Origin of the sequence: Pandoraea sp. E26 (assembly GCF_000681415.1) — a bacterium.
Classification (GTDB): Bacteria; Pseudomonadota; Gammaproteobacteria; order Burkholderiales; family Burkholderiaceae; genus Pandoraea; species Pandoraea pnomenusa.
Genome location: NZ_AYXJ01000009.1, coordinates 112,836 through 228,178 on the forward strand (window position 1 = coordinate 112,836; position 115,343 = coordinate 228,178).

Below are 115,343 nucleotides of genomic sequence, written 5' to 3' on the forward strand. Positions count from 1 at the left end.
CGTTGTCCTTCTTGAATTGGGTGAGCGTGAAGCGCGTGGTGCGCGTGGTGCGCGTGGCGCGCGCGCCGGGTTGCGCGCTGAGCGTGAAGCCGCCACCCTCATGCATCCATGGGGCGTCGCATGCGCCTGCCCAGGCGGCCGATGCGAGCGTGCCGAGACAGAGGCCCAGTAGTGCCTTGCGTCGAAGACGGGTTGTCGAACTCATGTCGAACGTTCTCCAAAATGGTGGGCATGCACGGCAAATTTCGTTACGCCGCCGGCGCGTTGCGTCAGCGGCGGTAATCGATCAATTGCGCGTGCGCTCGTTCACCCCGGAAAGCCGATCCGTCATCTGGTTGGAATTTACGGAGCGCACTTGTCGGCGCTCTCATTGCGTTCTGCGCACGGGGCATCTCCGTGCTACCTTCCGCGTTCAAACGGGTGTAATGCTGGTAGCGCGCCAGCACCTTCGGGACGTACGCCCGAGTTTCGGCGTAAGGCGGAATGCCGCCGTGGCGGATCACCGCCCCCTGCCCGGCGTTGTACGCCGCCAACGCATAAGGTACGTTGCCACCGAACCGGTCGAGCAACTGGGCAAGATACCGCGTGCCGCCCACCACGTTCTGCATCGGGTCCGTGACATCCGCCACCCCGAGGCTCGTTGCGGTGCCCGGCATGAGTTGCATCAACCCGCCGGCACCGGCATGCGAGCGCGCGGAACGATCGAAACCCGATTCCACGTCGATCACCGCCGCGACCAGCGCGGGATCGATGCGCGTTGCGTTGGCGGCCGCGCCGATCAATGCGGAAAACGCACGGTAATCGCAACCCTCGCAGGCATTGCGCGCGGAAGACGGCGCAACGAAGATGCCGTTCGACGCCGAAGATCCGGTTTGCAATGCCGCACCGCTCAAGAGTACCCCGCGTGCCCTTCCCGCAGGCGTGCCAGTTCCGGCCATGCCGCTCGGCGTTACGGCTTTCGTCACGTTCCGGGCCGGCGCCCCCGCGCCTGCGCCCGAACCGCCGACAATATAAACGACCCCTCCCGCGGTTGCCAATGCCGGGAGCGAGAGCAGCCAGGCCACGCCCGCCATCCGCAGAGCATCGTGCCAACGTCGAGGGGTATCTCGCCTCATTGCCGAACCAGTTCCACGCGACGGTTCTGGGACCGGCCGAGCTCACTGCTGTTCGGTGCCATCGGGCGCGTGTCGCCGTACCCCTTCGCACTCAATCCATCGGCCTTCACGCCCGCCGCCGTCAGGTATTGCTGCACGGCCTCGGCGCGTTGCGTCGAGAGCGTCTGATTGTGTCCCGATGAACCGGTCGAGTCGGTATGGCCGCCGATCTCGATCTTCCAGTCCGGGTGTGCCTTGAGAATGCCGGCCACATTGTCGAGCACCGGCTTCGCATCGGCACGCAAGGTCGCCTTGTCGAGATCGAAGTTCACGCCGTAGAGCGCCAGCTTGCCCGTCTTCTCGAGCTGCGCTTCGGCGGGCGACGCATTGCCGACCTTGCACTCCAGCGCGCTGTCGCCGATGCGATTGCCACCGACTTCCTTGACGTGATCGAAGTCCCGCGTGTCGCCCAGCATGAGCGCCGTATAGACGTGCTTGCCATTGGGCTCGAACGTCATGATGCCCGGCGTGACCGTGTTGCTGTCGGCTTCGGTCCGGGTAAAGCGCAGCACGCCGCCGTGCTCGATGCCGCCGGAGATCGTACCCAGCAGCTTGCCGATGCGCACGCCGTTGCCGCCGCCGCGCACGGCTTCGAAATAGCAGCCGTCGATACCGGCGCCTTGTTGCTTGAGCAGCACGTAACCGTCAGAGCCGAAATTCAGCGGAAAGTGATACAGCCCGGCGACATTGCGCACCGAGGCTTCGGCATTGTCGAACTTTCCGAGTGCGGCGAACTGCGTGAGGCCGATGCCATAGGGCGCGGCCCCCGGCGGCGACGACAGCGTCAAACGCAGCCAGCGGGCCGTGACGGGCGCCGCCATCTCCGCCTCGATGACCTTGCCCGGCGCGATATCGGCAGCGCCCGGCACATCCTGATCATATGCTACGGTCCAAGGGCCGTCGGCCGAGGCCCCCGACGTCTCGACCTTCAGGTGGTTCGGCGTGACCTTGACCTGATTGCTCGCCACGAAGCGAAAGGCGTGAATGGTGGCGTTGCCGGGCAGCGCGATCGAGATCGTGTACGGATTCCGGCTGTCCTGAATGCCGGTCGAATCGGGGACGTCATTGAGCAGACGGAACCAGGCGTCGTCGTCGCTTTTCTGGTTCAGCGCGAAGGCGCCCTGAGGCAGCGATGCGACATTGACATCGCCGGCATCACGCGTGGCCGGCGCCGCCGCGGCAGGCGTGGCACCCAGCGCACTCGATGCGCTGGACTGCGGCGAGGCCGGCGCGGAGGCGGCGTTCGAATCGAGTGACGGCTCCGAGGTTTTTTCGGGCGCTTTCTTGTGGCAACCGGCGAGCGCCAGCGCGCATCCCAGCGCGAGGATCGTGCATGCGAGCGCTTTGCGCGCCGGGCGGGAATTCGAATGCATCACTGCAGACTGGCTCCTAGTTTTGTTCCGCGCGGGACAACGTGGACACGAGATCCAGATCCGCGCGAATACGTTCCTGTAACTTGTTCAACTTCTCACGGCTGGCGCCGTTGCGCTTGCCTTCGTCATATGCCATGAGCGTCGCCTTGAGGTCGGCCTCGACCTTCGCGCGATGCTCCCGCACCAGCCGGTGCGCTTCGTTGTCCGCCTCCTCGTTGGGCGTGCCGTTGCGCGTGAGCAGATTGGCACGCAACCGGTGGTCGCCACGAATCGCGGTCTCGTCGATGCGGGTCTTCGGCCCTGAGGGCTTCGTTGCCTTCAGGCCCTTCATCGCCTCGCGCCCCTCGGGTATCGCCGCGTCGGGCTCGACCGTCACCACCGTGCCCGGCGAACCGGCCGGCGTCGCGGAAGGCGCCATCTGCGCAGGTGCGGGCTGCCCCACGTTCGGTGATGCGGACGCCGCGGCGGACGACGCGGGCACGCCGGGCGCGACCGGCATCGGCGCAATCGTCGGCACGCTCCGGGAGGAAATGATCTCGACGCCGCCTTCCTTGCGCGTCGACACGACCGACGCCGCGTCGGCGCTCGTCGCCGCCCCGGTGCCGTATGCGGCGACCAGCATGACGACGACATGTGTCACGAATCCTTCACGCAGCCGCATCCCTCACCCTCCACGAAACGGCGACTGCATGCGCACCACCGCTTCGGCCTGAATTGGTATGCGATATCCGCCCGAGATCGCCGAATACGCGCGACAGCTATTGCCGTCGGTACCGAAATCGAGCGAACCATCGACCGAGCCGGTCGAAAAAATATCGCTTGTGCCGTTGACCAGCGAATAGATCACCCGGTTGATGAACGGCACGTACAACTCATAGCAGTACTGCACACTGATCTTCAGCAGATTGGCATCCTGGATCGAGATACGCGATCCGTTGCCGGGCGTGTTGTCCCGATACATCAACGTGTCGTTCGGAATCTCGCGAACCGTCTTGCCGGCGTAATAGTTCGTGCGGGCAAAGTCGGAGAAAGCGGCCGCCGTCGGGCTGACCACGGTCAGTTTCGTAATGCCCGGGTTGCGCGCCTCGGTCTGCGCGCTCAGGATCGCGATCTGTTGAGCGCTGAGCCCCGTCTGATGGGTAAACAACGGCGCCAGTCCGCGCGCGAGCCCGGAGAGCATCGCGCTCTTGGTGCCGTGGTTGACGGCGCCGGCGCGTGCTGCCATGAGTGCCGCGTAGTTTAGCGTACTCTTTGCCTGATATAGCAGACCAAATTGTATCAATCCAAGACAAAGCAACAGGACGATGGGCGCCACGATAATGAACTCCGTGGCGGCCTGTCCCCGCTGGGCGCGGGTTGCGCCTGACATGGGCGCATTGCCGTTGCGCGCGTTGGGCCGACGCCTGGCTCGCATTCCGTTCTCCTTAAGATCCGATGGGGCGCACGCTGAGCGCCTTGCCGCGCTCGATGCCGAGCGCACGACTGCGCCCTGGCGCGAGCTCCAGCGCCATGCGCGCGCGCCAGTGCATGCGATAGCGCCAGGCGCCCACGTTGGCGTGCACGGCCAGCACCCGCCCTTGCCTGTCGATGAACACCACGTCGATGGGCGTTCGCATGAAGCATGTGTGCACGGCGTTGCATGGCGAGATCAACAGCGCATCGCCCGGGCCCACGTGACGCTTGCCCAGCCAGCCGCGCATGCGCTCGTGCGCCCGTGTCGTCAGTTGCGCCGCCAGCGCCAGCGGTTGCGCGCCGAGATACAGGCTGACAGCTTTCACAACAGGCCCTCCTGCATGAACTTCATGACGATCGGGAAGCCCAGCACGATGAACGTCACGGGAAAGATGAAGATCACCAGCGGGAAGATCAATTTCACCGGCGCCTCCATCGCCTGCTTCTCGGCGCGCTGGAAGCGCTCGGTACGACGCTGCTCCGACTGGAATCGCAGCGTGGTTGCGAGCCCGCCTCCCATGCGCTCGGCCTGTACCACGGCACCCACGAAGTTTGTCACTTCCTTGACCTGCAACCGGTTATCCATTCGCCGCAGGGCGTCGGCGCGCGTCAAACCGGATTTCAGGTCGCGCAGCACGTGCTCGAACTCGCGCTTGAGCGCGCCGGCCGGCCCCTTGCTCACCGCCTGCGTCATGGCACCGTTGATGTTCAGGCCCGCCTCGATCGAGAGCGTCAGGAAGTCGAGGTAGACCGGCAACTGACGCGTCACTTGCTTGACGGTCCGGGCGCGAATGTCGCGCAACCACATCCGAGGCAGCAAGAAACCCAGCACGGCCGCGGCCAGCGGCAACAGGATCGTGTTGAGCTCCAGCCAGTGGTTGACGAGCGAGCCCAGCACAAGCGCGATCAGCATCACGACGATCGACAGCGACAGAAACTGCGTGGCCGACATCAGGAAGCTTCGCCCCGTCAATTGCAACTGATTCTGCGTGCGCTCGACGAGCTTCGCGGGGTAGTACTTGCCGAAGTGGTGCTCGGCGAATCGCACCAGCGGCCAGAGCATGCGAAGTGGGCGCGACAGTGGATCGAGAAATTCACGGTCCTCGCTCGGAACGCTGCCGCTGAGGGTGGTGAGCGAGCGCACGATCACGCCCACGACGATGATCAGCCCGAGCGAGAGAATGAAGGCGATGGCGATGAACATGGCTTAGACGTCGATATTGGTGATCTTGCTGATGGAGCGGTAGCCGAGCAATTCCATGATGAAGATCACGGTGAGCGTGGCCCAGCCGATGGGTTTGTCGAACAACGGCGCCATGGCGACCGGCTCCATCTGCGCGAGCACCACGATCAGGAATACCGGCAGCAGCGTCATCACCAGGCCTTGCGCCTTGCCCTGGGCCGTGAGCGAGCGAATCTTGCCTTCCATCTGCTGCTTGTCGCGCAGGGTGCGCGCCACCGTCTCGAGCGTCTCGGCGAGATTGCCGCCGACTTCGCGCGCGATCGAGATCGCGGCCGTCGCCATCAGGAAGTCCTGCATTGGCAGGCGTTTCTCCATGTGCTGGAGGGCATCGGCCATGTCCACCCCGAGCCGCACCTCGCGAATGAGGAGCGCGAGCTCCTGCGAGATCGGCGGCGGCACCTCCTGAGCGGCACTCTCGAGCGCGACCGGGAAGCTCGCGCCGGCGCGCAGCGCGCCGGACACCATCAGCAATGCGTCAGGCAACTGCTTCTCGATGGCGAGCAGGCGCTTTCGCTGCATCCGGCGCACCAGAAAGCGCGGGGCCAGCAGGCTCAACGGAATGGTTACGACAGTGAGCACGACGTTGCCCGAAATCGCGAACACCACCAGCGGGATGGCCACCACCGCCACCGCGCTGAGCATGGCTACCTGGCTGGTGTTGATGAAAATGAAGAGGTCGGCGAGCCCCGTGCCGACTTCGTCCGCCACGCGCGCGGAGCGACGCACGAACCACGTCTTGCCCTGAAAGATGAGCGCCCACCCCACTAGCGTGAGCACGATGAATGACGAAGCCAGTACCACTGCGGTCATCATGACGATATTCCTTGATGCAAGTCCCGGGGCGGGTGCCGGCGCACCCCGCCCGCCTCAATCGGCGAAGATCGACGTATCGACCGGAATGCCGCGCCGAATCAGATCCTGATAGAAGTCCGGCACGTAGCCGGTCGAATGGAACGTCCCCTGGACCCGGCCGTCCTCGCCGTAGCCGGATTGCTTGAACACGAACACATCCTGCAACTGCACGGTGCCAGACTCGATGCCGCTCACTTCCGTGACGTGCGTCACGCGCCGCGTGCCGCACGAGAAACGCGTTTGCTGAACGATCAGGTCCACAGCCGACACAATCTGCTCGCGAATCGCGTTCACCGGAAGATCCAGCCCCGCCATGAGCGTCATCACTTCGAGTCGCGACAGGCAGTCGCGCGGCGAGTTGGCGTGTGCCGTGGTGAGCGAGCCGTCGTGCCCGGTATTCATGGCCTGCAACATGTCGAGTGCCTCGCCGCCGCGGCATTCGCCCACGACGATCCGGTCCGGTCGCATACGCAGCGTGTTCTTGACGAGATCGCGAATGTGGATCGCACCCTTGCCTTCCATGTTCGCCGGGCGCGCCTCGAGCGACACCAGATTGCTCTGCACCAGCTTGAGTTCGGCCGCGTCCTCGACCGTCACGATGCGCTCATTGTCGGGAATGAAGTTCGACAGCACGTTGAGCAGGGTTGTCTTGCCCGAGCCCGTCCCCCCGGAAATCACGATGTTCGCGCGCTGCTCCACGGCCACGCGCAGGAATGCGATCATCGCAGGCGAGATGGAGCCGAAACGTACCAGATCGTCGCCCTGCAGCTTCTGCTTGGCGAACTTTCGGATCGTGATGTTCGGCCCTTTGAGCGCGAGCGGCGGAATCACCGCATTCACACGCGAACCGTCTTTCAGGCGCGCATCGACCATCGGTGAACTCTCGTCGATACGGCGCCCGAGCGGCGCGACGATACGCTCGATAGCGCCGAGCACGGCCTGATCGTCGGTAAACGTCGTCTCGGTGCGACTCAGGCGACCGCCGCGCTCGATGAAGATTTCGTTGTAGCGATTGACCATGATTTCCGTGATCGAATCGTCGGCCAGCAACGACTCGAGCGGCCCAAGGCCGATCACTTCGTCGAAGATGCTCTTGAAGAGCGCATCGTGCGAAATCCTGGTCGTCTTGAAGATCGGGTCGGCGGCGAGCACCGAGCGCAGCAGCGAGCCGACCGTCTCGGAGAGCTCGGCTTCGCTCATGCGGGCCACGTTGACACGACGCAGATCCATCGCCGCGATCAGGCGGTCGTGCGCGGTCTTGCGCAGTTCGATGCCCTCCGGCGAGTTCAGTCCGGCCGCGTCGGGATGTGCGGCCGGCGGCTGGGCCTGAACGACCGCGGGTGCGGCTGGCGGCGGCGACGCGGGGCGCGACGGCGTGAGCGCGATTGGCGCGGCGCGCACGGGCTCCGGGCGGACTGTCGCGTCATGGTGTCGCGACGCGGCGTCGGATGGCGCGGCCGGTGCGCTCACCTGTCCCGCGCGAACCGGGACCGCAGCGCCACCGCCACTCGACGCTTGCCGCCCCTGCGACGATTTCGGTGCGCCGTCGGTGGCGTCGGCACGCACGGGGTTCAGCCCGTTGACGACCTTCGGCGCCTCTTCGCGCAACGCAACCGCGGGGGCCACCTGGACCCTGCCCTGCCCGGCCTGGAGAGCATCGTTGCTGGCATCGGCGCGCACCGTTGGCTGCACCGTGGCCGGTTGCCGGTGGACGGTATCGCTGTGCACGCTGATCCGGAACGCGCCGATCTCGATGCGGTCGCCACTCGTGAGCGGGCCATACGACGTGATCTGCTCGCCGTTGACGAGCGTCGAGGCCAGTCCGCCCTGATCCTCGATGTACCAATGACCGTTGCGCGGTTCGAGCGTGGCCTGCGTCTTGCCGATGAGCAGTCCCTTGAGGACGACATCGCAGCCGGGGTCCTTGCCGAGCGACGCGCGCCCGGCGAAGGTGTACTCGGCCTCCTTGCCCGCGCGGTCATGCACACGGATTTTCAAAGGAAGCACTTCGTTCTCGGTGCTCATGGCCATCTCCAGACGTTGGCGGGTCGCCGTGATTTCGACAAGCTTCAAGGACGGTCCTGAGGATCGGCCTTCGGCAGTTGCGGCGTCGGAGCGTTCTGCTCGCGGACCTCTTCCTCGCGCCGCGCGTTTGCTTCGGGCAGCGGGCTCGGATCGCCGAACGAGTGGCGGTAGTTCGCGTCCACGTCCGCGCCGCGATTGATCAGGCTCGTGTTCGTCGGGCTGCTCGCATCGACCACGTACGGCGTGACGAGGAAGACGAGATCGCTCTTGTTGTTGCGGAAGTCGGTCGACTTGAACAGGTGGCCGAGAATCGGAATGTCGCCGAGCGCCGGCACCTTGTCGACTGCCTTCGACGCGTCGGCATTGACCAGACCCGCGATAGCGAACGTCTCGCCCGGGCGCACCGAGACCTGTGTCGTCGATCGGCGTGTCAGGAATGCCGGGTAGCCGTTGACGTTCATCGACGGATCGATCTGGCTGATTTCGGTCATGAGATCGGCGCTGATCGTGTTCGTCGCATCGACCGTCGGCGCGATCTCCAGGCGGATGCCGTATTCCTTGTAGATGACGTCCTGCGCGCCGAAGCCCGCCGACACCGGAATCGGCACTTCGCCGCCGGACAGGAACGTCGCCTTGCCGCCGCTGCGCGAGTTCAGTTCGGGCTGGGCGAGCACGAACGCGTCGCCGTTCGCCGCAAGAATGTTGATCTTCGACGTGATGCTCGTGGCAATGCCGAGGAAGGCGCCGCCCACGGAGCCGCCGGCGGAGCTCGGTGCATTGTCGAAGACTGCGGTGCCGGTATCGGGGAACGGACGATAGCGGCCGGTGCGCACGGCGTTGCCGGCGAGCGATCCCTGCGGGCCGTTGATCTGCGAGTCCCATTTGATGCCGAGATTACGCTCGGCGGTCTTCGATATCTCGAGGATGTCGACCTTGAAGTGCACCGTCTTCTTGAGCGACGAGCCCTCGTCGGTCTCGATCAGGTTGATCACGTCCGGCAGGCCGTCGAGCGCATTCGAGAGCATCTTGGCCTGCTCCGCGTGAACCTTGCCGTGGACAATGAAATGACCGCCATTTGCGTCGATGCTAAGTCCTTCGACGAAGCCGAGCGAGCGTTGCAGCCGCGCGAGCGTGGCGTTGCGATCGAGCGTGGAGACGGAGACCTTCGTATTGATCGCCATGCCCTGGTCGGTCCATACGACCAGCGACGTCTCTCCCGGGGCCTGCGCCAGCAGCAGCAACTGATGGTCGACGACGGAAGCATTGATGAGGTCGCCGTTCCCGACGGCCACACGCTTGACCTTGCCCTCGATCGGGATCACGCGCACTTCGCCCTTGTACATGAACATGGGCGCGCTCGCGGCCGAGCGGGCGTTACGGTTTTCGTAGATCACGGCCGCAGCGTCGTTGACCGACGCGCTGCGAGCGGCGAGTTGCTGTGCGGGAGCTTTCGGCGCCGTGGCCGGCGTCTGCTGGCCCGGTGCCTTTTGTGCGGCGGCGGGCGCCTGCTGCGCGAGGACCGGGGTCGTCATGTTCAGCCATGCGAAGCTCACCGCGGTGAACAAGCAAACCCCTCGCTTCGCTCGCGAAGGCACTCCCTGAAGTTCGGTTTTCATTGTCGTGCGTGTCGTATTCTTACGTTTGAGTGGGCGCGCGGTCGTGTCGTCTCATGCGCGCCGCGCCTTGGGCGAATGCGTGTGCCCCCGTGTGCCTGACTGGCGCGTTACTGCCCCCGTCGCCCTGCCAGTGCGGACTGAACCTGCTCCATGACCCGACGCTGCGCATCGCTCGGCGTGAGCGCCGGGCGGGACGCCGCCGCCGCGTCGGCGATCGGTGTGCGCATCCCGGGCATCGCCAGTTCGGGACGCACCGACACGGAACTGTCGTGCGATCCGCCGATGATGTACTGGATGCCGTCGGCGCCCGCGTCGCCGAACAGCGCCGACTGATGCACCACCACATCGGGCGTGGCGGCCTTGTCGGAGCGGTTGCGCAGCACCGCGCGCAGGCTGCCGATCTTCTGCGCCAGCGCGATCTTGCCGGCCTGCTCCGGCGTGACCTGCAAGGTCAGGCTGCCGTATTCGTCGCTGGGCGCGTCTTCGCTGCGATCACGCGACATCTGCTCGCCGTAGTCGCGCGGGCGCACGTCGCGACCGGTAGCCAGCACCGTGAGATCGGAGAGCAGCAGCTGGGCGGATTGCGCATTGCCGCCCGATCCGCCGTTGCTCGTGCCCGGCGCGCTCGACGGCGGATTGGCGATCAGGAACAGGTCGATGTGGTTGCCCGGCTTGAGCATGTTGTCTGCCGAGTTCGTCGCGTCGATGTCGATGGTCAGGGCGCGCGTGCCTGCCTTGAGCATGTCGGAGAAGTCCCGCGCCTGCATGGCGGAAATGTCCGCCCGGCGAATCGGCGAGCCTCGATGCACCGCGCGCACGAGCGTCTGGTTCTCGACGGCGTCGAATTCGTCGGCACGCACGGTGTCGTCGTAGACAAAGTCGACAGGCACCTGACGCGCGGCGAAATTGCCCGTGGTCACGGTCGCGCCGGCTTTCAGGTCCGACGTCGGCACGAGCACCGAAACGCGGGTGTTCGCGTTCATCGATTCCATGAGCGACTGACGCATCGCGGCTTCGCGGCCGGACATGTACTTGTATATCCACAAGGTCAGCAGCGCCGCCGCGAATACCGCCACCCCGAGCATGACCCACGGATTGTGAATCAACGCCTGTGTCTTGATTCTCTTGAACATCATTTCTGTTTATCCATCAGTCGGTTGATCGCCCTGCCCGTGTGTCAGGGCAGCGAAAGGGCGTACGAGAACGCCGAATAGAACGACTTGAACGCCGCGAGCAGTTGCGTCATGACGGAGCCATTGCCCGCGAGCAAGACGACCACCACCAGCAACACGACCACGACGTACTCCACATAGGCCTGTCCGCGTTGCGACTTGAGGCCCGCGCGCCGTGCCCGGCGCGACTTATCCGTTGGTAAAGGCAACATTGACGATCACCATGGTTTTGCCCGTGGCGTCGGTAAACGACGCGTCGAGGCGGTAGCCATCCTTCTGCATGGCAAGCGCGTATCCCTGCGGGTTCGCTCGCCGATAGCTCGATGCGCCCGCGGCCAGGGTTCGCCAACCACGCTGACGCAGCGTCTGCGCGTAACGTCCCATCGCCTGGCGCGCCGAGACCGCCGTCAACGCCAGCTGGACGGTGCGCGCAACGTTGCCGCCGTCCTGCGACTGCATGTCGAATACGACCCGCCCTTCGGGCAACGGGTAATTCGATGGCTGGAGTACGCGGGGCGTCCTGGCCGCTTCCGGATCCAGATGCGCCACGCTGAAGATGCCCGCGTAGTCCGCCTGGGCGTTCGAGAGCACCTGCAGCGTGTAGCTGCACTGTCCGTCGATGGCCGAGAGCGTGAGGGTCTTGCCGTCGTCCGCGGCGCGCATCGACGCATTGCGTGCGCGCCAGTACGCGAGAAAGGCCTCGCGCACGGCACTCACGGGCTCGGAAAAAGTCATGACCGCGGCCCGCATCTTCAGGCCATTCACGACCATGTCCTCGCCGGCCCACGACACCTGTTTCGCCTTGACCGGCACGTCGTCGCAAGCACTGTCCGCCCACGCCGGTGTGCCGATGCAGGCCAGACCGAGCGCAATCACTGCAAAGACACGTTTCATTTGTTCCCCAGGCGGTCGGCAGGTACGACGTCGGGCTGGATGCGTCCGAGGTCGAGGGTGGTGATATCGATCGCCGCCGGGGCGAGCACGTCCAGGGCGTAATCGAGCACGGCCCCCTTGGCGGTCGGCACTGCGCCCGCGATGACCGATTTGGCGTTGTTGCTGCCGTCGGGGGTCCAGGTGTTAGTCAGGAGGACGTGCTTGTCGCTGAACGTCACGCCGGCCCAGTTTGGCCAGAGCGCCACCAGGCTTGGGCTGTCTCCGGCCACGCGCAGCGAGACGCTGGCGCTTTGCTGGTTCTTCGTCGGCAGGTCGAACCCGGCGCCAATGCCACTGAGCGAGCCGAGCGCATTGAGGGCCTTGTCGGCAACCGTGCCGGTGCCGCCCACGGTGTGCGAGACCTGCAGGTCGCCATACTTCTGCAGGATCGTGTTGCCCGCGATGTCTCGCCACATGGGCTCTTCCGACGACGGCAGCTGATTGCGAGTGCCGTCGGCCCGGTCGATCTTCGTGCCACGGCCCAGCACGCGTTGCGCAATCTCGCTTCGAATCGCGGCGTCGGACTTGGTGGCGGCGTTGCCGTACTTCGGCGCCCAGCCGTTGTCGTCGTAGTAGACGGTTCGCTCCCACGCGGCATAGCGCGCCGCCGCTTCGGTGCGGTCGCGCACATCCGACAGATGGCCGATCATGTTGATCGCCCAGAATGCGAAGAGCAGCGCGCTGCCGACGATGACGACCGTCTCGGCCATCGCCTGGCCACGTTGCGCGCGGGGCATGGCGCGCCGCACGCGCCTGGGACTGAGCTGGCGGTGCGTCATGGCGCCCCCGAAGCCTGGGCCGCATCGCCAGCCGTGAGCGCGAGCGTGCTCGTCTCCACGAGCGACGACTGCCAATAGGGATTGAACACGCTGGGGTACTCCCATTTGTTGTCGCCACGCCGCCAGTTCGCGGCATTGCGCAGCGCGCCGGCCACGCCACCACTGTCGCCCGGGCGAATGAAGTAGGCGCTGGCGCTGGACATGGCTCGCATCTGTTGGGACGCGGTGCCGTCGGACACGGCCAGCGAGCCTTGCGCGATCTGGAGCCGGTCCGTTGTATTGATCGACGGCGACGCGCGCTGCGCCTCGATGACGAGCGTCGGGGCTCGATTGAAGTCGGCGCCGTTCGCCGGCGTCGATTGCGTCTTGAGTTCCAGATACGGCTGGAGGCCGCCGCTGCGCGAGAGCGACTTGCCCGGCCCCGACTTGTACTGGGAATTGGCGGCGAGCGTCGTCAGCATATTGGTCAGCGAGCCGCCGTAATCCTTGTAGCCGCCATAACCGGTGCGCCCGGAATAGCGTCCTCCCGGACCGTTGGCCGCGCCGCCCGAACCGGCCGTCCACTTGAGCGGAATGATGATCGGAAAGACCTCGACCACACAGATCCACACCCCATTCACGTCGGTGGCGTCAAGCCCTTCCCATCCCTTCTTGTCCTGACGGAGTTGCGTTCCCCCGGCGTGCCAGTTGGTGGCGGTCACGAAGCTCTCGGGACAACCCTGCACCATGCCGACAGGCACCATGGGCGTGCGGATGTTGACGCCGCGCTGCTTGACGAACTCGTCGAGCGTGGCCTTGTCCGTCAGCACGTCGGCGAAGCGGTCCTTGCCGGTCTTGCCTTGCGGTGTGTTCTTGGACAGGAAACCTAGCGCCGACGAGAGCGACAACGCGCCACGTGTTGCGAAATAGGTCTTGCTGACGTGCGTGTTCGGCTCGTTGGCCTGCGCGATCTCTTCGGCCACGAGCGGAATCTGTAGCGCAATGGCGCCGTGATATGCGGACTGCTCGAGACTCAGCACGGACTCGAGCTGGTCCAGTCCCAGCGTGGCGATCGTGGTCGCCCGGTCAAGCACGCGCTTGGCGAGGCTGACTTCTCTGCCGAGCGTCTTCTTGGGAATGGTCCAAAGCTGGTTCGGCGTGACCGTGCTCTGGATCAGCGTGTCGAACCAGTGATCGTTCTTATAGGTGCCGTCGACCTCATCGATCCACGACTTGATACTGATCATCTGGGCAGTGGCCACCTGATTGGCGATCATTGCCCGATTGGTATAGGCGGCGAAATTGAGATCGCGCGCCTGGAGCACGCCGACGCTGTACGCTGCAGCGTCGGCCGTGTCCTGGAGTTTCGTCTTTGCATGCACCAGCTGCGATGCATTGAACGCCAGATACATGGCGGCAGCCCCGGCCGCCATCAGTACCGCTGCGAGTGGCAGTGCCTGACCGCGCTCGCGAGCGCGGCGACCCTGCCGTCGGAATCGAACGTCCATGATGCATCCTCCGCCGTGCCGGCCCAGTGGTCGTTACTGGTTACCGTCGGCGTAGTTGCTCAGGTTCTTCTGCTGATTCGCCTTGCTGCTGGAATCCTGGGCAGCGTCACCCGCATTCTTGATGGCTTTCTTGGAGTTCGAGTCGCCCGCCATTTCCAGCGCCAGACCGGCTGTCTGGTTGCGGATGGTCTTGCCGAAAGCGGCGTAGACGCCAATGGCGGCCACGGCAATCAGCGCGACGATAATGATGTATTCGGTCATCCCTTGACCACGCTGGTGACGGGGACGAAATTTGCGAACAGTCTTGGGTTGCAGCATGATACGCTCCTCGTTGGTAAGAAGTACGGCAGGGTGCTACGGGCAAAAGAAGGCCCCACGCGACCGGGCGCAGAGCCTCGCGTTACGACATATTTCGGTTTCTGGAAAAAGACGGCCGGGATTGCCCCGGTCAACGGATTCGCGTATCACGGCACCGGCGTCCACCGGCAGCGACACGCTACACCTTGGCATCAAATGAGAGAGAGAAGTCCTAAATTTTCTCGTTTAATGCAAACTGAATTGCGTTTTGCGAGATTATACGAAGCGAATTTTGTCTTTCAATCGCTTTTCGCTTTCATTTTTGTAACACATTGAAACAACCCCATCATTTCTGATAGCTCGAACTTGCGCTAGCGTTAGGCGCCGGTTCCACGAAGTACACAAGACCCGGAGACGACCGTTGTGAGGTGCGTGGCCGCACGCGGAACGCCTCCCCTTCATTCAGGACGACATAACGCACATGCAAAGTTCGGACGACAACCTGTTGATGGCCCAGCGGGTGGGCCAATTGATGGAACGTCACGCCATCCCTAAATCGAAGCAGACGGGCGCGCTCGCGAAGACGCTCGGCCTGAGTCCCGCGCAGGCGCATCGGAAAATGCGCGGACAGAGCAACTGGACTTACGGCGAGCTGCGCGACGTGGCGGCCGCATTCAACGCTTCCATTACCGCGCTGCTCGATCCCGAGACATCGGAACACGCACAGGGCGTGCCTGCGCTGCTCGACTTCGGCAACCACCTGGTGCCGTGCCAGGCGTGGATAGGGCCGGAGATCCTGACCGGTCAGGGGTCCGAGTATGTCGCGATGTCGACGGCGGGGAGCTGGCGCCTCTATCCGTCGGACATGGCGCCGCGTGGCAAGAAGTTCGTGGTGGAGCTGATCGAGATCCGACCGAAGTCGCTCGTGCCGACGCGCCTCACCGTGGCGGTGGTGGACGACGATGGCGGCAGCGACGCGCAAGGCGGATTACGCACGGCCGACACGGTGTGCATGTATCTCAACAGCAAAGGATATGACGCCCGCGCGTTTTACAGCGCCGCGGCATTTCGCGAAGCACTGAAGCAGACGGTGTTCGACGCCTACGTCGTCGACTGGATGCTCGATCACGAGACGGCGGAGACCGCGCTCTCGGAGATTCGCACCTCCGACAACCCCGACGCCCCGGTTTTCATCCTGACCGGACAGATGCAGGCGGGCAACGTCAACGAGTCCGATATCGCCCGTGCGATTACCGCGTTCGACGTCGACGTGCTGGAGAAGCCCGCGCGATTGCCACTGCTTGTCGCCGAGCTCAACAAGCGCCTGGCGCAGCGCTGAGCGCGCCCTACCTCTCGCCCTTCTACGCGCCCTTGTGCGGCGCCACGGGCGCTACAGCCCGACGCCGCGGGTCGCCCAGATGCTCTCGAGCACCACGCGCAGAATATCGCCGCGCACGGGCTTCATGAGGTAATGCTCGAACAGACTGAGGTGATGCGCGGGAATGACCTCCGGTGCCTGGGCGCTGAAGGCAATGAGCGGCACATCCGCGTTGATGCCGCCCATGCGACGAATTTCCATGGCGGCCGACACGCCGTCGATCTCGGGCATGTTCAGGTCGAGCATGATGGCATCGTACGGGGTACGTTCGACGAGGCGATACGCCTCGCGAGCGTTGGATACGCTCTCGCACTCGATGCCGTTCACGCGAAGCAGCATCTCGATGGTATGTCGCACGTCGGCCTGATCGTCGATCACCAGCACGCGGCGTGGTGTCTGGCCCGCAGGCACCACCACCGCACTGACGTCCGGCTCGGCCTCCACCGCGGCCGGCGCCCCCGAAGCGCGCGCCGTTGCCATGGCCGGCGAGCCGGCCATGGCGGCCACCTCCAAAGGCGCGGCGACGGCCGTCGCGCCCGGCTCTGTGCCAGGCGTCTCCATCTCGCTGGTGACATGCTCCAGATCGAACACAACGGTAAACTTCGACCCCTTGCCGACTTCGCTCTCCAGCGAGAGCTTCGCGCCAAGCAGTTCGACGAGGCCGCGAACGATCGTGAGTCCCATGCCGATGCCGTCGACGCGCTTGCTCTCCGGTGTGTCGATCTGCGTGAAGGGTTGGAAGATCTGCTCCTGGCTCACGCGGTCGATGCCGCGCCCGGTATCGATCACGTCGACGCTGAGACGGTCGATCCCGGGGAGCCGCTCGAGATTCGCCCGTAGGGTAACGCTGCCGCGGTCGGCATACTTGATGGCATTGTCGAGCAGGTTTGTGACGATCTGCTGAATCCGGAACGGGTCCGAAAGCACCTTGACCTGCCAGTCGTCGAACTCCAGACGAAGCGCCAGCGATTTGCGACGCGCCCGCTCGGAAACCGACTCCACCGCGGCATTCAGAACCCCATAGGGATTGAAGATGCGTTTGCGCAGCGCGAGTTGTCCCGCCTCCATCCGCGAGAAATCCGTCAGATCCTTCATCTGCGCCTCAAGCACGTTGGCCGCGCGTGCCAACTGGTCGATAAGCAGCTTGTCCGTGCCGGTGAAGTTGCGTTCAACGAGTACATCCGTGGCCGCCATGATGCTCTGCAATGGTGTGCGCAGCTCGTGCCCGATCATGCCCAGGAAGGCGTTGCGCGCATTCACGGCGTTCGCGGCGGACAATGCGGCGGCCGTCTCCCGTTGCAGCGCTTCTTTCTGCTTCGCGCTGACATCGCGCAACTTGCGCGCGTTCGACGCAAACAGGTAGGCGAGCGTGAGCAGCACAATCGTCGCGCCGATGCTCGACCCCATGAGCATGCTGCGGCGATGCTCGTAGTCTTCGCGGACCTCGTCGCGCCGACGGGCGTTGATTTCACCGACGACCATCTCGAGTTCCGAGAGTGGCGTGCGCATCTCGTCGAATTTCGTAATCCCCGGCGTGATCCAGGTATCGGCGTTGCCCGCCTGGTTGCGCATGGCCTCGATTTCGGCATATATGGTCTTGACCTTGTCGACACTCGCGACATACTGCGGATATTCCATGAAGCGCGACATGGCGCCGCGCCCCGAAATCTGCGCGATTCGAGACTCGAGTATCTGTAGCGAGGCGTCGATGTCGTCGGCGCTCGCGAGCCCGTTGGCGACCTTGAGCATGTCGATCTGCGTGCGGTCGACGGCCTGCTCCGTACCGATGACCGAGGCGAAACTGGCCTCCGCGCCTACGGGCCCGGCAGACTCAGACTGGGTGCGGGACGCAATGAAAAGGTAGCCGGAGAACGCCCACAAGCCGACGAGCTGCACGAAGAGCAGCGTGTATATGAAGATCCGAATGCGTCGTGACACGCCGTCCGAAGCCATCATCGAACCTCGATATGCTTGATCTGATAGACGAAACGGCGCGAGCCGACTTCGGAGGCGAGTACATCGGGATGCTGGTCGCGCGGGAAGATCAGAAACAGCGGACCGAAGTTGCGAAGGGACAGCTCTACGCCATTCTCACGGTACGCGAGAATCGGCTCATAGCGATGAACAAAGGCAATGGGGATGTCCTGCACCGAACCATCGTAGCTGTAGACGCGAAGCGTTCGGCCCTTGAAACCGGCCCGGGCGAGGACATCCGCCAGACGAGGCCCCTCCCAGCGGGCCGAAGTGGTCCAGAGCGTTGACGTGTCGATCGTATGCATGGGCAGCGAGAGCAACGCCGTGCGCGAGAAGTGGACGATGCGGCGCACGTCGGCGTTGGCGCCCTTGCGGCCCACCTGCTTGCAGCCGTCGCACGACACGTCGAGCTCGAGACGGTCACGCACGGCCTGCACAGCCGTGACGGGGCCGCAGAGCACCAGCCCCAGGCAAATGGCCCAAACCCTTATCTTCAACATTTCGCCCGCACACTTTTCACGAACATCCCCGGGGAGTCAGAATTATTGGTTGTTTTTCGGGACGGCCGGGCACCCCCACGCAATGCGACCATTGTGCGCTGGCATCGGGCGAGTTCGCCGGTAGCCAATGGCTCGCGCCCCTCTTTCGACGGGAACGTACGTCGGTAACAGTCCTAACGAATCGACTGCCCACATCGATCGCGATGATACCCGTCGAAAATGAAGACTCCGCGCGAGCGCCATCCGGCAGTGCGCTGAACCATTTATGTAGGGAAAACAGGTAGCACCAGCAAGCGGAATCGATGCTATCGCCGTTGACACGCATTGGTCAAGGACGAGCCGACTGGACTTTTTACCGCATTCGGTGGTAAGCGGAGCGCGTCCTGGCCCGCCGCTTGACCGACGCTTCGGAGCCCGGCGCCAATCGCCAGTCCCGTTGACACGATTGTCGCCGTGGCGGCGCGAATGTGCCGCCGGCCGTGGAAATTCTCTCGATGATGTAGGGATTCCGAACGCACGCGTGTGAGCGTGTCAGCGTGCGATATTGTCGAGATAGTACTGTGCGGCGCGGGTGACGTGGCGCTCGGCGAGCAACGCGGCAAACGCCGCATCGCCGGATTGAACGGCTCTCAAGATCGCGGCGTGCTCTTCCCACGTAATGCGCACTTCCTCGTCGCTGGCATTGACGAACAACATGCGGGAGCGGTCCCGCATCGAGCGCATGAGCTCGGCGAGCATCGCATTGGCGCCGGCCGAATAAAGCAAGTCGTGAAAGCGGGCGTTCAGCTCGAGCAGGCCGGAGGTCTCGCCCGCGGCGACCTTGGCGTTGCCTTCCTGCAGCACTTTTTCGATGCGCCGGACCAACTCCGGCGTGCAATGTTCGGCAGCCAGACGCGCATTGAGCCCTTCGAGCGTGGCGCGAATCTGCACCAGTTCGCGCGCCGTTGCCGGATCGAACGACGCGACGACGGCACCGTGGCGGGGCCGCACTTCCACCAGCCCCTCGACGGCAAGCGCGCGCAGCGCCTCGCGCACCGGCACGCGCGATACATCGAGCTCCTGGGCAATTCGCCCCTCCACGAGACGGTCGCCGGGCTTGTATACGCCCGACGTGATCGACTCGCGCAGTCGGGCAATCACCAGATCCGACAGCTGTTGGTGCATGATCGGCTCGCGACCGTTTGCGCCTGTGGCTCCCCGCACCATAATTCCAATCTCCAAAAACCGACAGTTCCGCGCCGACGGACGGTCATTCGAAGGCCCGTGGCGCCACGACAAACGCCGCATTTTATAGCAGCGACGGCTTTTTGTAGACTGTACACGATTTGGCGGCCACTTTCGCCGCCCGGAATCAACGCGGCACCGATGCCATGAAGGCGAGCATCTCCTGTCCGAGCCAATCCTCTCCGGAGTTGAAATGCGCGACGATCGACGTGTGATTGTGCCCGCGCATCTGCACGAAGCGTGGCGCCACGCCACGCGCGCGCGACAACGTCAGGAAGAGCGCCGCACCATACTCGTCTAGGAAGCGGTTTTCATACTCGGCAATGGCGATCATCGTCGGCACCGGGTCGCGCGCCGCGTGGGTCAGCGGTGAGCGCTCGACATACCGGGTCTCATCGGCGCCGAAATACGCACGCACGGGCGCCGCATTCGGATTGCGTGGGTCGACATCGGCAAACAGGCGAGCGCTCACGAGAATCAGTCCTGCAACACCATGCCCGTTGCCACCGCACGCCCCGCTCAGCGCAGGATCGAACAGACAACTGGCCGCGTGGGTACCGCCTGCCGAATGGCCGATGAGAAAAATCCGCGACGTGTCGATTTGCAGGTCGTCGGCGTGTTCGCGCACCCACGCAATCGCCTGCGCCACGTCCCGCGCCCCGCCCGGCCACGGTGCTTCGTCGGCCAGACGGTATTCGACGTTGATGGCAAGCTTTCCCTGCCGTGCGAACCAGTGGCACACGTTATCGTAAATCTCGCCATTGACGCTCTTGTTGCCTCGCACGAACGCGCCGCCGTGCACGAACACGACCGCTTCGCGCAAGGCCGGCGCAGGCGTGCCCGGGGACGCGGCGACCGGCGCGAAAATGTCGAGCACCTGACGGGCATGCCCGCCGTATGCCACGTTGCGCTCCACGTGCGGACTCTTGGGCGCGACCGCCAATATCGGCGTGTAACAATCGATGACCGCCTTGCGGTGGGCGATGATGTCGTCGTTCCAGCGTGGGCCGAGCGCCAGCATCCGACGTTGCCAGTCCGGCGACAATGCGCCGAACGGCGCGCCCATGACGCAGGATTCGCTCACCATGACACGCTCACATCGCCATTGACGAACGTCTGACAGGCCATTCGGTAACCGTTCGCGAGGTCCTCCGGACTGAGATGACGGCGCTCTTTGGGCTTCACGTCGTCGGTATGCTCGCGTCCGGCTTCCACGCGACAACGGCAAGTGCCGCACAGCCCGCCGCCGCACTTGAAGGGAATGCCGCCCTTCTCCCGAAGCGAAACGCGAAGCAGATTACTGTTGGGTGCCGCCTCCACCGTCTTGCCGCCGTTAGTGATGAACGTGATCTGAACCATGGTGCTATGGGAGGTCTCCTTGTCTCGGCGGCTGAGCCGCGCTTGTGCGTGATCGCGCCCGACCAGCGCTTCGAGCGATGCGACGGCCTCGGACACGCTGTCGAAGGATTCGAAAAACTTCGTTGGCACGAGATTCGCGCGGTCCGGGTCGGCCTCATCGACAATGCGCACGCGCGACGTACCGTCGAGTTTGGCCACGACAAACGCCGCCACGTGGCGCGCGCCGTAGAAGTAGTCATGTGTCTCGACCGGGGTGATGCCCGGAGTCGGTTCGCTGCGGTACTGCCCCGGGCGGCTGGTAAGTACGATATACATGCGTTTTCCTCGCTGCCCGGATGTCAGAGCGTCGCCGGCGCTTCGTCCTGCGCAAGCTCGATGTCGTGTTCGATCCACAGCTGGCACGCCAGCCGATACCCGGCGTCAAGCCGCTCTCCCAGTTGCTTCTTCTCTTTCCAGTTCGGGGCCGGCAGATGCTCGCCGCCGGCGAGCACCCGACAAGCGCACCGTGCGCACTTGCCCATGCCGCACTCGTAGCGCAAATGCGGAAACGGAAACTGCTTGATACCTGCGCGGACGACGAGATTGGTATTGACCTTCACCTCTTCCCGATACGTCTGCCCGTTACTGCGAAATACGACAACTGGCATGCATCCTCCTTTCACCAGGACGACCGCTGCACGCTGCGAAGCGCGGTCTTTGCAAGAGTGTAGCGCGTTCGTGAATACTGTATACCAAAATAAATAAATTCAGAAAATTTTGTCGTGGGCCACGCGAAAACCCCCGAATTCACGTGCCTCGTCCGACACGGGATTTGAGAAAATCGAATCAATCGTATACCGTATACTCGTTATTCACTCTTGACTCTCCCGACTCCGATGATCCATCTGACCGACGCACAGATCGACAACCTGATTGACTTCCCGCAAGCCATTGCCGCGCTGGAGAGCGCGTTTCGCGAACTCGCACGCGGCGCGGCGGCGGTCCAGCGCCGCGTTCGCACCGAAGCCCAGGGCACGAAGCTCTCTACGCTCGGTGCCGTACTGCCCGGCGCGGACGTTGCCGGTGCCAAGGTCTACACCACCCTTCGCGGCCAGTTCAATTTCGTGATCGTGCTGTTCCGCGCGTCGGACGGCGCCTGCCTTGCCACGCTGGACGCGAATGCGATCACGCGCTTGCGCACGGCCGCGACGACCATACTCGCGGTGCGCGCGCTGGCGCGGCCCGGTGCGCGCACGGCCGCGATTTTCGGCACGGGTGTCCAAGGCGCGGCGCACGCGCATGCACTGGCCCGGTTCGCCGGCGTGCAAGCGTTGCGCATCGTCGGCATCGAAGGCGACGTCGCACTGGCTGCCTCAGTCGACGAGGCATACCGCGCGATGGGCGTCACGGCAAGCGCCGTATCGACCGACGAGGCACTCGATGGCGCCGACATCATTGTCACCGCGACACGGGCGAGCACTCCGCTGTTCGACGGTCGCGCGCTGTCGCCGGGCGCATTTGTCGCCGCCATCGGCTCGAGCCTGCCGCACACACGCGAGACAGACGATGCAACGTTGGCCCGCGCCGCACGAATCGTGGTGGAGTTGCGCGATCAGGCGCGCGAGGAGGCAGGCGACTTACTGATGGCCGCGCCGGGGCTGGTGAACTGGCACGACGTTGCCGAGTTGGGCGACGTGATGGAGGGCCTGACGACGGGCCGCCGGCATCGCGACGACATCATCGTCTACAAGGCCGTGGGCTTCGGTTTGCAGGACGTGGCGCTGGCCGCCCTCGCCTACCGCACTCACATCGAGCGCGCGCGCTGAGCGGCCATACACGGCAGAAGGAAGCGGGGGCGAACCCCGCCCCCTCAACCGATCCGGCCCGTTAAATCGCCCCACGTCCCACGTCCCGTCGCGAGGCGATCCCGCGTCAGGCCGCCGCGACCACCGGCATGTGATGCTGGAACGTAAAACTGTCGGCATAAAGGTAACGCACGCTGGCGCCATTCGCGAGAAACGCACGACGCGCATCCGCAATCATGACCGGCGAGCCGCAGAGGTAAAGCGCATGTTCGGACAGGTCGGGATGGTCGGCGAGCACGGCATCCTGTACATAGCCGCGCACGCCGTTCCACACGCCTTCGGGCCGGGAGAGGACCGGAACATAGCGAAAATCGTCATGCCGGCTCGCGAGCGCCGTCAGTTCGTCATGCAAGTAGAGCGACGCGTGGGTGCGCCCGCCCCAGTACAACTCGACGGGCGGCGCGTCTGCGCTCGCCAGCATCTGCCCGAGCATGCTACGCAGCGGGGCGATGCCCGTGCCGGTCGCCACCATCACAACCGGGCGGTAATCCTCCTCGTGATAGCCGAAGCCGCCCATTGGCGCCTCCACTTCGAGCCGGTCGCCGGGATGCAGGCGGCTCAAACGCATGTGAGTGAAATGCCCACCGTCGATCCGCCGGATGTGCAGTTCGACCTCGCCAGCGCGTTGATCCGGCAGACAGGCCATCGAGAAACTGCGCGGGCCGGCATCGCCGGTCAACACGTTGAGGTATTGCCCGGGGCGAAATACCCAGGGCTCGCCGTCATCGAACGCGAGCACCAGGCGCGTGACGTCCGGGCTCAACGCTTGCTTACGCACCACGCGCACTTGGCGACGGCGCACCGGCGCCGGGGCGTCAAGCACGCGTTCCGTGCTGAGCAGCAGGTCCGAGCATGCCCGTGCCTGGCACAGCAACGCGTAGCCTGCGTCCGCCTCCTCCTGTGACAACGCGTCCGGCATGGCCTCGTAGCGCACCCGCCCCTGCGAGAGCTTCACGCGGCACGTCCCGCAGCCGCCGAACTCACACGCCGAGGGCAACACGACGCCTGCGCGTCGTGCGGCATCGAGCACGGATTCGTCGGGCGTTGCCTCGAAGCTGCACTGGGCCTCGATCCATGTGATTCGATAGCTCACGGGCCGCCCTCCGTCAGAGCTTGATGTCGGGCTGCACCAGGACTTCGCGTCCGCTCTCGCGCAGCAGCGTCTGCAACGCCGCGAGCCCGGCAAGACCGGCCTTGGTGTCCTGCTCGCCATTGCCCCCCGACAGACCGATGCCGCCGACGACCTGGCCATCGACCACGATCGGGAACCCCCCGACAAACGCGGCAAAGCGTCCCTCGAAGCTCCATTGAATGCCGAAGGCTTCGTTGCCCGGCAGCGCAGGACCATTGGGCGGCGTGGTGAACAGGTGCGTGGAGCGCTTGTGCCCCGCGGCGGTGAACGCCTTGTTCCAGGCAATCTGCGGTCCGGTGATACGCCCGCCATCCATGCGTTCGAGGGCGAGCGGAAATCCGCCTTCATCGACCACGCAGATCGATTCGAGGACACCGATTTCCTGAGAGCGGGCGACGGCCGCGGCGATCATGTGACGGGCCTCGGCGAGTTCGAGCTTGAAAAAGGGTTTCATGGCGTATGAGATGAGTTGTTGGCGGACCGGGCGTCAAACGCCGCGATACACCGTCTTGATCTGGAGGTAAAACTCGAGGCCGTCACGACCGGACTCCCGGAACGTGGCCGTACTCGATTGCTTGAGACCGCCGAACGGTGCGTTCACGAGATTGCCCGTCGTCGTGCGATTGATCTTGACCGTACCGGCCTCGATGTCGCTGGCGAACCGGTGCATCAGGCTTGCGTCCTGCGTGACAAGCGAAGCCGCGAGGCCGTAGTCGCTGTCGTTCGCCACGGAAATCGCGTCCGCGTAGTCGTCGACGTCGATCACGGCGATCACGGGGCCGAAGATTTCTTCCCTTGCGATGCGGGCATTGCGCGGCACATCGCAGAAAATCGCCGGCGTGACGAAAAAGCCGTTGGCGAAGGGTCCGTGCGAGAGCCGCTCGCCGCCGCACACGAGCGTGGCCTCCCGCTTTCCGATCTCGATGTATTCGAGCACCGTTTGCAGTTGTCCCGCGGTGGCCAGCGGGCCGATGTCGGTGCCCGTGTCCATGCCATTGCCGACCTTGAGCGTCGCGGTCTTCGCCGCCAGTCGCTCGACGAAGACGGCGCGGATGTCGCGGGCGACCAACACGCGGCTGGTCCCCGTGCATGCCTGGCCCGTCAGCGAGAATCCGCCCTTGACGGTCAGGTCGACCGCGCGATCGATATCTCGCGCATCGAGCACGATCAACGGATTCTTGCCGCCGAGTTCCATCTGCGTGCGCGTCGACATCGACGCCGCCCGGTGAATCTGCTCGCCGGCGGTCGTCGAACCGGTAAAGGAAATGGCCCGAACTTCGCGCGCGCCGACGAGCGTCGGGCCCACTGCGGAGGCGCTGCCGGTGACGAAATTCAGCACGCCTTTCGGAATGCCGACTTCGACAAACGCTTCAGTCAGGCGCAAGCCGCTCAGCGGCGCATCCGAGGCAGGCTTGAATACCACCGTGTTGCCACACACCAGGGCCGGCGCGATCTTGCGCGCCGGTATCGAGACAGGGAAGTTCCAGGGCGAGATCACCGTGACGACACCCAGCGGCTCGCGCTGCGTATATACGGTCATTCCGGCATCGTCGTTCGGAAATGTCTCGCCGCCATACGACTGCGCTTCGACGGCGTAGTACCGCAGCGTCTGCGCCGCGCGCAGGAATTCGTCCTGCGCAAGTGCCTTTTGCTTGCCCTCCTCGCGCGTGAGCTCCTCGCCGAATGGCTGGGCGTGACGCTCGAGATAAGCGGCGGCATCGATCAGGATTTTCGCGCGTGCGCTCATGGAGAGGCGTTTCCAGGCGTCAAACGCCTTGGCGGCCGCGAGCACCGCGGCTTTCGCATCGGCGGCGTCCGACGCCTGGAAGTGGCCAACGACGTCGCGCGTGTCGGCGGGATTCAGATTCGCGAAGGTCGCGCCCGATCGGCTCGCGCACCACTCGCCGTCGATGTAGTTCAGGAATGTGGGAACAGTCGTCATGAAGGCAGTGTCCTGCAGGAAGTCATGCGGTCTTCGGCACCCGCGCCGCCGGCGAGCGACGGCGCGGCAGGACACCGCTCAGGCGGCGAGCCCAAGCTCGGGCAACGACACTTCGTTCGCCACGTAGTCGTAGTAGAGCGCGGTCGTGTACAGCAACCGCATTTGCGCGCCGATCTCGCAGATCTTGAGGCAGCGCTGTTGCAACTCCGGCGTGTTCGCGTTCTCCAGCACGATCTGATAGCCACGCTCGCCGTGGATCTCATCCGAGACGATGTGCAGATCGAAGAACTCGACTTCCTCGTCGGTGAACTGATACTTGTCGCGAAGCGTCGGCGTCTGCTTGCGATAGATCGACGGCACTTGCGACTCCAGGCCGACCACGAGTCCGGCGACTGCCACGACCGGATCTTCACGCATGGCCACCGCGTAGCACCAGCTTTGCAGCCCGCGCGTGGTCGGCGACATGTTGTCCGGGTCGACGACGCGCTCGCGGGTCGTGCCGCACGCCTCGGCAAAGCGGATCAACAGGTCGGTATGGCGATCGCCGCCGATCTCCTCTTCGTACATGTTCGCCAGCAGGAAGTCCTTGGCCTCGGTCATGTGGTCCGGCGTGCGGGCATACAGGTAGCCGAGGTAGTCGGCGAAAGGCCCCACGTAGTGATAGTGGTTTTCCGCCCAGCGTGCGAGATGCGCGCGCGTGAGCTTGCCGCTCGCCCACGCGACGCTGAACGGCGCCTTGTTCGCGCTCTTGCCCTTGATTGCGTCCTCGAGTGCCGCGCGGAAGGTTTCGCGGTCCATCAGTTCAGCCATGACTTGCTCCTTGATTTTGAGTGGATGACCCGCTGCGAGCCCCAAGCGGCGCCCGAAGCGGATAGATAGGTTATTTCGGTACACTGTATACAGTTTTTCCGAAAATGCCAATACAACAAAATTGCCCGTGCGGGACGGCCCGCGCCTCGGATCTCAGATAACGGAAGAAACGCTGCGAAGCATACGATGCGACAGACGGTGATTTCAGTCCGCCGCCCGGCCGATCGCGCCAGGGACCGACGCGTGGGCACCCTGCGAAGCACCTTCGCCGACGTTCACGGGATCAATGGCGTCGAGCGGGATGCCGTTCGTCTCGGGCAACATCAGGGCGGCGACAATGACCAGTCCATAGCCCACGGCCGCAACGATCGGGATGGCGAGCGTGAGCGTGGTATGACCGCTCGCCAGCCAGCCGGCCATGAAAGGAAACACCGAGCCGATGACCCGGCCTGTGTTGTAGGCCACCCCATAGCCCGTGGCGCGCACTTCGTGTGGATACGTCTCTGAGATCGTGGCGGCCACGCCGGCGAACGTGCCCTGCATCAGTACGCCCATCAGGAAGCCGAGCACCATCATCACCGGCATGGGCGCCGGCACCAGCATATATGCGATGCTCATCGCGAATGCGCCGATGGCAAACAGAATGTAAGTGGGCCGCCGGCCGAGCCTGTCGGTCGCCCAGGAGCCCACGGCGTAGCCGACGAGCGAGCCGCCGATGGTAATCGCCAGCCACAGGCCCGTGCCCGTCACCGACAATCCGCGTTCCGTCTTGAGCCAGGTCGGCATCCAGGTGGCGATCGCGTAGTAGGAGCCGAGCATGCCGCCCGAGAGCAGGCTGCACCACAGCGTGCGGGCCGCGAGGTGTCCGCTGAATACGCCGCGCATCGTCTTGAGCGGGCTCGTCTGACGCCGTTCCGACATCGTGCGCGTGAACGCTTCGGGCTCTTCCAGATTGCGACGCAGCCAGACGACCATCAGCGCCGGCGCCACGCCGACGAACAGGCAGACGCGCCATGCCGTTTCGGGGGGCAGCCAACTGAAGATCGCGCTGTATGCGAGCGCGGCCAGCGCCCATCCGAACGAATAACTGCTTGCGGTGAAGCCCGAGAACTTGCCGCGGTGGGCTGGATTGCGGATCGTCTCCATGACCAGCACCATGCACAGCGATGATTCACCGCCGAACCCCAGGCCCTGGATGATGCGCATCACGGCCAGTTGCGTGGGCGAATTGGTCAGGCCGCAACCGAAGCAGGCCAGTGCGAAGATGGCGATGGTCCATCTCAGGATACGCACGCGCCCGTAGCGGTCGGCCAGCAGGCCCGCGCCGATGGCGCCCACCAGCGAGGCGATCAGCGTGTAAGTCACGATGCTGCCCGCGGTGGCCTTGCTCATGTTCCAGCTCGTGAGCAGCACCGGTATGAGGAAGGAATAGATCATGAAGTCGTACACATCGACCGTATGGCCGATGAACGTGCCGGCGAAGGCGCGCTTCTCGTTTCTCGATAGCGAATTGAGCCAGGACATGAAGGTGTCCTCCTTGGTGGGTCGTGGGTGTTGTGAAAAAAGGTCAGGCGGGTGGAACGAAGGCGTAGCCGGCGGCTTCGAGCAATCTGGCTACGTGGATCGAGCGCAGATCGTGATACAGCGGCGCCACGATCTGAACGCCCACGGGGAGCCCTTGCGCCGTGCGCCCTGCGGGGGCGACGCTGGAGGGCAAGCCGCACAAGCCGGAGTGGCCGGCCCAGAAAAGCTGCGTCGTCAGCGGCTGCGCCCGCCCGTTGACGTCCAGCGTGCGCTGCCACGGCGCTCCCGCCTCGTTGAGCACGAACGCGGGCGTTGCCGCCACGGGACACAGCAGCACATCGACGCGCTCGAACAACTCGCGCCAGGCCGCCGCGAAGCGCTCGCGCAACGGTTGCAGACGCAGCCAATCGCGGTGTCGCATGACCGCGCCCACGTATTGGAGCGACGCGTAACGCGTGTCGTCGGCCGGCGTCTGCTGCGCTGCTGCGATCGCCGACGCGAAGGCGTCGTCACCAAGGTAGCCGCAGGTCGACGCCCGCAACATCAGCGTGTAGACGCGCATCAACTCCGCGGCGTCGAGCGATGGCCGTGCGTTCCACAGCACCCGCGCACCCCGCCGTTCCAGGTCCTGCCCGAGGCTCACCAGGCATTGCTCCACCTCGGCGTCGACCTCGGCAATCGGATGATTCGGCAGGATGCCGAAACGGATCTCGCGCAGATCGGTGGCGTGACAGCGCGGCAATTCGAAACGTACCGCGCAGGCTGCCTCGGCCGACGGTCCGGCAATGGCCGACAGCACCGCCTCGAGATCCGCCGCGCTCCGCGCGAGCGGACCCGCCACATTGATGTCGGGGAACGTCACACCGCCCGGCAGCCCGTGGCCGTCGAGCGGCACGAGCCCGTGCGTGCTCTTGTGAGAGAAGATGCCGCAGTAATGCGCGGGATTACGGATCGAGGATCCGATGTCGGATCCCACATCGAAGAACGCCATCCCGCTCGAGACCGCCGCGGCGCTGCCTCCCGACGATCCGCCAGGCGTACGCAGCAGGTCGTGCGGATTGCGCGTGGTGCCATAGACCTCGTTGTAGCTCTGCCAGTCGCGCAGCCACAACGGCACATTGGTCTTGCCCAACAGCACCGCGCCGGCGTCGGTCAGTCGCTGTACCACGCTGGCGTGCCGGCCCGCGATATTGTTCGCGAACGCCGGATCGCCTACCGTGGTCGGCCAGTCCTTCACGTCGAACGACTCCTTGATCGTGAACGGCACACCATGCAGCGGGCCGCGAACGAGTCCCGCGCGCAATTCGGCATCGCGTCGACTCGCCGTCTCGCGAGCTCGCGCGAAGTCGCTCACCACAATGGCGTTGAGCGCCGGATTGGACCTGCGCCAGGCCGCTTCACACGCCGCCACCAGCGACTCCGATGTGACTTCCCGGCGGCGCAGCGCCGCCTGTGCGGCGCTCACCGTAGCGTATTGCCACGGTGTCGTATCTGACGACTTCGGCGACCCGATGCTGTCGCCGAGCATCTCGACTGTGGGGTTTGTCATGATGGAACACTCTTTTTCAGTATTCTGTATACCATCGATGGACAAATTATCGCTGTCAAGTCGATTGCGACTCAGGGTTTCTGCTTAGGCGGGCCACAACTGCGATTGCGCAAGCGCTAGGCCCCTCATTTCCCATCGGAAGCAGAAAGACTTGCGGCGCCGACGCCCCGCAAGCGCGCGTCGACCTAGGACGCTGGCCTGAGGACCGTGCGTCGCGGGATGTCAGAATCGCGCGGCGCTGAACGGCCCGGGATCGACGCACGGCGGCGCGCCGGTGATCATCTCCGCGATCAGGCGCCCCGTGATCGGGCCCAGCGTCAGTCCATGATGCGCGTGGCCGAAAGCGAACCACAAATCGCGATGGTGGGGCGCCGGGCCGATCACCGGCATCATGTCGGGCGTGCACGGGCGAGCCCCCATCCACGGGGTGTCGTCGACACGCTGTGCGAGGGGATAAAGCGCGCGCGCCATCGGCTCGACGGCGTCGAGTTGCACGGGCGTGCGAGGGCTGTCGCGCAGGGCCAGCTCGACGCCCGTGGTCAACCGAATGCCGCGCGTCATCGGGGTGATGAGAAAGCCGTTTTCGGCGTCGAGCACCGGCTGGTTCAGCTTCGCGCCGGGCTGCGAGGCGTAATGCATGTGGTAGCCCCGTTTCACGGCCAGCGGCAACCGATAGCCGAGCGGCCGCGTCACCGTATCCGACCAGGGCCCCATCGCGACCACGGCATGACGCCCTTCAATTTCGCCTTCGCCGGTTTTCACCGTCCACTGTGGCGCGAGCGTGGTCGCATCGCCAATCAGCACGTGCCCACCGAGCGACTGAAAATATGCCGCGTACGCCTGAACCAGCGCCCCCGGGTCGCTCACCGAATCCGACGCCGTGTAGCGCAAGGCGCCCACGAGCGACGCACTGAGCGACGGCTCGTCGCGCTGCAGTTGCCGGGCATCGAGCGACACGAACGGCACGCCATACTCCCGCTGCCAGCGCTCGGCTTCTCGTTGCGCCGCTTCCCACGCCCCCTGGCGATGAAAAATCTTCAGCCAACCGCCCTCCCGGAGCCCCCCCCCCGCCCCTGCGCGTTCGATCAATGCACGATGCTCGGAAACACAATGCTCGATCAGGGTGCTGTAATGCCGGGCAATGGCGGCGTGCCGGACCGGCGCGGAATGAAACCAGTATCGGGCGAGGAATGGCGCAATCGTGGGCAGCGCCGAAGGGTGATACCGAACATCCGGTGAACGATTGCGGGCGTATCGCAGCAAGGTCGGAACGTCGCGGGGAAAAGCATACGGATAGACGCCTTCGCGCTGAATCAGCCCTGCATTGCCATACGACGTTTCGCGCCCCGGCGCCTGACGGTCGACGAGCGCCACGCTCAGCCCACGTTGTCGCAGATGGACGGCCGTCGACACCCCCACGATGCCGCCGCCCAGCACCAGAACATCGAATTTCATGGAAACCCCTTCACGAATGGGTGACGCGTCAGGTATGCTCGCGCAACGCAATTATCATATATGAGAACCAAGTTTCTCGTATACGAGAATTTTTGACATCTTTCCTGGCACGACACCCCATGGCCGATTCGTCTCCCCGAAAGCGCTCGCTCGCGAAATCGCCGCGAAAAGCCGGCGGCCCACCAGTCGGCCACGGCGAGGTGGGACGGCGTTTGCGCGATGCTCGCAAGGCGCGGGGATGGACGTTGCGAGACCTGAGCGAGCAGTCGGGCATCGCGGTGTCGACCATCTCCAAGGCGGAGCGGGGCGACATCGCCCTCACCTACGACAAGTTCGGTGCGCTGGGACGTGCATTGGAACTCGACTATGCGTCGATCTTCGGCGCAGGCCACGAGAAGCCGAACTGGGCAACGACGCCGTCGTTCACCGCCGCCGGCACGCAACCCAACTACGAGACACCGAATTATCGCTACGGCATGATCGCCAGCGATCTGCCGCACAAGCGCATGGTGCCCATGCGGGCGCATATCATGGCGCGCCGCCTCGAGGACTTTCCCGATTACATTCGCCACGGCGGCGAGGAGTTCGTGTTCGTGCTGTCGGGCCGGTTGCGTCTGCAATTCGAGACCGGCGAGCGGTTCGATCTCTCGCCCGGTGACAGCCTGTATTTCGACAGCGGCGTGGGACACGTCTATCTGAGTCGCGATGACGATGGCGTCGATGCCATCGTGTGCTGCGTCGATGCGGCGTCGCCCCGTGGGTCCGGTCCAGGCGATCTGTGACTCGCTGACGTCGAGTGTGTCGCGGGCAGCGCTCGCCGACCGCTCAGGCCAGTTGCCGAGAATGCCAGTCGGGGTCGTCGGCGTCCTGATGATCCGTCAGGATGTGCGCCGGCGCGACCACCACACAATTCCTGCCGTTGGCCTTCGCGGCGTACAGTGCCGCATCGGCACGCCCCATGACGGTCGCAAGCGTGTCGCCCTCGACAAATGCGTCGACGCCGGCGCTGAGGGTCGCCACCGCCTCGCGGCCGGGCACACAGGTGCCTGAGGCGGCGACTATCGCACGTAGCCGGTCGACCACCCGACCGGCCTCCTCCTTCGTTTCCGACGGCAGCAGCAGCGCAAACTCCTCGCCGCCGATGCGGCCAACGATGTCGGTATCGCGCACGGCCCTGGCGATCACCGACGCCACGTGAGCCAGCGCGCAATCGCCCGAGGCATGTCCGTATCGGTCATTGATGCTCTTGAAATTGTCGATATCCAGAATGGCAAGGGAAAACGTCGGGCCGCCGGCCGCTGCCGCCGCCGCGACCGCCTCGGCGCGCGCAATGAACGCGCGGCGTGCCAGCACACCGGTCAGGTCGTCGAACGTTGCCAGACGCTCCATGCGGTCGGCCAGCCTGTCGTGCGCGAGCAACACCATGCCCACGGACAGACAGGGCAAGGTCAACGTGGCCATGCCGAGAAATACGATGTTCAGGGGGGTCGGCTGAAGAAACTCGGTTTCGTTTGCCAGACCGAACGCATAGGCGAGCGCCCGAATTGCGTGGATCACCGCGCCCGAGATGGCCGCGATCGAGACGAAATAGTAGGCATATTTGGGGCGTCCCGCCGGTCGGAACTTCAGGACCTCCCAACCGATCTGGAAGCGGACGTACGCAATGAAGGCCGACACCATCGCGCTGCGGGCGTTGACGTGCGGTGAGACGAACGTCCAGTAAACCAGCATGCCGAGGATGACGCCGAACGCGACATATTCGGCGGGCACGGCCACACGCGCCCTCAGGAACTGACGAAAGCCGCGCAAGCCCAGCATCGAGGCGACCATCAGCAGACCGGTCGCCACCACCACCACGGCATTGCTCTTGCTGGTCAGCAGCAGCGCCGCAACCAGCGCAAGCAGCCCGCTCGCGACACACCACAGGCGGATGCCCGGCACCTCCGCCTTGAACAATGAACCCAGCACCGCCACGCCCATGACACAGGACAAAATGGCGATGCTGAGAAAAACGGCCGGAATCGACATGAACGCCCAACGAGTAATTGATTTGGTAAACGGCCGTTCAAAGCAAACCTTTAAACCGCTCCCGGCCGTAGCCCCCGCCAACCGGCCTCCAGCGCCACGATAGCCTGCGCCGAGGGCTTGCGCAAAGATTTTCTTTGCCCCCCGGGTAACCGGCCCGCCCCGCGCGACGCTTCACATCACCCGGGCACGCCGCACTTCCGACAGATAGATCACGATCAGCGAGACCCAGACAATGCCGTACATCAGCATGAAGCAGCTCGACCGGATCTTGAGAATGTCGAGCAGCGCACCGAACAGAATCGGCAACAGGAACCCGCCCAGCCCGCCCGCCAGGCCGACGATGCCGGTTACCACGCCAAGGTTCTCGGGAAACTCGTCGGCGACGTACTTGAACGTGGAGGCCATGCCGAATGCGAACACGGCGCCGAGAACGAACGCGAGCAGCACGAATGCCACGACCGTCACACTGATGTGGAAAGTCTGCGGTCCATCGATCGTATAAATAACGAAGTCGGTCTTCGGGTAGGACAGCAGGAACAGGCAGATCCACGCGACCCACAAACACCACCAGGTCACGGCGTGCGCCCCGAACTTGTCCGCAAGCACGCCGCCCACCGCGCGCAACACCGATCCGGGCAGCGAGAAGCCCGCCGCCACGGCGGCGGCCATCACCACGGTCATGCCGTATTCGGCCTTCAGGTACTGCGGAATCCACAGCGAAAGCGCGGTGAAGCCGCCGAAGGTGATCGAGTAGTACTGACACAGCCGCCAGACACGCACGTTCCCCAACACCTTGAACGATGCCAGAATCGAGCCCCCCTTCTTCCCTGCGCCAGGGTCGGGGGCGGACGCCAGCCAGAAGATCACCGCGGTCACGATCAGCGCGAGTGCGTAGATGCGCGGCACCATGCGCCAGCCGTAAGCCGCCTGCAGACTCGGCGTGATGAACAGATTGACGGCGGCGCCCACGGTACCGGCACCGAAGAAGCCCATCGCGAAGCCGCGCCGGGCCGGCGGGAAGAACCGGGCGACATAGGGCGTGCCCACCGCGAACGACGCCCCGACACACCCCAGGAACAGCCCGATGACGAGGAACTGCCACAATTGCGTGGCGTAGCTCACGATGAATACCGGAATCGCACATGCGACGAGCAATACGGTCATCACGATGCGGCCGCCGAAGCGATCGGTCCAGATGCCGAGCGGCAGACGCATCACGGCGCCCGTGAGCACGGGGGTCGCCGTGAGCAGGCCAAACTCCGTGCTGTTGAGCCCGAGGTCCTCGCGCAGTTGGATGCCCAACACCCCGAACATCATCCAGACCACGAAGCACACGAGAAACGCCAGCGTGCTGGCGAACAGTACCGAATAGGCGCGCGCCCCCGGCGCAGGCGAGCCCTCGGTGAGCGTGGGTGCAGCGGCAACGCGTGCGGTGTCCATGCCGTCTCCTTTATTGGACCAGCGGCCCATCGGCCGGCGCGAACGTCACACCTTCGAGCGCCGCCTGCGAGGCCAGCAGCAGCACGTACTGTCGCGTCGCGCGCAGGCGCACCTGCTCCGTGAGCATCGTGGCGATGTCGTCCTGCACCGCCTCGAACGGAATCCGTGTGCCGGGCACCCGGTGATCGATGCGCACCAGATGAAATCCGAAGCGCGTTTTGATGAGGCGCGGCAGTACGCCCGTCTCGTCCGTGCCGAAGATGCCTTGCGCGAACTCGGGCACGACGCTGTCGCGTTCGAGCTGTCCGAGGCTGCCGCCAACCTGTCCCGATGGACAGTTCGACCGTTCGCGCGCCATGGCCTCGAACCGATCGGGTGCCTTCAGTATGTCGTTCAGGGTCTCTTCCGCCTTGGCACGTATCAGCGCGAGCGGCGCACGTCCCGTCACGCCGAACAGGATGTGGCTGGCGTGGACGAGTTCGCCGCTCGTGAAGCGCTCTGGGTGTTGTTCGTAATAGCGGCGCGATTCCTCGACGCTCGCCACTGGCGTCACGACGTCCCTGGCGAACACCGCATCGGCCATGGCCTCGGGCCGCCCGGGGTCGAACGTCAGGTCCAGCTCGAGTGCGCGTTGGCGAAGCAGTTCGCGAATGGCCAGCGCGTAGCGAGCGGTCTGCTCGACACCGGATGGCGAATCTTCGCCCACGGCCGGAGACGCATCGGCCAGCTCGGCGATGGCCTCGTCGATGGCCTGCGGAAGTATCTCGACGCCGTTCACGCGCAGCGGCGCGCGGGCATCTGTCGTCACAGTTTGCATGGTCAGCGTTCCTGGTGTGATGACCTGTCGCGCACGGCGCGCTCAGCGCTTGCGCACCAATTGATACGGGCGAATGAGATACATGACCGACGCCAGGCCGCTCCAGATATGGACCATGCGCGTGAACGGCGACACGAGGAAGATCGTGAAGCCCAGCGCGATGTGCACCCGATACGTCAGCGGCACGCCTTCGAGCAGCGCGGCAACGCCTGGCTGGAACGTGACGATGCCCTTCACGTAGTCGGTCAGTTGCTCGAACATGGCGCCGTCCATGTGCCGCATCGAGAGCAGTACCGTGCCCAGCCCGAGGGCGAGCTGGAACCAGAGCATGAATACGATCACGATGTCCCAGGCGCGGCTGGTGGCGCGCACGCGCGGGGTGCCGATGCGCCGGACGATGAGAATCGTCAGACCGATGATCGCCACAACGCCCGCCGCCCCGCCGCCGACCATTGCCAGCAACTGGTGCTGCGAAGCGGAAAGGAACGGCGAAACCAGCCAGTGCGGCGCGAGGAAACCGACGAAGTGTCCGGCCACGACCACCAGAATGCCCCAGTGGAACATGTTGCTGCCCAGACGCAGCATGCCGTGCTTGAGCAACTGCGACGAGTCGCTCTTCCACGAGTACTGCTCGCGGTCGAAGCGAATCAGGCTGCCCACGAGCAACACCGTCAGACAGATGTACGGATAGATGCCGAACACGAATTGATGAAAGAAAGCTTGCATGGTCACACTCCTTGCTTTCCGGACTCAGCGCCCGGGACGGCGCGCGTGGAACTGGATCGGTTCGCCCACCGTGCTGCCCTGGGCGCCGGGATGCCCCGCGCCCATGAAGCGCACCGGGGCGTCCTGATAGGTGGCGTCGATGGCCTCGTAGTCCTTCGCCTCGGGAATCAGTGCGGCATCGTCCACGTGGGCGGAAGTCGCCTGCGTCCGGCGCTGTGCCGCCGCCCCCGCAAGGCACAGCAGCGCCCGCGTGAGCCCCGCGTATGGCGAGCCCCGCTTCGCAAGCCCGGCGTCGATCGCCTGCAACAAATGCTCGATGTCCTTCAGGCGCGCCACGCCTTCGGATGCCGGCAACACCGAGACGTACTCGAGAAACGCCGGCAGATAGTCGGGCAGCTCACCGGGCGCAAGATAGATGCCGCTGCGCTCGTACGTCTGCATGAGGTCCACCATCGCCTGCCCACGGTCGCGCGACTCGCCGTAGACGTGCTCGAACAGGTAGAGCGATGTCACACGGCCCCGGTCGAACTGCGCAACGTAGTTCTCCTGGAGCGTGAGCAGGTCGCGCTCGCGCCAATAGGCGAAAAAGACCGCCAGCTCCCGGCGTGCGGGGCCATCGATGCGCGCTGTGTCGAACAGCGTGCTTTCGATCTCCGCAAGCGCCTCGCTCACCTCTTCGCCCGGGTAATGCAGCAGCGCGCCCAGCAACCGGCACGGCACGCCGGGTGTGATGTCGGATGCGGCCATGTCAAATCTCCTGGATCGGGATGGTCCGCTGGTGCTTCTTGACCGGGTTGAAAAGATTGCCCGTGTCGTGTCCCGGCGAGCACCCGTTGCCGAACGAGAAACCGCACTCCGAGTGCAGCTCGAATGCGTTTTCCGCGTACTCGCGATGTGCCGTCGGAATGACGAACCGATCCTCGTAGTTGGCAATCGCAAGATACCGATACATCGACTCCACCTGCGCCACGCTCAGTCCCGTCTGGCGCAGCACGTCGTCGGCCTGAACGCCATCGACGTGGCGTGCGCGCATGAACGCCCGCATGGCCAGCAGGCGCTCGAGCGCAAGCTTGACCGGCGCTTCATCGCCGGCCGTCAGCAGGTTGGCGAGGTATCGCAGCGGAATGCGCAGCGACCCGACGTCGGGCAGCGAGCCGTTCATGCCCAGATCGCCGCTGTTGGCGGCCGCGTTGATCGGCGAGAGCGGCGGGACGTACCAGACCATGGGCAGCGTGCGATATTCCGGATGCAGCGGGAATGCGATGCGCCAGTCGACCGCCATCTTGTACACCGGCGAGGCCTTCGCGCCTTCGATCCACGCTTCCGGCACGCCGTCGAGGCGCGCCTGTGCAATGACGGCCGGATCGTTCGGGTCGAGGAACACCGACAACTGCGCCTCGTAGAGATCCTTCTCGTCGGCCACGCCCGCGGCCTCGCTGATCCGGTCCGCGTCGTAAAGCAGCACGCCGAGATAGCGAATCCGGCCGACGCAGGTCTCCGAACACACGGTCGGTTGCCCGGCCTCGATGCGCGGATAGCAGAAGATGCACTTCTCCGCCTTGCCGCTGTGCCAGTTGTAATAAATCTTCTTGTACGGACAGCCCGAGACGCACATGCGCCAACCACGGCACTTGTCCTGGTCGACGAGCACGATGCCGTCTTCCTCTCGCTTGTAGATCGAGCCCGATGGGCACGACGCGACGCACGCCGGGTTCAGGCAGTGCTCGCACAGGCGTGGCAAGTACATCATGAAGGTGTTCTCGAACTGCCCGTAGATGTCCTTCTGCACGGCCTCGAAGTTGTAGTCCTGAGAGCGCTTGGCGAACTCGCCGCCGAGAATTTCTTCCCAGTTCGGCCCCCACTCGATCTTCTCCATGCGCTCGCCGGTCACCAGCGAACGCGGGCGGGCAACCGGCATGGCCTTCGCGTCGGAGGCGGTCTGCAGGTGCGCGTAGTCATACGTGAACGGCTCGTAGTAATCGTCGATTTCCGGCAGGTGCGGGTTGGCGAAAATGCTGGCCAGCAACTTGAGCTTGCCCCCCTGCAGCGGTTCGAGCTTGCCGTTGGCCTTGCGCGTCCAGCCACCGCGCCAGCGCTTCTGGTTCTCCCAGTCCTTGGGATAGCCGATGCCCGGTTTGGTCTCCACGTTGTTGAACCACGCGTACTCCATGCCTTCGCGGCTCGTCCACACGTTCTTGCATGTGATCGAACAGGTATGACAACCGATGCACTTGTCCAGATTCAGCACCATCGCAATCTGTGCGCGCACTTTCATTGGCGTTCTCCGGTCGGGGGCACAAGCACCTGGTCGGCGGTATCGTCGAGCCAGTCGATACGACTCATCTTGCGCACTACCAGGAACTCGTCGCGGTTCGAGCCGACGGTGCCGTAGTAGTTGAATCCATACGAAAGCTGGGCGTAGCCGCCGATCATGTGCGTCGGCTTCACGCTGATGCGGGTCACCGAGTTGTGAATCCCGCCACGCGTGCCGGTGATTTCCGAGCCGGGGGTGTTCACGATCTTCTCCTGAGCGTGGTACATCATCACCGCCCCGCTCGGGATACGCTGGCTGACCACCGCGCGGGCACACAGCGCGCCGTTCGCGTTGAAACATTCGATCCAGTCGTTGTCGACGATGTCGAGCTCGCGCGCGTCGTCCTCGGACATCCACACGATCGGACCTCCGCGCGACATGGTCAGCATCAACAGATTGTCGGTGTAGGTGCTGTGGATGCCCCACTTCTGGTGCGGCGTGAGGAAGTTGAGCACCTTCTCCCGATTGCCGTTGCTGCGCTGGTTGAGCATGTGCGCGTAGCTGCCGGTATCGATGGGCGGCTTGTAGACACACAGCGACTCGCCGAACGCCCGCATCCACGGATGATCCTGATACAGCTGCTGGCGTCCGCTGAGCGTGCGCCAGGGCACCAGCTCGTGCACGTTGACGTAGCCTGCGTTGTACGAGACGTGTTCCGACTCGATCCCGCTCCACGTCGGCGACGAGATGATCTTGCGCGGCTGTGCCTGAATGTCGCGGAACCGGATCTTCTCGTCGGCGCGTGCCTGTGCCAGATGATCGTGCGGCAGGCCGGTCGCCTTGGACAGCGCCTGCCACGCACGTACGGCGACCTCGCCGTTGGTTTCGGGCGCGAGCGTAAGGATGACCTCAGCCGCATCGAGCGCCGAATCGATACGCGGACGCCCCTGCGACACCCCCGGCGCTTCCACCTTGTAGTTGAGTTGTCCCAGCAGGTCGACCTCTTCGTGGGTCTGCCAGTTGATCCCCTTGCCGCCGTTGCCGATCTTGTCCATCAGCGGCCCGAGCGAGGTGAACTTCTTGTACGTGTTCGGATAGTCGCGCTTGACGACCACCACGCCCTGGGCGGTCTTGCCCGGCACCGGTTCGCATTGCCCCGCGCCCCAGTCCTTCACGTCATACGGTTGGGCCAACTCGCCCGGCGCGTCGTGGGCGATCGGCGCGAGCACGACGTCGGTCTCCTCGCCCAGGTGACCTTCGCAAAGTTCCGAGAAGCGCCTGGCGATGCCCTTGAAGATGTCCCAGTCGCTACGCGCCTGCCACGCAGGATCGACGGCGGCCGACAACGGGTGAATGAACGGATGCATATCGGACGTATTCAGATCGTCCTTCTCGTACCACGTGGCGGTCGGCAGCACGATGTCGGAGTACATGCAGGTCGTCGACATCCGGAAGTCCAGTGTCACGAGCAGGTCGAGCTTGCCCTTGGGCGCCTCGTCGCGCCATTTCACTTCCTCGGGGCGCGCACCGTGCTGCTTGCCGATGTCCTCGCCCTGCACGCCGTGTGTGGTGCCCAGCAAATGCTTCAGGAAGTACTCATGCCCCTTGCCCGATGAGCCCAGCAGGTTCGAGCGCCATACGAACAGGTTGCGAGGAAAGTTGTCGGGATGATCGGGATCGGTACACGACATGCGAAGCGAACCGTCCTTCAGCGCGTTGGCCACATGCTGAGCGGCGTTCGCCGGATCGGGGAGCGAGCGGCCCACGTCGAGCGGATTGGTCTGCAACTGCGGCGCCGTGGGCAGCCACCCCATGCGCTCGGCGCGCACGTTGTAGTCGATGGGCCGGCCGTGGAACGGCGTCTTGTCGGCCAGCGGCGAGAGCAGCCCGGACGGGTCGCTGTTGTCATAGCGCCACTGATCCGTATGGGCGTAAAAGTACGACGTCGCGTTCATCTGGCGCGGCGGGCGGTGCCAGTCCAGACCGAATGCGAGCGGCGTCCAGCCGGTTTGCGGACGCAGCTTCTCCTGCCCCACGTAATGCGACCAGCCCCCGCCCGACTTGCCGATGCATCCGCACATCACCAGCATGTTGATGATGGCGCGGTACGACATGTCCATGTGGAACCAATGGTTGATCCCGGCGCCGATGATGACCATCGACTTGCCCTGCGTCTTGTGCGCGTTCTCGGCGAACTGGCGGGCGACCGAAATCACGTCCTCGCGCTTCACACCGGTAATCGCTTCCTGCCACGCCGGCGTATACGGCACATCGTCGTCGTAGGTGTGCGCAATGTGCTCGCCGCCCAGCCCCTGGTCGAGCCCATAGTTGGCGATGAACAAATCGTAGACGGTGGCGACGAGCACCTCCCCGTCATTCGTCTTCACGCGACGCACGCCCACATTGCGACGCTGTGTCGATGCATGCGACGTGCAGGTAAAGTGCGCGTGCGGTTGATTGCCGAAGTACGGAAACAGCACGGGCACGACCTCATCGTGGCCCTCGACCAGTGACAGCCGGGGCTTGATGGCCTGGCCGTCCGGGCCCTCCTCGCGCAGGTTCCACTTGCCCTGATTCGGCGCGTCGCCCTGCGACCAGCGATAGCCGATCGACCCGACCGGCGCCACGAAATCGCCGCTCAGGTCGTCGATCACGACTGTCTTCCAGTCGGCGTTGTGTGGCTGGCCCAGCGCGCCGTCGAAGTCAGCCGCGCGCAACTGGCGCTCGGGCACGTAGCCGTCGCCATGCGGCACCATGCGCACCAGGCACGGCATGTCGGTGAAGCGGCGGCAGTAGTCGATGAAGTAATCGCTCTTGCCGGCCAGGTGGAACTCGTTGAGGATCACGTGTCCCATCGCAAGCGCCAGCGCGGCGTCGGTGCCCTGCTTCGGATGCAGCCACAGGTCGCCGAACTTCGCCCCTTCCGCATAGTCCGGGAATATCGACACGATCTTCGTGCCCTTGTAGCGCACCTCCGTCATGAAGTGCGCGTCAGGCGTGCGCGTTTGCGGCACGTTCGAGCCCCACATCACGATGAATGTCGAGTTGTACCAGTCGGCCGACTCGGGCACGTCCGTCTGCTCGCCCCAGGTTTGCGGCGAGGCCGGCGGCAAATCGCAATACCAGTCGTAAAAGCTCAGGCACACGCCACCGATGAGCGAGAGATAGCGTGCCCCGGCGGCGTAGGACACCATCGACATGGCGGGAATCGGCGAAAAGCCGGTGACGCGGTCGGGGCCGTAACGCTTGACCGTGTAGACGTTCGCCGCCGCCACGATCTCGTTGACCTCGTCCCAGGAAGCGCGCACGAATCCGCCCAGGCCGCGACGCGCCTGATACGCGCGGCGTGCGGTGTCGTCCTGGACGATCGATGCCCACGCGTCGACCGGCGCGAGCGACTTGCGCGCTTCGCGCCAGCGCGACACGAGCGCACTGCGCACGAGCGGGTATTTGAGCCGGTTGGCACTGTAGAGGTACCACGAGTACGACGCGCCGCGCGAGCAGCCACGCGGCTCGTGGTTCGGCATGTCGGGACGGGTGCGGGGATAGTCGGTCTGCTGAGTTTCCCAGGTGACGATGCCCCCTTTGACATACACCTTCCAGGAGCAGGACCCGGTGCAATTCACGCCGTGCGTGGAGCGCACGATCTTGTCGAATTGCCAACGTTGACGATAAGCGTCTTCCCAGCGTCGGTCTTCGTCTGTCGTGGCACCGTGCCCCTCGGAGAACTGCGGCCGCGACGAAGTGAAAAAACGAAGGCGGTCAACGAAGTGACTCATGGCGTTTCCCTGGCTTTAGGCCGGTACACGCGGGCACCGGCGGGCGAGCGAAAGCAGGAACGCCAACGTTTCCAATGTTTCCAATGTTTCGGGGGGCGGTTCCCGCTGACTTTTTTGGTAACGACTGCGCAGTCGGGTCTTCGAGTACGGAGCGATTATTGCCTTTCGCCAATGTCATGTAAAGCGCGTCCAACCGAAGGTTTGCGCTTGCTCAACAAGTGTCGATATTTCACGTACTGCTACGTATGCAAAGCCCCGCCCCGCCTGGCTTTCGGAGGTATTGCGACATGGCGTGCGAGCCTCGTCACGCCCATGGGCACCTGCCGCACCGTCTTCAATTTCGCACCGCTATATCCGCACAGTCACAACGCGTTCGTGTGCAACTCACGACGATGCCTATTGCGCACGATGCATTGGATCGATACGAGCGTTGAATTGAAGGCGTCGGTATTTTTCTGACGTGAAATTTCGCGTTTGCGGACATCGCCACACGCGGCAACGGGTTACGGTGCTATGTGCGGCGCGACAACACATCGTCGCGGGGACCGGCGTCCACGACGCGCCCGCTCTCCATCACCACGATGATGTCGAAGCGCGACAGAAGGCTCGGCCGGTGTACCGAGGCCACGATACATGCGCTCGGAAACGCCTCATACATGCGCTCGAACACACGGGCCTCGGCCGCGGGATCGAGGGCACTGGTCGGCTCGTCGAGCAACAGCAGCGAACTGCCTTGCGCCGCCAGCGCGCCGCGCGCGAGCGCGAGCCGCTGCCGCTGTCCGCCGGAGAGGTTGCCGCCGCGCTCGTTGAGTGCGCTCGCGAGGCCGTCCGGCAAGCCGGCGAGCACCTCGTCGAAAGCACCGGCGTGCACGGCGTCGTGCAGTGACTTCGCATCGGCCGCCTCGCCGAACGTGAGGTTTTCTTCAACGCTCGCCTCGAACACTTCCGCCTCCTGCGGAATCAGGGTGGCCAGCGTGCGCAACGCCGCGAAGTCGATCGCCTTGCCGTCGCGCATCAGCGTGCCGTGCTGGGGGAGATACAGGCCCGCCAGCGTGCGCAGCAAGGTGCTCTTTCCACCGCCGCTGGGGCCGATAAGGGCGACGCGTGTACCGCGCCGCAACGTCAGGTCGACGCCATGCAGTCCGCCACGCGCGTCGTCGGTGTATCGCCACGTCACGCCGCGCAGCGACAGCGTGTCCCATGGCGAGTCCGGCGTGATGGCGGACACCGCGGCGTCCGGATCGCCCGGCGCATCCCAGATCGGTTCGGCGCTGCCGTAGTCGGTATGCATGCGCGCGAAACTCTGGAAGTTCGACGCCATTGCCCCGACGACCGTGGCGGCCTGTTGCGCGTACTGATAGATCATGAACACGGTGCCGAGCATGACGGCCTGCCCCGGCTCACGCGATTGCAGCACGTAGACGATCACGAGAATCCAGGTCAGCCCCATGCCGAGGATGTCGACGGCGAACCACTTGCCCTCGTTGACCGTGACGGCACGCCGCAGCGGCGCCATGACCGCCTCCATGCGGCGCCCAAGCACCCTGCGCGATGCCGCCTGCAGACGCAGGCCAATCACGGTACCCGCATTTCCGACGAAGTCGAGGAGCGCGGCGGCATATCGCCGCTCGGCATCGTTCTCCGCACGGGCGAGTTGCATCAGCACGCGGTCGAATCGAAGAATGATGACGGCGATGACCACATAGCCGGTTACTGCAATCGCACCGCTCGTGCGCGAGAGCAAAGCCAGCGCGACCAGCGGCCCGACGAAGTTGAATGCGCTTTGCAGATAGCCGAACTGGTTCTGCGCGAAGTCGGACAACGCGCGGCTTGCCTGCACCACACGATGCTGAAGCTCCCCGGAGTGGCGGCCGTCACGCCACGCCAGCGGTGCGGCGGCGATGCGCGCATACAGTTGATCCGCGAGCCGCACACGCACACGTACGCCCACGTTGCGCTCGAGAATCCGCCCGGGGCCATGCAACAGCCACGACAGCAGATAGATGCCGACGAGATAGCCGATCCAACGACCCGCCGTCGACATGTTGCCCTGCTGAAGCGCATTGATGGCCTGCGCCGCGAGCCACGGCATCGTAAGCCGCAACACCTGGGCGAGCGACAGCAGGCCGGCGGCGCCCAGCAAGTGAATTCGTACGCCCCGCGCATGGCGCCACAACGCGCGGTAAAGATCGCGCGCGGCACTGCCGAGCCCGATGGCTCGCCCGCGCGCGGCGGATTCGGACACCGTCATGCGCTCATCGCTCCTGAGAATGTCTTGCGGTTCTGTTGCCCCACATGCGCACCGGCGCGCGGCAACCGGGCGCTCGGGCTTCGCGCGCACGATCCTTCAAGGGGATCGGCGCGGGAGGGACCAATATAGGGGAAAACGGATCAGGTGTCCTGCCCGGGAACCGCGGCAAACGCGTGTGAGCCGGCATGCCGGCAAGGCTTCACGCCCACGTCACTGCACAAGGGCTATGCTTACGGAATTTCGTCTTCCGCCGAATACGCGTTGGTCACCTTGAAATCGAATATCGAAACCGTTGCCGGCGACCCGGCTGCCAGGACGCGCCACGTCTGGGAGGTCTTGCGCGTCTTCATCACGCTCGGCCTGACGAGCTTTGGCGGGCCGGTCGCGCACATCGGCTACTTCCGCCGTGAATTCGTGGAACGACGCCGCTGGCTGGACGATGCCGCCTTTGGCGACCTGGTCGGTTTGTGCCAGTTCCTGCCGGGGCCGGCGAGCAGCCAGGTCGGCTTCTCCATCGGGTTGCTGCGCGCGGGCTGGCTGGGTGGCCTCGCGGCGTGGTGTGGATTCACGCTGCCGTCGGTATTGCTGCTGCTCGCGTTCGCGATCGTGGCGCCGCATCTCGGCGGGCCCATCGGCAACGGCGTGTTGCATGGACTCAAACTCGTCGCCGTGGCCGTCGTGGCACAAGCGGTCTGGGATATGGCGCGACGCCTCTGCCCCGACACGCGCCGGGCGGGCATCGCCCTGGCCGCCCTCGTCGTGCTCGCCCTGACGACAACGGTCTACGCGCAACTAATGGTCATCGGCCTCGGGGCGTTGCTGGGGCTCTGGTTGCTACGCTCGCGCGAGCTGACCGCGCCACTGCCATTGCCCGCCACGATCGAATTTCGCATCTCGCGAGCAAGCGGCGCTGGCGCGCTCCTGCTTTTCTGCGCCCTGCTGGCCGGGCTGCCGGCCCTGCAACAGTTCGTGGGCGGGCGCATGCTCGCGATCTTCGACGGGTTTTACCGTTCCGGGGCGCTGGTGTTCGGGGGCGGGCATGTCGTGTTGCCGCTGCTCCAGGCGCAGACGGTGACCACGGGATGGGTGTCGCCGAACGACTTTCTCGCGGGTTACGGTGCGGCGCAGGCCGTTCCCGGGCCACTATTCACGTTTGCCGCCTATCTCGGCTGGCTCTCGGGCGGCCCCGCGCATTCCGTGCTGGGTGCCACGCTCGCGACGATGGCGATCTTCCTGCCCGGGCTGTTGCTCGTCGTTGCCGCGCTGCCGCATTGGCAGGCATTGCGGCAGCGCGCGTCGACGGCCGCGATGCTCGCGGGCGTGAATGCCGCCGTGGTCGGGATTCTGGCTTCGGCGTTGTACTCGCCCGTATGGACGAGCGCCGTGCATGGCGCCGCCGATTTCGCCGTGGCGGCGGTCGCGTTCGCGCTGCTGGTCCGGTGGAAAGCCCCGCCGCTCGCCGTGGTGGCGATGTGCGCGCTGGCGGGCGCGACGGGGCTTGCCTGACGGGCCAGCTTGCCCGTCGTGGACTGCCGAACGCTTGCCGGATCGCGGCGGCGCCCTTGCCGCCGCCGCGCCCGGTCATTGCGCGTAAGCCCCTCGCTCGATGTGCAGGCGCTCGACGGACGTGGCCGCCCGGTTCACGTCATCGGCGTCGTGCCACAGGGGCTTGCGCCCGAACGTCGTGTACATCTCCACCTGATCGGCGTAGTGGGGGGAGCGTGTGCCGTCCGGCGCGACGAAGCCACTTTGTCCCGGCGCCACCACGTCGTACGCTAGCACGTCGCTCCGGGTCACGGCGCCCTTCCCGGGCTTGCCCTGGCTCCCTGGCTTCCCCCCGGTCGGACCGAACACGATCAAATCATTCTCGGTGCCGCGATTCATGTAGACGGGCGTGCGCACGGCTTCGTCGGCATTGGCCTGCGGCACACCGAAGAAGTTGTTGGCGCGGAACGTGAGCGGCACGGTCGGCGCGCGCCAGGCCGACATGTCGGGCCCGAGCTTCGCCCTGAGCGCGGCGACCGTGTCGTCGAGCGCCGCCAGCACCACGTCGTCACGACGTTGGCCGCCGAAGATGTCGAACGTCTGCGGCACGCCGGCGTGCTCGCCGAGCAGCGCTTCGTAAAGCACCTTGCTACCGTTGCCGATGTTGAGCGATCCGGTCGGCCCGTCTTGCGGCGCGGCGTAACCGCTCGCGAGGAACCACTTGTCATAAGGCGCGGGCACCACCTGTCCGAGCGTGCGCCTGAGCATGGCGCTCAGCCAGGCATCCATGATGGCCGGGCCAGCCGTATCGTAGTGGCCCGTGTGTTTCGGATCGAGGCTCAGGCCATTCCATTCGGACAGTTGCAAGGCGAGCTGGCGTCGCGCATCGCTCGCCGGCAGCCCTGCGGTGGCGCGTTCGATGAACGGCAGGAAGTGGCGCCGATTGACATCGACCGAGCTCGTATCTTTCAGGATCTGCCACATGTCGTCGACGCCGAGCTTGTCGTGCGCCTCGATGCGCGAGTCGATCTCGACCACGCGATCGGCCCCGCCCCAGAGGAAGGCGAACAGATCGCTCGCCGGGTAGCCCTTCTGCGGCGAATTGTTCCAGTTGGCGATCCAGCCCTGTTTGGGGTTGTAGACCTTGGGATTCGTCGAGAACGGCAACAATCCCTTCCAGTCCCACTCGCCCGTGCCCGGCACTGGCAAACGCGGATCGTGCCCCGGCCGGCGAGCCGGATAGGCGCCAGTGTGAACGTAACCGATGTTGCCCGCCACGTCGGCGTAGTACCAGTTGATCGTCAGGGCATGACGCGCCGCCTGCGCCGTCCAGGACTTCCAGTCGTGCGCCTGCGCCTGATGCGTCCAGGCAAGCAGCGACTGAACCTCCAGGCCGTCCCAGGCGCGCGCCTTGGCGTAGGCCACCGGGCGCCTGGCGTCGCGCTGCATGACGATGCCGTGTACCGTGCGAAAGACCTCCTGCACCACGGGTGCCCCACCCTTCACGCGAATGATCTCCACGCGCTTTTCCATGTCGTGCCATCGACCGTTGTGGAAATAGCGGTTGGGATTGGCCGGATCGAGTTTTTCCGCATAGATGTCGATGTCGTCGCCGAAGCCCGCCGTCGAGCCCCACGAGATCTTGCCGTTATGGCCGAACAGGATGCAGGGGTATCCGAACGGCGTGTTGCCGACAAGATCGAAGCCCGCGCCGTGCAGGCCGATGCCATAGGTGTACGCGGGGGCGAACCATCCGAACTGCGGGCCGTTGAGCATGATGGCGCGCGCGTCGCGCGCCTTCGCCTTGCCGACGATCCACATGTTGCTCGTGGTCGGAAAGCCTGCCAGACCTGGCTGCCCTGCGTCGGCAAATTGCGCCAGCATGGTCGCGGCATTGGTCTGCGCGTCCTGATGCAGCAAGGCGCCGTCGCTGCCGCGCGCCAGACGCGCGAACATCGGCGCCGGACCATCATAGCGGGCAAGCGGCTGCATGGGCGCGCCGCTTTCCGGGCCGACCTTCACCGGATACACGCCCTCGGATGCCGGCACCGTAGAGGGGGCATCGGGATTGCTGATCCACTTCAGCTCGTTGAACAGGGCCATGCCCTTCTCGGCGCCGTACTCGTCCTCGAGCGCGGTGACCAGCGCGAGATTGTCGATCTCGCTCGTCGCGTCCGAAAAACGATTGGCCATGGTGCCGACGAAAACCATCGCCACGTCGAACGCGTCCCAGTTCGGCGGCTGGAACCCGTAATCGTTGAATTGTTTGGGCATGCGCTTGTCGGGTTGCGCGCGAATCTGCGCGATCCACGCGTTCATCCCCGCGGCATAGCCATCGAGAATGTCGCGCTCCCGTTGCGGCAGGTCGGCCAGTTGGCGGCGAATGGATGCCGGCCAGTAATTTCCGCGAATCGACTTGTCGAAGTCGACGAACTTCTCGCCGAGCACTTCGGCCACGGTGCCCTGCGTGCTGCGTCGCGCCATTTCCATCTGGAACAGGCGGTCCTGCGCGATCGCGTAACCGTAACCGTAAAACAGCGCGTAGGTCGTCGATGCGTAGATGTGGGGTACGCCAAACTCGTCGCGCTTGATCGTCACCTCCACGCGACCGGGCGTCTTTTGCGTCGCTGGCGACGACGCCGTCGTGCCGGCGGCACCTCCCCCGGTTGCTGCCATGCCCGTCACCGGCATGACCAGCGTCACGCTCACCAGCGAGGCAGCCACGCCCGCCAGAACCCGCTTGTTCATGGTAGGCATGCCGGTCGAATTCACCGCGTCGGGCCAACGAGAAATCAAAGTCATCAACGTCTCCGTAATTGTTATCGAGGGAAGCGCTGACAGCCTAACATGACAAAACCGACCGGTCGGTTAATTAATTCGACAGACGTTGATATGTTCGCTAAGGTGGTTCGCGGTTGACCCGTCCCCCAGGGCCGGCCTGACGATGGCGTCAACCTGGCTCACACCATGAGGTCATCGATGAAGACACCCTCTCGGCCATTGACAGCGTCCGAAGCCGCACGGAGGTTGGGCGTCTCCACCAAGGCGCTCCGACTATACGAGCAGCATCGTCTCGTCACGCCCGGACGGACACCGGCCGGCTATCGCATCTACGGGGTCGACGCGATGGCACGTGCGTCCGAGGTTGTCGCCTTGCGCGCGCTTGGACTGAGTCTCGCCGACGCGGCGCGTGTGCTTGGCGGCGATCCGCAGACACTCGCATGCGCGCTCTCGGCACATGAAAACGCGCTGGATCGGGACATTCGGGAGCGACTCCAGCGGCTCGAACGCGTGCGCACCCTGCGCGCCGGACTTGCGGTGGGCAAGATGCCGGCCGCCGGCGAATTGGGGCATCTCATCGAGCGAGCCGCGCCGAGCGTGGCATTTGCGCTACCGTGGCCGTGGGGCGGCGAATGGTTCGAAATGCAGGACATTCGAGCGCTGAACTACCTGATCGGATCGCTTGGCAGTGGCAAGACCCGGCTCGCGATACACCTTGCACAGGCATTGCCGAACGGCATCTTTCTCGGGCTCGACCGCCTGAGCGAATGCCGCGCCACCCTCCTTGGCGCACTGTCGCAGGACACCGCCTGGCAGGACAGGGTCGATCGCGCGATGGCGTGGCTCCGCGACGAAGGCGCCCACGCGTCAGACGCATTGACCGTGCTTCTCGCCTCGCTCACGGCCGAGCGCAACGGAGCGCTGGTCATCGACATGATCGAGCAGAACCTGACGCAAGCGACTCAGGAAGCGTTGATCCGCTACTTGCGCCAACAAGCCCGCGCGACGCGCGCCCATCCCCTGTTCATCATGACGCGCTCGTCCGCCATTCTGGATCTGACGGCCGTCGGGCCGCACGAAGCCATCTTGCTGTGTCCGGCCAATCACAGCGTGCCGGTGCGTGTCGCGCCGTATCCGGGGGCGCCGGGATTCGAAGCGGTGGCAACGTGTCTGGCATCGCCCGACGTGCGCGAGCGGGTGGCCGTTGCGCCACCGTCGTCCCTCACGCCACGACGCGGCGACTCGAGCGAGCCCCTGCGGGCTGACACGGCATAGTGCGCATCAGGCGGCGTCGTTGTCGCACCCGGACACCGGCGGCGAACCGGCTTCGGTGCGCGATCGCGCCTGCGTGATGTTGCTGTACGGCGGCACGTCCTGCGTCAGCCAGACGTTACCGCCAATGACCGACCCCTGACCGATGGTGACGCGCCCGAGAATCGTCGCGCCTGCGTAAATGACGACGTTGTCCTCGACGATCGGGTGGCGCGGCAGCCCCTTGCGCGGGTTGCCCTCGTCGTCGGCCGGAAAGCGCTTGGCGCCCAGCGTGACGGCCTGATACACCCGAACCCGCTGTCCGAGGATGGCCGTCTCGCCAATCACGACACCCGTGCCGTGATCGATGAAGAAGCCCGCACCGATCCGGGCGCCGGGATGAATGTCGATGCCGGTGTCGGAGTGCGCCTGCTCGGCGATGATGCGGGCGAGCAGCGGCAGTTCGAGCCGGTAAAGCTCGTGCGCGATCCGGTGGTGAATCATCGCGTGAATGCCGGGGTAGCAGATCAGCACTTCGTCCACGCTGCCGGCGGCCGGGTCGCCTTGATAGGCGGCCAGCACGTCGGCGTCGAGCAATTCCCGAATTTCCGGGAGTTTGGCGGCGAATTGCTGGATCGCCGAATGCGTGCGCGCTTCGATCAGGTCGGTGGTGATGGCGGTGTCGTGACGCGACTTGTAGCGCCATTCGAGACGCGCCTGCTCGGCCAGGCCGTTCAGCGCGCTGGTGAGCGTGTGGCCGACGTAATAGTTTTCGCCCTGCTGATGCAGATCCAGCGGCCCGAGGCGCATGGGAAACAGCACGCCCTTGAGTTGCACGACGATGCCGGCAAGGCGCTCGCGCGAAGGCAGGTCGCGTCCCCCCGATTCCAGCAGGCGCCGCTGGCCGTCGCGCCAACGCAAACGCGCCGAATGCAGGGAAGTCACGATATCGTCGATGTCGAACGCAGCCACTGAACGAACTCCTGAAAAGCGAATGCCCGGATAACGACGTCGTGACCGGACATGGCGAACTAAGGGGGGACGCAAATCGCGTCGTTGCCAGAAGGATAGCGGGTTTCCAAGCCATCAGTCGCGACGTGGTTATCGGGCGCGCCCCGATGCGGGCGGGTCCGACGCCATGCCGGTGGCGACGTGGCGCTCTGCCGGCCGGAGCGCAATCCCGGTCCAGTGTCCGTCGGCCTGGAGTTCGCGGATCAGGTCGGCGATGCACTGACGCACGGCCAGTGTGGCGGACCCCACGGGAAGCGAATTCGACCAGCACACGCTGGCCGGGCGTTGCAACGGCGGCGAGACGATTCGCCGGGACGGCGGGCGCAACGCAGGATCTCGCGACGCAAGCGCCGACGCCGGCAGGATCGAGCAGGCATCGCCCGAACGCGCGATGTCGATGAGCGTCGGCAACGAGTCGATGTCGGCCACGATGTTCAACTCCACGTCGGCCTGTGCGAAGCTTCGTTCGATGAGCAGGCGAAGACCGTTCGTGCCGCTCGGCGCCACGATCGGCACGTTGGCCAGCGCGGACAACGCACATGGGCGCTGCGGGTCGCCCTCGTAGATCGCCGGGCAAACGCGATGCCCGCCGAGCACATACAGCGCTTCGTCGAACAACGGCATCACCGAAATGCCGCGCGTCTCCGAGTCGCGAAACAGCATGGCCAGATCGAGACGTCCGTTCGCGAGCAATTCGCCGATGTAACCGCTCATGCTCTCGAAAATCTGGAGCCGGATACCCGGATACTGTTCGCGTACCCGCGTGAACAACGGCACCGCCAGAATCGCGGCAATCGTCGTGGGGAATCCCACGGCCACCGGCCCCGATTCGCTGCCACCGCCTTCACGCACTTCCTGGCGAATCTGCTCCATCTGACGCATCACCACGCGCGCATGTCGATACAACGCCTTGCCCGCCTCGGTCGGTGTGACGCCCTGGGCACTGCGCAAAAGCAATTGCGTCTGCAGCTCCTCCTCCAGCCCGCGCAGTTGCGCACTCAACGACGGCTGCGCGATGTGCAGGCGATCCGCGGCCTTCGATACGCTTCCACTGTCGACGATCGCGACAAAATTTCGAAGCTGCCTCACGTCCATGACGACCCGCGCCGCCGATTGGCGACGCGCTCCAGTTTCGGAAAGCCATAGCGTACCCCTATATCGCCACCGGCAAAACTCGGGCATTTCGCGGATCGATCCGCCCACATGGGCGATTCCCGCCTATCGGGAATCGAATCCGCCCAGAAGCGATAGTTTCACCCTATACCCACATCCAAAATCCATATTTCCTCCCCCGACGGGTGCGGGCCTATAGTCGCGTCATCAAATCAATTCGAATCCCTACACGGAGACAACAGAATGCGAGACGGTCTTTCTGCCACGACCGCGCGCGGCAGCGCGGGCGTTGACGCAAACACGCCCACGTCGCGCGCGCATCACCCGCTGCGCGACGCCTGGTGGCGGCTCATGGACATGCGCGTGGGCATCGTGCCGCTGCCGGTGCATCTGGTGCTGATCGCGGCGATCATCATCACGGTACTCACCACCGGCAAGCTCTCGGCCGAACTCTCGCCCATCATTGCGCTACTCGCCGTGTGCAGCTTTACCTGCATGGAGATCGGCCAGCGCATTCCCGTGTTTCGAAGCATTGGGGGGCCGGTCATCCTGGTGACATTCCTGCCCTCCTACCTCGTCTTCACGCATGCCCTGCCGCCGTCGATGGTCGCCCCCATCGTCAGCTTCTGGAAGCAGAGCAACTTCCTGTACCTGTTCATTCCGGGCATCATCGTCGGCAGTATCCTGAGCATGGACCGCAAGGTCCTGATCGGCGGCTTCCTGCGGATTTTCGTGCCGCTCGCGGTGGGCTCGGTCCTCGCCGGCATTGTGGGCACCGCGGTAGGCACGCTGCTGGGGATGGGGCTCTTCCACACGGTGTTCTTCGTCGTGATTCCGGTGATGTCAGGCGGTCTGGGCGAGGGCGTGATCCCCCTGACCCTCGGCTACTCGGAAGTCATGCACCAAAGCGCCGGCGATCTGCTCGCCCAGGCGCTGCCGGCCGTCATGCTGGGCAACGTGTGCGCCATCGTCTTCTCGGGCGTGCTCAACGCGATCGGCAAACGCTATCCCGCGTTGACCGGCAACGGCCAGCTCATGCGATCGGGCGACGATGACATCGGGGCGCACGACCCGCACCACCCCCATGCGAAGCCCGGCGCACCGGTCGACGCCACCGACATCGCCGCCGCCGGCATGATTGCCGTATGCCTGTACTTCGTCGGCATGCTCGCGCAGAACACGCTCGGCCTGCCCGGCCCGGTGATGATGCTGGTGCTTGCCGTCGCCGCCAAGATCGGCTTCGTCTTCTCGCCGAAGCTCGAAGCTGGCGCGGGCGTCGTCTACAAGTTCTTCGCCACCGCCGTGACCTATCCGCTGTTGTTCGCCATCGGCGTCGTGATCACGCCCTGGCAGAAGGTCGTGGACTCGTTCAACGTGCCCACGCTGGTGACCATCGTCGCGACAGTCGTGACGCTCATGGCAACCGCCTTCGTCGTGGCACGGCGCATGAACATGCACCCGATCGACGCCGCCATCGTCGTGGGCACGCACAGCGGCATGGGCGGCACCGGCGACGTGGCCATTCTCACGGCGGCCAACCGCATGCGGCTGATGCCGTTCGCGCAAATCGCGACCCGCATCGGTGGCGCCATCACGATCACGCTGGCCCTGATCGTCCTGACGAAGATCGTCTGACAAGGACGCATCCCCCTCGTTACCACGCGCGCAATCCGCGCCTACGCAATTCGGAGATTTCTTTCATGAGGCCCTTGGACGGCATCAAGGTCATCGCACTCGAACACGCCATCGCGGCGCCGTTCTGCACCCGCCAGCTGGCCGACCTCGGCGCACGCGTGATCAAGATCGAGCGCCCCGGCGTCGGCGACTTCGCCCGCGCCTACGACACGCGCGTGAACGGCATGTCGTCGCACTTCGTGTGGACCAACCGTTCGAAGGAAAGCCTGACGCTGGACCTGAAGCAGGATGCCGCGCAATCGGTGCTGCACGATCTGCTCGCCGACGCCGACGTGCTCGTGCAGAACCTCGCCCCCGGCGCGGCGGATCGGCTCGGTCTGAGCTACGACGTTCTGTCGGCCCGCTATCCGCAAATCATCGTCTGTGGCATTTCCGGCTACGGGCCGGACGGGCCCTACCGCGACAAGAAGGCCTACGACCTGCTCATCCAGAGCGAATCGGGCTTCCTGTCCGTGACAGGCTCGCCGGAGGCGTCGGCCAAGGCCGGCAGCTCCATCGCCGACATCGCCGCCGGCATGTATGCCTATACGAATATCCTCTGCGCCCTGATTGCCCGTGGCAAGACCGGTCGCGGCAGCCGTATCGACATCTCCATGCTCGAATGCATGGTCGAATGGATGGGCTTTCCGCTTTACTACGCCGTGGACAATCAGGCGCCGCCACCACGTGCGGGCGCGGCGCATGCCACGATTTTTCCGTACGGTCCGTTCGAAACGGGTGACGGCAAGACCGTCATGCTCGGACTTCAGAACGAGCGGGAGTGGAAGGCCTTCTGTGACCGGGTGCTCGAACAACCGGCGCTGGCCGACGATCTCCGTTTCTCGTCGAACCCGCGGCGTCTGGAGAACCGCGACGCCCTGCGTGCCATCATTCGCGAAGTCTTCATGCAGCTCGACGCCCCTCAACTGGTGCGCCGACTCGACGCCGTGGGCATTGCGAACGCCAACCTGAACGACATGCACGACGTGTGGCAACACGCACAACTCGCCGCTCGCGAGCGCTGGGCCAACGTGCAAACGCCAAACGGCACGATCAGGGCGCCCCTTCCCCCGGGCATGCCGAGCGCCGGCCCGGAGTTCACCCCGCGGATGGATCCGATTCCCGCGCTCGGCCAACACACTGACGAGATTCTGACCGAGCTCGGCCGCACATCGTCACAGATCGATGCGCTGCGTGCGGCGAAGGCGGTATAAGCCGTGGCGAAGCACCCCGTCATCCGCAGTTGGCTTTTCGTGCCCGGCAATCGCCCGGAGCGCTTCGAGAAGGCGCGCACCAGCGGCGCGCATGCGATCATCCTCGACCTCGAGGATGCCGTCCCACCTGCCGAGAAGTCCGCGGCGCGCGATGCGGTATGCGGGTGGCTGAAGGATCCCGGACGCGACACAAGCGTGCCGACGTACGTACGCATCAATGCGGCGCCCACACCCTGGTTCGACGACGACGTCGCCGCCCTGAACGGCCTGGAATCTCTCGACGGTCTCGTCGTGCCGAAGACGGAAACCGCGGCCACCCTGGCCCGATCTGCGCAAGGCGCATCGGCTGCCCTGCAACTGGTGCCGCTGATCGAAACAGCGCAGGCGTTCGCAGCGCTCGACGAGATCGCAAACGCGCCGCGCGTGCGTTGCCTGATGTTCGGCACTATCGACTTTCAGTTGGACATCGGGATCGAGGGCGACGGCGACGAACTGCTCTTCTTCCGTTCGCAACTGACGCTGGCATCACGCCTGGCGGGGATCGCCGCGCCTGTCGACGGCGTGAGCACCGCGCTGGACGACGCCCAGGGAATCGAAGCGGACGGCCGCCGCGCCCGCGCGCTCGGATTTCGCGGCAAGCTTTGCATCCATCCGCGGCAGGTGCCGGCGGTTCATGCCGCGTTCGCATGGCGCGACGACGAGTACGCGTGGGCCGAGCGTGTGATGGCGGCCGCCCGGGCGAGCGGCGGTTCCGCAGCGGCGCTCGATGGCAGGATGATCGACGCTCCGGTCATCGCCAAGGCCCGCGAAATTCTCGCCAGTCGCTAGCGAGCCGATGACGTGCCCCCCAAGTGGGCCACATCTGTTGGAGCGGAATCCCCCATTTGATGGATGAAAGCCGGCCGCGCCCGTGATGTAATGCTGCCGACCGATGCGTGCGGGGTCGCAGCGTCGAAATGACAACATCCAACGGGAGGTGCGATGTTTACGTCACCAAGGTTCGCCGCAACGGCCATGTTTGCCATTGGACTCGCCGTATCGTCAGCCGCTCTCGCGGCCGGCGGCCTGGCAACGGGTGCCACCACACGTCCATCGCCCGTGCAAAGCCCTGGCAGGACCGGCGCGAGCGCCAACAGCAACAACGTCAATGCGCAGATCCTGATCAACACGCTCAACGCGTTGTCCAGCCAGCAAAATGCCGCCACGCCATCGGATACTTCGTATGAGGCCCCGCCGCCTCAACGGGCGGAGCCGATCTATCGAGCGCCTGTCGCCGCGCGGCCCGAGGCACTGGTCACCAGTAACGGGTACAACTGCGAAGACTCGCTGCGCGATTCGATTGCCCGTACCAACCCGAATTTCGCCCCCGAACAGAGCTCCATTGCCGCGCGTGCCTACTGGGAGAATGAGTATCGGATTATCAGCTCGAACAACGCGCGAGCGGTGCGCGCGGAGCTTGTCCGAACAAATGACGACCTGGCCGACCACTGTCTTTCCGAAGCGCTCACGGCCAGCCTCAAAGCGTTGGGTTGGAGTCGGCAAACCATCGCAACTGACCACAAATCAAAGTTCGACGCGATCGTATCGCGGTCAATCACCGAGCGCGACAATGGGAGCGGCAAGAAACGCCTGGTGCTCAAGCAGTATCCGAACTGCCTCAGGGTGAACGATGTCCGGGTCGATCAGGACGTAAAGGACATGTACTGGTACAACATCGTCAATACCTGCGGCCAAAGCGTCCAGGCGCATTGGTGCGAGGGAAAGGGATGCAAACCCACCGATCGCGCGGCAGACATTGGCGCGGGGGAAAAGGAGGAGAGTTGGATGGTGGCACATTCGCGCTCGGAGGTCCGCTTTCGCGGCACGGCATGCGCAACCGAGTACCACGGACATGACGTGCAGTACGACAAGAATCGCAACGAATGCTGGGTCTGGGCTGAGTGAGCCACGGGAACAATCGGCGACCGGCATGGCGCAATCCATGCCGCCGCCTGCCGGCGCTGTCGGACGTTCGCGCAATGGCCCCCGGATACAGCCCCTATTCGAACGCGGGGTCGATCGGCACCCGGTAACCCACAGCCAGCCGGTTCGTCTCGTTGGCCATGCCGACCACGGCAAGCAGTTCGCCGAACATCTCGTCGGTCATGCCGGCGCGGCGTGCACCCGCCGTATGACTGGCAACGCAATAGCCACAATTGTTGGTAACGCTCACGGCGATGTAAATCAGTTCCTTGACCAGCGGATCGAGCGCGCCCTGCGCCATCACGTCCTTCAAGCTGTCCCACGTGCGCTCGAGGGTTGCGGGATGCTGCGCGAGGTACTTCCAGAAGTTGTTCACGTCAGGCACGCCCCGCGTCGCCTTGATGTCATCGAAAACGGCTTTGACTTCCGGGGTCGCGCTGGCGTACTCAACGGGCGTTTGCTGGCTCATGAATGATCTTCGCCACATGGGCGTTCAGGGAGGGTAATCCGTAGATTACAGGCTTTCGCCTCCAGCGGCCTGAATACAACGATTTGTACGATCCGCCCCAAAAGTCCCGTTCCATGGCCCCCTCCCGCGCGGCACAAGGGTGCGCACGAAAATTGCATGAAGCCAAAGGTCCGCCACGAATGTGGTCAATCAACCGGAGGCAAGCTCATGGCGCGCAGCACGCTCGACCCCGATCTCGACCTTCAGCGCCGGCCTGGCGCGAGACCCCCCGATCCCAGCAATACCGGCTCCCTTGGTCCAAGCGACTCCTCGGATTCCGGCAGCGACGTCCAGCACGCACGCCGCGCGGCTGTCGACAACGGCGAACTCGACCAGCACGCCGAGACACTGGGCGAAGACGCGCTCGAGAGCGATACCGATCGCGCTGGCACAGGAGAGCGTGCGAGTGCCGACGGCGACGCCAACCTTCGGCCGAACAACGATATCCTGCCCGATCGGGAGGACGACGACCCCGGCGCGCCGCACGACGAAGCGTCCGACCTGGCACCGCGCCAGCCGCGCGCCCGCCGTCGCCGGAAATGAACATGCCGACTACGACGAGGACATCCCGGCCATGAGGACGAATTCGCAGATGGTGTCCACACGCACGCCAGGCACGCGTTCACGCCATCGGCTGGGCGCGTGGATCACCGAGAACGAGGACGCCATCGCCGCACTGCGCAGGTCGCTCGTTCGCAAGGCGCGGCATCGCGCCCTGACCGAGCCGCTGAGTCCGCCCGTCGCCCGACTCCGGTCGTGCGTGATGGACGACCCGGTGCGTCGAATGGATATGAATCTGGCGATTTCCGAGGCGCTGCGCGACGGGCACCGCCTCGGCTATGACGATGTCGAGACGCTGCTGCAGGCGATCGATTACGTCATCACCATCGCCCCGCCTTTCGATCACGAGAGCCTCATCGTATGCCCGCTCAATGCGCTGCTCGACTGGGTCATGTGCGTGCCGTCCGGATACGCATTGTTTCGCGACCCGGAGCTCAACCGATGTCTGCGCGACGTGCTCGTTGCCTGGTGCCGTTTCCTGAGCGGCCCCGACTCGCGCACTTTTCTCAACACACGTGCACCCGACGGATGGTTCTGCGAGGCGGCAAATGCCCGGCTGGGTCTGGATCAGTTCGAAATGGATCTCGCCCAGCCGTATGGCGGTTTCGCTTCATGGAACGATTTCTTCACGCGCCGGTTCAGGCCCGGCGCTCGGCCGGTGGCCGCAGCCGACGATTCCCGGGTCATCGTGAACGCGTGCGAAAGCACCCCCTACCACGTGCGGCACGACGTACGCATGCGCGACACGTTCTGGATCAAGTCGCAGCCGTACTCCCTTCTCGACATGTTCGGCGCCTCGCACAAGGCGCTGGCCGCGCCGTTTGCCGGTGGCACGGTGTACCAGGCTTACCTGAGCGCATACGACTACCACCGCTGGCACGCTCCGGTCGATGGTGCCGTCGTCGCGGCCTATCGGGTGCCGGGCACATACTTTTCCGAAAGCGAATCACAGGGGGAGGATCAGGCGGGGCTCAACGACTCGCAGGGCTATCTCACGGCAACGGCCACACGAGCGATCGTGGTGATCAAGGCAGATGATCCCGCACTCGGCACGCTGGGATGCCTGTTCGTCGGCATGGGGGACGTGTCATCGTGCATGCTCGGCGTGGAGCGCGCACAGCACGTGAGCAAGGGAGAGGAGCTGGGCTATTTCCAGTATGGTGGATCGACGTATTGCCTTGTCTTCGAACCGCGTGTGCTGAAGTCGTTCTTGTTCGACGAACACCGGTTGCCCCACGGCAAATCGCTCAGCGTCAACGGCGCCCTGGCGCGGGCGTGAAGTTGAAGTGCAACGCCGGGCAGTCGTGCCGCCCGGCCGAAGTCGCCATCACAGGGCGCGCTTGACGGTGCGCGCGGCGCCCGAAATATCCTGCCCCACGCCGTCGACGGTATTGCAACCTGCCAGTGACAGCAGCGAACCGACCACCAGGAAAAACGCCACGAAACGCGCCAACATATCGACCTCGATACAAATAAGCTGAATAACCCCGGGTTTCCGTGCCTTGGACGCGCCGACGGCCCGGTACCCGGCTTCTTGTTGAACAACGCGGATGCTTCTGCCCGCGTCTCGATGCAACGCGCCATTGTGCGTCAAATTCGCCGGGAACGGGCGAATCCGAACACCTTGCCGCTTACACCGCCGCCAGCGTTTGCCGAATGTGCTCGGCGAACGCCATGCTCAGGTGGTTTGGGCGCGCGCGATCGAACTTTACCGTAATCCCGACCGAGGGCAATAGCGGCAGCGTATCACCTGTAACAATGCGTAAGTCCGCCGGGACCGCCGTCTGGGTCATGACCGCGACCGCCTGTCCGGAGCGCGCGAGTGCCGTCAGGCCCGCGAGGTTGCTGCTCGCATAGGCGAGCCGATAAGCGCGTCCCGCGCGCGTGAGCGCCTCGCACGCCGCCATGTGGTCGAGCGTGTCGGGATCCGACAATGCCAGCGGCAGCGGCGCGTCGCGGTTGGCGAGCACCGTTTCCAGCCCCGGGCTGCCGATCCACACGAGCGGTTCACGCCGGATCACGTGACTCTCGTCCACCCCCTCCGGCACCGAAATCAGCGCAAGATCGAGCGCGTGTCGCGCCAATTGCGCCTGCAATCGTGGCGTCGGCTCGCAAATGACTTCGACCTGTGCCTGCGGATGCATGACAGCGAAATCGCGCAGCAGCGGCGGCAGGAAAGCGGCCGCGTAGTCGTCGGGACAGCCGAAGCGCAGCGTGCCGCTCAGACCACCGCCGGACATGTCCGCGATGGCCTCGTCGTGCGCGCGCAAGATCCGCTGGGCATGTCCGAGCAGACGTTCGCCGGAATTCGTGACGACCACGCCCCGTCCAGTGCGCTGGAACAATGGTTGGTCGACGACTTCCTCCAATCGCTTCATTTGCTGACTCAGCGCCGATTGGGTACGGGCCACCCGCTGCGCCGCGCGGCTGAGCGACCCGGCTTGGGCGATCGCCACGAACGAGCGCAACAGATCGATCTCGAGACACACGCTCACGATATTAGCCTCACTTCTATCTTGATTAAGCATTATTCGCTTTTATGAAATCAGAGCGATGCCTAGACTGCAAGCGGTGAATGCCCTTCTTTTCCCATTCCTTGGAGATTCCCGCGTGACGAAAAACCAGGATGCCGACTTCTGGCGCAATGCCCGGCAACATCTGATCCGCTATGGCGGTACGTTCGAGCCGATGATCATCGAACGCGCGCAAGGCAGCTTCGTCTACGATGCCGACGGCCGCGCAATCCTCGACTTCACGTCGGGTCAAATGAGCGCCGTGCTTGGCCACAGCCATCCCGACATCGTGTCCGTGGTGACCGAATCCATCGGCAAGCTCGACCATCTGTTCAGCGGCATGTTGTCCCGCCCGGTGGTGGATCTGGCCACGCGGCTTGCGGATATCACGCCGGCCGGCCTGGACCGGGTCCTGCTGCTGAGTACCGGCGCGGAGTCGAACGAGGCCGCCATTCGCATGGCCAAGCTCGTTACGGGAAAATACGAAATCGTGGGCTTCGCGCAGTCGTGGCACGGCATGACCGGTGCCGCCGCATCGGCGACCTACAGCGCCGGGCGCAAGGGCGTGGGTCCCGCCGCGGCCGGATCATTTGCGATTCCGGCGCCATTTACGTACCGGCCGCGCTTTGGCACCGGGGGCGATTACGACTATCTGGCGGAGCTGGACTACGCGTTCGACCTGATCGACCGGCAGTCCAGCGGCAATCTCGCGGCCTTCATCGCCGAGCCTATCCTCAGCTCGGGCGGCATCATCGAACTGCCGCCGGGCTACCTTGCGGCGCTCAAGCGCAAGTGCGAGGCGCGCGGCATGTTGCTGATCCTGGACGAAGCGCAGACCGGCATCGGCCGCACGGGCACGATGTTCGCATTCGAGCGCGATGGCGTGACGCCGGACATCCTCACGCTGTCGAAGACGTTGGGCGCCGGTCTGCCGCTGGCCGCGGTGGTGACCTCCGCCGAAATCGAGGAGCGCGCACACGAACGCGGCTATCTCTTCTACACCACGCACGTCTCCGACCCGCTGCCGGCTGCCGTCGGCCTGCGAGTCCTTGACGTGGTGGCGCGCGACGGCCTGGTCGCGCGGGCCAACCTCATGGGCGAGCGGCTTCGAAACGGTCTGCTGGGCTTGATGGAGCGCTTCGACTGCGTGGGAGACGTGCGCGGCCGCGGCTTGCTGCTCGGCATGGAGATCGTGAAAGATCGGGTGAGCAAGGCCCCTGCCGACGGGTTGGGTGCACGAATCACGCGCGAATGCATGAACCTCGGGCTGAGCATGAACATCGTGCAGTTGCCCGGCATGGGAGGCGTGTTCCGTATCGCGCCACCGCTCACCGTGAGCGCCGAGGAAATCGATCTCGGTGTGTCGCTGCTCGGGCAGGCGATCGAACGCGCATTGTCGGCACCGGCCCCTTGAACGTTTGCGCGCGCGAACGCCTCACTCGAAGGCGGCCTGCAGTGTGCCCACGATGGCATTCAGGGCGTGCGCCGCCTGCCCTGGCGCTGCGGCGCGGAGATACCGAGCGACTGTTCCAGAAATGCCATGAGCGCCTGCAACCGCGTAGTTCGCCCGCGCCGGATCGGGACGAGGAGCGTGACCGGGGCGCTGTCAAACGCCCAGTCGGACAACACGCGCGTCAACCTGCCCGCCGCCACGGCGTCGCGCGTGTCCCACTCGGAGCGCAGCACAAGGCCCATGCCCTGTTCCGCCCACTCGCGGGCCACGCTGCCGTCGTTGCACGTATAAGCCGCCGACACCCGCACGCTCTCGCGCGAAGCGGAACGCCGGGTCGCCGGCGCGGCGCCGTCCGCCATACGGCGTCGAAAACGCCATAGCGTCACGTCTTCGTCGTTCTCCCGAATGCAGATGCAGCGATGCTGCAACAGGTCGCGCGGATCCGTCGGCGTGCCATGTCGCTTCAGATAGTCGGGGCTCGCACATACCCATCGCTCATTTGGCGACAGCGACCGCGCGATCCACGACGAGTCCCTTACCGCGCCCACATGGATGACCGCATCGGAATCGCGCCTGTCCGGCCACGGCGTCTCGCGCAGATCCAGTTCGAGCTGCAACTCCGGATGCAACGCGGCAAACCGCGCCAGGACGGGCGCCACATGATGCCGCCCATAACCGAACGGGGCCGCAATGCGCAACGTGCCGGTCAAACGTTTGTCCTCGCGTCGAAACGACTCGGGCAACGCGTCGAGCTGTGCAAGCAGCGCCGCCCCCTCGCGGGCGAGACGCTCGCCTTCGGCCGTCAGCGTCAACTGCCGCGAAGTTCGCGAGGCCAGCGCCAGCCCCAGCGTCGACTCGAGCTTGCGAAGCCGCGCCGACAGTGCCGGGGGCGTGACGTTGAGCATCCGGGCGGCCGCGCTGAGCGACGGCGACTGCGCCAGCGCCTCGATCAGACGCAGGTCCTCGATCTGAATCATTCACCTGAGCTTAATGTTGGATGTTGCGTCATTTAACCACGGCACCCTCTATCGTTCCTACACTGCCGGTCATCCCCACGGCGACAGACCGCCGTGCCGCATCGTGCCCCCTCATGGAGACGCCCATGTCCGACACCCCCGCACGACAAGTCACGGCCTGGCCCCGCGCCGTGCTGTTCGACCTGCTGACGGCCTTGCTCGACTCGTGGACGGTGTGGAACCGCGCAGCCGGTAGCGAGAACGCCGGCCGCGCCTGGCGCGCCGAATACCTGCGGCGAACCTACGGTTGCGGCGCCTACGTGAGCTATGAGCAACTGGTGCGAATGGCGGCGGATCAGGTCGGCCTGCCGTCGTCCGCCCCGCAGGCGCTGTCCGACGAATGGTGCACGCTTCCGGTCTGGGACGGTGCGCGGGAGCTGCTTGCGGCGCTGCGCCCACACTGCAAGCTGGCGGTGGTCACGAATTGCTCAGCGACGCTGGGCCATCAGGCCGCGGCATTGCTTGGGGTGGACTGGGACGCGGTGGTGACATCGGAAGAAGCCGGCTTCTACAAACCCGACCCGCGCCCGTATCGCATGGCGCTCGACAGGCTCGGCGTGCCCGCCGCCGATGCCGCCTTTGTCGCCGGTTCGGGCTACGACCTGTTTGGCACAGCCGCTGTCGGCTTGCGCACGTTCTGGCATAACCGCGTCGGTCTTGCACGCCCCGAGGGAGCGCCCTCGCCGGAGCGCGAAGCGCCCTCGCTTGCCCCGGCGCTCGACTGGCTGCGCCACTTTCACACGACCGCCTGAGGACTGCCGACATGTCATCGATCCACCAAGTGCCACCCCGCTCATGGCAAACGCTGCAATCGCTGGAGACCCCGGCCGCCATCATCGACGTGCCGCGCATGCGGCGCAATATCCAGCGCATGCAGTCGCGCATGGACAACCTCGGGGTGCGTTTCCGCCCGCACGTCAAGACCAGCAAGTGCGTGGACGTGGCTCGCGCGCAGATGCAAGCCGGCGCCTCGGGCATCACGGTCTCGACGCTCAAGGAAGCCGCGTGTTTCTTCGAGGCGGGCGTGACCGACATCCTGTATGCGGTCGCGATGGTCGAGCGCAAACTGCCCGCCGCGCTCGCGTTGCGGCGCCGGGGCTGCGACCTGAAGATCGTCACGGACTGCGTGACATCCGCCCGGGCCATTGCGGCGTTCGGCGCGCAATTCGGTGAAACCTTCGAGGTGTGGATCGAGGTCGACACCGACGGGCACCGTTCGGGCATTCGCCCCGACGCGCCGGCACTCCTTGAGGTCGCGCGCGTCATCCACGACGGCGGCGCCACACTCGGCGGCGTCATGACACACGCGGGCTCCAGCTACGACTTCGACACACCCGACGCGCTGGCCGCCATCGCCGAGCAGGAACGCGCCGGCTGCGTGCTGGCCGCAACGCGCCTGCGCGACGCGGGTTTGCCTTGCCCGGTCGTGAGCGTGGGCTCCACGCCCACCGCGCTTGCCGCCGTACATCTCGACGGCGTGACGGAGGTGCGCGCGGGCGTGTACGTGTTCTTCGATCTCGTGATGCACAACGTCGGGGTCTGCACGACGGACGACCTCGCGCTCAGCGTGCTCACCACCGTCATCGGCCATCAACCTGACAAGGGCTGGGCCATCGTTGACGCCGGCTGGATGGCGATGAGCCGGGATCGCGGAACGCAAAAGCAAAAACATGACTTCGGCTACGGCCAGGTGTGCCGCATCGACGGCAGCCCGGTGGCCGGCTACCGGTTAGAAGGCGCGAACCAGGAGCACGGTATCCTGGCGCGGGAGGGCGAACCGGACGACGACATCGTGGGCCGCTTTCCCATCGGCACACTGCTGCGCGTCATGCCCAATCACGCCTGCGCGACCGGCGCACAATTTCCCGAGTACCACGCGCTGGACCCCGAGCGCGACATCGCAGTCTGGCCGCGCCTGCACGGCTGGTGACAACACTTGCGGCGGCAGCGGCGCGCGAGTCCGTTTTTTCTCGTCTCCGGCAGACGATTGGCTTATCCTTCAGGCTTTCCACCTGCACGCCCGTGTCCGGAGAGTTCCTCAAGGTGTCACGTCAAACCGCCCAGCCCACCGTCGAAGCGCTCAATGAGCAAGGGCCCGCGCCCCGGTATCTGCAACTCAAGCAGTTCATTTGCCGCCAGATCGACAGTGGCGCCTGGCCGCCGCACCATCGCGTGCCTTCCGAGAACGAACTCGTCGATCTCTGTGGTGTGAGCCGCATGACGGTCAACCGGGCACTGCGCGAACTCACCGCCGAAGGACGTCTCGTGCGCATGCAGGGCGTGGGCACGTTCGTGGCCGAGCCCAAATCGCACTCGCCGCTGCTCGCCGTCAACAACATTGCGGACGAAATCTCCGGACTCGGCCACCGGCACCGCGCTGAGGTCAAGCTACTGCGCGAGGAACTGGCCGGGCCGGAACGGGCGCTTGCGATGGGTCTGCACGAACGCGAAAAGCTGTTTCACTCGGTCATCGTCCATTACCAGGACAACGTTCCCGTGCAGATCGAGGATCGCTTCGTCAATCCCGCCCTCGCCTCGAATTACCTCGCGCAGGATTTCACCCAACTCACGCCGAATGCCTACTTGCAGCGCATTTCGCCGCTGACGTCAGGCGAGCACGTCGTCGAAGCCGTGACCGCCACGCCTGAAGAAGCACACATGCTGCAGATCGCGCGCACCGAACCGTGCCTGCTTATCCGCCGCCGTACGTGGACGGGCACGCGTGTCGTCTCCGTCGCCCGGCTGCTTCACCCCGGCTCGCGCCACCGTCTCGAAGGCCGCTTCGGCGACACGGTCTAAGGCGCCCTCCCCCCGGACGTCCCTCGTGAAAACCCTAGTTCACGCTAACTTGTATATACAATACTGTACAAGTCATTCAACGCTCAGACCCTGAGGAATGCCGTGAGCCAATTCACCCGATATCGCGACGTCACCATCCGCGCCCCGCGCGGCACCGAACTCAATGCCCGCAGCTGGCTCACCGAAGCGCCGCTGCGCATGTTGATGAACAATCTCGACCCGGACGTTGCCGAAAATCCAAACGCGCTGGTGGTCTATGGCGGCATCGGCCGCGCGGCGCGCAACTGGGAGTGTTACGACAAGATCGTCGAAACGCTCAAGACGCTGGGCGACGACGAAACGCTGCTGGTCCAGTCGGGCAAACCGGTCGGCGTCTTCAAGACGCATGCCGACGCCCCGCGAGTGCTCATCGCCAACTCGAACCTGGTCCCCCACTGGGCCAACTGGGAGCATTTCAATGAGCTCGACGCCAAGGGGCTCGCCATGTACGGCCAGATGACCGCCGGCTCGTGGATCTACATCGGCAGCCAGGGCATCGTGCAAGGCACCTACGAGACGTTCGTCGAAGCCGGCCGTCAGCATTACGGCGGCAATTTGAAGGGTCGCTGGGTGCTCACCGCCGGGCTCGGCGGCATGGGCGGCGCGCAACCGCTCGCCGCCACGCTGGCCGGTGCATGCTCGCTGAACATCGAGTGCCAGCAGAGTCGCATCGACTTCCGTCTGCGCACGCGCTATGTCGATGAGCAAGCGGCCGATCTCGACGACGCACTCGCACGCATTGCGAAGTACACCGCCGCCGGCCAGGCCGTCTCGATCGCCCTGTGCGGCAACGCCGCCGAAATCCTGCCCGAGCTGGTGCGCCGCGGCGTTCGCCCGGACATGGTGACCGACCAGACCAGCGCGCACGATCCGCTCAACGGCTACCTGCCGATCGGCTGGACGTGGGACGAGTACCGGGAACGCGCGCGCTCCAGCCCCGCCGAAGTCGTCAGGGCGGCGAGGCAATCGATGGCCGTGCACGTGAAAGCCATGCTCGCGTTCCAGGCCATGGGCGTGCCCACGTTCGACTACGGGAACAACATCCGGCAGATGGCCAAGGAGGAAGGCGTCGCCAACGCGTTCGACTTCCCGGGCTTCGTGCCGGCGTATATCCGGCCGCTGTTCTGCCGGGGCGTGGGACCGTTTCGCTGGGCGGCCCTCTCCGGCGATCCGCAAGACATCTACAAGACCGATGCCAAGGTCAGGGAACTGATTCCCGACGACGCCCATCTGCACCGCTGGCTCGACATGGCGCGCGAGCGCATCCGCTTCCAGGGCCTTCCGGCGCGCATCTGCTGGGTCGGCCTCGGCCTGCGGGCGAAGCTCGGACTGGCGTTCAATGAGATGGTACGCTCGGGAGAATTGTCGGCCCCGGTCGTGATCGGCCGCGATCACCTCGACTCCGGCTCGGTCGCCAGCCCGAATCGCGAAACGGAAGCCATGCGCGATGGCTCCGATGCCGTCTCGGACTGGCCGTTGCTCAACGCCCTGCTCAACACGGCCAGCGGCGCGACGTGGGTCTCGCTGCATCACGGCGGCGGCGTGGGCATGGGCTTTTCGCAGCATTCCGGCGTGGTCATCGTGTGTGACGGCACCGACGCCGCCGCCGCGCGCATCGCCCGCGTGCTGCATAACGATCCGGCAACCGGCGTGATGCGCCACGCCGACGCCGGATACGGCATCGCCATCGACTGCGCTCGCGATCAGGGCCTGAACCTGCCGATGCTGAACGCCGCCGGGTGAGCGCGCACCACGACAGCCCAATAGCAAGACATCCCCGACTATGCCGAATCAAGGAATTCCGTCCATGGCAAAACTCTTTGTGACGCCCGGTGCGCTCACGCTGGCGCAACTGCGCGACGTCTATCAGAACCCGACCACCCTCGCGCTCGACGAATCGGCTTATGCTGCCATCGACCGGAGCGTGGCCTGCGTCGAGAACATCGTGAGCGAAGGCCGCACCGCTTACGGCATCAATACCGGGTTCGGACTGCTCGCGTCGACCCGCATCGCCCACGAAGACCTGGAGAACCTGCAGCGCTCGCTGGTGCTCTCGCACGCGGCCGGCGTTGGCGCCCCGCTCGACGACGCGCTCGTGCGCCTGATCATGGTGCTCAAGATCAATAGCCTTGCACGCGGCTTTTCCGGCATCCGCAGCAAGGTGATCGACGCCCTCGTCGCGCTGGTGAACGCGCAGGTGTACCCTCGCATTCCGCTCAAGGGCTCGGTCGGTGCCTCGGGAGACCTCGCCCCGCTTGCCCACATGTCGCTGCTGTTGCTCGGCGAAGGACAGGCACGTCATCGCGGCCAATGGATGAGCGCGCGCGAAGCGCTCGCCGTGGCCGGACTGGCGCCGCTCACACTGGCGGCCAAGGAGGGCCTCGCGCTCCTGAACGGCACGCAGGTCTCCACGGCCTACGCGCTGCGTGGCCTCTTCGAAGCGGAAGATCTGTTCGCGGCGGCCAGCGTCTGTGGCGCCCTGACCGTCGAAGCCATGCTCGGCTCGCGTGCGCCGTTCGATGCTCGAATTCATGACGCCCGCGGTCAGCGCGGCCAGATCGACGCGGCGGCGCTTTATCGATATCTGCTCGGCGAGACGAGCGAAGTCGGTCAATCGCACGCCAACTGCGACAAGGTGCAGGACCCCTACTCGCTGCGCTGCCAGCCCCAAGTCATGGGCGCGTGTCTCACGCAGATCCGTCAGGCGGCAGAGGTGCTCGCCGTCGAGGCCAACGCCGTCTCGGACAATCCGCTCGTGTTCTGGGAACAGGGCGACGTGATCTCCGGGGGCAATTTCCATGCAGAACCGGTCGCCATGGCGGCGGACAATCTCGCGCTGGCGCTGGCCGAAATCGGCTCGCTAAGCGAGCGCCGCATCTCGCTGATGATGGACAAGCACATGTCGCAGTTGCCCGCGTTTCTCGTGGCCAACGGGGGCGTGAACTCGGGCTTCATGATCGCGCAGGTCACGGCGGCCGCCCTGGCGTCGGACAACAAGGCCCTGGCGCATCCGGCGAGCGTCGACAGTCTCCCGACCTCGGCCAACCAGGAAGACCACGTATCGATGGCGCCCAACGCCGGCAAGCGGCTTTGGGAGATGGCCGATAACGTCAAGGGCATCGTCGCGATCGAATGGCTCGGCGCCTGTCAGGGGCTGGACTTCCGCGAAGGCGTGCGCACGACGCCGGTGCTCGAGCGCGCGCGCGCCCTGCTGCGGCAGTCGGTTCCGTTCTACGATAAGGACCGTTATTTCGCGCCGGACATCGAAGGCGCGAGCGAATTGATCGCCCGGCGTCAACTGAGTCCACTCCTGCCGGCCGGTACGTTGCCAAGCCTTTGAGTCGCGTTTGATTCCGCCCTGCCGGGGCGAAACGAACAGCGATTCGCGCTCCGGCCTCATGGCGCACGGGTGTCTTTCGTGCGGCGGTCGTGCACCGGGTGTCACGACCGCCGCCCCGACACACCGACTTCCTCTGCCGCTCGCGCTCGCGGGCCGGCGAATCATGCTTTCAGGAGACAGCTTGAAAAACCTGCAACGCAATCTGAGCGCGCGGCACATCCGCTTCCTGGCGCTCGGCTCCGCCATCGGTACGGGCCTGTTCTACGGCTCGGCGTCCGCCATCCAACTCGCCGGTCCCGCGGTCATCCTCGCGTACATCCTCGGCGGCGCCGCCGTCTACATGGTCATGCGCGCCCTCGGGGAGATGGCCGTACGGGAGCCGGTATCCGGCTCCTTCGGGCGCTATGCCCGCGACAATCTCGGCCCGCTGGCGGGGTTTCTCACCGGCTGGACGTACATCCTCGAGATGGTGATCGTCTGCCTGGCGGACGTGACGGCGTTCGGCATCTACATGGGCTTCTGGTTTCCGGACGTACCGCAGTGGCTCTGGGTGCTCGGCATCGTGATGCTGATCTGTGGCCTGAACCTGTGCAACGTGAAGGTCTACGGCGAGATGGAGTTCTGGCTGGCGCTGGTGAAGATTCTCGCGATCGCGGCGATGATCGTCGGCGGCAGCGTGATTCTGTTCGCGGGTGTTCAATTGCATGGCGAGCACGCACCGGCGTTGAGCAATCTGTGGTCGCACGGCGGCTTTCTGCCCAACGGCTGGGGCGGTCTCGTCGCATCGCTGGCGGTGGTGATGTTCGCGTACGGAGGTATCGAGATCATCGGCATCACGGGCGGCGAAGCGAGGAATCCCGAGACGGTGATCCCGCGTGCCATCAACGCTGTGCCGGCGCGCATCCTGCTGTTCTACGTGCTCACGATGTGCGTGCTGATGGCGATCTTTCCCTGGACCGGCATCGGCAGCCAGGGAAGTCCGTTCGTGCAGATCTTCTCCGGACTCGGAATCCGCTCGGCAGCCGCGATTCTGAACGTGATCGTGATCTCCGCGGCGATCTCGGCCATCAACAGCAACATTTTCGGCGCGGGCCGCATGATGTTCGGCATGGCCGGGCAAGGACAGGCGCCCGCGGCCTTTTCGGCGACGTCGCGCCACGGCGTTCCGTGGGTCACGGTGCTCGTCATGACGGCCGCATTGCTCGGCGGCGTCGTCCTCAATTACCTGATTCCGGAAGGCGTGTTCCTGATCATTGCATCGATCGCCACGTTCGCCACGGTATGGGTCTGGCTGATGATCCTGCTCTCGCAGGTCGCCATGCGTCGGCGTCTGCCTGCGCGGGAAGTCGCCGCCCTGAAGTTCAAGGTCCCGCTTTGGCCGGTCGGCCCTGCGCTGGCCATCGCCTTCATGTTGTTCGTGATCGGCGTGCTGGGCTATCGGGACGACACGCGCGTCGCACTGTACGTCGGCGCGGGCTGGATCCTGTTGATGTCGCTCGCCTACCAGTTCGGTGTCAAACCCAAGCAAGCGCAACTGCGCAGCCAGATGCGCATGGAATGAGTCTCTTATGAAACGTACCTACTGGAAGCACTGTCACGTCGCGACCATGCGCGACGGTCGCTACAACGCCATCGAAGACGCCGTGATCGTCACGCGAGGCAAGCACATCGAGTGGGTGGGTCCGCGCGGCGAGCGATCGGCCTCGGGCTCGGATCTTTGCATCGACCTGCAAGGCGCGTGGGTCACCCCCGGGTTGATTGACTGCCACACGCACCTGGTCTTTGGCGGCAACCGCAGCCAGGAGTTCGAACAACGCCTGCAAGGCGTGAGCTACGCCGAGATATCGGCGGCAGGCGGCGGAATCCGGCACACGGTGCGCCATACGCGCGACGCCACCGAGGACGCGCTCTTCGTCTCGGCCCGCAAGCGCCTGCTGGCGTTGATGCGCGACGGCGTGACGACGGTCGAGATCAAGTCGGGCTACGGCCTGGATCTGAACAGCGAGCGCAAGATGCTGCGCGTGGCGCGGCGCCTGGGCGAATCGCTGCCCGTGACGGTAAAGACAACCTGCCTGGCCGCCCACACAGTCCCGATGGAGTTTGCCGGCAAGGCGGACGAGTACGTGAATTATGTCTGCTCGGAGATTTTGCCGACGTTGGCCGAGGAGCAGCTGGTGGACGCGGTGGATGCGTTTTGCGAGACGATCGCGTTCACGCCGGCACAGGTCATGCGCGTACTGTTGCGTGCACAGAAGCTGAAGTTGCCGGTGAAGCTGCACGCCGAGCAGTTGTCGCCGCTGGGCGGCTCGAGCATGGCGGCCGAACTGGGGGCGCTGTCGGCCGATCATCTGGAGTACATGACGCCGGAAGACGCCGCCGCGATGGGCCGCGCCGGCACGGTGGCGGTGCTGTTGCCCGGTGCCTTCCACATGTTGCAGGAGACGCGCCGCCCGCCGGTTGACCTGCTGCGCCGGCATGGCGTGGACATCGCGGTGGCGTCGGACCTGAATCCGGGAACGTCGCCCGCGCTGTCGCTGCGCCTGATGCTCAACATGGCTTGCACGCTGTTCGGCCTGACTCCCGAGGAGGCGCTGGCCGGCGTTACGCGCAACGCGGCGAAGGCGCTCGGCATGCTGGAGACGCATGGCACGATCGAGGCCGGGAAGTCAGCGGATTTCGTGGCATGGGAGATCGAACGACCGGCGGAACTCACGTACTGGCTCGGCGGCGCGCTGCCGTCGCGCACGGTTCGCAACGGCGAGTGGCGCGATCCCGCCTCGGCGTGACGCCGCGGCACGACGCCACGTCAGGCGATCGAAATCGCCTTTCGGCGGCTCGAGCCGATCGGCGAGCCGCCATCCGCCAACGCGCCCGCGCAGGTCCAGTTCTCTCCCTACCCTCCGGCCTTCCCGTCAGACACGTACGACACACCGCGAACGCTCGCCCCATTCCCACCCCCTCAGTCTGACGCCGCCCCGTCCAGGCAATTTGTTCCCTTCGCATTCTCGCGCCCTAATACAAAGTATTAGTTTTTCTTAATTTGTTTTCTGTTTTACCCCCCATATACCTACAATTCTCAGAAATTCTTATACCGATCATCGCGGTGAAACAGGCTCGGCCTTCCCGGTCCTTCGACACCTCGCCGCAGCCCTGGAGACACGCCGATGAAAAAGCGCGCAGACCTCGACGTCAGATCGTTGCGGATCTTCGAGGCCGTCGCTTCGGCAGGCTCCCTGTCCGGCGCCGCCACGACGCTGGGCATCACGCAGTCCGCGATCTCCCAGGCCATCGCCCAGATTGAGCAGACCGTCGGCACGCGCGTGCTCGACCGCTCCCGACGCCCACTGAAGCTGACCCCTGCCGGACTCGCGCTCTCTCGCCACGCGCGTCAGATCGTCGACGACATGGATCGGCTGATCGCTCAGGTGCAAGACGCCGACGTGGCCAGCCGTGCCGCCGTGCGCGTGGGCATGATCGACTCGTTCGCCGCCACGGTCGGACCGTCCATCGTTCGCCAGATGTCCGGCAGCACCAGCGAATTGCTCCTCTGGTCCGGACTGGCCAACGGCCACGCGCAAGCCCTGCTGGCACGCCAACTCGACCTGATCGTGACGAGCGACCCGATGCACGACATGGAGCGACTGGTGCGCCGCCCGATTTTCACGGAACCGTTCATCGTGGTACTCCCGAAGGCGCGGGCCGCAGATCTGGCCCAGGCCGATCTGAGCGAGTTGATCCGCTCGTTGCCGCTGATCCGCTTTTCGGGCCGGTCTCACTTCGGGGCGGTGATCGAACGCCACCTGCGCCGCACCGGTCATTCGCCCCGCATGCATCTCGAGATCGATACGTCGGACATTGTGATGTCGATGGTCGCCGCCGATCTGGGTTTCACGATCGCCACGCCGCTCTGCCTGCTGCAGGGGCGCGCCTCGCTGCCCCAACTCGCCGCGTTGCCCCTGCCCGGCCCCGCCCTCTCGCGCACGATCTATCAGGTCTCGCGCGAAGGTGAGGTTTCGGAGATGGCGTCGCAATGTTTCCTCGCCGGCCGTCTCGCGCTCGCGCAAGAGGCGTTTCCGGAACTGCGCCGGCTGATGCCCTGGCTGGGGGAACGACTGGCGCTTTGCTGATCCCCGGCAATGCCTTGCCGTCAACGCCCCGGGCGCGGGGCCGGGCAACGTTCGCCCGAAGCGCGCCATCCGTTCAACGCGAATAACACAGACCCATTAAAGGAGACACGCATGAACCTCTCTCGACGCAAGTTCCTTCACACCGGCGCGGCCATATCGGCCGCCGCGGCAACCGGTACCCTGGCGCTGCCGGGCTCGGCCCTGGCCGCGGACGCCACGACAGTGCAGTACGGCGGATCGGCATGGCTGGGCCACTATCCGGCGTATCTGGCGATGAAGTCGGGCGCCTTCGCGGCGGCCGGCATCGATCAGCAATGGCAGGCGTTCGGCACGTCGTCGGCACGCATGAGCGCGGTGCTCTCTGGCGGCATCGACATTGCCTGCACCGGCATCGTGTCGGCACTCGCGCTGATGGCCCGCGGCTCGAAGCACTTTTCGATCGTGGCCGTACCGGAGAGCTTCGGTCGCGTGGAAGGTCTGTTCGTGCGCGACGGCGTGAATTCGCTGCAGGACCTCAAGGGCAAGAAGCTGGGCGTGACCTTTGCGTCGAGCGCGCACCTGCTGGTGCTGGATCTGCTGGGCAATGCCGGCCTGTCCAACGATGTGACGGTGCTCAACGTGCCCGCACCGGAGCTGCCCGGCGCGATTCAGTCGGGGCAGATCGACGCCGCCGCGGCCTGGACACCTCAATTCAACCGCATTCGCGCCATGTCCGGCATGAAGCTGCTGGCCGATGACACGCAGTTCTCGCTCTACAAGAAGTACAACGTGACGCCGGGCCCGGACGTTTTGATCGTACGCAATGCCTGGGCCGAGAAGAACGCCGACGTGGTGCGCAAGTATCTGAAGGTGTATTTCGACGCCTGCCAGACGCTGCACGGCAAGCCGGACGAGGCCGCCCGCACGCTGATCGGTCTCACGGGGATGTCGGCGCTCGATCAGATCGAGACGATCAAGGGCGCGGAATGGTATTCGCTCGCGCAGCAATCGCAACTGCTCAAGTCGCCGGGCAGCTATGTTGACGGCCTGCAACGCCTCGCGGAAATGCTCGTGACGTACAAGCAGATCGACAAGGCCCCGGCCGTGCGCCAGTGGATCAACACGTCGTACCTGTAAGCCCCCTGTGCGCCGGTTCGTCCGATCACGCGTTGACGACGCGCCGGCGCTCGCCTGAGGAGTCTGATTGTGAATCATCGCCAACCGTCCCGCGCCACGCTGCTGGGTGTGGGATTCGCGTCCGTGGTCGTGTTCCTGATGGTATGGGAGATGGCCTGCCGCACCGGGGTCATCGACCCGCTGTTCCTGCCGCCGCCGTCTGCCGTTGCGGAGCGCATCGTGTCCATGATGGCAGACGGCTCGCTGCTCTCGAATGTGCTCGCCTCGACCCGCCGCGTGATGACGGGTTTCATCGCCGCCACGATCGTGGCCATTCCGCTGGGTATCGTGCTGGGCACGTCGAGCTACGCCCGCGCGGCATTCGATCCGATCCTGTCGTTCCTGCGTCCGCTGCCGTCGATGAGCTGGATTCCGCTCTCACTGCTGTGGTTCGGCATTTCCGAGACGCAGAAGTACAGCATCGTGTTCATGGGGACGTTCGCCCCCGCATTGGTGTATGTGATCGAAGCCACGCGCAACGTGGATCCGCTGCTCATTCGCGCCGCGAAGAATCTGGGTGCCAGCAACTGGCAGGTGATGCGCGAAGTGATTCTTCCCGCGAGTCTGCCGCAGATCCTGTCGGGTCTGAAGATCATTCTCGGCCTGTCCTGGACGTGCGTGATTTCCGCCGAACTCGTCGCTGCACGCGAAGGTCTCGGCTTCCTCATCATGAACGGCAAGGAGTTCTTCCAGACAGAAGTCGTGGTGCTCGGCATGGTGATGATCAGTGTCACCGTGCTGGTGACGGATATCGTATTTCGCGCCATCGAGCGCAAGGTGTTGAGGTGGCAAGCATGAACGATCGCATGGATTCTCACGCTGGCGGCCAGAACGCCGCTTCCACGGATCTCGCCACGAACGCCGCGGCGATGATCGCCATCGACGGCGTGTCCAAGCGTTACGGCGACTTTCAGGCGCTCGAGCGGGTGGACATGAATATCGCCCGAGGCGAGTTCGTGGTGCTGCTCGGCGCCTCGGGCTGTGGCAAGTCGACGCTGCTCAATCTCATCACGGGCTTCGACGAACCCACCACGGGCAAAATTCTCGTGAACGGTCGCGAGGTCAAGGGCATCGACCCGCACTGCGGCATGGTCTTCCAGCAGTACGCGCTTTTCCCGTGGCTGAGTGTGCTCGACAACGTGGCGTTCGGCCTGAAGATGAAAGGTGTGGACAAGGCCACGCGCTATGCAACCGCGCGCCGCTACATCGATATGGTCGGCCTGAAGGGTTTCGAGGACCGCTATCCGAAGGCGCTTTCGGGCGGCATGCGCCAGCGGGTTTCGATCGCGCGCGTGCTCGCCAACGACCCGGACGTGATACTGCTCGACGAACCGTTTGCCGCACTCGACGCGATGACGCGCCAGGTGTTGCAGGAGGAACTGCTACAGATCTATCAAAAGAGCGGCAAGACGATCGTCTTCATTACGCACTCGATCGACGAGGCCCTGATGCTCTCGACGCGTATGGTCATCATGAGCGCACGGCCTGGCCGCGTGGCCTGCGACCTGCCGAACGACCTGCCAATGCCGCGCGACGCGCAAGTCCAGCTCTCGGCACGCTACAACGAACTCAAATCGCAAATCTGGAACACCGTGCAAACCGAGGTCATGCGCAGTCTGGAAAGCCAGGCCGCGTAATTTTCCCGAGGCACGTTTCGGCAAAGCCCCCGCCCTTCTATCGTCATGCCCAATCAAGTTACGCCCTCTCGCCCGCCCCGCCCCGGGCGGGGCACATTCCCCGCCTATCAGGCGGGCGCCGGCTGGAATGCCCTCTTGCCCGCGCGCGTGCCGCACACGCACCCGCCATCGGTGCGAAGCTACGATGTCATCGTGATCGGCGCCGGCTTCACCGGACTGGCCGCGGCGCGGCGCATTGCCGAATTACGCCCCGAAGCCACGGTGCTTGTGATCGACGCCACCACCGTAGGCAACGGCTCGGCGGGACGCAACTCGGGCTTCCTGATCAACTTGCCGCACAACACCGGCATGGGGGGGCACGGCAGTCCGGTCGAAGTGGCGCGCAAGCAGATTCGCCTCTACGACATCGGGTTGAAGTGGCTTCACGAACTGGTCACCACGCATGGCATCGATTGCGGATGGAACCCGGTCGGAAAGTATCACGCGGCCGCCACCCCCGACGGGGAGAAGCGGCTTCGCGACACGCTGGCGCAATACCGTGAATGGGGGGTGTCGTATCGCGAGCTCTCGCGAGACGCCCTGCAAAGCGAGATCGGCACGCGCTACTACGGCTACGGATATCACTCCGACAATAATGTTTTCGTACAGCCGGCCGCCCTGGTGCGCGGGCTGGCGGACAGCCTGCCCGCCAATGTTCGCCTGTGGGAAAACGAACCGGTTGTCTCGCTCGACGGCACCGGACCGTACACGGTGACCACGGCTACGGCGCGTCTCCGGGCGGGACAGGTGATCGTGGCAAACAACGGCTTCGCGCGAAAACTCGGCCTGGCCCGCGACCGCGTCTTCACGATCTACACGTACGCGGCAATGACGCCGGTACTGCCGGCCGACGAACTGGTCAGGCTCGGCCCGGCCAGCGAATGGGGCGTCATCCCCGCGAACCGGCTTGGTACGACGCTGCGCAAGACGCTCGGTGGGCGCTTTGTCGTACGCAGCGCCTATTCATACGAGAAGGAACGGCCGCTGGCTGAGGTGAGTGCCATGCTGAGCGACGCCTATCAGCGCCGCTATCCACACCTCGCGTCACATCGGTTCGAATATGTGTGGGGCGGCGTAACGGCGCTGACCCGTAACGGCGCGCTGTACTTCGGCGAGATCCGCAAGGACCTCTTCGCCTCGCTGGGTTGCAACGGCGCGGGCGTGCTCAAGGGCAGCATGTTCGGCAAACTGCTCGGCGAGATGGCTTGCGGCCTGAAGTCGCCCGAACTCACGGATGCGCTGGGCTTCGAGCGACCGACGTGGCTGCCGCCCGAGCCGATTCGCCGCATGGCGATCGTGTCGGCCATTCAATACCAGAAGCACCGCGCGGGACTCGAGCGGTAAAGCGGCCTGAAGCACCGCGATGCGCTGCAAATCATCGCAACTGGCGGTGAATTGCCATGAATCGCGGTCGACGACGTCACATCAGGCGAAGGCGGGCTTCGAGCCCGCCACCGTCGCGGTTGCGCAGTGTCAGTCGCGCGTCCATCGCCTGTGCGAGCTGCTTCGCGATCGCAAGCCCCAATCCGGTCCCACCGGTGTGACGATTGCGCGAGGTCTCCAGCCGCACGAACGGCGCGAACACCGCTTCGAGTTTGTCCTCCGGAATGCCTGGGCCGTGATCGGTCACCACGATGTCGATGCCCTCGTCGCATCGCACGACCGACAGATTGGCATCGCCCCCGTACTTCAACGCGTTGTCGATCAGATTGCCCACGATGCGGCGCAACGCCTGCGGGCGCGTGACCACCGGATGCCCGACTGTTCCCGTCAAGGCAACGGGTTGACCGGCGTCCGCGTAGTCGCACACCAGTGTGTCGAGCAACGCATCGAGATCCACCTTGCGTGGCGCTTCGACGGCGCCGTGGAGCGTGCGCGCATACGTCACCCCTTCCTTGACCAGCGACTCCATCTCGCGCAGGTCCTGTTGCAGGCGCTCGGCAGAGGATTCGTCTTCCATGGTGTCGACGCGCAGGCGCATGCGCGTGATCGGCGTCTGCAAATCGTGCGAGATGGCCGCGAGTATCTGCATGCGCTCGGTCATGTAGCCGCCGATGCGATCCTGCATCGCATTGAACGCCCTCGCGGCGCGCGCCACTTCGGACGGTCCCTCTTCATTCAGGCGCTCGGCACGCAAGTCGGGACCGAGCGTATCGGCGGCATTCGCCAGCGCATTCAACGGACGTGTCGCCACGCGCACGGCCAGCCAGCAGCATCCGGCGATGAGCAGCAATTGCAGGACGAGCACGACGGGCAGCCAGCCGGAGAGCGGCAGTGTCGGCGTCGGGAACACGTCGATGGTCAGCGGCGAGCCGTCACTCAGGCGCAGATGCACCTGGAGCCGGTCGGCGTCACCGGGCACGCTGCTCACCGTCAGCGGATAGGTCACGCCGATGGCGTCCCGAATCACCGCCGCGACCTGCGCGGCGAGTCCCGCATCGGGCGTGCCGCCGCTCGCGCCCGGCCCCAGTTCGAAGCGGTAGCTGCGACGTGCCAGACGCGGCAGCCACTGTGCACGTTCACCCGCCGGCAGATGATCGAGCAGCGCCACCGAACTGGCGACCTCGCTCTCGATGTAGACGCTCATCATGTTCGACGTGACGCGGTTGCGCTCGGTCATGGTGAGCCAGAACGACAGCGCCTGGGCAAGCGTGAGCCCGACCACGAGGATGAGCGCGAGGCGCGCAAACAGCGAGCGTGGCCAATGGCGCCAGCGCCATTTGCGCCATGCTCCCCGCGGCGACGGACTGGGAGGCACGGTCGGCACGGGTGTCATGCTGGCGGCGCCACGACCGTTACGACCGTTACGACCGCGCAAAACACATATCCTTCGTTGCGCAGCGTCTTGATGTAACGCGGTTCGCGCGCGCCATCGCGCAGGCGCTGCCGCAAACGGCTCACGAGCAGGTCGATGGAGCGGTCGAAGGCATCGGCCTGCCGCCCTTGCGTGAGATTGAGCAGTTGGTCCCGCGTCAGTACCCGTTGCGGGTGATCGAGCAACACGCGCAGCAGTCGATACTCCGCGCCGCTGAGCGCCACTTCCGTGCCGTCAACGTCGAGCAGGTGCCGCGCGGTGGTGTCGAGCCGCCAGTCACCGAAGGCGAGCACCTCGGCGGTCTCGGTGACCTGCATGCCGGGTGGCAGCATGCGGGTGCGGCGCAGCACCGACTTGATCCGGGCGAGCAACTCGCGCACCGCGAACGGTTTGGCGAGATAGTCGTCGGCGCCCATTTCCAGACCAACGATCCGGTCGGTCTCCTCGCTGCGAGCGGTGAGCATGAGCACCGGCACGGTTCGAAACTTGCCCGCGCGCAGCTCCCGGCACAAGACGAGGCCGTCGTCGCCGGGCAGCATGAGGTCGAGCACGATGAGATCGGGGGCGCCATCGGCGAGCACCGAGCGCATCTCCCGACCGTTCGCCGCCACGCTGACCCGCATGCCGTTCTTCTCGAGATAGTCGGCGAGCAGTTCGCGAATTCCGCGATCGTCGTCGACGATCAGCACATGATCGATTTTGTCCATGCGGGCGATTATAGCGACGGGGAAGTCGGCACACGGGCCCTGCCGGCGACCAACGGGTCCGGCATGGCGCGCCTGCGTGCGCGCTCGGGCCCCAGGGTCACGCCGCGGAGGGTGGACGCCAGCTCGCATTGCAGCGGATGCAAGGCTTCCACGCTGAAGCCGCCCGCCAGAAAGGCGACGATGCCAAGCAGGCGTCTCATGCGTCCTCCACCACGGAAAGCCGTTGGCCATCGGCCACCGATGCCGTCATGGCATACGGATCGATACCCTCCAGACAGCCGATGTTCGCACGCAACATGCCTGGTGCCGTACGGGTCTCGTGGAACGTGTAAATGCCGCAATGCCGGCAAAAATAGTGGCGTGCGACGCGCGTGTTGAATTGATAGCACGCCAGGTCGCCTTCGCCCGACAGGAGATGCAGTTGCGACGCGGGAAAAGCCGGCGTCATCAACGCCCCCTTGCGACGGCAGAGGCTGCAATTGCAGCGTGCGGCCGGTTCGACGGGCGCTCTGACTTCGAAACGGACGGCTCCACAGTGGCAGGAACCTTGCAGCAGGTCGGACGACATCTCGTGACTCCCGGGTTGGCCCGCGCCGACGGCGCGATCGCTGAATGCTTTATAGAGCAAATGTCGAACGCGTTTGTATCACTGTGTATCCGGACGCCGCGCGGATACACGACGTTGCCGAAATGAGGGGTTCCGAACACATGGCGGATACGCCCGGGCGATGCAATACGACTACCGGCACCCCAGGACGGATGCCGCTTTCGCGGCGATCCTCGCCGACCTTGCACGCCCACAGGAGAACACCGTCATGTTAACCATCCTCAGAAGTGCTTTCATCGTGCTTGCGATCGCCGGGCTTGCCGCCTGCGGCCCATCCCAGGCTCGCCCGACGACCGGCGGCGCCGCCCCGGAGCTGACCGGCATCGACAACTGGCTGAACAGCCCGCCGCTCACGCTTCGGCAACTTCGCGGCAAGGTTGTGCTGGTCGATTTCTGGACCTACTCGTGCATCAACTGCATCCACACGCTCCCGTACGTGCAACAGTGGCACCGGAAGTACAAGGACCAGGGATTGGTCGTGGTGGGCGTGCACACCCCCGAATACGCCTTCGAGCGCGACACCGGCAATGTCCGTGACGCCGTCCGCCGATTCGGGCTCACCTATCCCATCGCGCAGGACAACCGGTACGCCACATGGAAGGCCTACGGCAACCTGTACTGGCCCGCGTTCTATCTCGTCGACCGGTCCGGAAAGATCGTCTACACGCACTTCGGCGAAGGCGACTACGAGAAGACCGAGGCCGCGATCAAGGCGCAGTTGGCAACGGCACGGTAATGCGCGCGGCTCACCATCGGGCCCACAGGCGTCGGCTCACGCCGCGCCCCGCGCTCCGCGCCGGCTCGCGGCACAGCACGTCGAAGTTCTGCGCCGGATCCGCCGGCGTTATCGCCGCGTGCTGGTCGAACATCGCTATCGTCGCTCACTGCATGACATGTCCAATCAAGTAACTTTTGATGTTTCAAAATGCCATGCCAGGCCGTCGTTATTCGAGTCGCCCACCGAAAATGAGAGGCGGCCCTAAATATTGGCGTCCGGGAGTCGTTATTCCTCATGAACCCGCTGGCTTCCTTACCGGTCCTTACAGACCTTCGGCAACGCCTGCCGATGCTTGCGGATAACCTGGTGTCTTTGACGACAGCCCTCCCCCGATGACGGCCATCAACGCCCTCTCCCGTTCTGTAACGCTGGCAAGCGCGGAAATCGCCTCGCGCGCCGCCAGCGCGAGCGCCGCCGACGCGCCACCTGTCGCGACGGGCCCATCCGCATCCACGTGGGTCACGCTCACGACTGCGCCGCCCCTTGCCAACTGGCCAACCTATACCCAGCCAGTCGCCAACGGTGCGACGTTGTATTGGCAGACACCGCCTTCGGATCCTCTGTCGTTGCTGATGTCTGGCAACGCCAGCACCCATGCGCTGGGCAACCGTCTCGACAGTCTCGGCCGAAAGCTGCTGGATGTCATCGCGGGCGGCGCCACGGCATATTCACAAAGCGTGCTTCGCTCGAGCACCGTCGTCGCACCGTCCGCCGACGCGCTCGCGGTGCAGCGCACGCAACTCCAGACCGATGCGGACAATCGCTTCGCGCTGACGATCAAGACCGCCTCAGGCGCACAGGTGAGCGTGCGTCTGGGCAGCAGCGACGATGGGCTGTCGGCCGAGGTCGCCGTCACCAAAGGCACGTTGACGGATGCCGAGCGCGATCAGCTCGGCAAGCTCGCAGACGCCTTCCAACGCGCCGTCGATGGCCTGGCCAAGCAGCCGCCCGTCGTGGATTTCGGCGCGCTCACCGGCTTCGACACCGCCCTACTCTCGTCCGTCGACCTGTCGGCGACGCTCGGCGCCAACGGGACATCTGCGCAAACCATCGCATTCCACGCCGACGCGACGCAACGTAACGTCCACGTCGACGGCGCGAGCGGCCGATTCGAGGTCAACGTCGACCTGCAGTCCATGCAGGCCGTCGGCAGCCCGAAAGCACAGGCCGCGGCGCTCGACGCCTGGCTCGCCCGGTTCGATATCGCCCGGACACGCGGTAACGGGGACGCCTCGCTGATGCAAATGTTCAAGGGCGCCTTCACCGGGCTCAACGGCCACTACCCGCCGGCGCCGGCCTTGCCGCGCATCGCCCTGAGCAGCGCCGACAAGTCCGTGCTGAGCGGTCTGGCCGACTTCAGCGCGTCGATCTCGCAAACGACCTCGGCATCCAACCCGCTGCGCCCATCGGAAGTCGACGGGTTCGATTACCGGATCTCGCAGCATACGGATATCGGCGGCAAGGACACGCTCAACCGCACGGTCGCGCAACAAGCCGAGGCGACGCTCACGGCGAGCTATCACCGATCACTCTGGGCCGGCGTGCCGTTGAATCTGACGACCGATCCGAAATCGCAGAATTATGAATACGTGAAAGTGCACGACTCGGCAAACACCGACATCCAGGTCGGCTATCGGGACGGCCTGCCGGTCCGCGCCGCGGTGCACCGCAGCGCGGACCAGTCCACCGAGGTGCAGCGCTTCGAGATGGCCCGGCTGGTCAGCGACGTCATCACGCCGCAAGCGATGTCGCAGCGCAGCGACTTGACCACCCTGCTCGCTTCGGTGCTGCGCAACGACGTTGCTCACCCGGCACCGCCCGCCGGCAGCGATGACGCCGAAGTCGACGACGCCGCCCGCGCCGAGATTCGCCGCCGGACCGCGCTCGAAATCGATCCGGCGCGGCTCGGCTCCGCGTCGTCGTGAGAGGTGATCCGCGACGCGCGCTTGCGGTCGCGGAGTAAGATGGTGAGCAAATATTGATGAACCACGGGGATTTCCGGAGTTCTCGACCGCCCGATGTCAGAGACGACAGACGCGACCGACGCCCACCGAACCCTTCGTCCCGCAGCGGCGAACGTCGTCGACACCGACCTGCCCGCTCGCCTCGACCGCCTGCCATGGGGACGATTCCATACGCTGATCGTCATCGCCCTGGGCATCACCTGGCTGCTCGACGGCCTTGAAGTCACGCTGGCCGGCGCAGTGGCCGGTGCCCTCAGAACCAGTCCCGCGCTTGCCCTTACCAACGCGCAAGTCGGCCTCGCGGGCAGCGCCTACATCGCCGGTGCGGTGCTCGGTGCGCTCGGCTTCGGTTGGCTCACCGACCGGCTCGGACGCCGCAAGCTCTTCTTCATCACTTTGCTGCTGTATGTCGTCGCCACCGCCGCCACCGGTTTTTCGTGGAGCTTCGCAAGCTTTGTCGTATTCCGTTTCCTGACAGGCGCAGGCATCGGCGGCGAGTACACCGCCATCAACTCGACGATCCAGGAGTTCACGCCGGCGCGCGTACGCGGCTGGACGGACCTGATCATCAACGGCACATTCTGGGCGGGTGCGGCCCTGGGCGCCGCGGGTTCGATCGTGCTGCTCGCGCCCGGCACGTTGCCACCGGACTGGGGATGGCGCGCGTGTTTTTTCATCGGCGCCGCATTGGGACTCGGCATTCTGTTAATGCGTATGTGGGTGCCCGAAAGCCCACGCTGGCTCATCCTTCGCGGACGCGCGTCCGACGCCGAATCGATCGTCGGCGGTATCGAAAGGTCGCTTCGCAAGCGTGGGCACGCGCTCGCACACCCCGACGGCCCGCGACTGCGACTTCGCGTGCGGCAGGCCACGCCGCTTCGCGAGGTCTGGCACACGTTGATTCACACCTATCGGCAACGCTCGCTGGTTGGCCTGACCCTCATGACCGCGCAGGCCTTTTGTTACAACGCCATCTTCTTCACCTATGCGCTGGTGCTCACCGACTTCTATGGGGTGAGCGCGGCGCGCGTCGGCTGGTACCTCCTGCCGTTCGCGGCCGGCAACGTCCTTGGCCCGATCGTGCTCGGCCACTTCTTCGACGCGGTGGGGCGGCGCGTGATGATCAGCCTTACGTACGCCATCGCCGGCGTGCTGCTGGCGCTGTGCGGCTGGGGCTTCGCGCAAGGTCTGCTGAGCACGCTCACGCAAACGCTGGCGTGGTCGGTCATCTTCTTCTTTGCCTCGGCGGCCGCGAGCTCCGCGTACCTCACCGTCAGCGAGACCTTTCCGCTCGAGATCCGGGCGCTCGCCATCGCGGTGTTCTATGCCGTCGGCACGCTGCTTGGCGGCGTCGCCGGGCCCGCCCTCTTCGGCTGGCTCATCGACACGCAGCGCCGCGCCGACGTGTTCATCGGCTATCTGATCGGCGCGACGCTCATGCTTTGCGCGGCGATCGTCGCCGCGCGATGGGGCGTTGCAGCGCAACGGCGACCGCTTGAAGCCGTCGCCGCGCCACTCTCGGCTTCGCCGCCCGACGACCATTGATGGACTCACCGACTCAGCGACTCGAACCGCGCGCCCCGGCGGTCGCGACAGCGGCACGCTGCCGATACCACACCGCGTACACGACCGAGAGCGCCACCACGAACGGCACACCGTAGACCAACGTCATGCGAAACGCACCGGTGAAATAGGTGGTGACCAGGGTGGCAAGCATGAGCAGCGCGCCTGCGAGACTCGCATACGGATATCCCCACATGCGAAAAGTCAGGGACTTTGCGTCGTGCGCGCGTCGGAAATACAGATGGGTGACGAAGATCATCAGCCACGTGAACATCGCACCGAACATCGATACCGACATCATCAGCGTGAACGACGCCTGCGGCGCCATCACGTTGAGCGCCACGGCCAGCGCGATACCGATGGTCGAGAGCATGAGCGCCGCGACAGGAACACCGTTGCGGCTCACTTCGCCGAAACGACGGGGCGCATAGCCCGCGCGCGACAGGCTGAACATCATGCGTGTGGTGATGTAGAGCTGGCTGTTCATGGCCGAGAGCGCGGCCACCAGGATCACCAGATTGATGACCCCGGCTGCACCGGGAATGTGCGTGGCCGCCATCACCTTGACGAAGGGGCTGCCGTCCTCGCCGGCGGCGTTCCAGGGCACGATCGCCAGCGTCAGGGCCAGCGTGAGCAGATAGAAGAACACCAGTCGGAACATCGTGGCGCGAAAGGCGCGCGTAATCGCCCGCTGCGGGTCCTGCGCCTCGCCCGCGGCCACCGCGATCATCTCGATGCTCAGATAGCTGAAAATCGACACGATCACGGCCACCCACATGCCCCAGGCGCCCTTGGGAAAGAATCCGCCGTTCGCGGTGTAGTTCGCCAGTCCAATGCCGCTGCCCTGCGGCGCGTGCCACACGATGTAGGCGCCCAGCATGAGGAACAACACGATGGCCACGATCTTGAGCATCGAGAACGCATATTCGACCGCGCCGAAGACCTTGACGCTCGCCGCGTTGATCGCGATGAGCCCGGCCGAGAAGCCGACGATCCAGTACCAGCCCGGCACTTCCGGAAACCAGTACTTCATGTACACGGCGATGGCCGTGACTTCGGTGCCCACGGCGAAGACGATGGACGACCAGTAGGCATAGCGCACCAGAAACCCGGCGAGCGGCCCGATGTAGTGCTCGGCGTACGCGCCGAACGAGCCCGACGTCGGATGCGCCACCGTCATTTCGGCCAGGCAACCCATGAGCAACAGGGCGATGACGCCGCCGATGGCGTAGCTCACGAGCACGCTGGGTCCGGCAAAACCGATCGCGAACGCGCTTCCCAGAAAAAGGCCGGTGCCAATGGCGCCACCGATGGCGATCATCGACAACTGCCCGCTGCTCAGGCCGCGATGCAGCCCCTTTTCTCGCTCGACAATGCTGTCGAAGCCCGGTTGTGTCGTACTCAAGTTCGTCTCCTGTGATTCGATAAGTGGTCGTTAAAAACTGTGTTCGATACCGATACCGATGCCCCGGTAGTGCGCACCCGGCGGCGCACCGCCGTTGCCGGTGCCAAAGTTCGGACGCGGTGAAAAGCCGTAGCCGCCCCAAGCGCGGTTGATGACCTGGTAGTACGCGAGGTACACGTCGGTAAGTTTGGAAAAGTCGTAGCGGTAGCCGAGGTTCATTTGCGTCGCCCCCAGGCCGTCGGTGCGGCACGGTGCCCCCCCCGTGCGCGAGCAAGCGCCGTCCATCGCGTAGCCACCGCCAATCCACACCGAGTGACGGCCGCCGCCGAACCAGTGCTGCACCATCGCGTAGACGGCATCGCGCCGGTAGCGATCGAGATTGCCGACGGTGCCGTCGTTGGTGCGATACGTCAGGCGGTCCCAGCCCGCGACCCATTTCGTGTTCGCGTAGGTGAAGACGATCAGGACCTTGTGGGCGTCGTCGCGCGAGCCCGTCGCACGCGAACCGACGTTCGACGGATTCGCCGACGGCGGGGCGCCGAGCCACGCCAGCCCGAAGTAGTCCTTGTGCATTTCATATGCGTAGCGAACGCGCAGCCCGCCGTTCGCATATTCCAGTCCAGCGCCGAACACCTGCGGCGTGATGTCGCCCGCTCGCGTGGCCACCGAACCGTTCGACAACGAGTAAGAGAATCGCAGTTGCAAGCCCGCCCACTCCGGGGTCCAGTACTGGAGGCTGTTGCCCTGACGGCGGTTGAACGTGGCGTCGGCGGCGCCATTCACACGCCCCGACTGCGTGGTTGTGTTCGGCACGTTGAAGCCTGGATTGCTCAGGATCGTGCTGAGATCGCCGGTATAGGGATTGCGCACCGGCGACCCGACCGCGAGCGTCGACCACTGATAAGGCGTATCCCAGTTGCCCATGAACGCCGTGCCGAACGGGCCCTTGACGCCGACGTTCGAATTGCGCCCGGCAATGGCGCCGGTCGATTTGCCGTCGAAGGCCACCGGGGTCTCGATCTGCCAGATCGCGGCGTACCCATCGCCCAGATCCTCCCTGCCGCGCATGCCGAAGTACGAAATGCTCGACAACAGGCGCGTGCCGCTCAGCGCCGGTGCGCTGACGGCGCCCGCCGGGGCTTGCGTCGGACGCACGGCCGATGCCGGTGCCTGTCGTCCGCTCACGGAGACCCAATCCATCATCGGCGTGAGATGTCCGTAGATTTGCACCTGCGCCTGACCGGTCTGGCAAACGCCCATGCCCATCGCCAGGCCGATCAGCATGCCCGGCAGCCGTGCGTCGGCACGCACCGGACGCCGGCGCGGCAAACCACGACGTGACTCCCGAAACCGCAACGCGCCGCGCATGTTCGCTCAACCCGGCAGCGTGAAGCCGCACGCGGCCAACTGCGCATGCAGTCGCTGGTGCTGTTCGCGCGTGAGCAGCGAGAGCGGTGCCCGCACGCGTTGCCAGGTTGGATCGTCGCGCTGCGTCGCGAGCACGGCCTTGAGCGCCGCGATCATCGGAAACGACTGCACGACGCCGCGCACCGCGTCGGCCTGCGCCTGGAGCGCTGCACCGCCGCCGCCCGCCCACTCACGGCACAGGCGCGCAATGACCTGTGGATTGATATTGACCGTGGCGGAAATGCAGCCCCTGGCGCCCCTGGCCGAGGCACGCGACACCAGCGACTCCGAAGCCGGGAAGATGCCGAAGCCAGGAAACGCGTCGAGCATCTCACTCAGGTGATTCCAGTCGCCGGAGCTGTCCTTGATGCCCACGACCGTCGTCGGAAAATCGCGGATCAGCCGTTCGATCACGGGCATTGTGATCGGCACGCCCGACAGTGCCGGGATGTGATACAGGTACACGCGCAGGCGAGAATCGGCCACTTGATCGATCACCCGTGCGTAGTACGCGTACAGGCCATCGTCCGTCAGGCCCTTGTAGAAGAAGGGAGGCAGCATGAGCACGCCGGCACAGCCATGCGCCACGGCATGACGCGTGAGCCTGACAGTCTCCGGCAACGAGCAGCAGCCGGTACCGGGCAACATGCGACCGGCGTCGAGACCATGCCCGACGAGATGGTCGAGCAGCGTCATGCGCTCGTGGGCGTCGAGGGAGTTGGCTTCGCTGTTGGTGCCAAACGGGGCGAGCCCCGCACCGTGCGAGAGCAACCATTCGCAATGTGCGACAAAACGGGGGGCATCCGGCGTCCAATCCGCGTGAAACGGGGTGACGACGGGCGCAAACGCCCCGGTCAATTCGTGATCGACCATGACAGTTCCTGGAAGAGAGAGGGAGATGAACGGCGCTGCCCGCACGCGGCTGCAACAACTACGCAGCTCTGCACGTCAGACAGGCACGACCTGCATCAGGGCGACGGATCGATTTCGTGCAGGAATTGCAGAATTTCTCTGCCGAGCGAGTCATCGCCCGTATCGAGATGCGCCACGATCGATGTGTGGTTGTGGTCGCGCACCTGTACGAAGCGCGGCGCGCGTCCGTCGCGCAACGCCAGCCGATAGCAGAACTCGAGTGCGTAGGTGTCGAGATGCGGATTCTCGAACTCCGCGATGACGACCATCGCCGGCACCGGCATGGCATCGACATGCGCCGTCGGCGCGTCGGCACCGTAGCGCTGGGGGTCCTCACCGTAATACGCGACCACGCCGGGCGCGTTCGGATTGTCCGGCAACACGTCGGCGCGCAGGCGCGCACTGATGAGCACCGCGCCCGCGACTTCCGGCATTGCCGGGCGCACACGAGGATCGCAAAGGTAGCTGGCCACGTGCGATCCGCCGGCCGAATGCCCAATCAACAGCATGCGCGACAGGTCCGCGCCGCCCTGCCCCGCATATGCGCTCACATGGTCGCGCACCCACCGAACGGCGGCGGCCACGTCCTGTGCGCCACCGGGAAATGGGGCTTCAGGCGCCAGGCGATACTCCACGTTGACGGCGATACAGCCATGACGGGCAAAATAGCGCGGCACGTTGCCGTAGATTTGCGCGTTGGCGTTCATGTCTCCGCGCACGAAGCCACCGCCGTGAACGAACACGACGACCGGCGCGGGCGACTCCGCCGACACCTCCGGCCGGTAGATGTCGAGGCGGTGACGGACATGCGGACCGTAGGCCAGATCCCGCTCGACGACGTAGCCGAGCGTCGAGGCCTGTGCGAGCAGCGGCGTATAGGCGTCGATCACCGCACGGCGCCCGGCCGCGATGTCCTGGGCCCAGACGGGCCCGATTTCGCGCATTCGCGCCCGCGCCAGTTGCCACTGCGCCGCCATCAATAAACCCCCATCAATTGCGAGAGCTGCGCGATGTAGCCCGCGTAGCGCGGATGCTGCTTGATCGTCTGCGGCGAGCGCGGACGCGGAAGATCGATCACGACTTCCTGCTGCACCTTGCCCGGACGGGCCGACATCACGATCACCCGGTCCGACAGGAAGACCGCCTCCTCGATACTGTGCGTGACGAGCAGCACCGTCTGCCGGTGCTCCTGCCAGATGCGCAGCAGCTCGACGTTCAGGTTGTCGCGCGTGAGTGCATCGAGGGCGCCGAACGGTTCGTCCATGAGCAGCACCTTCGGCTCGAGCGCCAGGATCTGTCCGATCGACGCGCGCTGACGCATGCCGCCCGACAATTCATGCGGATGATGCTCGGCGAACTGCGAGAGCCCCAGCATCTCCAGCAACGCCTGTACCCGCGGCTCGCTCTTCTCCTTCGGGATCTTGCGCAAGCGCGTGCCAAGCAGCAGGTTCTGCCGTACCGTCAGCCAGGGCAGCATGTTGCTGGTCTGGAACACCACGCCGATGTCAGGCACCGGACGCGATACCCGCTGGCCCACCACACGGACCTCGCCGCCGTCGTGGGGCACCAGTCCGGCCACGATGCGCAACAACGTGCTCTTGCCGCAACCGCTCGCGCCGAGAATCGACACGAACTCGCGATCGGCAATCGAGAGCGATACGTCGTCGAGAATCCGCACCGGCACGCCCTTGCGCTGCTTCGCCGCATAGGCCTTGTCGACGTGGCGTACCTCGATCACGGTGTCCGCGCCTTGCGCACCGGGCGCTGCACCAACGCCAGGCCCCCGCGAAGCGTCATGCGTCTCCTGATCGGCAGCGCGCGCGGCATGCAACTGCGCAACCGTACCCGTTGCATTGCTCATACGTTGATCCCCCGCCACCAGACAAACCGGGCCAGACGCTCGATTGCCCAATACAAGACCACGGCCAGCAAGGTCACCATCAGAATGGCCGCGAACATGACGTCGGTGCGCGCGGCCGCCGACGCGAACACGATCAGGTGCCCCAGGCCCTCTTCCGAGCCGATGAACTCGCCGACAATCGCACCGATGACCGCGAGCGGCATGGCAATCTTCAGACCGTCGGCGAACGCGGGCAGTGCGGCCGGCAGATAGAGCCGCCAGAACGTGTCCCATGGGCTCGCGCCCAGCGCGCGGAAGTGCTCGTCGAGGTTGCGCGCGACCGACGCAAGTCCCCCCATCGTGGCGACCACGACCGGGAAGAACGCGAACAGGAAGGTCGACGCCAGCTTCGACGCAAAGCCATAACCGAACCACACGATCATGAGTGGCGCGAGCGCGATTTTCGGCATGCTTTGCAACGCCGTGACCAGGGGATACAGCGTGCGGCGCGCGAGCGCGCTGTAGCTGATGACCACCCCGATCACGAGTCCGCCGGCCACGGCCGCAATGAAGCCGGCCAGGACTTCCACCGTCGTCACCCAGGTATCGGCGAGCATCTGCGGATGGACTTCCCAGGCCGCGCGAAAGATGGCCGACGGCGGGGGCATGAGGTACGACTGCACCTTGAAGTACGTCACGGCCAATTCCCACAGGGCGAGCAGCACGCCCCAAAATACGATCGTCTGTGCGATGCGTTTCATTCGATGTCTCCTCCGAAAGGTCGCGCGGCTAGGCCTTGCCGCCCGACTTTTCCTTGACCATGCCAGGCGGCGGCGGCACAACGAAGCGCTCGAAGCGGAACCGGTCGAAGCTCTCGATGTTGCGCTCCCACACACGAGCCTCGTACGGATGCTCGGCGTCGATCTGGGTCATCTCGCAGTACAGCTCGACGTTGTTGCCGTCCGGATCCTTGAACACGAGGAAGTAATTCGCACCCGGACCGTGCCGTCCAATGCCGCGCACGATCTCCACGTCGTGCGCGCGCAGCACTTCCACGGCCTGCTCCATCTCCTCGACGCTGTCGACGAGATAGGAGAAGTGCTCCATGCCCGGGCGGCTGTAGCGCGGCAGATCGTCGATATCCGGCGAGTCCTTGGGAATCTGCGAGAGCGCAAGGTCATGGTGATCGCTCGCGGCACGCAGGAACACCATCTGGTCGCCGATCCAGTCGGAGACGGTCAGTCCGAGCACCTCGGTGTAGAACTGCGCCGATTTCCGGATATCGCGCACGACCAGCACCAGATGGCCGAGACGCCGGGGATTGAGTTTGGGTTTGGGGCTTGTCATCTCCACTCCTTGTATGGCTTCGACGCGCGAGCTCATTCGACGAACTGATTGGTATAAAGATCGGTCGCCTTGAGCGTCGGGGACAGATGGAACGCGTCGCGCACGAACTTCGCGGTCGATTCCATGCGCGGCACCGGCAACCACCCCGGCTTGTGACCCTGTGTCTCGCGATCGCTCTGCAGCGCGGCCATCTGCCGGATCTGCTCGGTCATCACCTGTTTGTCGAGCATCGGGTACTGCGAGGCGATCACGGCGGCCGACGCGTCCGGGTGCTCGCGCATCCAGGCATAGCCGCGATAGGTCGCCTGCACGAAGCGGCGCACGACATCGGGCTTCTGCTCGATCATCTTTTCGGTCGTCACAATGCCGTTGCCAACCATGTCGAGCCCGAAGTCGCGATAGCGCAGCGAGCCGATCTCGCGCCCCTGTCTGGCAGCGAGCGACTTGAGCACCGGCAGGTTCGCCCCCTCCCAGCACTCGGTCAGGTCTACCCGGCCCTGCAGGAACGAGGGGTTGATCGTTGACGGGTCGAGTCGCAGCAGCCTGATCGACGTGGGCGCCAGGCCGTTGGCCTTGAGCCAGGCCGGCACGATGTTCTGCAGCGGCGACGCGCCACCGCCGCCCATCGACAGGCCCTTGAGATCGGCAGGCTTCGCAAGGGACCGTCCGGGCTTGACGAGGTAGCAGATCGCGCCAGGCCACACCGCATTGATCGAGCCGACCATCTTCGTCTTGCCACCCTGCGCGCGGTTGAGCATCACGCTGATCGGATCGCCGTAGCCAAACTCGAACAGCCCCTGGTCGATCTCGTTGACGGTGCGCTGCCCGCCGTGCCCGACGATGGCCGACACCTCAAGGCCCACGTCGCGGTAGTAGCCCTTGTTGATCGCGACGAGCACGCCGCCGGTACTGCCTTGCGGCAACCACGAAAGGTTGAACTTCACCTTGTCCTGCGCGGCGACCGGCGTCGCCCACAGCGCGCCCGAACCGGCTGCGCCGAACGCACCGACAAATGCGAGCGCCGTCCACCAGCGCCTTGCCCACTGCCACTGCTGCATTGCTGCCTCCTCCTGACCGCCACGAGAACGGCCGTTGTTATTTGCGCTGTGCCACGACGCGGTTCTCGATGGCGCCAATGCCCTCGATCCCCGCGACCATCACGTCACCCGCCTTGAGATACACGCCGCGCCCCATGCCCACGCCGGTCGGCGTGCCCGTGGCGATCAGATCGCCGGGTTTGAGCGTGAGAATGCCGGACAGGTAGGCGATCTGCTCCGCGATGTTGAAGATCATTCCCGCCGTCGTATCGTTCTGCATCGTTTCGCCGTTGACCGACAGCGTCATGCGCAGATTCTGGGGATCGCGAATGACGTCGCGCGGCACGAACCAGGGCCCCAGAGGAGCGAAGGTATCGAAACTCTTGCCGCGAAACCAGTCGTGCGTGAACGGATAGTCGGTACGGCGATTCAGATCCCGCGCGCTCACGTCGTTGATGACCGTGTAACCGGCGATCCACTCATGCGCCTGCTCCACCGGGATGTGGCGGCCGGGACGACCGATCACCACGGCGAGCTCCACCTCCCAGTCGACCCGCTCGGCGTGCGGCGGCAGCACGACTTCCGTGTCCGTCGCCGTCACGCTCGTCTCGGCTTTCATGAACATGTACGGCGAGCTCTCGCTGCGCGGCGCAAGCTTGGTGCCCATCTCGGCCGCGTGCTCGTAGTAGTTCGACGCGGTCGCGAAAATGCGCCCGGGCTGGTACGGCACGCACAGGCGATAGTCGCCAGTGGCGAGCGCGCCGATCTTCGCGGGCAAGCCGGCGTCCAGCGCCCGGCGCACCGCCGCGTCCAGTGCTTCGCCATGCACGTACCAATCCGAGATCACCGACGTCAGGTCCTGCGCCACAGCGAGCGCGTCATCGGCATGCGATTCGCGCAGCACCGCCGCCAGATCGTACAAACGCCCGTGCTGAACCAGCGCCGTGCGGCGGGCGGCGCCCGCCCCCGGCGCCAGCGATTCATAAGTTGCGATGCCAAACCAGGTCACACCATCCTCCTTGTCTTCCTTGTCTTCCGTGCAGGAGCCGATCGCGTTTTCACCCATCGGCTGTCTTTTTGATTGCTATATGAAGATACAATACATAGCATATGTATACATAACAACTGATTTGTATTTAATTTTTCCATCCTAACGATCGGGACGATTGACACCGCCATGACCGATGCACCGCTGCTTCTGAACTTCATTGCGCTCGAGGCCACCGCGCGCGAACAATTGCTGGCCGCAGGCTTTCGTCTTCACGACGTCGACACGCATCGAACTCGGATCGAAGACATCGCGTTCGCGCCGAACGTGCGCCTGCTGTTGACGAATGGCACGACCGGACTGAGCGCCGCGCAAATGGATGCGCTGCCTCGGCTCGAACTCGTGTGCGCCTTCGGCGCGGGCTTCGAGAACGTCGATCTGGCCGCGGCCACCGCGCGCGGCATCGCCGTCGCTCATGCCCCCAACACCAACGGCGAGACGGTTGCGGATCACGCGCTGGCCTTGATGCTCGCAAGCGCGCGCGGACTCATCACCCTCGATCGCGCCGTGAAAGCCGGAGGCTGGGCCCGGCACCGCGCCCCGCGTCCCACCCTCAACGGTGCACGGCTGGGCGTCGTGGGCCTTGGCAACATCGGACACGCGATCGCCGTGCGCGCGCAGGCCTTCGGCATGTCCATCGGCTATCACACTCGCACGCCGCGCACCGACTGCCGCTGGGATCACTTCGAGAGCGTTGCCGCACTCGCCGATGCCAGCGACTTCCTGGTGCTTGCCTGCCCCGGTGGTCCTGCCACGCATCACCTTGTCGATGCCGACGTGCTCGCAAGGCTCGGTCGCGACGGCTTTCTCGTGAACGTGGCGCGCGGCAGCGTCGTCGATACCGCAGCCCTGATCGAAGCGCTGTGCGACGGCGTGATCGCCGGTGCAGCCCTCGACGTCTTCGAGACCGAGCCCGACGTGCCGTCCGCATTGCGCATGCTGGAGAACGTGGTGCTCACACCGCACATCTCCGGTCGCTCTCCCGCCGCGCTGCAGGCGCAGATCGACCTGCTGCTCGCGAACCTGCATGCGCACCTCGCGGGCGCGCCACTGCCTGCGGCGGCAAACACGGTCGAGCGCCGCCACGCCGGCGCGTAAAAAGGAAGCGGGCAACCGGGAGACCATCGGAGGCTGCCCGCTTCAACACTTCACGCTTTGGAGGCCCTGTGAAGTCGTCTGCGGCGACGGCACGACAAGTCGTGCCGCGCAATCGCGAAGCTCAACGCGCCGGCCAGGGCTTGGCCGGCGCTTTCATCACCGGCTCGCCAAGCAGCGGGCTCGACAGTGCGTAGGCGCCGTTCTCGGTGAAGGCCCACATGATGTTGCGGTCGTACTCCGTGTACATCGCGAACACCCCCTTGCCGAGCGTGTAGACGGGCAGTTCCGACTCATCCGCCAGACCCGGTACGAAATATCCCGCAATGCTCGGCTTGGCAGGGTCCTTCACGTCGAAGATCTGCACGCCCGCGTTGTAGAACGAATAAGGCACGATGCCCTGGCGCCACGTTCCCGGTTGACCGATCGAGTTAGACCGCTTCGGACCGAAATTGCCACCGCGCTGGCAGAAGCTCGTAAACGGCGCGCCTTCGGGCACTTCCGGCTCGGGTAGCTTCGCCGCGACCTTCATGTGGGCCGGATTACGTGCGTCGACCACGAAGATGTCCTTGTACGGCTCATAGCAGTCGCGGTTCATCGGATAGCCGCTCGTGAGCACGTAGCCGGTGCGCTCGTACTGGCTCACATCCGCGTTGTCGTACTCGGTGCCCGCGAAACTCGGCGCCGTATTCACGTTACCCAGCACCTTCGGGTGGGCCGGATCGGACAGGTCGAACGACCACAGCCCCAATCCGCCCATCGCGCCGAAGCCCACCTTGCCGCCCTGCTCCAGCGGCTTGGGCAGGAAGATCGGCATGCGCGAGCCCATCCAGGACGTGCGATTGCCTGCGCGCGGATTCTGCAAATAGGCCTGCTCGTGCCCGGCGTTGCCAAGGATCTGGCCCGGCACCGAAATCTGCGAGACGAACTTCGGGTTGGCCGGGTCCGACATGTCCCAGACCTGATAGCCCGGCGAGTAAAGGTAGTTCGGATATTCGGTGAGCGCGTAGCTATCGTCCGGCGCGGCCGAGAGGATCATGTACTTGCCGCCGTAGAACTCCGGCGAATCGAGCGAGCCCGAGCCCTGTTGCTGGCCGATGGGCGCGTTCGGGTGCCGGTAATCGGTCGTGCGCGTGGCGATGAGCTTCCAGTCCGACGGCAGTGGCCCGTTCATCTCGAACACCCGGAAACCCTTGAGCGAGTTGTAGTTGCGCTGCGCGGCAACCTTTTCCGGCTCTTTCGACTTGTCACGCATGAGGCCGTAACGCCCGATCTCGAACGACGCGACGAGAATCGGCTTGCCGAGCTTCTTGTTCCACACGATGGTGGCGCCGCCCAGATAGTCGTGCACATTGTTCGGATCGAACTTCTCGCTCGATCCCTTCGGGCCCCACACGCCGCCCCTGGAGAACACGACCTTGCCGTTTGCCGGGTCGGTCACATCCATGATGCGCAGATAGTCGCGATCGTGAATGTACAAATAGCGCTTGCCATTGAAGTCGGCGATGTTGTTCCATGCATGGAACGGCGAGCCCACCCCCGGATAGAAAGCCAGCACCTTGACGTTCTTCGTGTAGCTATTCTTGTCCCAGCTCGCGAGCTCCCCCGGGAAACGTTGCCCGGTGTGAACCTCGGGCGTGGCCTTCGGCCAGATGAACTTGCCCGTGGACGGATCCATGCCGTAGTCGATGCCCGCCTTGAGCGGCTTGGGTTCGCGATCGGGCGTGAGGCGCAACCAGCCGGCCAGGTAAGGGTCCTTGACGTTCGGCGTGCCGGGCGTGCCCGAGGGTTGCGCCGGCGTGGCGGCGGCCGGGGCCGGTGCGCTGTCGGGCGCAGAGGCGTGCGCGGCGAGCGTCATCGTGAGCGCCGCGAGCACTGCGGTAGCGGTCAACGACACGCCGAGTGTCTGCTTGCGAAACATGTCTTCCTCCTTCGTTTCAAGAATCTTCCCGTCGGCGCAAGGCGCGCCGACAGCGTGATGGCATGCGTGCGAAGCCCCGTCAGAACGCGTGCCGGATGCCGAACTGCACCCCGGACGGGTTCTGCGTGCCGGTCGGTCCGACCTGGAAGGTCACCGGGTAATGCACCGCCGTGTCGTTGCTGTGCTGCACGCGGGCATACGTGGCGTAGAGCGTCGTGCGCTTGGACAGTCCGTACATGTAACCCACCACGAAGCCATTGGCGTTCGAGAGGGCCTTGTTGTCGTCGTCCTGCCGATGGACGAAGCTCGCGTAGAAGCGATGTCGATCCGTCAACGCGTAGCGCACGCCGGCCTGGATATCCCAGCCGCGCACGTTGAACGCAACATACGGTGGGTAGGCGTAGTAACCGTTGTAGGTGTGATAGATCAACGTCGGCTCGACGCTACCGAATCGGTACGTCGCGGCGAAGTAGTTGTCGCGCGACGAGCGGATCTGGCTCGATGAAAAGATGTCGCGTGTGTATTGCAGCTCGCTCACGGCGCCGAGAAAGATGCCGCCGTTGCGATATTCGAGCCCTGCCGAGTAGAAGCGGCCCGAGCGCGTGCCGTCGCCCACGCCGGTGGTTGCCATGAAGCGTCCCATCAGGCCATGCCAGCGCGGCGTGTTGTATTGAATGGCGTTATCGACGCGATACGACGCGTAGAAGAACTCCATGTTGTTGACCATACTGAAGTCGGCCGCCCAACTGGGATCGGCATAGCCCGCGATCCAGTAAGACGGCGTGAACTGGCGGCCCAGCGAGAATTCGCCCCACGGTCCCTTGATCCCCACGAACGACTGGCGCGCCTGCACCGACTGGGTACCAGTGTTCGCGGAGAACATCGGTTCGTAGGTGAAGAACGCGCGGTTGCCGCCGCCGAGCTCCTCGTATCCGCTCAGGTTGAAGCGGGAGTTGTTGAGGCCGCCGCTCGAAACACGTGTGACCTTGCCGCCATTCGCCCCCGAACCCCACAGCTGCTCCAGATTCAGGTCCACAAATCCCGAAAGCGTGACGCCCCCGGTCGATTGCGCGTACGCACCGCCCTGCATTGCACCCAGCAGCAATGCACACAACACTCGCTTCTTCATGCCGTCTCCTGAAATTTCTCGTTGTTGTCACGGCGCTCCCCTTCATCGACTTCCCGGGGACGTCTGCCGCCCGCACGTTGTATGTATACAATCTTTGCAATGATTATACATAGCAAAGAAATTGAATTTCTACCGCTATTTGCTTATACAAACGGGCGATTTTGTTATAGCGGGTTACCCCTGATGGCCTTTCCTGGCCGACGACAAGGTCACCGCTCGAGCATGATCAGGACGATGGCGGGGACCGGCCCCGCCGTGGTGTCATAGTCCGTTGCGATCGGCCTGGAGGCCCTCGTGGCGCAGCTTCGGCGCCTCGTCCCTGCCCGAGCCATCTCGCGATGCGCCGCCCCAGCCGTGGGCCGTCACGTCGAAAATGACGCCGTTCGGATCGAAGAACTTCACTTCGTAGAAGATGTTGCTTTTCACGGGCACCTCGCCCATGTAGTAGCGGCCGCCGGCAGCCTCGATCTTCGCGCGCGAGGCTTCGACGTCTTCGACCCAGATGCCGATGTGGTGCAGCCCGACGTACTCGCGTCCGCGATCTCCGGCGGCCTCGTCATCCTTGTAATTGAGCAGCGCCAGGTTGATGACGCCGTCGGACAGATAAACGCCGCGCGCGAGCGACGAATCCGTCTCGCCGACCTTCTTGAAATCGAACGCCTGCATGTAGAACTCCGCCGCCTTCCAGGGATCCGGCACGGAAAGCGCGATGTGACGCAGTTTGGCCATGGTGAGATGTCTCCTTCAAAGTGAGATGTCAGCTCGTGCCGGAACGCCCGGCAGAGGCTTTATGTATACTATCTCAGCAATTTGCATTCAAAAACGTATTTTTGGATGCAATGAGAAGGCACATGATGGTTGCTTTCCATGGCAGGTCCGCGCTGTCTCGCTGTGGAACACGAGCATCGAAAAAAACACCCGTATAATCCCCATGTATACAATCCGATCAGAAAAACACATCCACGGAGCGAGATAGACACGCATGGCCGAAACCATTGCCGCACGAATCTGCCGCGTTTTGACGGGCGAGATCATCGATGGGCGCTTGCCGCCGGGACAGAAGCTGGAGGAAGTCGCCCTGGCCGAGCGCTTCAAGGCGTCGCGCACCCCGATTCGCGAAGCGCTGCGAGAGCTCAACGCACGAGGCCTGATCGAACTCACGCCGCACAAGGGCGGTGTCGTGGCAAGCATCAGCGTCGACGACCTGTCCGACATGCTCGAAGCCATGTGCGAACTCGACGCGCTGTGCTGCCGCCTCAGTGCCCAACGCATGAGCGCGATGCAGAAGAAGCAACTCGAGATGATCCACATCCAGAGCAAGCAGTGCATGGATGCGGGGGACGAGGCGGGGTATCTCGCGCTCAACCGCGAATTCCATCAGTTGCTGAGTGCGGGCACGCAGAACAAGACGCTCATGGCGCTGATCGACAGCCACCGGGAACGCCTTGCGCCGTTTCGCGCGGCGCAGTCCGACGTCGAGGAGCGCTTCACCGTATCCTTCGACGAGCACGAGCGTGTGGTGCAAGCGGTGCTCGCGTCCGATGCCGAAGGCGCATACAACGCCATGCGCAGCCACACCGCACGCCTGAGCATCCACGTGCTCGAGCGTCTGCAACACAGTCGCAAACCGACTTGACGCCGCGGGGCGCCCGCCCGGTGCCCGCAACGCGAAATAACCGACAGCCCATGCCGTGTCGCGCGCATGGGCTGTTTGGGTCATGACGTTCCAATTTCGTGATTGGTACGTTCCCTATCGGGCATGTCGCGCCAATACTGGCGCGCCACGTGGCGCCAATGTCACTCATATCGCGCCAGCCTCGCGTGGTTGAATCTCACCACGACGCCAACTAGCCTCCATCGGTGAAATGCTTCAGTGCATTTCGCGCGCCGCGTCCATGCGCAGCGCTCGCGGGCCGTCACCGACGGCGTTCCACCCAGGCTCTCGTGGAGACACACATGTCAGAAATCACCGATGTGCTGGTCAGCATCGACACCAAGACGATCGTCGACCGGTACGGCAAGAATTGCAGCATGGCCAATCCACCGATCATCGACTTCAAGCATGTTTTCATGATCGTGACGCAAGGCAATGTGGTGAGCGGCCAGGCGGGCGGCGAACTCGACGTCGCGGCGACGGTCGGCGACGTCATCCGCTGGCGCGAGTGTTCGTTGTCGCTCGGCTTCGAGCAGTCGTGCATCTTTTACAAGTTCATCGGCAATCAGGGCAACGACCTGATCTCGCCGCCCTCGCCTCGCGAGGCGGAAGTCACCATCCCCGTGCCAAATCCGCCTGACCCGACCAAGCCGAAGAAGCAGAAGTGCTCGAACTACTTCTGGTCTTGCGAAACCCTCAAGACCGGCCGCGTGACGTATCACTTCCAGTTCATGGTGCTCGACCGCAGTGGCAACCTGTGCGGCTGCTATCAATGGGACCCGTTCATCACCATTCGCAACCACTGAGCCGAGCCATACCGCGATGCGCGGCGGGCGTGACGGCCCGCCGGGTCGCGGCGCCCGAGCGTAACGGCGAGGAACTTCCATGTCCGACGTACAGACGCCCGATGCCCACACCGTAATCGACGTGCTGCTGGTCATCGACACCGTGACGCTGCTTGCGCGTCAAACGCACGCGGCACCTTCCCAGCGCCACGCCGAACCTGGCGGATGGTTCACGCTTGCCCCGGGGCAAGTCGAACCCGACGCGGCGCGGATGCCACCCTGGCGTATCGACGCGGCGCCCGGCAATTGCGTGCGCCTGCGCTGGACACCACTGGCCATGCAGGGGGAACACGCGGTGCTGCTCGACCTGTCGCCGACCGACACGGCGGTGTTCGGCGAGTGGCATCTGCACATGCACGCCGACTCGCCTCGCCATGCGCCGTCGATGGGGGACCCCGAACACCCCGCCCTACGGGCCGCGCCCGACGTCTATTGGCAGGCGGAAGTCGAACGTGCAGGATCGACCGAACTGAGCGTGGGACTCACCATCACCGACCGCGGCGCCAACATACTCAGTCGACTGCGGCGGCCGTTGCGAATCGCGGTGCGGTAGGCGATCGAAGATGCGCCATCGCGTCCGCGCGTGCGATTGCGCTTGCGCAGCATTTGAAAATCGAATGCGTTGTATTTTGATATTTAATTTGTCGATGCGGGATCGCTTCGCTATCTTGTGAGTCTTTCCCCGCCGTTTCATCGTTTCACCTCCCAAGAGACCTCGCGGCACTGGCGCCACGTCACGCAACGCCAGCGAGGCCAGGGGCATGCAACAGAGGCCGTTCCATGACTTACCGCGTTTTCGTTGGTGCCGTCGGTGCCGACGGCAGCCCCCTGTCCCTCGCTACGCGCGACGGTCGCTTTACCTACGTTGGTCCACAAACGCCCGACACCGCCCACGCTCAGGTCATCGATCTTCAAGGCAAGCTGGTGCTGCCCGGCTTCGTCGACGGCCACATCCACCTGGACAAAAGCTTCGTGGGCGATCGCTGGCGACCGCATCGCCCCGCTTCGACACTGCGCGAGCGGCTGGCCGCCGAGAAGCAGGAAATTGCCGACGCCGCCCCCATGGAAGATCGCGCCGACGCACTCATGCGTCAGTGCGTATCGTTCGGCACGCTTGCCATGCGCTGTCACGTCGATGTGGACGCCAGCACGGGCCTCACGCATTTGCACGCGGTCATGGCCATGCGCGACAAATGGCGCGAGTGGCTCGACATCGAGCTCGTGGCGTTCCCCCAGGCCGGCGTGATCCGTTGCCCCGGCACCGCAGCGGTGCTAGAAGCCGCCGTGCGCGAGGGCGTCCAGGTCGTGGGCGGCATCGATCCGACCACGCTCGACGGTGATGCGCACGGTCAGCTGGATGTGATCTTCGGCATCGCCGAGCGGCACGGCACGAAGATCGATATCCATCTGCACGAACCCGGCGACATCGGCCTGGCACAACTGCATCGCATCGCGGCACGCACGCAGGCAGCCGGGTTACAAGGGCGCGTGTCGGTGAGCCATGCGTACGGTCTGGGCGACATCGGTGCGGCAGCGCTCGACACTGTGGCCCGGACGCTTGCCGACGCCGGCGTGTCGATCATGACGAACGCCCCCGGCGATCGTGCATTCCCGCCGATCCTGCGCCTTCGCGAAGCGGGCGTGCGTGTCTTCACGGGCAACGACAACATTCAGGACAGCTGGTGGCCGTACGGCAACGGCGACATGCTCCAGCGCGCCATGCTCATCGGCTACCGCTCCGGCTTCTACACCGACGACGCGCTGCACGTGGCGCTGGACATGGCCACCGAATCGGCCGCCGCGGTCATCGGCAAGACGGATTACGGCCTGCGTGCCGGCAATGAGGCAAGTTTCCTCGTCTTCGACGCACCGAATGCCGCTGCGGCCGTGGCCGCCGCACCGGCCGCGCGCGCGGTGATTCGTCGCGGACGTTACTGGGGCGGACCCGCGCCACTCGCGCTCGATCCGGCCCTGTTGCGGGACACAGCAGGGTCCACCCCGACCTGACTGTCATGCGCGATGTCGTGGCCTGCGCGAGGCCACGGCGCCGTTCTCGATCGTCGCGCCAAGGTGAAGCGATCCGCGCGCGCCCCCAGGTGCGGATCGTTGCCTGCGAGCCCCGCGACGAGCGATGGGGAGAAAAACAGAATGCATCAGGAGCCATCAACCATGTCGAAGACTAGTTATTACGCGCCTCACGGCGGGCATCCGGGCCAAACGGAACTGCTCACCGACCGCGCCATGTTCACCGAAGCCTACGCCGTCATTCCGAAGGGTGTGATGCGCGATATCGTCACCAGCCATCTCCCGTTCTGGGACAACACCCGGTTGTGGGTACTGGCCCGCCCCCTCTCTGGCTTTGCCGAGACGTTCGCGCAATACATCATGGAAGTGGGTCCCGGCGGCGGCAGCAACAAGCCCGAGCAGGACGACAAGGCTGAAGGCGTGCTGTTCGTCGTCGAAGGCGAGATCACCGTGACCATTCAGGGCAAGGCAAACACGCTTGCCCCCGGCGGCTATGCATTCGTTCCGCCGGCCACCGACTGGCAACTGCGCAACCACAGCCAGGGCACCGCCCGTTTCCACTGGATTCGCAAGCACTACCAGGCCGTGGAAGGCCTGCCATATCCCGAGCCATTCGTGAAAAACGAGCAGGACGTCGCGCCGATCCCGATGCCGGGCACGGACGGTCGCTGGGTGACCACGCGCTTCGTCGACATTCAGGACATGCGCCACGACATGCACGTCAATATCGTGACGTTCCAGCCGGGTGGCGTGATTCCGTTTGCGGAGACGCACGTGATGGAGCACGGACTGTACGTGCTCGAAGGCAAGGCCGTCTACCGCCTGAACCAGGACTGGGTGGAAGTCGAAGCCGGCGACTTCATGTGGTTGCGCGCTTTCTGTCCGCAGGCCTGCTATGCGGGCGGCCCGGGCCCGTTCCGCTATCTGCTGTACAAGGACGTCAACCGTCACATGAACCTGACGCTGGGCACCCAGCCGAAGTAATCCCGCGGCCCGGCACTGCCGGGCCGCATCGCCCGACACGCACGCGTCGCTCACTTCGGCGCGCGCGCTTTCGTGTCCAGCATTCCCGTCAGCACCTTGGCCAGCGCGCCCACCATGGGGTCGGCGCTCGGGCGGTGGAAGATGGCAAGCTCGAATGCGTCGACCACCGGCAACCCCTGAGCGCGACCAAGCACCTCATGCCCCGGCAAAACCGCGCGCGGGGGCACGAGGCTGATTCCCATTCCGTCGGCCACCGCCCCCTGAATACCGCTCAGGCTCGAGCTCGTGAAACTGATGCGCCAGTTGCGTCCCATCGATTCGAGCGCATGGATCATGTCGTCGCGGTAGAGACCGCGTGTGGGGAAGGTGACGAGCGGCACCGGATCGAGCGCGAACGACGGATGCTTCGCACTGTCGATCCACGCGAGCTTCTCCGGCCGGCTGGCCACGGCTTCGCGACTGTTGCGACGCTGCTTGACCAGAACCAGATCGAGTTCGCCGTGATCGTAGCTACCCAGCAAGTCCCGGCTCAGACCGCTCGTGACCTCGAGCTTCACCTGCGGATATTGTCGATTGAAGCGGGCGAGCACCTGCGTGGTCGCCCCCGTGGCAAAGTCCTCCGGCACGCCCAGACGCACCGTCACGGCCACGACCGCCCCCGAGAGCGCTTCGCACATCTGGTCGTTGAGCGCGAGCATCTGACGGGCGTAACCGAGCAGCAATTCCCCCGCATCGGTGACATGCACCTCGCGGTTGCCGCGATCGAGCAGCTTGTGCCCGACCATGTCTTCGAGACGCCGCACCTTCTGGCTCACGGTCGATTGTGTCGAATGCAGGCGTGACGCCGCCATGGTGAAGCTGCCGCAGTCGGCGACCATCATGATCGAGCGCAACAGATCCAGATCGAAGATCGGACGATTCGATTTCACACTGCCGGCCATGTGGTGTATTTACGATTGCAATGGATGGCATCTCTTGTATCACGCACAACGAACGTCCGGCAACTGGGGTTTGCTGCGTGGCCGGGCGCACGACACGGCGAAACCGCGCCCGGGCACGACGCGCGTCACAGGCCCAGGGCACGCCCATCGCTGCGAGGGTCGTGCGCCCCCGTCATCTGTCCGTGCGAACCGAGACGAATCGCCCCGGGATGCCCGGCCAACTGACTTTGGGGGGGCAGCGGGCTGATCTCGTGTCCCCGCGCCGCCAGCGCGGCGAAGACTTCGTCGCCCGCGTCCTGTTCGAGCTTGAGGCTGTCGCGGCTGTCGGAGAACGTTTTGCCGAGCAGGAATCGCGGGCGGCGCAGCGCCGTGAGCGGATCCATCTCGTAATCGATCAGGCGCGTCAGCACGGCGGCGAGCGTCTGCGGCTGACCGTCGGCGCCCTGTGTGCCGTATAGCAGATGTGGGCGGCCTTGCTTCAGGTACATGCCCGGATTGAGCGTGTGAAACGGGCGCTTGCCGGGTTGCAGGGCATTGGGGCTCTTCGGATCGACGCTGAACGCGGCGCCCCGGTTGTGCCACAGCACACCGGTGTCGCCAAGCACCACGCCACTTCCCCAGTCGAAGTACACCGTTTGGAGCATGCTCACGCAATTGCCCTGGCTGTCGACCGCGCCGATGTACACCGTGTCGCCGGTGCGGTACACATGCGGCCACGGCATGGCGTGGTCCATGCGGATGCTGCGGGCATGTGCGTCAAGCGTGGTGCTCGAGAGCAGTCGGTCGACCGGCACGTCACCGAAGTCCGGATCGGCCACGTAGCGGTTTCGGTCGATGAAGGCGAGCTTCACTGCCTCGACCAGGACGTGATAGTAATCGGCACTGCCCTCCGGCATCGATTTCAGATCGAAACGGTTGAGAATGCCCATGATTTCGAGGGTGGTCACTCCCTGCGTGGGTGGCCGCAACCCGAGCAGTTCGCCGTCGCGATACGCAACGCGTAACGGCACCTCCTCGCGTGCCCGGGCTTTCGCCAGATCGCCAGCCCGCAATGGCGAGCCGATGCGCTTCAGCCCCGCGGCGATGCGCCCGGCGAGGTCGCCTTCGTAGAATTCCCGTCCGCCATGCGTGGCAATGCGGTCCAGACTGCGCGCGAGCGCCGGTTGATGGAATCGCTCGCCCGCCTGAGGCACCCGCCCGTTCGGCATGAAGACGGAGGAAAAGCCTTCCCATCCGGCGATGTCGTTGGCACGAAACGTCTGCCAGAAGTGCTGCGAAGGTGTGACGGGAAAGCCGTTCGCGGCATACTCCGTGGCGCGCGCGAACAGCGACGACCATGCCTGCCGTCCCCCCCATTGATCGCGACTGAGCGCGAATGCCTTGTCCCAGACCGCGACGGTGGCCGCCGTTGTGAGGGTGGCGCCCGGCCCCCGCACCGGAATCGGGGTGCCTGACGACAACCCCACCGGCAACGCCGCCGGCGCCTGCCCAATACCCGAGAGCGTACGCACATTGCCGTCGCTATCGCTGATCACCATGAACGCATCGCCACCCAGACCGGTGAAGTGCGGGTAAGTGACGCTCAGCACCGCGCCGATGGCGATCGCCGCCTCGATGGCGTTGCCTCCCGCGCGCAGCACCTCGAGCCCGGCCTCGCTTGCCAGTTCGTGCGGACTGGTGACCATGCCGTGCGTTGACTGCGCCAGGCGCGGACCGGCCGGCGCGTTGCCTTCGGCGCGCATGGTCGCCGGGGCCGCGGCCACCGCTTCGGCCGCCTCGGCGGCGGCGATCGGCATGACCGCGCTGCCGGCCAGCGCCGCCGTGCCCATCAGAAAGTTGCGCCGCGTCGTACTGGCGGTGTCGCCGGTCGCGCCCGTCGGTGCCGTGACTTTTTGTGTGAACGTCATGCCGTCTCCCCTCGATCAGACTTCCGCCTTCCAGCCCTTCCAGAGGCGTGGATGCGTGACTTCCGGTGCCGAGTACCGCTCCTTGACCCAGGCATACACCGGCCCCAGCGCGTTCATCGCCACGGCCGCGCCGAGCGCGGCATACGGGTCTTGCGCCACCGGGCCGAAGCCGCCGAACAGTGTGGCGAAGTACGTGGCGAACCCGAAGAACATGCCGGGAATGAAGTTGAGCTGCGGGAAAACGCGCGCGAGCGCCATCATCGATCCGTTGCCGACAAACAGGATCGCCATCTCGGCGAGCACCAGGGCGTTGCCGCTGAACTGCGTGGCCGCCTGCCTGAACCCCAGCACGATGAGAAACGCGAAAAATGCGCCGACAGGCAGCGTCGCCCAGATGCGTTTGAGGTTGACCAGCGTCGGCCCTCCCATTGCAAACGTGGCAGCCCAACTGATGAAGATGGCCCATGGCGGCAAGTGCAAGGGCAACATCGCGATGGGGATGGTGGTGACCGCAAGCAATGAGGCGACGACTTCCGCAGGCAGCTTCTTCATGATTGTCTCCTTGAGTTATGTGGGAACTTCACTGCGCACAACAACATGAATGCCGGTGAATCTCGCAGCTGTGCTGCGTCACGACCGTGATGCGGCCGCGTTTGATCACCCACAGGCGTGGCGGGATGTCGAGCAGCGCATCGGCCACCCTGAACGTATCGAGAATGATGAGATCGGCTTGCTTGCCCACCGCAATGCCGTAGTCATGCGCCAGCCCGATGGCACGCGCCGCGTTGTACGTGCCCATGTCGAGAATCGCCTGCTGATGCTCCGGCACGCCGAACTGGGCCACGTGCGCGAGCAGGTTGCCGATCTGCAGCATGTCGGCCTTGCCGAACGGCGTGAACGCGTTGCGCACGTTGTTCGACGAGTACGCCACGTTCACCCCGGCACTGTGTAACGCCTTGACCGGCGTCAGGCCGCGCCGCGGGTTCTGCGTGTCCTTGCGTCCGCCCAGGTACAGATCGGTCGCCGGCAGCGTCACGATGCTGATGCCGGCCAGCCGGATCTGTTCGATCACCGGCGCGAGTGCATCGTTGTCGAGTGCGCCGAGGCTCGTCACGTGTCCGAGCGAGACGCGGCCCTGATAACCGGTGTCGATGGTTCTCCGGGCAATGTAGGAGATCGCCGCGAAGCGTTGATCGCTGGTGTCGTCGGCGAAATCCGCATGCATGTCGATCGGCGCGCCGAAGCGCTGCGCGAGCTCGAACACGATGTCGATGTGGCGACGGGTGTCGTCCCAGTTCAATTCGTTGTAAGGACATCCGCCGACCACGTCCGCCCCCATGCGCAAGGCATCGATCATCAGCTCGTAGGTGCCTTTCGACTTGAGAATGCCCTCTTGCGGAAACGCCACGATCTGCAAGTCGAGCAGGCTGTCGTACTCGTCCTTGAGCGCGAGCAGTGTTTCCACGCCGATCAGCCCCTGGATCAGATCGACGTCCGGGTGCGCGCGCACGGCGGTGGTTCCGTTCCTGATCGCCATGTCGAGCACCTGGCGCGAGCGATCGAGCACGTCTTCGCGCTCCTGCTTGCTCTTGAGAATGCCGGTCACGCGAATCGCTTCGTCCAGCGTGCCGAAACGCGCAGGCAGGCGGCGGTGCAGCAGCGCCTTGTCGAGATGCAGATGCGCCTCGATGAGCCCGGGAATGGCGGCACGGCCCTGCGCGTCGATCTGCTCGTCGGCGCTGGCGTCGATGCCCGGCTCCATCGCGGCGATGCGTCCGCCCTCGATCGCGATGTCCACGAGCGGCGCGTCGTCGCGCACGCACACGTTGTTGATCAGCAGGTCCACATGCATGGTGCGGTCTCCTTACTTCACAGAGTTGAACGGATCAGCTGGCGAACGCCGGCCGGGTGGCAATGAAAGCGTGCCCCGGCCGCGTAGCCGGCGCTGATCGCGCCTGCCTCGCATCGGGGCTTGAAGCAAGATTAGGAGCGCGCCCGCGGAAGGGGCATCGGGATTTGCTGGTTTTCGTCTAGGAATTTCCCTAGACGCGCTGCAGCATGCGGAAGCGCAGGAGGGAGGATGGCCGGGCGCGTGGTCCGCGCCGCGGCGTCAGGCGTCGGTGCCGGCGACGATCAGGCCGTGCTCGATGGCGTAGTGCACCAGTCCCGCGGTCGATGGGATGTCCATCTTGGTCAGGACGTTCGCCTTGTGGGTGCTGACCGTCTTGGCGGAGAGAGACAGGCATCGGGCGATGTCGTTGATGCCATTGCCCTCGACCAGCATCTGGAAGATCTGGAATTCGCGTGCGGTGAGCCGGGTGTGCGGCAGCGCTTCGGCAGGCTGCTGAAGTTGTCGAACGAGCTTCTCGGCGACCAGCGGCGAGACGACGGTGCCCCCGCGCGCCACGCGTCGGATGGCGCTCATCAGTTGCTCCGACTCGGCATTCTTGGTGAGGTAGCCGGCCGCGCCGGCCCGGATCGCCTGCACCGCGTACTGCGATTCCCGATACATGCTCAGCACGAGAATCGGCAGTGCCGGATAGCTGGCCTTGATCTGGGCGATCAGTGCGATGCCGCTCTTGCCGGGCATCGACATGTCGAGCAGCAGCACGTCGACGGCGCTCAGGCGCAGTCGATTCAGGACGTCGTTGCCATCGACGGCTTCGGACGCCACGCTCATGTCGGGCGCCGTGGAAATGATCTTCTTCAGGCCATCGCGAATGATCGCGTGGTCGTCGGCAATCATCACTCGCATGACCACCCCGCTGCGTTGGTGATTGTCGCGGCATTCGACGCGTCCGGGCGATCCGTCGCTGCGGCGGCCGAGCGGGCCGGGATACGAACGCTCACGCGCGTGCCCTGCCCTGGCGCGCTTTCGATGTCGAACGCACCGCCGAGCATCAGTGCGCGCTCGCGCATCCCCATCAGGCCGAGGCGCTGTCCATGGCTCGCCTGCGCGGTGTCCATGCCCCTGCCGTCGTCGGCAATGCTCACATGGCAGTGGCCCTCGCGCAGATCGAACACCACGCGCACATACGACGGTTGTCCGTGACGACTTGCATTGGTGAGCGACTCCTGCACGATCCGGAAAATGGCCGTGCTGCACTCGCTGTCCAGGCACGCCGTCACCGTCTGGGGCATGACCAGTTCGCAGGGCAGACCGTGACGCTGCGAGAACGTCTCGGTGAGCCATTCGAGCGCGGCGTGCAAACCGAGTTCGTCAAGCACGGCGGGGCGCAGGTCGGCGGCGATGCGGTGCACCGCATCGATCGTCTCGTCGACCAGATCCTTGAGCATCTGGATGTGCGCGGCCCGATCGTGCGCCGATGCGTCGGGCTGGGTCTCGAGGTAGCTCAGCCCAAGACGCAGGCCGCCAAGCCATTGACCGAGTTCGTCATGCAGTTCGCGAGACAATCGTGTGCGCTCCGCCTCGCGCACCGTCTGCAGGTAGGCGGAGAGTTGGCGCAACTGTGCGCGGGAATCGAGCAACGCCATTTCCGAGCGCTTGCGATCGGTGATGTCGCGAGAAATGCCGACAGTGCCTACGATGCGACCATGCGCATCATGCACGGGCATCTTGACCGTATCGAACCAGTGCGGTGTGCCGTCTGGCCCGGGCCGGCTTTCCTCGTAGCGGCGTCGCACGCCACTGGCCACCACCGCCCTGTCGGTCGCCAGGTAGACGCGCCCCCATTCGGAGGCCCAGACCTTGTCCGGTGTGCGACCGATGATTTCGGCTTCCGTGCGGCCGCAGGCGGCCATGAAGGCCTCATTGACCAGGATGTACCGCGACTCGGTGTCCTTGAGCCAGGCCTGGTCCGGGATATTGTTCAATATCGCCCGGTGCAGTTCACCATGCGTCTCCACTGCATCTCCTTGCCTCGCCGATCGAATGGCGCGGCGCAGCAATCTCATGGGCGCACAAGCCGCGATGCGCTTGCGTCCACGGCAAGCCGACAAGCCGGCGCCGGTTCGGCTCCAATATAGCCAGACGGGCGCCCGCGCGCGCCTCTAGTTTTCCCGGATATCGACATGCTGCAAGGTGTCATGAATTTCCGTGATGCGCGCACTGCGCTCGCCGCCGGGGTATGTCATGCGTCGTAGCCACGAAACAGCCCGCACAGCCGGAACACGTCCTCCGTATAGGGGATGTCCTTGACCTTGCAGTAGCGGCTGGCGAGCTTCATGAGCTCCTTGATGTCGCGCCCGCTGGCCTTCGGATAGCGACTCGCCAACGTCTCGATCAGGCTGTCGTCGAGATACGCCCCCACCTGCTCCGCCTGCATGCGCCAGAGCCGGCGCGCGTGTTCCGGGCAAGGCGTATCGTAGTGGATCGTGGCGATGCAGCGCGACAGGATGGCGTCGTCGACATCGCCGCTGCGGTTCGTCGTCATGAAGAGCAAGCCGTGGAAGTACTCCAGCGAGCGCAGGAATTCCGCCACGATGGCGTTGTGCTCCAAATCGTTGTCGCGGCGCCGGATGTACACGTCGGCCTCGTCGAGCAGCAGGATCGCGTTCCAACGCATCGCGCGACGCAGGATGGTCATGAGTGTGGCCCCTACCGACGCGGCGGTGGTTCCCAGCTGCCCCGAGTGCACGCGATACAGCGGCTTGCCCACGACCTCCGAGTAGATCTCGGCCGTCAGGGTCTTGCCCAATCCGGGCGCTCCCTGACACAGAATCGTGGCACCCCCCGATTTCCCGGGCACGAAGTCCGGCATCATCACGTTCATGTTCGACGTGAGGATGTCGATCAGGTCATGATGGTGCGACGGCAGCACGAGCTTGTCGCGCAGCCCCGGCTGGTACTCGTACTCGGCCATGTTCTGCACGTGTACCCAGAGATTGCGATGCCAGTCGAGATGAAACACGTGCACATAGCAATGCAGCGGTATCGTCTCGAACGCCCGGTCGATTTCGGCGTTGCGCCAGAAGTCCGCATCGCACGCCATCTCGAAGTTGCGCTCCAGCCGCTCTTCGTCGTTCACGCACCTGGCCGCCGTACCGTCCACCACGCGAATCAGTTCCGTCACCCCCTTCGGATCGACGGAGAACGCCGCGCGACGAATGACGAATTGCGCGCCGAACGCGCGCTGCACTTTCAGGAAGCGTTGCGCGTGCTGCTCGTACTCGTGCTTGAACTCGGCACACTCCTTGTAGAAACCGAACTCGGCCAGCAATTCGGGAATCGTGCGGTTGGCGATGTCGTCGCGCGTGAAAACGAGCGAGGTCGTCATGCCGGAACGGCGCAAGCGCTGCTCCGTCAGGTTCGAGTTGGCCGACTGCATCGTGTTCGCCAGCATGTCGATGACGACATACGGCGCGCCCTGCTCCGGCTCCACGTAGCGCAGGCGCCGCACGAGCCATGGCAACAACGCGCCGTCGCGATGGCGCTGGTACAGCCAGCCGTCGATGACGTCGCGCGCGAGGTAGGCGACGAGGCCCGGCACCAGCTTGTCCAGGCTGGGGATGACGCGTGCCTGCGGCGCGTTGTAAGCATTGTCGAGCGCGAGCATCTGGAACATCAGCGCGCGTTCGTTCTGCGTCTTGCACAGGAGGTAGAGCGTGTTGAGCGACTTGGCGTCGAACCACTCGCTCGACACCATCATGTTGCCCCGGCACACACCATAGGCGGTCAGTTGTTTGCCCAGCGCCGAATCGGCGCCGATCAGTTGCAGCAAGGGATGAATCAGTGACTCGGGAATTTCGAAATCCATGAACGGCACTCCCCGTAAGGCGGTGTTGCCCGTGCGTGCTGTGCGTTGTGGCAGCGCGCGTGTCAGGCGAGGAAGAAATCGATGGCGCGTGCCACGACGCCCGGTTCGATGATGTGCAGCCCATCGAATTCGACGTACTCCACGTCATAGCCTGCCGCCTTGAGTTTTTGGGCGTTTGCGCGACCGCTGGTCGCAATCGGCAATTGTTCGTCGATCAGGCCGTGCGCGACGAAGACGCGCGGCTGTCCTTCCTGCATGAAGATGGACATGAAGCCGCCCGAGAACGCAATGACATGACTCGCGATATCGCCATTCGTCACGCCGATCGACAGCGCGTAGCTCGCGCCGTCGGAGAAGCCCGCGAACGCCACTCGGCCAGCATCGATGCGATACCGCTGCGCCACGATGCGCAGCGCCTGCTCGAGACGCTCGAGATCAGGGCCGTTGCCGCCGATCACGATGTCCCACGTCGGAAAGGTCGAATGCGGAGCAAGCACGAGAAACTTGTGTTGCCGGGCATGCGGTTCGATGTGCGGCAACACCTTCTCGGGGAACCCGCCCGCACCATGAAACATGACGAAAAGTGCGACCGGTTGGTCCGTCGGCAGATCCGGCGGCACATACAGTACGGCGTCGCGCGTCTCACTGAGGCCGAGCGGGTGCCGCCCGGGAGGTAATGCGGCAAGGGCCGACGGGGAACTCGAAGGCGTGCCGGACTCCGCCTGCCCCGCCTCCGCCGCGCGGGAAGGCGACACCAGGACGTCTGCGGACATGCGGCCAAACAAGGAAGCGTCGAACATGGCGCGGTGATTGTCTCGTGATTGTCGATATTTTTGATATATTGTATATCACGAATCTTCCCCATTGCGGTACGGAATCGACACGCCGACACGCCGACACACGTGACATGCGAGCCGCGCGCCAGCCCTATTCGGCCATATAGCTCGTCAATCCGGCCACGAGCGCATCGAATGTCACCCGACAGCGCGGATTCGCACGCAGGTCTTCGTGCATCGCGACCCAGGTGGGAAGCCTGAAGCGAAACGCCCCGGGGAGCAAGCGAACCAGCCGGTTGTCACGCCGCGCGAGCGGCACCTGGCAAGCACCGATCCCGTACCCGGCGCGCAGCATGGCGAGTTGCGCCAGATCGCTGTCGGCACGAAACGCGAAACGCTCTCGCGTCCAGTTGGGAAAGCGCCGAGTGGCCTCCCGCAGAAATGGCGTCATCCGATCGAAACCGATCACCGCGTGGTGTGCCAGATCGGCCAGCGAGGCAGGCTGGCCGTAACGCGCGAGATAGTCGTCGCGGGCATGCAAACCGATGTCGATGCTTCCCACGCGGCGTGCGACCAGCGCCTCCTGCTGCGGCGGCGCCATGCGCACGGCAATGTCCACCTCCCGATGCAGCAGATCCTGAATGCGGTTCGTCGGCACCAGCTCGATGATCAGTTGCGGATGCGCGCGCCGCAGTGCGCTCAGGATCGGCGGCAGGACTTCCACGCCCACGACCTCGCTCGCCGAGATGCGCACGACACCGCTCACCCCGTCGCCATGACTGGCGGCCGCGCGCTCGAATGCCTGTGCCGTGTGCTGCATCGCCTGCGCGTGCGCGCGAAGCGCCTGTGCCGCATCCGTCGGCTGCAATCCCGTCTGCGAGCGGGTAAACAGCGACTGTCCGATCGCTGCTTCGAGCGCCGCAACATGCCGCCCGGCCGTCGGTTGCGTCATGCCGAGCACGCGCGCCGCGCCCGAGAGCGATCCCTCGGTCAACACGGCGAGAAAGGTCCGATAGAGATCCCAGCTCAGATGCTCAGTCATACAAAAATGTTTAACCGATAGATGATTTACGGTAATTTTAAATTAGCTGGCCAAGACTGAAAATGGCGTCACTTTCCTCATCTCAGGAGCGACACCATGACCCCCGAATCTCGCAACGGCGTCGGCCGCGCCCTCGTGTTGGGCGCGACGGGCGGCATCGGCGGCGAAGTCACCCGCCAGTTGCTGGCGGCCGGCTGGCAGGTGCGGGCGCTGCGGCGCGGCGGTGCGCCGCGCACGCAGGTTGCTTCGAGCAGCGTGCAGTGGCTCGACGGTGACGCCATGCACCCGGCCGACGTGCTCGCCGCCGCGCGCAATTGCGACGTGATCGTGCATGCGGTCAATCCGCCGGGGTATCGGAATTGGGATACGCAGGTACTGCCGATGCTGGACAACACCATCGTCGCGGCCACCCGGCACCGCACGACGATCGTGTTGCCGGGCACGGTCTACAACTACGGTCCCCAGACGTTCCCCGTGCTACATGAAGACGCTCCACAACAGGCGCTGACCCGCAAGGGACGGATTCGCGCGGCCATGGAAAGCCGTTTGCGCGATGCGGCGCGTCATGGCGTGCAAACCATCGTCGTGCGCGCCGGAGACTTCTTCGGCGCACAGACACGCAACAGCTGGTTCGGACAAGGATTGGTAAGGCCAGGCAGGATCACGCGCACGGTGCGGGTACCGAATTCGCCCGGCGTGGGGCATCAATGGTCATACCTGCCTGACGTTGCCCGCACCATGCTGGCCCTCATCGAACGACGCGCGACGCTCGGCGAATTCTCGAATTTTCATATGGCGGGCCACTGGGATGCCGATGGCACGCAAATGGCCGGGGCAATCGTTCGCGTGATGGCACAGTGCGGCGTCAAGGCGACCATGCGCCGCTTCCCCTGGTGGCTCGTCGGACTTGCGTCCCCGTTCGTCACGACGCTGCGCGAAATGCGCGAAATGCGCTATCTCTGGCGGCAGCCAGTGCGCATGGACAACACGCGCCTTGTCGCGGTGCTGGGAGAGGAACCGCATACGCCGCTCGACGTGGCCGTGCAAAGCACACTGGAAGGCCTCGGCTGCCTGCCCGGCCACCCCGGCGCCACGCGAATGGCTCACCCCTGACGCGCGCCGTTATGCCGACGCGGCGACCGCAGACGCGGGGGTCAATTGCCGCGAGCGCCCCCCAGCAGGCGCGAGATGCGCCGCGCGGCGTCGGTCAGCGCGGCGACCGTTTGCGGATTGGGATGCGCCGGCAAGTAATGAATCGAGCCGACGATGGCGAGGGTGCCGAAGAGCGATCCATCGTCCTGCACGATGGGCGCGGCCAATGCATTCACGCCGAGGAACACTTCCTCCGGCGCGTCGGCCCAGCCGCGTTCGCGCACCAGCGCGAGTTCGTGAGAGAGCCGCATCGGATCGGTGATCGTGTGGGGCGTGCACGCTTCGAGAGGCCCGCAGAGCACGGCATCACGTCGTTCGGGCGGGCCGAATGCCAGGGCGATCTTGCCCTGCGCCACGCTGTGCAGCTTGAACTGCGTACCCGGGTGCAGCAGGATCTCCAACGGACTGCGCCCGCGCATGACGTCGAGCACGACCACATCCTTCTCGGTAAACGAGCTGATGACGATGGTCTGCCCCACGGCATCGCGCAACTCCTCCATGACCGGGCGCGCCAGCCCCACCACATCGAACTGCTTGACGAGCTTCTGGCCCAGCAGGAACAGGCGCCAGCCGATGCGATAGCGGCTGGTGCGCGGGTTCTGCACCACGTAGCCCTCCTGTCGCAGCGCCGTCAGATGACGATGCACGCGCGCCTTGGGCACACCAAGCGCTTCGGCC

At 64.9% G+C, this 115,343-nt stretch carries 104 protein-coding genes (2 of these 104 cut by a window edge); 34 read left to right on the forward strand and 70 right to left on the reverse strand.

What is annotated here, in order from left to right:
* From W930_RS29060 to W930_RS0106095, 16 genes are all read right to left on the reverse strand, one after another.
* On the reverse strand, nt 1-205 hold the 5' portion of the coding sequence (locus W930_RS29060) for a hypothetical protein (protein ID WP_051610633.1). Its footprint begins 587 nt before the window's first position; 205 of the gene's 792 nt are visible here — the first part of the coding sequence; its start codon is at nt 203-205; the stop codon falls past the left edge of the window.
* Between the two features lie 64 nt (nt 206-269).
* Nucleotides 270-878 (reverse strand): lytic transglycosylase domain-containing protein, encoded by a 609-nt coding sequence (locus W930_RS31045; RefSeq protein ID WP_272945168.1) that lies wholly within the window; start codon nt 876-878, stop codon nt 270-272.
* 233 nt (nt 879-1,111) lie between these two features.
* Nucleotides 1,112-2,527, reverse strand: a complete 1,416-nt coding sequence (locus W930_RS0106030) for an OmpA family protein (RefSeq protein ID WP_023874361.1) — start codon at nt 2,525-2,527, stop codon at nt 1,112-1,114.
* Between the two features lie 16 nt (nt 2,528-2,543).
* Nucleotides 2,544-3,188 (reverse strand): hypothetical protein, encoded by a 645-nt coding sequence (locus tag W930_RS0106035; protein ID WP_023874362.1) that lies wholly within the window; start codon nt 3,186-3,188, stop codon nt 2,544-2,546.
* 3 nt (nt 3,189-3,191) lie between these two features.
* Nucleotides 3,192-3,941, reverse strand: coding sequence for a TadE family protein (locus W930_RS0106040; RefSeq protein ID WP_036642854.1), 750 nt, complete (start codon nt 3,939-3,941; stop codon nt 3,192-3,194).
* 10 nt (nt 3,942-3,951) lie between these two features.
* A complete protein-coding gene (locus tag W930_RS0106045; protein WP_023874364.1) occupies nt 3,952-4,305 on the reverse strand; it encodes a DUF192 domain-containing protein in 354 nt (117 codons plus the stop codon).
* On the reverse strand, nt 4,302-5,183 hold the full coding sequence (locus W930_RS0106050; RefSeq protein ID WP_023595965.1) for a type II secretion system F family protein: 882 nt from the start codon (nt 5,181-5,183) through the stop codon (nt 4,302-4,304). The genes W930_RS0106045 and W930_RS0106050 overlap by 4 nt, the downstream gene beginning before the upstream one ends.
* A 3-nt stretch (nt 5,184-5,186) precedes the next feature.
* A complete protein-coding gene (locus W930_RS0106055; protein ID WP_023595964.1) occupies nt 5,187-6,035 on the reverse strand; it encodes a type II secretion system F family protein in 849 nt (282 codons plus the stop codon).
* Between the two features lie 54 nt (nt 6,036-6,089).
* Nucleotides 6,090-8,099 (reverse strand): ATPase, T2SS/T4P/T4SS family, encoded by a 2,010-nt coding sequence (locus W930_RS29490; protein WP_081371777.1) that lies wholly within the window; start codon nt 8,097-8,099, stop codon nt 6,090-6,092.
* Between the two features lie 44 nt (nt 8,100-8,143).
* Nucleotides 8,144-9,631, reverse strand: coding sequence for a type II and III secretion system protein family protein (locus W930_RS26310; protein ID WP_158516336.1), 1,488 nt, complete (start codon nt 9,629-9,631; stop codon nt 8,144-8,146).
* Between the two features lie 191 nt (nt 9,632-9,822).
* Nucleotides 9,823-10,851 carry a Flp pilus assembly protein CpaB gene (cpaB, locus tag W930_RS0106070; RefSeq protein ID WP_235195515.1) on the reverse strand — a complete coding sequence of 343 codons (1,029 nt, stop codon included), beginning with the start codon at nt 10,849-10,851 and terminating at the stop codon, nt 9,823-9,825.
* 41 nt (nt 10,852-10,892) lie between these two features.
* Nucleotides 10,893-11,099: a hypothetical protein gene (locus W930_RS0106075; protein ID WP_023595960.1), complete on the reverse strand. Its 207-nt coding sequence runs from the start codon at nt 11,097-11,099 to the stop codon at nt 10,893-10,895.
* Nucleotides 11,077-11,781 carry a hypothetical protein gene (locus W930_RS29070; protein ID WP_023874368.1) on the reverse strand — a complete coding sequence of 235 codons (705 nt, stop codon included), beginning with the start codon at nt 11,779-11,781 and terminating at the stop codon, nt 11,077-11,079. Before W930_RS29070 ends, W930_RS0106075 begins: the two co-directional genes overlap by 23 nt.
* On the reverse strand, nt 11,778-12,599 hold the full coding sequence (locus tag W930_RS0106085; RefSeq protein ID WP_023595958.1) for a hypothetical protein: 822 nt from the start codon (nt 12,597-12,599) through the stop codon (nt 11,778-11,780). The genes W930_RS29070 and W930_RS0106085 overlap by 4 nt, the downstream gene beginning before the upstream one ends.
* Nucleotides 12,596-14,086, reverse strand: coding sequence for a pilus assembly protein TadG-related protein (locus W930_RS0106090; RefSeq protein WP_023595957.1), 1,491 nt, complete (start codon nt 14,084-14,086; stop codon nt 12,596-12,598). The genes W930_RS0106085 and W930_RS0106090 overlap by 4 nt, the downstream gene beginning before the upstream one ends.
* 33 nt (nt 14,087-14,119) lie before the next feature.
* Nucleotides 14,120-14,404, reverse strand: coding sequence for a Flp family type IVb pilin (locus W930_RS0106095; RefSeq protein ID WP_023595956.1), 285 nt, complete (start codon nt 14,402-14,404; stop codon nt 14,120-14,122).
* Between the two features lie 460 nt (nt 14,405-14,864).
* Here W930_RS0106095 and W930_RS0106100 point away from each other — a divergent pair, with 460 nt between their 5' ends.
* Nucleotides 14,865-15,722 (forward strand): helix-turn-helix domain-containing protein, encoded by an 858-nt coding sequence (locus W930_RS0106100; protein WP_023595955.1) that lies wholly within the window; start codon nt 14,865-14,867, stop codon nt 15,720-15,722.
* Nucleotides 15,723-15,773: 51 nt separating this feature from the next.
* On the opposite strand, the gene W930_RS0106105 is transcribed toward W930_RS0106100, so the two are convergent.
* The 6 genes from W930_RS0106105 to W930_RS0106130 form a co-directional block, all read right to left on the reverse strand.
* Complete coding sequence (locus W930_RS0106105) at nt 15,774-17,717, reverse strand: ATP-binding protein (RefSeq protein WP_023874369.1); 1,944 nt, start codon at nt 17,715-17,717, stop codon at nt 15,774-15,776.
* Complete coding sequence (locus W930_RS26320) at nt 17,714-18,235, reverse strand: molybdopterin-dependent oxidoreductase (RefSeq protein ID WP_051610634.1); 522 nt, start codon at nt 18,233-18,235, stop codon at nt 17,714-17,716. The genes W930_RS0106105 and W930_RS26320 overlap by 4 nt, the downstream gene beginning before the upstream one ends.
* Before the next feature lie 531 nt (nt 18,236-18,766).
* Entirely contained in the window at nt 18,767-19,441 is a 675-nt protein-coding gene (locus W930_RS0106115; RefSeq protein ID WP_023595952.1) for a GntR family transcriptional regulator, read from the reverse strand.
* 145 nt (nt 19,442-19,586) lie between these two features.
* Entirely contained in the window at nt 19,587-20,546 is a 960-nt protein-coding gene (locus W930_RS0106120; RefSeq protein ID WP_024788781.1) for an alpha/beta hydrolase, read from the reverse strand.
* Nucleotides 20,540-20,818 carry a 2Fe-2S iron-sulfur cluster-binding protein gene (locus W930_RS0106125; protein WP_023874373.1) on the reverse strand — a complete coding sequence of 93 codons (279 nt, stop codon included), beginning with the start codon at nt 20,816-20,818 and terminating at the stop codon, nt 20,540-20,542. The genes W930_RS0106120 and W930_RS0106125 overlap by 7 nt, the downstream gene beginning before the upstream one ends.
* 338 nt (nt 20,819-21,156) lie before the next feature.
* Nucleotides 21,157-21,465, reverse strand: coding sequence for a 2Fe-2S iron-sulfur cluster-binding protein (locus tag W930_RS0106130; protein ID WP_023595949.1), 309 nt, complete (start codon nt 21,463-21,465; stop codon nt 21,157-21,159).
* Nucleotides 21,466-21,693: 228 nt separating this feature from the next.
* Between W930_RS0106130 and W930_RS0106135 the strand changes: the two genes are divergently transcribed.
* Nucleotides 21,694-22,623, forward strand: a complete 930-nt coding sequence (locus W930_RS0106135) for an ornithine cyclodeaminase family protein (RefSeq protein ID WP_023595948.1) — start codon at nt 21,694-21,696, stop codon at nt 22,621-22,623.
* Nucleotides 22,624-22,729: 106 nt separating this feature from the next.
* Here the strand turns inward: W930_RS0106135 and W930_RS0106140 are convergent, their stop codons facing one another.
* From W930_RS0106140 to W930_RS0106170, 7 genes are all read right to left on the reverse strand, one after another.
* Complete coding sequence (locus tag W930_RS0106140; protein WP_023595947.1) at nt 22,730-23,755, reverse strand: 2Fe-2S iron-sulfur cluster-binding protein; 1,026 nt, start codon at nt 23,753-23,755, stop codon at nt 22,730-22,732.
* A gap of 13 nt (nt 23,756-23,768) precedes the next feature.
* Nucleotides 23,769-24,248, reverse strand: a complete 480-nt coding sequence (locus tag W930_RS0106145) for a heme-binding protein (RefSeq protein ID WP_023595946.1) — start codon at nt 24,246-24,248, stop codon at nt 23,769-23,771.
* Nucleotides 24,249-24,281: 33 nt separating this feature from the next.
* Nucleotides 24,282-25,736: an aldehyde dehydrogenase family protein gene (locus tag W930_RS0106150; protein WP_023874374.1), complete on the reverse strand. Its 1,455-nt coding sequence runs from the start codon at nt 25,734-25,736 to the stop codon at nt 24,282-24,284.
* A gap of 78 nt (nt 25,737-25,814) precedes the next feature.
* Nucleotides 25,815-26,546 (reverse strand): TenA family transcriptional regulator, encoded by a 732-nt coding sequence (locus W930_RS0106155; protein WP_023595944.1) that lies wholly within the window; start codon nt 26,544-26,546, stop codon nt 25,815-25,817.
* A gap of 204 nt (nt 26,547-26,750) precedes the next feature.
* Entirely contained in the window at nt 26,751-28,070 is a 1,320-nt protein-coding gene (locus W930_RS26325; RefSeq protein ID WP_023595943.1) for an MFS transporter, read from the reverse strand.
* Between the two features lie 43 nt (nt 28,071-28,113).
* A complete protein-coding gene (locus W930_RS26330) occupies nt 28,114-29,619 on the reverse strand; it encodes an amidase (protein WP_023874375.1) in 1,506 nt (501 codons plus the stop codon).
* A gap of 222 nt (nt 29,620-29,841) precedes the next feature.
* The gene (locus tag W930_RS0106170; RefSeq protein ID WP_023874377.1) at nt 29,842-31,074 is read right to left on the reverse strand and encodes an FAD-binding oxidoreductase; all 1,233 of its coding nucleotides are present in this window, start codon (nt 31,072-31,074) and stop codon (nt 29,842-29,844) included.
* A gap of 119 nt (nt 31,075-31,193) precedes the next feature.
* Here W930_RS0106170 and W930_RS0106175 point away from each other — a divergent pair, with 119 nt between their 5' ends.
* Nucleotides 31,194-31,856, forward strand: coding sequence for a helix-turn-helix domain-containing protein (locus W930_RS0106175; RefSeq protein WP_023874378.1), 663 nt, complete (start codon nt 31,194-31,196; stop codon nt 31,854-31,856).
* A 43-nt stretch (nt 31,857-31,899) separates the two neighbouring features.
* Here W930_RS0106175 and W930_RS26335 read toward each other — a convergent pair whose 3' ends face one another.
* The 8 genes from W930_RS26335 to W930_RS0106220 form a co-directional block, all read right to left on the reverse strand.
* Entirely contained in the window at nt 31,900-33,102 is a 1,203-nt protein-coding gene (locus tag W930_RS26335; protein WP_023874380.1) for a GGDEF domain-containing protein, read from the reverse strand.
* A 171-nt stretch (nt 33,103-33,273) separates the two neighbouring features.
* The gene (locus W930_RS0106185) at nt 33,274-34,542 is read right to left on the reverse strand and encodes a nitrate/nitrite transporter (RefSeq protein WP_023874381.1); all 1,269 of its coding nucleotides are present in this window, start codon (nt 34,540-34,542) and stop codon (nt 33,274-33,276) included.
* A gap of 10 nt (nt 34,543-34,552) precedes the next feature.
* Nucleotides 34,553-35,359 carry a peptidylprolyl isomerase gene (locus W930_RS0106190; protein ID WP_023595937.1) on the reverse strand — a complete coding sequence of 269 codons (807 nt, stop codon included), beginning with the start codon at nt 35,357-35,359 and terminating at the stop codon, nt 34,553-34,555.
* A gap of 42 nt (nt 35,360-35,401) precedes the next feature.
* Nucleotides 35,402-36,085, reverse strand: coding sequence for a respiratory nitrate reductase subunit gamma (gene narI / locus W930_RS0106195; RefSeq protein ID WP_023874382.1), 684 nt, complete (start codon nt 36,083-36,085; stop codon nt 35,402-35,404).
* A 24-nt stretch (nt 36,086-36,109) separates the two neighbouring features.
* Nucleotides 36,110-36,832 (reverse strand): nitrate reductase molybdenum cofactor assembly chaperone, encoded by a 723-nt coding sequence (gene narJ / locus W930_RS0106200; protein ID WP_023874383.1) that lies wholly within the window; start codon nt 36,830-36,832, stop codon nt 36,110-36,112.
* A 1-nt stretch (nt 36,833) separates the two neighbouring features.
* Entirely contained in the window at nt 36,834-38,360 is a 1,527-nt protein-coding gene (gene narH / locus W930_RS0106205) for a nitrate reductase subunit beta (protein ID WP_023595934.1), read from the reverse strand.
* Nucleotides 38,357-42,118, reverse strand: coding sequence for a nitrate reductase subunit alpha (locus W930_RS0106210; RefSeq protein WP_023595933.1), 3,762 nt, complete (start codon nt 42,116-42,118; stop codon nt 38,357-38,359). Before W930_RS0106210 ends, narH begins: the two co-directional genes overlap by 4 nt.
* Nucleotides 42,119-42,629: 511 nt before the next feature.
* The gene (locus tag W930_RS0106220; RefSeq protein WP_072619103.1) at nt 42,630-44,369 is read right to left on the reverse strand and encodes an ABC transporter ATP-binding protein; all 1,740 of its coding nucleotides are present in this window, start codon (nt 44,367-44,369) and stop codon (nt 42,630-42,632) included.
* Between the two features lie 270 nt (nt 44,370-44,639).
* Between W930_RS0106220 and chrA the strand changes: the two genes are divergently transcribed.
* The gene (gene chrA, locus W930_RS0106225; RefSeq protein WP_141571646.1) at nt 44,640-45,875 is read left to right on the forward strand and encodes a chromate efflux transporter; all 1,236 of its coding nucleotides are present in this window, start codon (nt 44,640-44,642) and stop codon (nt 45,873-45,875) included.
* A gap of 75 nt (nt 45,876-45,950) precedes the next feature.
* Here the strand turns inward: chrA and W930_RS0106230 are convergent, their stop codons facing one another.
* Nucleotides 45,951-48,656 (reverse strand): penicillin acylase family protein, encoded by a 2,706-nt coding sequence (locus W930_RS0106230; protein WP_235195516.1) that lies wholly within the window; start codon nt 48,654-48,656, stop codon nt 45,951-45,953.
* A 177-nt stretch (nt 48,657-48,833) separates the two neighbouring features.
* On the opposite strand from W930_RS0106230, the gene W930_RS26340 reads away from it, so the two are divergent.
* Nucleotides 48,834-49,910 (forward strand): MerR family transcriptional regulator, encoded by a 1,077-nt coding sequence (locus W930_RS26340; RefSeq protein ID WP_023874386.1) that lies wholly within the window; start codon nt 48,834-48,836, stop codon nt 49,908-49,910.
* Nucleotides 49,911-49,916: 6 nt separating this feature from the next.
* Here W930_RS26340 and epsC read toward each other — a convergent pair whose 3' ends face one another.
* Nucleotides 49,917-50,858, reverse strand: a complete 942-nt coding sequence (gene epsC / locus W930_RS0106240) for a serine O-acetyltransferase EpsC (RefSeq protein ID WP_023595927.1) — start codon at nt 50,856-50,858, stop codon at nt 49,917-49,919.
* Nucleotides 50,859-50,987: 129 nt separating this feature from the next.
* Nucleotides 50,988-51,992 (reverse strand): LysR substrate-binding domain-containing protein, encoded by a 1,005-nt coding sequence (locus W930_RS26345; RefSeq protein ID WP_023595926.1) that lies wholly within the window; start codon nt 51,990-51,992, stop codon nt 50,988-50,990.
* A gap of 261 nt (nt 51,993-52,253) precedes the next feature.
* On the opposite strand from W930_RS26345, the gene W930_RS0106250 reads away from it, so the two are divergent.
* From W930_RS0106250 to W930_RS0106265, 4 genes are all read left to right on the forward strand, one after another.
* Nucleotides 52,254-53,645 (forward strand): 2-hydroxycarboxylate transporter family protein, encoded by a 1,392-nt coding sequence (locus W930_RS0106250; protein ID WP_023874387.1) that lies wholly within the window; start codon nt 52,254-52,256, stop codon nt 53,643-53,645.
* Nucleotides 53,646-53,710: 65 nt separating this feature from the next.
* Nucleotides 53,711-54,898 carry a CaiB/BaiF CoA-transferase family protein gene (locus tag W930_RS0106255; RefSeq protein ID WP_023874388.1) on the forward strand — a complete coding sequence of 396 codons (1,188 nt, stop codon included), beginning with the start codon at nt 53,711-53,713 and terminating at the stop codon, nt 54,896-54,898.
* A 3-nt stretch (nt 54,899-54,901) separates the two neighbouring features.
* A complete protein-coding gene (locus W930_RS0106260) occupies nt 54,902-55,726 on the forward strand; it encodes a CoA ester lyase (protein WP_023595923.1) in 825 nt (274 codons plus the stop codon).
* A gap of 186 nt (nt 55,727-55,912) precedes the next feature.
* On the forward strand, nt 55,913-56,842 hold the full coding sequence (locus W930_RS0106265; RefSeq protein ID WP_023595922.1) for a hypothetical protein: 930 nt from the start codon (nt 55,913-55,915) through the stop codon (nt 56,840-56,842).
* Between the two features lie 94 nt (nt 56,843-56,936).
* Here the strand turns inward: W930_RS0106265 and W930_RS0106270 are convergent, their stop codons facing one another.
* Nucleotides 56,937-57,329, reverse strand: a complete 393-nt coding sequence (locus W930_RS0106270) for a carboxymuconolactone decarboxylase family protein (protein WP_023595921.1) — start codon at nt 57,327-57,329, stop codon at nt 56,937-56,939.
* Nucleotides 57,330-57,485: 156 nt separating this feature from the next.
* On the opposite strand from W930_RS0106270, the gene W930_RS26350 reads away from it, so the two are divergent.
* Together W930_RS26350 and W930_RS26355 are read left to right on the forward strand one after the other, a co-directional pair.
* Nucleotides 57,486-57,911 carry a hypothetical protein gene (locus W930_RS26350; protein ID WP_023595920.1) on the forward strand — a complete coding sequence of 142 codons (426 nt, stop codon included), beginning with the start codon at nt 57,486-57,488 and terminating at the stop codon, nt 57,909-57,911.
* Between the two features lie 31 nt (nt 57,912-57,942).
* On the forward strand, nt 57,943-59,208 hold the full coding sequence (locus W930_RS26355; RefSeq protein ID WP_051399264.1) for a phosphatidylserine decarboxylase family protein: 1,266 nt from the start codon (nt 57,943-57,945) through the stop codon (nt 59,206-59,208).
* Between the two features lie 48 nt (nt 59,209-59,256).
* On the opposite strand, the gene W930_RS30985 is transcribed toward W930_RS26355, so the two are convergent.
* Together W930_RS30985 and W930_RS0106290 are read right to left on the reverse strand one after the other, a co-directional pair.
* Nucleotides 59,257-59,385 (reverse strand): hypothetical protein, encoded by a 129-nt coding sequence (locus W930_RS30985; protein WP_023595918.1) that lies wholly within the window; start codon nt 59,383-59,385, stop codon nt 59,257-59,259.
* A gap of 175 nt (nt 59,386-59,560) precedes the next feature.
* Nucleotides 59,561-60,457 (reverse strand): LysR substrate-binding domain-containing protein, encoded by an 897-nt coding sequence (locus W930_RS0106290; protein WP_174554930.1) that lies wholly within the window; start codon nt 60,455-60,457, stop codon nt 59,561-59,563.
* Between the two features lie 82 nt (nt 60,458-60,539).
* On the opposite strand from W930_RS0106290, the gene W930_RS0106295 reads away from it, so the two are divergent.
* Nucleotides 60,540-61,856, forward strand: a complete 1,317-nt coding sequence (locus W930_RS0106295) for an aspartate aminotransferase family protein (protein WP_023874392.1) — start codon at nt 60,540-60,542, stop codon at nt 61,854-61,856.
* Between the two features lie 59 nt (nt 61,857-61,915).
* On the opposite strand, the gene W930_RS26360 is transcribed toward W930_RS0106295, so the two are convergent.
* A complete protein-coding gene (locus W930_RS26360) occupies nt 61,916-62,872 on the reverse strand; it encodes a LysR family transcriptional regulator (RefSeq protein WP_023874393.1) in 957 nt (318 codons plus the stop codon).
* A gap of 125 nt (nt 62,873-62,997) precedes the next feature.
* On the opposite strand from W930_RS26360, the gene W930_RS0106305 reads away from it, so the two are divergent.
* From W930_RS0106305 to W930_RS0106360, 12 genes are all read left to right on the forward strand, one after another.
* The gene (locus W930_RS0106305; RefSeq protein WP_023874394.1) at nt 62,998-63,663 is read left to right on the forward strand and encodes an HAD family hydrolase; all 666 of its coding nucleotides are present in this window, start codon (nt 62,998-63,000) and stop codon (nt 63,661-63,663) included.
* Nucleotides 63,664-63,674: 11 nt separating this feature from the next.
* Entirely contained in the window at nt 63,675-64,841 is a 1,167-nt protein-coding gene (locus tag W930_RS0106310) for a DSD1 family PLP-dependent enzyme (protein WP_024788784.1), read from the forward strand.
* 113 nt (nt 64,842-64,954) lie between these two features.
* Nucleotides 64,955-65,710: a histidine utilization repressor gene (hutC, locus tag W930_RS0106315; RefSeq protein WP_023874396.1), complete on the forward strand. Its 756-nt coding sequence runs from the start codon at nt 64,955-64,957 to the stop codon at nt 65,708-65,710.
* Between the two features lie 102 nt (nt 65,711-65,812).
* A complete protein-coding gene (gene hutU, locus W930_RS0106320; RefSeq protein WP_023874397.1) occupies nt 65,813-67,492 on the forward strand; it encodes a urocanate hydratase in 1,680 nt (559 codons plus the stop codon).
* 64 nt (nt 67,493-67,556) lie between these two features.
* Entirely contained in the window at nt 67,557-69,089 is a 1,533-nt protein-coding gene (gene hutH / locus W930_RS0106325) for a histidine ammonia-lyase (protein ID WP_023595909.1), read from the forward strand.
* Between the two features lie 181 nt (nt 69,090-69,270).
* Entirely contained in the window at nt 69,271-70,650 is a 1,380-nt protein-coding gene (locus W930_RS0106330) for an amino acid permease (RefSeq protein ID WP_023595908.1), read from the forward strand.
* Between the two features lie 7 nt (nt 70,651-70,657).
* Entirely contained in the window at nt 70,658-71,875 is a 1,218-nt protein-coding gene (gene hutI, locus W930_RS0106335; RefSeq protein WP_023874398.1) for an imidazolonepropionase, read from the forward strand.
* 378 nt (nt 71,876-72,253) lie between these two features.
* Entirely contained in the window at nt 72,254-73,216 is a 963-nt protein-coding gene (locus W930_RS0106340; protein ID WP_023595906.1) for a LysR family transcriptional regulator, read from the forward strand.
* Between the two features lie 111 nt (nt 73,217-73,327).
* Nucleotides 73,328-74,332: an ABC transporter substrate-binding protein gene (locus tag W930_RS0106345; RefSeq protein ID WP_023874399.1), complete on the forward strand. Its 1,005-nt coding sequence runs from the start codon at nt 73,328-73,330 to the stop codon at nt 74,330-74,332.
* A 138-nt stretch (nt 74,333-74,470) separates the two neighbouring features.
* Nucleotides 74,471-75,169 (forward strand): ABC transporter permease, encoded by a 699-nt coding sequence (locus W930_RS0106350; RefSeq protein ID WP_223272229.1) that lies wholly within the window; start codon nt 74,471-74,473, stop codon nt 75,167-75,169.
* Nucleotides 75,170-75,240: 71 nt separating this feature from the next.
* Entirely contained in the window at nt 75,241-76,008 is a 768-nt protein-coding gene (locus tag W930_RS0106355) for an ABC transporter ATP-binding protein (protein WP_023874400.1), read from the forward strand.
* Between the two features lie 45 nt (nt 76,009-76,053).
* Nucleotides 76,054-77,391: an FAD-binding oxidoreductase gene (locus W930_RS0106360; protein ID WP_023874401.1), complete on the forward strand. Its 1,338-nt coding sequence runs from the start codon at nt 76,054-76,056 to the stop codon at nt 77,389-77,391.
* A 76-nt stretch (nt 77,392-77,467) separates the two neighbouring features.
* On the opposite strand, the gene W930_RS0106365 is transcribed toward W930_RS0106360, so the two are convergent.
* The 4 genes from W930_RS0106365 to W930_RS0106380 are packed head-to-tail and all read right to left on the reverse strand — an operon-like array spanning nt 77,468 to nt 80,137.
* Nucleotides 77,468-78,823, reverse strand: coding sequence for a HAMP domain-containing sensor histidine kinase (locus tag W930_RS0106365; protein WP_023595901.1), 1,356 nt, complete (start codon nt 78,821-78,823; stop codon nt 77,468-77,470).
* Entirely contained in the window at nt 78,820-79,569 is a 750-nt protein-coding gene (locus tag W930_RS0106370; RefSeq protein ID WP_023595900.1) for a response regulator, read from the reverse strand. Before W930_RS0106370 ends, W930_RS0106365 begins: the two co-directional genes overlap by 4 nt.
* Before the next feature lie 8 nt (nt 79,570-79,577).
* Complete coding sequence (locus W930_RS30585) at nt 79,578-79,769, reverse strand: hypothetical protein (protein WP_023874402.1); 192 nt, start codon at nt 79,767-79,769, stop codon at nt 79,578-79,580.
* Nucleotides 79,766-80,137, reverse strand: a complete 372-nt coding sequence (locus tag W930_RS0106380; RefSeq protein WP_023874404.1) for a GFA family protein — start codon at nt 80,135-80,137, stop codon at nt 79,766-79,768. Before W930_RS0106380 ends, W930_RS30585 begins: the two co-directional genes overlap by 4 nt.
* Before the next feature lie 247 nt (nt 80,138-80,384).
* On the opposite strand from W930_RS0106380, the gene W930_RS0106385 reads away from it, so the two are divergent.
* The 3 genes from W930_RS0106385 (at nt 80,385) to W930_RS0106400 (ending at nt 84,463) form a co-directional block, all read left to right on the forward strand.
* Complete coding sequence (locus tag W930_RS0106385) at nt 80,385-80,912, forward strand: thioredoxin family protein (RefSeq protein WP_023874405.1); 528 nt, start codon at nt 80,385-80,387, stop codon at nt 80,910-80,912.
* A 374-nt stretch (nt 80,913-81,286) separates the two neighbouring features.
* Nucleotides 81,287-82,879, forward strand: coding sequence for a hypothetical protein (locus W930_RS26370; RefSeq protein ID WP_023874406.1), 1,593 nt, complete (start codon nt 81,287-81,289; stop codon nt 82,877-82,879).
* Nucleotides 82,880-82,972: 93 nt separating this feature from the next.
* Nucleotides 82,973-84,463 carry an MFS transporter gene (locus W930_RS0106400; protein WP_023874407.1) on the forward strand — a complete coding sequence of 497 codons (1,491 nt, stop codon included), beginning with the start codon at nt 82,973-82,975 and terminating at the stop codon, nt 84,461-84,463.
* A gap of 13 nt (nt 84,464-84,476) precedes the next feature.
* On the opposite strand, the gene W930_RS0106405 is transcribed toward W930_RS0106400, so the two are convergent.
* The 9 genes from W930_RS0106405 to W930_RS0106445 form a co-directional block, all read right to left on the reverse strand.
* Nucleotides 84,477-85,886 (reverse strand): amino acid permease, encoded by a 1,410-nt coding sequence (locus W930_RS0106405; RefSeq protein ID WP_023874408.1) that lies wholly within the window; start codon nt 85,884-85,886, stop codon nt 84,477-84,479.
* Nucleotides 85,887-85,916: 30 nt separating this feature from the next.
* Nucleotides 85,917-87,215 (reverse strand): porin, encoded by a 1,299-nt coding sequence (locus tag W930_RS26375; RefSeq protein WP_023595892.1) that lies wholly within the window; start codon nt 87,213-87,215, stop codon nt 85,917-85,919.
* 45 nt (nt 87,216-87,260) lie between these two features.
* Nucleotides 87,261-88,166 carry a dihydrodipicolinate synthase family protein gene (locus W930_RS0106415; protein ID WP_023595891.1) on the reverse strand — a complete coding sequence of 302 codons (906 nt, stop codon included), beginning with the start codon at nt 88,164-88,166 and terminating at the stop codon, nt 87,261-87,263.
* A 95-nt stretch (nt 88,167-88,261) separates the two neighbouring features.
* The gene (locus tag W930_RS0106420; protein WP_023874410.1) at nt 88,262-89,149 is read right to left on the reverse strand and encodes an alpha/beta hydrolase; all 888 of its coding nucleotides are present in this window, start codon (nt 89,147-89,149) and stop codon (nt 88,262-88,264) included.
* 32 nt (nt 89,150-89,181) lie between these two features.
* On the reverse strand, nt 89,182-90,066 hold the full coding sequence (locus W930_RS26380) for an ABC transporter ATP-binding protein (RefSeq protein ID WP_023874411.1): 885 nt from the start codon (nt 90,064-90,066) through the stop codon (nt 89,182-89,184).
* Nucleotides 90,063-90,806: an ABC transporter permease gene (locus tag W930_RS0106430; protein ID WP_023595888.1), complete on the reverse strand. Its 744-nt coding sequence runs from the start codon at nt 90,804-90,806 to the stop codon at nt 90,063-90,065. Before W930_RS0106430 ends, W930_RS26380 begins: the two co-directional genes overlap by 4 nt.
* Before the next feature lie 28 nt (nt 90,807-90,834).
* Nucleotides 90,835-91,392, reverse strand: coding sequence for a VOC family protein (locus W930_RS26385; protein WP_024788786.1), 558 nt, complete (start codon nt 91,390-91,392; stop codon nt 90,835-90,837).
* 32 nt (nt 91,393-91,424) lie between these two features.
* Nucleotides 91,425-92,450, reverse strand: a complete 1,026-nt coding sequence (locus W930_RS0106440; RefSeq protein WP_023874413.1) for an ABC transporter substrate-binding protein — start codon at nt 92,448-92,450, stop codon at nt 91,425-91,427.
* A gap of 37 nt (nt 92,451-92,487) precedes the next feature.
* On the reverse strand, nt 92,488-93,438 hold the full coding sequence (locus W930_RS0106445) for a fumarylacetoacetate hydrolase family protein (RefSeq protein ID WP_023874415.1): 951 nt from the start codon (nt 93,436-93,438) through the stop codon (nt 92,488-92,490).
* Between the two features lie 168 nt (nt 93,439-93,606).
* On the opposite strand from W930_RS0106445, the gene W930_RS0106450 reads away from it, so the two are divergent.
* The gene (locus W930_RS0106450; protein WP_023874416.1) at nt 93,607-94,575 is read left to right on the forward strand and encodes a 2-hydroxyacid dehydrogenase; all 969 of its coding nucleotides are present in this window, start codon (nt 93,607-93,609) and stop codon (nt 94,573-94,575) included.
* Nucleotides 94,576-94,696: 121 nt separating this feature from the next.
* On the opposite strand, the gene W930_RS0106455 is transcribed toward W930_RS0106450, so the two are convergent.
* From W930_RS0106455 to W930_RS0106465, 3 genes are all read right to left on the reverse strand, one after another.
* Nucleotides 94,697-96,493 carry a hypothetical protein gene (locus W930_RS0106455; protein ID WP_023595883.1) on the reverse strand — a complete coding sequence of 599 codons (1,797 nt, stop codon included), beginning with the start codon at nt 96,491-96,493 and terminating at the stop codon, nt 94,697-94,699.
* Between the two features lie 79 nt (nt 96,494-96,572).
* The gene (locus W930_RS0106460) at nt 96,573-97,622 is read right to left on the reverse strand and encodes a porin (RefSeq protein WP_023595882.1); all 1,050 of its coding nucleotides are present in this window, start codon (nt 97,620-97,622) and stop codon (nt 96,573-96,575) included.
* 261 nt (nt 97,623-97,883) lie between these two features.
* Nucleotides 97,884-98,351 carry a VOC family protein gene (locus W930_RS0106465; protein WP_023595881.1) on the reverse strand — a complete coding sequence of 156 codons (468 nt, stop codon included), beginning with the start codon at nt 98,349-98,351 and terminating at the stop codon, nt 97,884-97,886.
* Nucleotides 98,352-98,604: 253 nt separating this feature from the next.
* On the opposite strand from W930_RS0106465, the gene W930_RS0106470 reads away from it, so the two are divergent.
* The 5 genes from W930_RS0106470 to W930_RS0106490 all read left to right on the forward strand — a co-directional run bounded on the left by W930_RS0106470 (nt 98,605) and on the right by W930_RS0106490 (nt 103,130).
* On the forward strand, nt 98,605-99,258 hold the full coding sequence (locus tag W930_RS0106470) for a GntR family transcriptional regulator (RefSeq protein ID WP_023595880.1): 654 nt from the start codon (nt 98,605-98,607) through the stop codon (nt 99,256-99,258).
* 320 nt (nt 99,259-99,578) lie between these two features.
* Nucleotides 99,579-100,082, forward strand: a complete 504-nt coding sequence (locus tag W930_RS0106475; protein WP_023595879.1) for an inclusion body family protein — start codon at nt 99,579-99,581, stop codon at nt 100,080-100,082.
* A gap of 79 nt (nt 100,083-100,161) precedes the next feature.
* Complete coding sequence (locus W930_RS0106480) at nt 100,162-100,674, forward strand: AidA/PixA family protein (RefSeq protein ID WP_023595878.1); 513 nt, start codon at nt 100,162-100,164, stop codon at nt 100,672-100,674.
* A 227-nt stretch (nt 100,675-100,901) separates the two neighbouring features.
* On the forward strand, nt 100,902-102,128 hold the full coding sequence (locus W930_RS0106485; RefSeq protein WP_023595877.1) for an amidohydrolase family protein: 1,227 nt from the start codon (nt 100,902-100,904) through the stop codon (nt 102,126-102,128).
* 162 nt (nt 102,129-102,290) lie between these two features.
* Complete coding sequence (locus tag W930_RS0106490; protein WP_023874418.1) at nt 102,291-103,130, forward strand: bifunctional allantoicase/(S)-ureidoglycine aminohydrolase; 840 nt, start codon at nt 102,291-102,293, stop codon at nt 103,128-103,130.
* A gap of 50 nt (nt 103,131-103,180) precedes the next feature.
* On the opposite strand, the gene W930_RS0106495 is transcribed toward W930_RS0106490, so the two are convergent.
* From W930_RS0106495 to W930_RS0106545, 9 genes are all read right to left on the reverse strand, one after another.
* Nucleotides 103,181-104,071, reverse strand: coding sequence for a LysR substrate-binding domain-containing protein (locus W930_RS0106495; protein WP_023874419.1), 891 nt, complete (start codon nt 104,069-104,071; stop codon nt 103,181-103,183).
* Nucleotides 104,072-104,196: 125 nt separating this feature from the next.
* Entirely contained in the window at nt 104,197-105,978 is a 1,782-nt protein-coding gene (gene ggt, locus W930_RS0106500; RefSeq protein ID WP_023595874.1) for a gamma-glutamyltransferase, read from the reverse strand.
* Nucleotides 105,979-105,993: 15 nt separating this feature from the next.
* Nucleotides 105,994-106,530, reverse strand: a complete 537-nt coding sequence (locus W930_RS0106505; RefSeq protein WP_023595873.1) for a DUF1097 domain-containing protein — start codon at nt 106,528-106,530, stop codon at nt 105,994-105,996.
* Nucleotides 106,531-106,558: 28 nt separating this feature from the next.
* Nucleotides 106,559-107,830 carry an amidohydrolase family protein gene (locus W930_RS0106510; RefSeq protein WP_080685114.1) on the reverse strand — a complete coding sequence of 424 codons (1,272 nt, stop codon included), beginning with the start codon at nt 107,828-107,830 and terminating at the stop codon, nt 106,559-106,561.
* Between the two features lie 258 nt (nt 107,831-108,088).
* Nucleotides 108,089-108,733: a response regulator transcription factor gene (locus W930_RS0106515; protein ID WP_023874421.1), complete on the reverse strand. Its 645-nt coding sequence runs from the start codon at nt 108,731-108,733 to the stop codon at nt 108,089-108,091.
* Nucleotides 108,724-109,845: a PAS domain-containing protein gene (locus W930_RS26390; RefSeq protein WP_023595870.1), complete on the reverse strand. Its 1,122-nt coding sequence runs from the start codon at nt 109,843-109,845 to the stop codon at nt 108,724-108,726. The genes W930_RS0106515 and W930_RS26390 overlap by 10 nt, the downstream gene beginning before the upstream one ends.
* 224 nt (nt 109,846-110,069) lie before the next feature.
* On the reverse strand, nt 110,070-111,695 hold the full coding sequence (locus tag W930_RS0106535) for an ATP-binding protein (protein WP_023874422.1): 1,626 nt from the start codon (nt 111,693-111,695) through the stop codon (nt 110,070-110,072).
* Between the two features lie 62 nt (nt 111,696-111,757).
* A complete protein-coding gene (locus W930_RS0106540) occupies nt 111,758-112,495 on the reverse strand; it encodes an alpha/beta hydrolase (protein ID WP_023595867.1) in 738 nt (245 codons plus the stop codon).
* 127 nt (nt 112,496-112,622) lie between these two features.
* Complete coding sequence (locus W930_RS0106545) at nt 112,623-113,513, reverse strand: LysR family transcriptional regulator (protein ID WP_023874424.1); 891 nt, start codon at nt 113,511-113,513, stop codon at nt 112,623-112,625.
* Between the two features lie 96 nt (nt 113,514-113,609).
* Here W930_RS0106545 and W930_RS0106550 point away from each other — a divergent pair, with 96 nt between their 5' ends.
* Entirely contained in the window at nt 113,610-114,626 is a 1,017-nt protein-coding gene (locus W930_RS0106550; RefSeq protein ID WP_023874425.1) for an NAD(P)H-binding protein, read from the forward strand.
* A gap of 41 nt (nt 114,627-114,667) precedes the next feature.
* Here the strand turns inward: W930_RS0106550 and W930_RS26395 are convergent, their stop codons facing one another.
* Nucleotides 114,668-115,343 carry the 3' portion of an IclR family transcriptional regulator gene (locus W930_RS26395; RefSeq protein WP_023595864.1) on the reverse strand. The gene runs 191 nt beyond the window's last position, so only the last 676 of its 867 coding nucleotides appear in the window; its start codon lies beyond the right edge, outside the window; the stop codon is at nt 114,668-114,670.

What these genes read in the sequence shown, in the direction of transcription:
- W930_RS0106155 (WP_023595944.1), bottom strand. Translation starts at nt 26,546, where the DNA reads ATGGCTGAACTGATGGACCGCGAAACCTTCCGCGCGGCACTCGAGGAC.
- W930_RS0106360 (WP_023874401.1), top strand. Translation starts at nt 76,054, where the DNA reads ATGCCCAATCAAGTTACGCCCTCTCGCCCGCCCCGCCCCGGGCGGGGC.
- W930_RS0106270 (WP_023595921.1), bottom strand. Translation starts at nt 57,329, where the DNA reads ATGAGCCAGCAAACGCCCGTTGAGTACGCCAGCGCGACCCCGGAAGTC.
- W930_RS0106290 (WP_174554930.1), bottom strand. Translation starts at nt 60,457, where the DNA reads ATGCTTAATCAAGATAGAAGTGAGGCTAATATCGTGAGCGTGTGTCTC.
- W930_RS26310 (WP_158516336.1), bottom strand. Translation starts at nt 9,631, where the DNA reads ATGACGACCCCGGTCCTCGCGCAGCAGGCGCCCGCCGCCGCACAAAAG.
- ggt (WP_023595874.1), bottom strand. Translation starts at nt 105,978, where the DNA reads ATGACGTTCACACAAAAAGTCACGGCACCGACGGGCGCGACCGGCGAC.
- W930_RS0106340 (WP_023595906.1), top strand. Translation starts at nt 72,254, where the DNA reads ATGAAAAAGCGCGCAGACCTCGACGTCAGATCGTTGCGGATCTTCGAG.
- W930_RS0106125 (WP_023874373.1), bottom strand. Translation starts at nt 20,818, where the DNA reads ATGGTTCAGATCACGTTCATCACTAACGGCGGCAAGACGGTGGAGGCG.
- W930_RS0106055 (WP_023595964.1), bottom strand. Translation starts at nt 6,035, where the DNA reads ATGATGACCGCAGTGGTACTGGCTTCGTCATTCATCGTGCTCACGCTA.
- W930_RS0106495 (WP_023874419.1), bottom strand. Translation starts at nt 104,071, where the DNA reads ATGGCCGGCAGTGTGAAATCGAATCGTCCGATCTTCGATCTGGATCTG.
- W930_RS0106505 (WP_023595873.1), bottom strand. Translation starts at nt 106,530, where the DNA reads ATGAAGAAGCTGCCTGCGGAAGTCGTCGCCTCATTGCTTGCGGTCACC.
- W930_RS30985 (WP_023595918.1), bottom strand. Translation starts at nt 59,385, where the DNA reads ATGTTGGCGCGTTTCGTGGCGTTTTTCCTGGTGGTCGGTTCGCTGCTG.
- W930_RS0106030 (WP_023874361.1), bottom strand. Translation starts at nt 2,527, where the DNA reads ATGCATTCGAATTCCCGCCCGGCGCGCAAAGCGCTCGCATGCACGATC.
- W930_RS0106105 (WP_023874369.1), bottom strand. Translation starts at nt 17,717, where the DNA reads ATGATGGCTTCGGACGGCGTGTCACGACGCATTCGGATCTTCATATAC.
- W930_RS0106480 (WP_023595878.1), top strand. Translation starts at nt 100,162, where the DNA reads ATGTCCGACGTACAGACGCCCGATGCCCACACCGTAATCGACGTGCTG.
- W930_RS26385 (WP_024788786.1), bottom strand. Translation starts at nt 91,392, where the DNA reads ATGACAAGCCCCAAACCCAAACTCAATCCCCGGCGTCTCGGCCATCTG.
- cpaB (WP_235195515.1), bottom strand. Translation starts at nt 10,851, where the DNA reads ATGATGTTCAAGAGAATCAAGACACAGGCGTTGATTCACAATCCGTGG.
- W930_RS0106220 (WP_072619103.1), bottom strand. Translation starts at nt 44,369, where the DNA reads ATGACGGTGTCCGAATCCGCCGCGCGCGGGCGAGCCATCGGGCTCGGC.
- hutI (WP_023874398.1), top strand. Translation starts at nt 70,658, where the DNA reads ATGAAACGTACCTACTGGAAGCACTGTCACGTCGCGACCATGCGCGAC.
- W930_RS0106175 (WP_023874378.1), top strand. Translation starts at nt 31,194, where the DNA reads ATGGCCGATTCGTCTCCCCGAAAGCGCTCGCTCGCGAAATCGCCGCGA.
- W930_RS29070 (WP_023874368.1), bottom strand. Translation starts at nt 11,781, where the DNA reads ATGAAACGTGTCTTTGCAGTGATTGCGCTCGGTCTGGCCTGCATCGGC.
- W930_RS0106475 (WP_023595879.1), top strand. Translation starts at nt 99,579, where the DNA reads ATGTCAGAAATCACCGATGTGCTGGTCAGCATCGACACCAAGACGATC.
- W930_RS26340 (WP_023874386.1), top strand. Translation starts at nt 48,834, where the DNA reads ATGAAGACACCCTCTCGGCCATTGACAGCGTCCGAAGCCGCACGGAGG.
- W930_RS0106415 (WP_023595891.1), bottom strand. Translation starts at nt 88,166, where the DNA reads ATGGTCGATCACGAATTGACCGGGGCGTTTGCGCCCGTCGTCACCCCG.
- W930_RS0106365 (WP_023595901.1), bottom strand. Translation starts at nt 78,823, where the DNA reads ATGACACCCGTGCCGACCGTGCCTCCCAGTCCGTCGCCGCGGGGAGCA.
- W930_RS0106455 (WP_023595883.1), bottom strand. Translation starts at nt 96,493, where the DNA reads ATGTTTCGCAAGCAGACACTCGGCGTGTCGTTGACCGCTACCGCAGTG.
- W930_RS0106385 (WP_023874405.1), top strand. Translation starts at nt 80,385, where the DNA reads ATGTTAACCATCCTCAGAAGTGCTTTCATCGTGCTTGCGATCGCCGGG.
- hutH (WP_023595909.1), top strand. Translation starts at nt 67,557, where the DNA reads ATGGCAAAACTCTTTGTGACGCCCGGTGCGCTCACGCTGGCGCAACTG.
- W930_RS0106310 (WP_024788784.1), top strand. Translation starts at nt 63,675, where the DNA reads ATGTCATCGATCCACCAAGTGCCACCCCGCTCATGGCAAACGCTGCAA.
- W930_RS0106545 (WP_023874424.1), bottom strand. Translation starts at nt 113,513, where the DNA reads ATGACTGAGCATCTGAGCTGGGATCTCTATCGGACCTTTCTCGCCGTG.
- W930_RS0106490 (WP_023874418.1), top strand. Translation starts at nt 102,291, where the DNA reads ATGTCGAAGACTAGTTATTACGCGCCTCACGGCGGGCATCCGGGCCAA.
- W930_RS0106230 (WP_235195516.1), bottom strand. Translation starts at nt 48,656, where the DNA reads ATGACTTTGATTTCTCGTTGGCCCGACGCGGTGAATTCGACCGGCATG.
- W930_RS0106430 (WP_023595888.1), bottom strand. Translation starts at nt 90,806, where the DNA reads ATGAAACGCATCGCACAGACGATCGTATTTTGGGGCGTGCTGCTCGCC.
- W930_RS0106210 (WP_023595933.1), bottom strand. Translation starts at nt 42,118, where the DNA reads ATGAGTCACTTCGTTGACCGCCTTCGTTTTTTCACTTCGTCGCGGCCG.
- W930_RS0106255 (WP_023874388.1), top strand. Translation starts at nt 53,711, where the DNA reads ATGAGGCCCTTGGACGGCATCAAGGTCATCGCACTCGAACACGCCATC.
- W930_RS0106450 (WP_023874416.1), top strand. Translation starts at nt 93,607, where the DNA reads ATGACCGATGCACCGCTGCTTCTGAACTTCATTGCGCTCGAGGCCACC.
- W930_RS29490 (WP_081371777.1), bottom strand. Translation starts at nt 8,099, where the DNA reads ATGAGCACCGAGAACGAAGTGCTTCCTTTGAAAATCCGTGTGCATGAC.
- W930_RS30585 (WP_023874402.1), bottom strand. Translation starts at nt 79,769, where the DNA reads ATGAGACGCCTGCTTGGCATCGTCGCCTTTCTGGCGGGCGGCTTCAGC.
- W930_RS0106250 (WP_023874387.1), top strand. Translation starts at nt 52,254, where the DNA reads ATGCGAGACGGTCTTTCTGCCACGACCGCGCGCGGCAGCGCGGGCGTT.
- W930_RS26345 (WP_023595926.1), bottom strand. Translation starts at nt 51,992, where the DNA reads ATGGACGTGAGGCAGCTTCGAAATTTTGTCGCGATCGTCGACAGTGGA.
- W930_RS0106370 (WP_023595900.1), bottom strand. Translation starts at nt 79,569, where the DNA reads ATGGACAAAATCGATCATGTGCTGATCGTCGACGACGATCGCGGAATT.
- W930_RS0106090 (WP_023595957.1), bottom strand. Translation starts at nt 14,086, where the DNA reads ATGGACGTTCGATTCCGACGGCAGGGTCGCCGCGCTCGCGAGCGCGGT.
- W930_RS0106075 (WP_023595960.1), bottom strand. Translation starts at nt 11,099, where the DNA reads ATGTTGCCTTTACCAACGGATAAGTCGCGCCGGGCACGGCGCGCGGGC.
- W930_RS26320 (WP_051610634.1), bottom strand. Translation starts at nt 18,235, where the DNA reads ATGTTGAAGATAAGGGTTTGGGCCATTTGCCTGGGGCTGGTGCTCTGC.
- W930_RS0106460 (WP_023595882.1), bottom strand. Translation starts at nt 97,622, where the DNA reads ATGAAGAAGCGAGTGTTGTGTGCATTGCTGCTGGGTGCAATGCAGGGC.
- W930_RS0106095 (WP_023595956.1), bottom strand. Translation starts at nt 14,404, where the DNA reads ATGCTGCAACCCAAGACTGTTCGCAAATTTCGTCCCCGTCACCAGCGT.
- narI (WP_023874382.1), bottom strand. Translation starts at nt 36,085, where the DNA reads ATGCAAGCTTTCTTTCATCAATTCGTGTTCGGCATCTATCCGTACATC.
- W930_RS0106035 (WP_023874362.1), bottom strand. Translation starts at nt 3,188, where the DNA reads ATGCGGCTGCGTGAAGGATTCGTGACACATGTCGTCGTCATGCTGGTC.
- W930_RS0106350 (WP_223272229.1), top strand. Translation starts at nt 74,471, where the DNA reads ATGGTATGGGAGATGGCCTGCCGCACCGGGGTCATCGACCCGCTGTTC.
- W930_RS0106170 (WP_023874377.1), bottom strand. Translation starts at nt 31,074, where the DNA reads ATGAAATTCGATGTTCTGGTGCTGGGCGGCGGCATCGTGGGGGTGTCG.
- W930_RS0106515 (WP_023874421.1), bottom strand. Translation starts at nt 108,733, where the DNA reads ATGCGAGTGATGATTGCCGACGACCACGCGATCATTCGCGATGGCCTG.
- W930_RS0106540 (WP_023595867.1), bottom strand. Translation starts at nt 112,495, where the DNA reads ATGTTCGACGCTTCCTTGTTTGGCCGCATGTCCGCAGACGTCCTGGTG.
- W930_RS0106145 (WP_023595946.1), bottom strand. Translation starts at nt 24,248, where the DNA reads ATGAAACCCTTTTTCAAGCTCGAACTCGCCGAGGCCCGTCACATGATC.
- W930_RS0106510 (WP_080685114.1), bottom strand. Translation starts at nt 107,830, where the DNA reads ATGCATGTGGACCTGCTGATCAACAACGTGTGCGTGCGCGACGACGCG.
- W930_RS0106550 (WP_023874425.1), top strand. Translation starts at nt 113,610, where the DNA reads ATGACCCCCGAATCTCGCAACGGCGTCGGCCGCGCCCTCGTGTTGGGC.
- W930_RS0106400 (WP_023874407.1), top strand. Translation starts at nt 82,973, where the DNA reads ATGTCAGAGACGACAGACGCGACCGACGCCCACCGAACCCTTCGTCCC.
- W930_RS26330 (WP_023874375.1), bottom strand. Translation starts at nt 29,619, where the DNA reads ATGACAAACCCCACAGTCGAGATGCTCGGCGACAGCATCGGGTCGCCG.
- W930_RS26360 (WP_023874393.1), bottom strand. Translation starts at nt 62,872, where the DNA reads ATGATTCAGATCGAGGACCTGCGTCTGATCGAGGCGCTGGCGCAGTCG.
- W930_RS0106265 (WP_023595922.1), top strand. Translation starts at nt 55,913, where the DNA reads ATGTTTGCCATTGGACTCGCCGTATCGTCAGCCGCTCTCGCGGCCGGC.
- W930_RS26370 (WP_023874406.1), top strand. Translation starts at nt 81,287, where the DNA reads ATGACGGCCATCAACGCCCTCTCCCGTTCTGTAACGCTGGCAAGCGCG.
- W930_RS0106380 (WP_023874404.1), bottom strand. Translation starts at nt 80,137, where the DNA reads ATGTCGTCCGACCTGCTGCAAGGTTCCTGCCACTGTGGAGCCGTCCGT.
- W930_RS0106355 (WP_023874400.1), top strand. Translation starts at nt 75,241, where the DNA reads ATGATCGCCATCGACGGCGTGTCCAAGCGTTACGGCGACTTTCAGGCG.
- W930_RS0106100 (WP_023595955.1), top strand. Translation starts at nt 14,865, where the DNA reads ATGCAAAGTTCGGACGACAACCTGTTGATGGCCCAGCGGGTGGGCCAA.
- W930_RS26350 (WP_023595920.1), top strand. Translation starts at nt 57,486, where the DNA reads ATGAAGCCAAAGGTCCGCCACGAATGTGGTCAATCAACCGGAGGCAAG.
- W930_RS0106085 (WP_023595958.1), bottom strand. Translation starts at nt 12,599, where the DNA reads ATGACGCACCGCCAGCTCAGTCCCAGGCGCGTGCGGCGCGCCATGCCC.
- W930_RS0106130 (WP_023595949.1), bottom strand. Translation starts at nt 21,465, where the DNA reads ATGCCAGTTGTCGTATTTCGCAGTAACGGGCAGACGTATCGGGAAGAG.
- W930_RS0106465 (WP_023595881.1), bottom strand. Translation starts at nt 98,351, where the DNA reads ATGGCCAAACTGCGTCACATCGCGCTTTCCGTGCCGGATCCCTGGAAG.
- W930_RS0106345 (WP_023874399.1), top strand. Translation starts at nt 73,328, where the DNA reads ATGAACCTCTCTCGACGCAAGTTCCTTCACACCGGCGCGGCCATATCG.
- narJ (WP_023874383.1), bottom strand. Translation starts at nt 36,832, where the DNA reads ATGGCCGCATCCGACATCACACCCGGCGTGCCGTGCCGGTTGCTGGGC.
- W930_RS0106485 (WP_023595877.1), top strand. Translation starts at nt 100,902, where the DNA reads ATGACTTACCGCGTTTTCGTTGGTGCCGTCGGTGCCGACGGCAGCCCC.
- W930_RS0106470 (WP_023595880.1), top strand. Translation starts at nt 98,605, where the DNA reads ATGGCCGAAACCATTGCCGCACGAATCTGCCGCGTTTTGACGGGCGAG.
- W930_RS0106115 (WP_023595952.1), bottom strand. Translation starts at nt 19,441, where the DNA reads ATGGTGCGGGGAGCCACAGGCGCAAACGGTCGCGAGCCGATCATGCAC.
- W930_RS26355 (WP_051399264.1), top strand. Translation starts at nt 57,943, where the DNA reads ATGAGGACGAATTCGCAGATGGTGTCCACACGCACGCCAGGCACGCGT.
- W930_RS26325 (WP_023595943.1), bottom strand. Translation starts at nt 28,070, where the DNA reads ATGTCCTGGCTCAATTCGCTATCGAGAAACGAGAAGCGCGCCTTCGCC.
- W930_RS26380 (WP_023874411.1), bottom strand. Translation starts at nt 90,066, where the DNA reads ATGAGCAATGCAACGGGTACGGTTGCGCAGTTGCATGCCGCGCGCGCT.
- W930_RS0106150 (WP_023874374.1), bottom strand. Translation starts at nt 25,736, where the DNA reads ATGACGACTGTTCCCACATTCCTGAACTACATCGACGGCGAGTGGTGC.
- W930_RS0106440 (WP_023874413.1), bottom strand. Translation starts at nt 92,450, where the DNA reads ATGCAGCAGTGGCAGTGGGCAAGGCGCTGGTGGACGGCGCTCGCATTT.
- W930_RS0106190 (WP_023595937.1), bottom strand. Translation starts at nt 35,359, where the DNA reads ATGCAAACTGTGACGACAGATGCCCGCGCGCCGCTGCGCGTGAACGGC.
- W930_RS0106305 (WP_023874394.1), top strand. Translation starts at nt 62,998, where the DNA reads ATGTCCGACACCCCCGCACGACAAGTCACGGCCTGGCCCCGCGCCGTG.
- narH (WP_023595934.1), bottom strand. Translation starts at nt 38,360, where the DNA reads ATGAAAGTGCGCGCACAGATTGCGATGGTGCTGAATCTGGACAAGTGC.
- W930_RS0106120 (WP_024788781.1), bottom strand. Translation starts at nt 20,546, where the DNA reads ATGGTGAGCGAATCCTGCGTCATGGGCGCGCCGTTCGGCGCATTGTCG.
- W930_RS0106135 (WP_023595948.1), top strand. Translation starts at nt 21,694, where the DNA reads ATGATCCATCTGACCGACGCACAGATCGACAACCTGATTGACTTCCCG.
- W930_RS0106185 (WP_023874381.1), bottom strand. Translation starts at nt 34,542, where the DNA reads ATGGACACCGCACGCGTTGCCGCTGCACCCACGCTCACCGAGGGCTCG.
- W930_RS26335 (WP_023874380.1), bottom strand. Translation starts at nt 33,102, where the DNA reads ATGTCGATTCCGGCCGTTTTTCTCAGCATCGCCATTTTGTCCTGTGTC.
- W930_RS0106535 (WP_023874422.1), bottom strand. Translation starts at nt 111,695, where the DNA reads ATGGATTTCGAAATTCCCGAGTCACTGATTCATCCCTTGCTGCAACTG.
- W930_RS0106050 (WP_023595965.1), bottom strand. Translation starts at nt 5,183, where the DNA reads ATGTTCATCGCCATCGCCTTCATTCTCTCGCTCGGGCTGATCATCGTC.
- W930_RS0106040 (WP_036642854.1), bottom strand. Translation starts at nt 3,941, where the DNA reads ATGCGAGCCAGGCGTCGGCCCAACGCGCGCAACGGCAATGCGCCCATG.
- W930_RS0106420 (WP_023874410.1), bottom strand. Translation starts at nt 89,149, where the DNA reads ATGCGCGAAATCGGGCCCGTCTGGGCCCAGGACATCGCGGCCGGGCGC.